The organism is Paenarthrobacter sp. A20, from assembly GCF_024168825.1.
Taxonomy (GTDB): domain Bacteria; phylum Actinomycetota; class Actinomycetes; order Actinomycetales; family Micrococcaceae; genus Arthrobacter.
The window spans coordinates 624,689-737,969 of sequence record NZ_JALJWH010000001.1; the positions used below are offsets into that span (position 1 = coordinate 624,689).

General features: G+C 64.1%; 109 protein-coding genes and 1 riboswitch (2 of these 110 cut by a window edge). Of the genes, 47 read left to right on the forward strand and 62 right to left on the reverse strand.

Going from position 1 to position 113,281, the window contains the following annotated elements; all coding sequences use genetic code 11:
- Both J3D46_RS03010 and J3D46_RS03015 read left to right on the forward strand, forming a co-directional pair.
- Positions 1–105, forward strand: partial view of a GAF domain-containing sensor histidine kinase gene (locus J3D46_RS03010; protein ID WP_253464990.1) — the end only. It extends 1,125 nt beyond the left edge of the window; the window shows 105 of its 1,230 coding nt (coding positions 1,126–1,230); its start codon lies off the left edge, out of view; it ends in the stop codon at positions 103–105.
- 88 nt (positions 106–193) lie between these two features.
- A complete protein-coding gene (locus tag J3D46_RS03015) occupies positions 194–1,648 on the forward strand; it encodes a polysaccharide deacetylase family protein (RefSeq protein ID WP_253464992.1) in 1,455 nt (484 codons plus the stop codon).
- A 64-nt stretch (positions 1,649–1,712) separates the two neighbouring features.
- Here the strand turns inward: J3D46_RS03015 and J3D46_RS03020 are convergent, their stop codons facing one another.
- Positions 1,713–3,092: a serine/threonine-protein kinase gene (locus tag J3D46_RS03020; RefSeq protein WP_253464994.1), complete on the reverse strand. Its 1,380-nt coding sequence runs from the start codon at positions 3,090–3,092 to the stop codon at positions 1,713–1,715.
- A gap of 222 nt (positions 3,093–3,314) precedes the next feature.
- Entirely contained in the window at positions 3,315–3,956 is a 642-nt protein-coding gene (locus J3D46_RS03025) for a TetR/AcrR family transcriptional regulator (protein WP_231340842.1), read from the reverse strand.
- Positions 3,957–4,068: 112 nt separating this feature from the next.
- Here J3D46_RS03025 and J3D46_RS03030 point away from each other — a divergent pair, with 112 nt between their 5' ends.
- The 5 genes from J3D46_RS03030 (at position 4,069) to J3D46_RS03050 (ending at position 9,994) form a co-directional block, all read left to right on the forward strand.
- On the forward strand, positions 4,069–5,526 hold the full coding sequence (locus J3D46_RS03030) for a cytosine permease (RefSeq protein ID WP_253464996.1): 1,458 nt from the start codon (positions 4,069–4,071) through the stop codon (positions 5,524–5,526).
- Positions 5,523–6,731 carry a serine hydrolase gene (locus tag J3D46_RS03035; RefSeq protein WP_253464999.1) on the forward strand — a complete coding sequence of 403 codons (1,209 nt, stop codon included), beginning with the start codon at positions 5,523–5,525 and terminating at the stop codon, positions 6,729–6,731. The genes J3D46_RS03030 and J3D46_RS03035 overlap by 4 nt, the downstream gene beginning before the upstream one ends.
- Positions 6,728–8,353, forward strand: coding sequence for an amidohydrolase (locus J3D46_RS03040; RefSeq protein WP_253465001.1), 1,626 nt, complete (start codon positions 6,728–6,730; stop codon positions 8,351–8,353). Before J3D46_RS03035 ends, J3D46_RS03040 begins: the two co-directional genes overlap by 4 nt.
- 64 nt (positions 8,354–8,417) lie before the next feature.
- Complete coding sequence (locus J3D46_RS03045) at positions 8,418–9,413, forward strand: alpha/beta fold hydrolase (protein ID WP_253465004.1); 996 nt, start codon at positions 8,418–8,420, stop codon at positions 9,411–9,413.
- Positions 9,401–9,994: a histidine phosphatase family protein gene (locus tag J3D46_RS03050; RefSeq protein ID WP_231340837.1), complete on the forward strand. Its 594-nt coding sequence runs from the start codon at positions 9,401–9,403 to the stop codon at positions 9,992–9,994. Before J3D46_RS03045 ends, J3D46_RS03050 begins: the two co-directional genes overlap by 13 nt.
- 31 nt (positions 9,995–10,025) lie before the next feature.
- Here J3D46_RS03050 and J3D46_RS03055 read toward each other — a convergent pair whose 3' ends face one another.
- The 4 genes from J3D46_RS03055 to J3D46_RS25055 all read right to left on the reverse strand — a co-directional run bounded on the left by J3D46_RS03055 (position 10,026) and on the right by J3D46_RS25055 (position 12,258).
- Positions 10,026–10,571 (reverse strand): hypothetical protein, encoded by a 546-nt coding sequence (locus J3D46_RS03055; protein ID WP_253465007.1) that lies wholly within the window; start codon positions 10,569–10,571, stop codon positions 10,026–10,028.
- Positions 10,568–11,131: a hypothetical protein gene (locus J3D46_RS03060; protein WP_253465010.1), complete on the reverse strand. Its 564-nt coding sequence runs from the start codon at positions 11,129–11,131 to the stop codon at positions 10,568–10,570. Before J3D46_RS03060 ends, J3D46_RS03055 begins: the two co-directional genes overlap by 4 nt.
- A gap of 180 nt (positions 11,132–11,311) precedes the next feature.
- The gene (locus J3D46_RS03065; RefSeq protein ID WP_231340835.1) at positions 11,312–11,596 is read right to left on the reverse strand and encodes a hypothetical protein; all 285 of its coding nucleotides are present in this window, start codon (positions 11,594–11,596) and stop codon (positions 11,312–11,314) included.
- A gap of 17 nt (positions 11,597–11,613) precedes the next feature.
- Complete coding sequence (locus J3D46_RS25055; protein ID WP_253465013.1) at positions 11,614–12,258, reverse strand: TetR family transcriptional regulator; 645 nt, start codon at positions 12,256–12,258, stop codon at positions 11,614–11,616.
- Positions 12,259–12,371: 113 nt separating this feature from the next.
- Between J3D46_RS25055 and J3D46_RS03075 the strand changes: the two genes are divergently transcribed.
- Both J3D46_RS03075 and J3D46_RS03080 read left to right on the forward strand, forming a co-directional pair.
- Positions 12,372–13,946, forward strand: coding sequence for an APC family permease (locus J3D46_RS03075; RefSeq protein WP_253465016.1), 1,575 nt, complete (start codon positions 12,372–12,374; stop codon positions 13,944–13,946).
- Positions 13,947–14,849: a carbon-nitrogen hydrolase family protein gene (locus J3D46_RS03080; RefSeq protein WP_253465019.1), complete on the forward strand. Its 903-nt coding sequence runs from the start codon at positions 13,947–13,949 to the stop codon at positions 14,847–14,849.
- 76 nt (positions 14,850–14,925) lie between these two features.
- Here the strand turns inward: J3D46_RS03080 and J3D46_RS03085 are convergent, their stop codons facing one another.
- Together J3D46_RS03085 and J3D46_RS03090 are read right to left on the reverse strand one after the other, a co-directional pair.
- A complete protein-coding gene (locus tag J3D46_RS03085) occupies positions 14,926–15,156 on the reverse strand; it encodes a DUF6458 family protein (protein ID WP_231343064.1) in 231 nt (76 codons plus the stop codon).
- A 111-nt stretch (positions 15,157–15,267) separates the two neighbouring features.
- Complete coding sequence (locus J3D46_RS03090; protein ID WP_231343063.1) at positions 15,268–16,164, reverse strand: SDR family oxidoreductase; 897 nt, start codon at positions 16,162–16,164, stop codon at positions 15,268–15,270.
- A 113-nt stretch (positions 16,165–16,277) separates the two neighbouring features.
- Between J3D46_RS03090 and J3D46_RS03095 the strand changes: the two genes are divergently transcribed.
- Together J3D46_RS03095 and J3D46_RS03100 are read left to right on the forward strand one after the other, a co-directional pair.
- Positions 16,278–16,901 (forward strand): helix-turn-helix domain-containing protein, encoded by a 624-nt coding sequence (locus tag J3D46_RS03095; RefSeq protein WP_231343062.1) that lies wholly within the window; start codon positions 16,278–16,280, stop codon positions 16,899–16,901.
- 50 nt (positions 16,902–16,951) lie between these two features.
- Complete coding sequence (locus tag J3D46_RS03100) at positions 16,952–17,824, forward strand: DMT family transporter (RefSeq protein WP_253469134.1); 873 nt, start codon at positions 16,952–16,954, stop codon at positions 17,822–17,824.
- A gap of 55 nt (positions 17,825–17,879) precedes the next feature.
- Here J3D46_RS03100 and J3D46_RS03105 read toward each other — a convergent pair whose 3' ends face one another.
- Positions 17,880–18,932: an NAD(P)-dependent alcohol dehydrogenase gene (locus tag J3D46_RS03105; RefSeq protein WP_253465022.1), complete on the reverse strand. Its 1,053-nt coding sequence runs from the start codon at positions 18,930–18,932 to the stop codon at positions 17,880–17,882.
- A 116-nt stretch (positions 18,933–19,048) separates the two neighbouring features.
- On the opposite strand from J3D46_RS03105, the gene J3D46_RS03110 reads away from it, so the two are divergent.
- Positions 19,049–19,714 (forward strand): TetR/AcrR family transcriptional regulator, encoded by a 666-nt coding sequence (locus tag J3D46_RS03110; protein ID WP_253465026.1) that lies wholly within the window; start codon positions 19,049–19,051, stop codon positions 19,712–19,714.
- Between the two features lie 10 nt (positions 19,715–19,724).
- Entirely contained in the window at positions 19,725–21,584 is a 1,860-nt protein-coding gene (locus J3D46_RS03115) for a glycoside hydrolase family 15 protein (protein ID WP_253465029.1), read from the forward strand.
- Here J3D46_RS03115 and J3D46_RS03120 read toward each other — a convergent pair.
- Positions 21,553–21,753 carry a hypothetical protein gene (locus tag J3D46_RS03120; protein WP_231343054.1) on the reverse strand — a complete coding sequence of 67 codons (201 nt, stop codon included), beginning with the start codon at positions 21,751–21,753 and terminating at the stop codon, positions 21,553–21,555. The two genes, J3D46_RS03115 and J3D46_RS03120, sit on opposite strands and share 32 nt — an antisense overlap.
- A 132-nt stretch (positions 21,754–21,885) precedes the next feature.
- Between J3D46_RS03120 and J3D46_RS03125 the strand changes: the two genes are divergently transcribed.
- Both J3D46_RS03125 and J3D46_RS03130 read left to right on the forward strand, forming a co-directional pair.
- Positions 21,886–23,286: a glutamate decarboxylase gene (locus J3D46_RS03125; RefSeq protein WP_253465032.1), complete on the forward strand. Its 1,401-nt coding sequence runs from the start codon at positions 21,886–21,888 to the stop codon at positions 23,284–23,286.
- A 20-nt stretch (positions 23,287–23,306) separates the two neighbouring features.
- Complete coding sequence (locus J3D46_RS03130; RefSeq protein ID WP_231343051.1) at positions 23,307–24,173, forward strand: class II glutamine amidotransferase; 867 nt, start codon at positions 23,307–23,309, stop codon at positions 24,171–24,173.
- A gap of 84 nt (positions 24,174–24,257) precedes the next feature.
- On the opposite strand, the gene J3D46_RS03135 is transcribed toward J3D46_RS03130, so the two are convergent.
- Positions 24,258–25,640: an MFS transporter gene (locus tag J3D46_RS03135; RefSeq protein ID WP_374110831.1), complete on the reverse strand. Its 1,383-nt coding sequence runs from the start codon at positions 25,638–25,640 to the stop codon at positions 24,258–24,260.
- Between the two features lie 154 nt (positions 25,641–25,794).
- Here J3D46_RS03135 and J3D46_RS03140 point away from each other — a divergent pair, with 154 nt between their 5' ends.
- Together J3D46_RS03140 and J3D46_RS03145 are read left to right on the forward strand one after the other, a co-directional pair.
- Complete coding sequence (locus J3D46_RS03140; RefSeq protein ID WP_253465037.1) at positions 25,795–26,673, forward strand: helix-turn-helix transcriptional regulator; 879 nt, start codon at positions 25,795–25,797, stop codon at positions 26,671–26,673.
- Positions 26,674–26,780: 107 nt separating this feature from the next.
- Positions 26,781–28,760, forward strand: coding sequence for an HNH endonuclease signature motif containing protein (locus J3D46_RS03145; RefSeq protein WP_253465041.1), 1,980 nt, complete (start codon positions 26,781–26,783; stop codon positions 28,758–28,760).
- Between the two features lie 94 nt (positions 28,761–28,854).
- Here J3D46_RS03145 and J3D46_RS03150 read toward each other — a convergent pair whose 3' ends face one another.
- Positions 28,855–30,042 (reverse strand): 4-hydroxybenzoate 3-monooxygenase, encoded by a 1,188-nt coding sequence (locus tag J3D46_RS03150; RefSeq protein WP_231342276.1) that lies wholly within the window; start codon positions 30,040–30,042, stop codon positions 28,855–28,857.
- A gap of 118 nt (positions 30,043–30,160) precedes the next feature.
- Entirely contained in the window at positions 30,161–30,901 is a 741-nt protein-coding gene (locus tag J3D46_RS03155; RefSeq protein WP_231342274.1) for an IclR family transcriptional regulator, read from the reverse strand.
- Positions 30,902–31,049: 148 nt separating this feature from the next.
- On the opposite strand from J3D46_RS03155, the gene J3D46_RS03160 reads away from it, so the two are divergent.
- On the forward strand, positions 31,050–32,318 hold the full coding sequence (locus J3D46_RS03160) for an aromatic acid/H+ symport family MFS transporter (RefSeq protein ID WP_231342271.1): 1,269 nt from the start codon (positions 31,050–31,052) through the stop codon (positions 32,316–32,318).
- Here J3D46_RS03160 and J3D46_RS03165 read toward each other — a convergent pair.
- The 3 genes from J3D46_RS03165 to J3D46_RS03175 form a co-directional block, all read right to left on the reverse strand.
- Complete coding sequence (locus J3D46_RS03165; RefSeq protein ID WP_231342269.1) at positions 32,315–32,740, reverse strand: Hpt domain-containing protein; 426 nt, start codon at positions 32,738–32,740, stop codon at positions 32,315–32,317. The two genes, J3D46_RS03160 and J3D46_RS03165, sit on opposite strands and share 4 nt — an antisense overlap.
- Complete coding sequence (locus tag J3D46_RS03170) at positions 32,733–33,476, reverse strand: signal peptidase I (protein ID WP_253465044.1); 744 nt, start codon at positions 33,474–33,476, stop codon at positions 32,733–32,735. Before J3D46_RS03170 ends, J3D46_RS03165 begins: the two co-directional genes overlap by 8 nt.
- Positions 33,477–33,693: 217 nt before the next feature.
- Positions 33,694–34,299 (reverse strand): TasA family protein, encoded by a 606-nt coding sequence (locus tag J3D46_RS03175; RefSeq protein WP_253465047.1) that lies wholly within the window; start codon positions 34,297–34,299, stop codon positions 33,694–33,696.
- Between the two features lie 215 nt (positions 34,300–34,514).
- Here J3D46_RS03175 and J3D46_RS03180 point away from each other — a divergent pair, with 215 nt between their 5' ends.
- Positions 34,515–35,270, forward strand: coding sequence for a ZIP family metal transporter (locus J3D46_RS03180; RefSeq protein ID WP_253465050.1), 756 nt, complete (start codon positions 34,515–34,517; stop codon positions 35,268–35,270).
- Positions 35,271–35,288: 18 nt separating this feature from the next.
- On the opposite strand, the gene J3D46_RS03185 is transcribed toward J3D46_RS03180, so the two are convergent.
- Complete coding sequence (locus tag J3D46_RS03185; RefSeq protein WP_253465053.1) at positions 35,289–36,524, reverse strand: hypothetical protein; 1,236 nt, start codon at positions 36,522–36,524, stop codon at positions 35,289–35,291.
- Positions 36,525–36,819: 295 nt separating this feature from the next.
- Between J3D46_RS03185 and J3D46_RS03190 the strand changes: the two genes are divergently transcribed.
- From J3D46_RS03190 to cls, 3 genes are read left to right on the forward strand one after another with little or no spacing between them, the layout of a single operon-like run.
- The gene (locus J3D46_RS03190) at positions 36,820–37,197 is read left to right on the forward strand and encodes an SHOCT domain-containing protein (RefSeq protein ID WP_253465056.1); all 378 of its coding nucleotides are present in this window, start codon (positions 36,820–36,822) and stop codon (positions 37,195–37,197) included.
- A 44-nt stretch (positions 37,198–37,241) separates the two neighbouring features.
- The gene (locus J3D46_RS03195) at positions 37,242–38,306 is read left to right on the forward strand and encodes an AI-2E family transporter (protein ID WP_253465059.1); all 1,065 of its coding nucleotides are present in this window, start codon (positions 37,242–37,244) and stop codon (positions 38,304–38,306) included.
- 6 nt (positions 38,307–38,312) lie between these two features.
- The gene (gene cls, locus J3D46_RS03200; RefSeq protein ID WP_253465061.1) at positions 38,313–39,779 is read left to right on the forward strand and encodes a cardiolipin synthase; all 1,467 of its coding nucleotides are present in this window, start codon (positions 38,313–38,315) and stop codon (positions 39,777–39,779) included.
- Positions 39,780–39,831: 52 nt separating this feature from the next.
- Here cls and J3D46_RS03205 read toward each other — a convergent pair whose 3' ends face one another.
- Positions 39,832–40,428, reverse strand: coding sequence for a DedA family protein (locus J3D46_RS03205; protein WP_231342247.1), 597 nt, complete (start codon positions 40,426–40,428; stop codon positions 39,832–39,834).
- Positions 40,429–40,556: 128 nt separating this feature from the next.
- Between J3D46_RS03205 and J3D46_RS03210 the strand changes: the two genes are divergently transcribed.
- The 5 genes from J3D46_RS03210 to J3D46_RS25060 all read left to right on the forward strand — a co-directional run bounded on the left by J3D46_RS03210 (position 40,557) and on the right by J3D46_RS25060 (position 48,707).
- Positions 40,557–43,193: a LuxR C-terminal-related transcriptional regulator gene (locus J3D46_RS03210; RefSeq protein WP_253465063.1), complete on the forward strand. Its 2,637-nt coding sequence runs from the start codon at positions 40,557–40,559 to the stop codon at positions 43,191–43,193.
- A gap of 116 nt (positions 43,194–43,309) precedes the next feature.
- Positions 43,310–45,115: an SLC13 family permease gene (locus J3D46_RS03215; RefSeq protein WP_253465065.1), complete on the forward strand. Its 1,806-nt coding sequence runs from the start codon at positions 43,310–43,312 to the stop codon at positions 45,113–45,115.
- A gap of 45 nt (positions 45,116–45,160) precedes the next feature.
- Positions 45,161–46,879 (forward strand): MFS transporter, encoded by a 1,719-nt coding sequence (locus tag J3D46_RS03220; RefSeq protein WP_231342235.1) that lies wholly within the window; start codon positions 45,161–45,163, stop codon positions 46,877–46,879.
- The gene (locus J3D46_RS03225; protein WP_231342234.1) at positions 46,876–48,387 is read left to right on the forward strand and encodes a M17 family metallopeptidase; all 1,512 of its coding nucleotides are present in this window, start codon (positions 46,876–46,878) and stop codon (positions 48,385–48,387) included. Before J3D46_RS03220 ends, J3D46_RS03225 begins: the two co-directional genes overlap by 4 nt.
- A 29-nt stretch (positions 48,388–48,416) precedes the next feature.
- On the forward strand, positions 48,417–48,707 hold the full coding sequence (locus tag J3D46_RS25060; protein WP_231342232.1) for an SHOCT domain-containing protein: 291 nt from the start codon (positions 48,417–48,419) through the stop codon (positions 48,705–48,707).
- 70 nt (positions 48,708–48,777) lie between these two features.
- Here J3D46_RS25060 and J3D46_RS03235 read toward each other — a convergent pair whose 3' ends face one another.
- The 10 genes from J3D46_RS03235 to J3D46_RS03280 form a co-directional block, all read right to left on the reverse strand.
- On the reverse strand, positions 48,778–49,038 hold the full coding sequence (locus J3D46_RS03235) for a GlsB/YeaQ/YmgE family stress response membrane protein (RefSeq protein WP_159708952.1): 261 nt from the start codon (positions 49,036–49,038) through the stop codon (positions 48,778–48,780).
- A gap of 67 nt (positions 49,039–49,105) precedes the next feature.
- Positions 49,106–49,486, reverse strand: a complete 381-nt coding sequence (locus tag J3D46_RS03240) for a hypothetical protein (RefSeq protein WP_231342229.1) — start codon at positions 49,484–49,486, stop codon at positions 49,106–49,108.
- A gap of 115 nt (positions 49,487–49,601) precedes the next feature.
- Positions 49,602–50,672 carry an FUSC family protein gene (locus J3D46_RS03245; protein WP_231342228.1) on the reverse strand — a complete coding sequence of 357 codons (1,071 nt, stop codon included), beginning with the start codon at positions 50,670–50,672 and terminating at the stop codon, positions 49,602–49,604.
- A 259-nt stretch (positions 50,673–50,931) separates the two neighbouring features.
- On the reverse strand, positions 50,932–51,939 hold the full coding sequence (gene lipA / locus J3D46_RS03250; RefSeq protein WP_253465067.1) for a lipoyl synthase: 1,008 nt from the start codon (positions 51,937–51,939) through the stop codon (positions 50,932–50,934).
- Between the two features lie 52 nt (positions 51,940–51,991).
- Positions 51,992–53,404 carry an L-serine ammonia-lyase gene (locus J3D46_RS03255; protein WP_253465069.1) on the reverse strand — a complete coding sequence of 471 codons (1,413 nt, stop codon included), beginning with the start codon at positions 53,402–53,404 and terminating at the stop codon, positions 51,992–51,994.
- 410 nt (positions 53,405–53,814) lie between these two features.
- Complete coding sequence (glyA, locus tag J3D46_RS03260) at positions 53,815–55,134, reverse strand: serine hydroxymethyltransferase (RefSeq protein WP_308102715.1); 1,320 nt, start codon at positions 55,132–55,134, stop codon at positions 53,815–53,817.
- Entirely contained in the window at positions 55,131–55,514 is a 384-nt protein-coding gene (gene gcvH / locus J3D46_RS03265; protein WP_017197389.1) for a glycine cleavage system protein GcvH, read from the reverse strand. The genes glyA and gcvH overlap by 4 nt, the downstream gene beginning before the upstream one ends.
- Positions 55,515–55,597: 83 nt before the next feature.
- Positions 55,598–56,734, reverse strand: coding sequence for a glycine cleavage system aminomethyltransferase GcvT (gene gcvT, locus J3D46_RS03270; RefSeq protein ID WP_253465071.1), 1,137 nt, complete (start codon positions 56,732–56,734; stop codon positions 55,598–55,600).
- Between the two features lie 11 nt (positions 56,735–56,745).
- Positions 56,746–59,604, reverse strand: coding sequence for an aminomethyl-transferring glycine dehydrogenase (gcvP, locus tag J3D46_RS03275; protein WP_231340409.1), 2,859 nt, complete (start codon positions 59,602–59,604; stop codon positions 56,746–56,748).
- Positions 59,605–59,753: 149 nt separating this feature from the next.
- A riboswitch (glycine riboswitch) is annotated at positions 59,754–59,852 on the reverse strand.
- Between the two features lie 75 nt (positions 59,853–59,927).
- Positions 59,928–61,442, reverse strand: a complete 1,515-nt coding sequence (locus J3D46_RS03280; RefSeq protein ID WP_253465073.1) for a PucR family transcriptional regulator — start codon at positions 61,440–61,442, stop codon at positions 59,928–59,930.
- 189 nt (positions 61,443–61,631) lie between these two features.
- Here J3D46_RS03280 and speB point away from each other — a divergent pair, with 189 nt between their 5' ends.
- The 6 genes from speB (at position 61,632) to J3D46_RS03310 (ending at position 68,645) form a co-directional block, all read left to right on the forward strand.
- Positions 61,632–62,636, forward strand: a complete 1,005-nt coding sequence (gene speB / locus J3D46_RS03285; protein ID WP_231340407.1) for an agmatinase — start codon at positions 61,632–61,634, stop codon at positions 62,634–62,636.
- Positions 62,633–64,072 carry a cytosine permease gene (locus tag J3D46_RS03290; protein WP_231340406.1) on the forward strand — a complete coding sequence of 480 codons (1,440 nt, stop codon included), beginning with the start codon at positions 62,633–62,635 and terminating at the stop codon, positions 64,070–64,072. Before speB ends, J3D46_RS03290 begins: the two co-directional genes overlap by 4 nt.
- Positions 64,073–64,115: 43 nt before the next feature.
- Positions 64,116–65,636, forward strand: a complete 1,521-nt coding sequence (locus J3D46_RS03295; RefSeq protein WP_231340405.1) for an aldehyde dehydrogenase family protein — start codon at positions 64,116–64,118, stop codon at positions 65,634–65,636.
- A gap of 29 nt (positions 65,637–65,665) precedes the next feature.
- Positions 65,666–66,958, forward strand: a complete 1,293-nt coding sequence (locus J3D46_RS03300) for a D-arabinono-1,4-lactone oxidase (RefSeq protein ID WP_231340404.1) — start codon at positions 65,666–65,668, stop codon at positions 66,956–66,958.
- A 169-nt stretch (positions 66,959–67,127) separates the two neighbouring features.
- Positions 67,128–67,592, forward strand: a complete 465-nt coding sequence (gene mscL / locus J3D46_RS03305; protein WP_231340403.1) for a large conductance mechanosensitive channel protein MscL — start codon at positions 67,128–67,130, stop codon at positions 67,590–67,592.
- 165 nt (positions 67,593–67,757) lie between these two features.
- The gene (locus tag J3D46_RS03310) at positions 67,758–68,645 is read left to right on the forward strand and encodes an amino acid-binding protein (protein ID WP_253465075.1); all 888 of its coding nucleotides are present in this window, start codon (positions 67,758–67,760) and stop codon (positions 68,643–68,645) included.
- 48 nt (positions 68,646–68,693) lie between these two features.
- On the opposite strand, the gene J3D46_RS03315 is transcribed toward J3D46_RS03310, so the two are convergent.
- The 4 genes from J3D46_RS03315 to J3D46_RS03330 form a co-directional block, all read right to left on the reverse strand.
- Positions 68,694–68,948 carry a hypothetical protein gene (locus tag J3D46_RS03315; RefSeq protein WP_231340401.1) on the reverse strand — a complete coding sequence of 85 codons (255 nt, stop codon included), beginning with the start codon at positions 68,946–68,948 and terminating at the stop codon, positions 68,694–68,696.
- Positions 68,949–69,053: 105 nt separating this feature from the next.
- Positions 69,054–70,427 (reverse strand): NAD(P)(+) transhydrogenase (Re/Si-specific) subunit beta, encoded by a 1,374-nt coding sequence (locus J3D46_RS03320; protein WP_231340400.1) that lies wholly within the window; start codon positions 70,425–70,427, stop codon positions 69,054–69,056.
- Positions 70,424–70,771 (reverse strand): NAD(P) transhydrogenase subunit alpha, encoded by a 348-nt coding sequence (locus J3D46_RS03325; protein ID WP_253465077.1) that lies wholly within the window; start codon positions 70,769–70,771, stop codon positions 70,424–70,426. Before J3D46_RS03325 ends, J3D46_RS03320 begins: the two co-directional genes overlap by 4 nt.
- Complete coding sequence (locus J3D46_RS03330; RefSeq protein ID WP_253465080.1) at positions 70,771–71,967, reverse strand: Re/Si-specific NAD(P)(+) transhydrogenase subunit alpha; 1,197 nt, start codon at positions 71,965–71,967, stop codon at positions 70,771–70,773. Before J3D46_RS03330 ends, J3D46_RS03325 begins: the two co-directional genes overlap by 1 nt.
- Positions 71,968–72,154: 187 nt before the next feature.
- On the opposite strand from J3D46_RS03330, the gene J3D46_RS03335 reads away from it, so the two are divergent.
- A complete protein-coding gene (locus J3D46_RS03335) occupies positions 72,155–72,766 on the forward strand; it encodes an NADPH-dependent FMN reductase (protein WP_159708033.1) in 612 nt (203 codons plus the stop codon).
- On the opposite strand, the gene J3D46_RS03340 is transcribed toward J3D46_RS03335, so the two are convergent.
- Both J3D46_RS03340 and J3D46_RS03345 read right to left on the reverse strand, forming a co-directional pair.
- Positions 72,763–73,467 (reverse strand): HAD family hydrolase, encoded by a 705-nt coding sequence (locus J3D46_RS03340; RefSeq protein ID WP_253465082.1) that lies wholly within the window; start codon positions 73,465–73,467, stop codon positions 72,763–72,765. The two genes, J3D46_RS03335 and J3D46_RS03340, sit on opposite strands and share 4 nt — an antisense overlap.
- Positions 73,457–73,771 (reverse strand): hypothetical protein, encoded by a 315-nt coding sequence (locus tag J3D46_RS03345; protein WP_231340395.1) that lies wholly within the window; start codon positions 73,769–73,771, stop codon positions 73,457–73,459. The genes J3D46_RS03340 and J3D46_RS03345 overlap by 11 nt, the downstream gene beginning before the upstream one ends.
- A gap of 82 nt (positions 73,772–73,853) precedes the next feature.
- Between J3D46_RS03345 and J3D46_RS03350 the strand changes: the two genes are divergently transcribed.
- Both J3D46_RS03350 and J3D46_RS03355 read left to right on the forward strand, forming a co-directional pair.
- Positions 73,854–74,495: an NADPH-dependent F420 reductase gene (locus tag J3D46_RS03350; protein WP_231340394.1), complete on the forward strand. Its 642-nt coding sequence runs from the start codon at positions 73,854–73,856 to the stop codon at positions 74,493–74,495.
- A gap of 212 nt (positions 74,496–74,707) precedes the next feature.
- Positions 74,708–75,490 (forward strand): VOC family protein, encoded by a 783-nt coding sequence (locus tag J3D46_RS03355; protein ID WP_253465085.1) that lies wholly within the window; start codon positions 74,708–74,710, stop codon positions 75,488–75,490.
- Between the two features lie 16 nt (positions 75,491–75,506).
- On the opposite strand, the gene J3D46_RS03360 is transcribed toward J3D46_RS03355, so the two are convergent.
- Positions 75,507–76,391, reverse strand: a complete 885-nt coding sequence (locus tag J3D46_RS03360) for a PaaX family transcriptional regulator C-terminal domain-containing protein (protein ID WP_231340392.1) — start codon at positions 76,389–76,391, stop codon at positions 75,507–75,509.
- 123 nt (positions 76,392–76,514) lie between these two features.
- On the opposite strand from J3D46_RS03360, the gene J3D46_RS03365 reads away from it, so the two are divergent.
- Positions 76,515–77,300: a VOC family protein gene (locus J3D46_RS03365; RefSeq protein WP_253465088.1), complete on the forward strand. Its 786-nt coding sequence runs from the start codon at positions 76,515–76,517 to the stop codon at positions 77,298–77,300.
- Positions 77,301–77,321: 21 nt separating this feature from the next.
- Here J3D46_RS03365 and J3D46_RS03370 read toward each other — a convergent pair whose 3' ends face one another.
- Genes J3D46_RS03370 through J3D46_RS03400 form a run of 7 tightly spaced genes read right to left on the reverse strand, consistent with a single transcriptional unit; the run spans position 77,322 to position 85,524 of the window.
- Positions 77,322–77,744 (reverse strand): thioesterase family protein, encoded by a 423-nt coding sequence (locus J3D46_RS03370; RefSeq protein WP_253465092.1) that lies wholly within the window; start codon positions 77,742–77,744, stop codon positions 77,322–77,324.
- Positions 77,745–77,752: 8 nt separating this feature from the next.
- The gene (locus J3D46_RS03375) at positions 77,753–79,114 is read right to left on the reverse strand and encodes an aromatic acid/H+ symport family MFS transporter (RefSeq protein ID WP_253465094.1); all 1,362 of its coding nucleotides are present in this window, start codon (positions 79,112–79,114) and stop codon (positions 77,753–77,755) included.
- 2 nt (positions 79,115–79,116) lie between these two features.
- Complete coding sequence (locus J3D46_RS03380; protein ID WP_253465098.1) at positions 79,117–81,507, reverse strand: bifunctional salicylyl-CoA 5-hydroxylase/oxidoreductase; 2,391 nt, start codon at positions 81,505–81,507, stop codon at positions 79,117–79,119.
- Positions 81,508–81,521: 14 nt separating this feature from the next.
- Positions 81,522–83,216 carry an AMP-binding protein gene (locus J3D46_RS03385; RefSeq protein ID WP_253465100.1) on the reverse strand — a complete coding sequence of 565 codons (1,695 nt, stop codon included), beginning with the start codon at positions 83,214–83,216 and terminating at the stop codon, positions 81,522–81,524.
- 59 nt (positions 83,217–83,275) lie between these two features.
- Positions 83,276–84,148 (reverse strand): acyl-CoA thioesterase II, encoded by an 873-nt coding sequence (locus tag J3D46_RS03390; RefSeq protein ID WP_253465103.1) that lies wholly within the window; start codon positions 84,146–84,148, stop codon positions 83,276–83,278.
- 3 nt (positions 84,149–84,151) lie between these two features.
- Positions 84,152–84,634: a cupin domain-containing protein gene (locus J3D46_RS03395; protein WP_026541145.1), complete on the reverse strand. Its 483-nt coding sequence runs from the start codon at positions 84,632–84,634 to the stop codon at positions 84,152–84,154.
- A 26-nt stretch (positions 84,635–84,660) separates the two neighbouring features.
- Positions 84,661–85,524: a fumarylacetoacetate hydrolase family protein gene (locus tag J3D46_RS03400; RefSeq protein ID WP_253465106.1), complete on the reverse strand. Its 864-nt coding sequence runs from the start codon at positions 85,522–85,524 to the stop codon at positions 84,661–84,663.
- A 136-nt stretch (positions 85,525–85,660) separates the two neighbouring features.
- Between J3D46_RS03400 and J3D46_RS03405 the strand changes: the two genes are divergently transcribed.
- Together J3D46_RS03405 and J3D46_RS03410 are read left to right on the forward strand one after the other, a co-directional pair.
- Positions 85,661–86,059, forward strand: coding sequence for a RidA family protein (locus tag J3D46_RS03405; protein WP_159708016.1), 399 nt, complete (start codon positions 85,661–85,663; stop codon positions 86,057–86,059).
- A gap of 131 nt (positions 86,060–86,190) precedes the next feature.
- A complete protein-coding gene (locus tag J3D46_RS03410) occupies positions 86,191–87,060 on the forward strand; it encodes an alpha/beta fold hydrolase (RefSeq protein WP_253465109.1) in 870 nt (289 codons plus the stop codon).
- Between the two features lie 130 nt (positions 87,061–87,190).
- On the opposite strand, the gene J3D46_RS03415 is transcribed toward J3D46_RS03410, so the two are convergent.
- Together J3D46_RS03415 and J3D46_RS03420 are read right to left on the reverse strand one after the other, a co-directional pair.
- Entirely contained in the window at positions 87,191–88,891 is a 1,701-nt protein-coding gene (locus J3D46_RS03415; protein ID WP_253465112.1) for a bifunctional 3-(3-hydroxy-phenyl)propionate/3-hydroxycinnamic acid hydroxylase, read from the reverse strand.
- A gap of 108 nt (positions 88,892–88,999) precedes the next feature.
- Entirely contained in the window at positions 89,000–89,575 is a 576-nt protein-coding gene (locus J3D46_RS03420; protein WP_253465115.1) for a helix-turn-helix domain-containing protein, read from the reverse strand.
- 133 nt (positions 89,576–89,708) lie between these two features.
- Between J3D46_RS03420 and J3D46_RS03425 the strand changes: the two genes are divergently transcribed.
- Entirely contained in the window at positions 89,709–90,521 is an 813-nt protein-coding gene (locus tag J3D46_RS03425) for an IclR family transcriptional regulator (RefSeq protein WP_231340380.1), read from the forward strand.
- A 2-nt stretch (positions 90,522–90,523) separates the two neighbouring features.
- Here J3D46_RS03425 and J3D46_RS03430 read toward each other — a convergent pair whose 3' ends face one another.
- The 7 genes from J3D46_RS03430 to J3D46_RS03460 form a co-directional block, all read right to left on the reverse strand.
- Positions 90,524–90,985, reverse strand: coding sequence for a hypothetical protein (locus J3D46_RS03430; protein WP_253465118.1), 462 nt, complete (start codon positions 90,983–90,985; stop codon positions 90,524–90,526).
- Between the two features lie 6 nt (positions 90,986–90,991).
- A complete protein-coding gene (locus J3D46_RS03435; RefSeq protein ID WP_253465121.1) occupies positions 90,992–92,554 on the reverse strand; it encodes a long-chain fatty acid--CoA ligase in 1,563 nt (520 codons plus the stop codon).
- An 8-nt stretch (positions 92,555–92,562) separates the two neighbouring features.
- Complete coding sequence (gene hcaB / locus J3D46_RS03440) at positions 92,563–93,414, reverse strand: 3-(cis-5,6-dihydroxycyclohexa-1,3-dien-1-yl)propanoate dehydrogenase (RefSeq protein ID WP_253465124.1); 852 nt, start codon at positions 93,412–93,414, stop codon at positions 92,563–92,565.
- Between the two features lie 66 nt (positions 93,415–93,480).
- On the reverse strand, positions 93,481–94,050 hold the full coding sequence (locus tag J3D46_RS03445) for a 3-phenylpropionate/cinnamic acid dioxygenase subunit beta (RefSeq protein ID WP_231340376.1): 570 nt from the start codon (positions 94,048–94,050) through the stop codon (positions 93,481–93,483).
- Between the two features lie 27 nt (positions 94,051–94,077).
- Entirely contained in the window at positions 94,078–95,289 is a 1,212-nt protein-coding gene (locus J3D46_RS03450) for an NAD(P)/FAD-dependent oxidoreductase (RefSeq protein ID WP_253465127.1), read from the reverse strand.
- 31 nt (positions 95,290–95,320) lie between these two features.
- Complete coding sequence (locus J3D46_RS03455; RefSeq protein WP_231340374.1) at positions 95,321–95,662, reverse strand: non-heme iron oxygenase ferredoxin subunit; 342 nt, start codon at positions 95,660–95,662, stop codon at positions 95,321–95,323.
- Complete coding sequence (locus J3D46_RS03460) at positions 95,655–97,016, reverse strand: aromatic ring-hydroxylating dioxygenase subunit alpha (RefSeq protein ID WP_231340373.1); 1,362 nt, start codon at positions 97,014–97,016, stop codon at positions 95,655–95,657. Before J3D46_RS03460 ends, J3D46_RS03455 begins: the two co-directional genes overlap by 8 nt.
- Before the next feature lie 378 nt (positions 97,017–97,394).
- Between J3D46_RS03460 and J3D46_RS03465 the strand changes: the two genes are divergently transcribed.
- The 7 genes from J3D46_RS03465 (at position 97,395) to J3D46_RS03495 (ending at position 103,640) form a co-directional block, all read left to right on the forward strand.
- The gene (locus J3D46_RS03465; protein WP_231340372.1) at positions 97,395–98,762 is read left to right on the forward strand and encodes an MFS transporter; all 1,368 of its coding nucleotides are present in this window, start codon (positions 97,395–97,397) and stop codon (positions 98,760–98,762) included.
- A 135-nt stretch (positions 98,763–98,897) separates the two neighbouring features.
- Positions 98,898–99,350 carry a PaaI family thioesterase gene (locus J3D46_RS03470; RefSeq protein ID WP_231340371.1) on the forward strand — a complete coding sequence of 151 codons (453 nt, stop codon included), beginning with the start codon at positions 98,898–98,900 and terminating at the stop codon, positions 99,348–99,350.
- Between the two features lie 116 nt (positions 99,351–99,466).
- The gene (locus J3D46_RS03475; RefSeq protein ID WP_231340370.1) at positions 99,467–100,408 is read left to right on the forward strand and encodes a 3-carboxyethylcatechol 2,3-dioxygenase; all 942 of its coding nucleotides are present in this window, start codon (positions 99,467–99,469) and stop codon (positions 100,406–100,408) included.
- Positions 100,408–101,220, forward strand: a complete 813-nt coding sequence (locus J3D46_RS03480) for a 2-keto-4-pentenoate hydratase (RefSeq protein ID WP_253465129.1) — start codon at positions 100,408–100,410, stop codon at positions 101,218–101,220. The genes J3D46_RS03475 and J3D46_RS03480 overlap by 1 nt, the downstream gene beginning before the upstream one ends.
- Before the next feature lie 8 nt (positions 101,221–101,228).
- Positions 101,229–102,167 carry an acetaldehyde dehydrogenase (acetylating) gene (locus J3D46_RS03485; RefSeq protein ID WP_231340368.1) on the forward strand — a complete coding sequence of 313 codons (939 nt, stop codon included), beginning with the start codon at positions 101,229–101,231 and terminating at the stop codon, positions 102,165–102,167.
- Between the two features lie 2 nt (positions 102,168–102,169).
- Positions 102,170–103,192 (forward strand): 4-hydroxy-2-oxovalerate aldolase, encoded by a 1,023-nt coding sequence (dmpG, locus tag J3D46_RS03490; RefSeq protein WP_231340367.1) that lies wholly within the window; start codon positions 102,170–102,172, stop codon positions 103,190–103,192.
- Positions 103,193–103,295: 103 nt separating this feature from the next.
- Positions 103,296–103,640 carry an iron chaperone gene (locus J3D46_RS03495; protein WP_231340366.1) on the forward strand — a complete coding sequence of 115 codons (345 nt, stop codon included), beginning with the start codon at positions 103,296–103,298 and terminating at the stop codon, positions 103,638–103,640.
- On the opposite strand, the gene J3D46_RS03500 is transcribed toward J3D46_RS03495, so the two are convergent.
- From J3D46_RS03500 to J3D46_RS03550, 11 genes are all read right to left on the reverse strand, one after another.
- Entirely contained in the window at positions 103,641–104,444 is an 804-nt protein-coding gene (locus tag J3D46_RS03500) for an IclR family transcriptional regulator C-terminal domain-containing protein (protein ID WP_231340365.1), read from the reverse strand.
- A gap of 118 nt (positions 104,445–104,562) precedes the next feature.
- The gene (locus tag J3D46_RS03505) at positions 104,563–105,231 is read right to left on the reverse strand and encodes a 3-oxoacid CoA-transferase subunit B (RefSeq protein WP_231340364.1); all 669 of its coding nucleotides are present in this window, start codon (positions 105,229–105,231) and stop codon (positions 104,563–104,565) included.
- 2 nt (positions 105,232–105,233) lie between these two features.
- Complete coding sequence (locus J3D46_RS03510) at positions 105,234–105,920, reverse strand: 3-oxoacid CoA-transferase subunit A (RefSeq protein ID WP_231340363.1); 687 nt, start codon at positions 105,918–105,920, stop codon at positions 105,234–105,236.
- A 14-nt stretch (positions 105,921–105,934) separates the two neighbouring features.
- Positions 105,935–107,149 (reverse strand): thiolase family protein, encoded by a 1,215-nt coding sequence (locus tag J3D46_RS03515; RefSeq protein WP_231340362.1) that lies wholly within the window; start codon positions 107,147–107,149, stop codon positions 105,935–105,937.
- 36 nt (positions 107,150–107,185) lie between these two features.
- Positions 107,186–107,632, reverse strand: a complete 447-nt coding sequence (gene pcaC, locus J3D46_RS03520) for a 4-carboxymuconolactone decarboxylase (protein WP_231340361.1) — start codon at positions 107,630–107,632, stop codon at positions 107,186–107,188.
- Complete coding sequence (locus tag J3D46_RS03525; protein WP_231340360.1) at positions 107,629–108,432, reverse strand: alpha/beta fold hydrolase; 804 nt, start codon at positions 108,430–108,432, stop codon at positions 107,629–107,631. Before J3D46_RS03525 ends, pcaC begins: the two co-directional genes overlap by 4 nt.
- Positions 108,425–109,843, reverse strand: a complete 1,419-nt coding sequence (locus J3D46_RS03530) for a lyase family protein (RefSeq protein WP_231340359.1) — start codon at positions 109,841–109,843, stop codon at positions 108,425–108,427. The genes J3D46_RS03525 and J3D46_RS03530 overlap by 8 nt, the downstream gene beginning before the upstream one ends.
- Positions 109,840–110,433: a protocatechuate 3,4-dioxygenase subunit alpha gene (gene pcaG, locus J3D46_RS03535; RefSeq protein WP_231340358.1), complete on the reverse strand. Its 594-nt coding sequence runs from the start codon at positions 110,431–110,433 to the stop codon at positions 109,840–109,842. The genes J3D46_RS03530 and pcaG overlap by 4 nt, the downstream gene beginning before the upstream one ends.
- Positions 110,434–110,437: 4 nt before the next feature.
- Positions 110,438–111,307 (reverse strand): protocatechuate 3,4-dioxygenase subunit beta, encoded by an 870-nt coding sequence (gene pcaH, locus J3D46_RS03540; protein WP_231340357.1) that lies wholly within the window; start codon positions 111,305–111,307, stop codon positions 110,438–110,440.
- Positions 111,308–111,360: 53 nt separating this feature from the next.
- Positions 111,361–113,235 carry a bifunctional sugar phosphate isomerase/epimerase/4-hydroxyphenylpyruvate dioxygenase family protein gene (locus J3D46_RS03545; RefSeq protein ID WP_253465132.1) on the reverse strand — a complete coding sequence of 625 codons (1,875 nt, stop codon included), beginning with the start codon at positions 113,233–113,235 and terminating at the stop codon, positions 111,361–111,363.
- Positions 113,235–113,281, reverse strand: partial view of a shikimate dehydrogenase gene (locus J3D46_RS03550; RefSeq protein WP_231340355.1) — the final stretch only. Its footprint extends 868 nt past the window's final position; 47 of the gene's 915 nt are visible here — the last part of the coding sequence; the start codon falls outside the window, past its right edge; the stop codon is at positions 113,235–113,237. Before J3D46_RS03550 ends, J3D46_RS03545 begins: the two co-directional genes overlap by 1 nt.

Consider the following 113,281-nt stretch of genomic DNA (forward strand, 5'->3'; position numbering starts at 1 on the left):
GCCACCTGCAGCAGCATCGCCAAAGCACACGGCGGCGAACTCACCCTCGGGGAAACCCCCGGCGGCGGAACAACAGTCGCGGTCAGCTTTCCCTCTGGAAGCTAGGCTCCCCGGGGTGTCTCCGGTTCCCTTGGCGTTGCACCTGCCATTATTCGAGGCATGACGACGTCGCATTTCCGCTAGGGCACCTGTGATGCGGTCCGCCCCAGTCCGCTCACCGTTCACGATCCTCCTCATGGGCATCGTGCTCCTAACAGCCGCCTGCGTCCCGATGACGGTTCAGCCCTCTTCGCTGACCCCACCAGCGATTGCGGTCATCGGGACGGCACCTCAGAGGATCATCCCGGGCCCGTCCATTGTTGATATGACCACGCGTACGGCCGGGACCTCTCCGACGGTCGCCACGTGGCAATACATCAGCGGCGCAGAGTCTTTCAACAGCAGGCTCGATGCCCGGCTGCTCAGCATTCTTGATGCCCGTGCCGGCGGGCGCCACCAACCCGAGGCCCTGCCACCCACTCCTTCGGCGCTCCTGTCCGACGGAGTTTCGATCACCCACGAAATCATTTTTGCCGCCGGAAGTGTTGTTGGGTCCAGATTTGTTCAAACAACAATGGTTGGGGGCGAGCGGGTCGGGCTCGTCGACGAGATCATCTATCAGGACCTCAGCACCGGAGATGTCACGGACAGTGCCGCTTTGATCAGCCCGGCCATGACCGGCACCTTACGGGCAATACTCGGGGAAAACGGGGGGCCCGCGCACCCAGAGCCGCCACCAGGTTCAGCTGTTGCCCCCGGGGTGCTGAACGCCATCGCGTTCACCGCCGAGGGGAACCTCAGCGTCACCCTCCACCACGACCCCGTCACAGGTGCGCCAAGGCACCCTGTCACCATGATCGTGAACGCCGAAACCACTGGCGAGGTCCTTTCGCCTGCAGGCCAAGCCCTTCGCAGAACAATCATGGCAAAAACACCGCCCCACTTCCCCGCGCCCGCCCCGATGGGCCTTGAACATATCGACTGCGACCTCGTCGCCTGCGCGGCCCTTACGTACGACGACGGACCCAACGCCCAAACCACCCGGCTCCTGGGGATACTCGAAAAGCACAAGGTGTTTGCGACGTTCTTCCAACAAGGCGGATATGTCAGGGCCAATCCGAAGGTGGCCGCGTCAGTGGCAGCAGCGGGCCACACGGTCGCAAACCACACCATGAGCCATCCGAACCTGACAAAGCTTTCATCCGCGGGCATTGAGGGCGAGATCAACGGCGCCCGGAAAGAAATCGAAAAGGCGACAGGGGTGGTGCCGGGCTACTTGCGGCCGCCCTACGGTGCAAGCAATGCCTCGGTCGCCGATGCCGTGGGGTTGCCGCAGATCCTCTGGGATGTCGATTCCATGGATTGGCAATCAAAGGACAAGGCGGTCTACCTCCCGCGGATCATGCGGCTGGTCAAGCCTGGATCAATCATCCTTCAACACGACGTTCACGCGTCGACGGTGGACGGCCAGGATGAGCTGATCACGCAACTCAAGGGCAAAGGCCTTTACCTGGTGACCCTCCCTCAATTGTTCGCCGGCATCGACCTGAAGCCCGGGGCAAGCTACAAATGCCGGGGCACCACAGCAGGTTGTGTTCCCGGCCGCTGAACTTCCGGAACCGAGCGCTCGACGGCGGGAGGTCGCCGTCGAGCTCTGGCCACCGCGTCCTGGACTACTTGTCGGAGCCCTTCAGCTGGTCCTTTTCAGACTTCTTGTCGCGTTTGCCTTCACTCTTTTTATCGCCGGCATCCTTGCCCGTTAGGGGCGCTTGGACGGCGGTTTCCTGGACGGCGGTTTCTTCGAGGGCGGGCGGCTGGAGGGCAGGGGCTGGAACCTGCTCCGGCAGGGTCGTCTCCGGAAGACCGACCACTTCTGCCGGCACGGCCTCCGCGGGCTCCGGGCCAACGGGTGAAACCGGGACGTCGGGCACGCTGGGCTGCGGTTCTGCCTGTGAGATGCCGGGATCAGCAGGCTGTGATGGATCCGCTGTGTTGTTGCCTGTCGGAATGATGCCCTGGGAGAAGATCAGCAGGGCGAGCGGAATGGTCACCGCGGCAGCCGCGACGCCCCGGACCGTCTTGGGCCGCCGCTTGGTCAAGGCGCGGAGGCCGGTAACGGTCGCCTGCTTCCGGGTCGGCGGCCTAAGCGGGGGCCGGGACGGCACCGACGGCAGAACCGCAGTCCTTCGTCCCGACTGGATCCCCTCAGCAGAAAGCGCCTGCTCGACTTCATGCGCCCCCGGGCGGTTTTCGGGATCCATGTCCGTCATTGCCTCAAGGAGCGACCGCAGCGGGGCCGGCAACTCCAACGGGATCTGCGGTGCCCGGTGCAGGCGGGCCGATGCGGTTTCAATGGGTGTCCCCGGAAACTCGGCCCTGCCCGTGAGGCATTCCAGGAGCACCAGGCCCAGCGAGTAGATGTCGCTCGCGGGAGTCAGCGCCAGGCCCTGTGCCTGCTCCGGGCTGAGGTACTGGGCGGTGCCTACGGTGAAGCCGGTAGCGGTAAGGCGGTTGTTGTTCATCACCAGCGCCACGCCGAAGTCCGCCAGTTTCACCGACTCGCCCAGCCCGTCGTCGTCGGATACCAGGATGTTGGCTGGCTTGATGTCGCGGTGGATGACTCCCTGCGCGTGAACCTGCGACAGCGCCCCGGCAAGCCGGATCCCGATGCGCGTGGTCTCAGGAACGGTGAGGGCTCCTTCGGAGAGCACGGCCCGCAGGTCCCGGCCTTCGGCCAGTTCCATGACCAGATACGCGCGTTCTTCGTCGTTCCTCGTGTCGACGCCGGCATCCAACGCCGCCACCAGCCCTGGATGGTCAAAGGAAGCCAGAAGCCTCATTTCGGTTTCTTGGCGATCGCGGAAAGAGTCGTCCCCCGAGCCGGGCAGGAAGATTTTGATGGCCACCTCGCGGCCGAGCAGCAGGTCTGTCGCCTGGTACACGGCGGACATGGCCCCCCTGCCCAGGATTGCGCCCAAGTGGTAGCGGCCGTCCAGTGTTTCGTCGATGGAATCGGGGACGCGGGAGTCCACGGCCTCGTCATTGTTGCCCACGAATTGTCACGCCCTTCAGGCCCCTTGGGTGTCACGGACCTGGGTGCTGTCCGTCGTTACCAAGCAACGCCGTCATACAAACTTCACGGTAGTCGCCCGGCCGCCTGCTTCAGCCACTGCGACTTGAGCAACCCCCAGCCCGATACAGCATCATCCGGTTTCGCCGGATCAGTCATCAGGATACTGATTAAACGGCCGGAAGGACAATGCGACGGCCCTTCATCAGGCCCCCCGCAGCCGGTCAACGGCCGCACGGAGCGTGCCCGCGCGCACGCCCAGCGACCATTCGGCCACATCCGTGACGAACCGCGTGAAGGCTTCATAATCGAATGAACCCGCATTGTTCGCATAGGAGCCCACTCCGTCGATCGCCACCCAGATCCGGATGCAGGCCGCGAAGGGATCCTCCACCACGAAGTCGCCGGAGGCAACACCATCCTCGATGAGGGCGGTCAGTCGGGTGCGATCCAGGTATTCCTGGGCCAACATTGCCTCCCCCAGGGCCGGAGTAAACCGGCAGAGGTGCCTTGCGTTGAGCCACAACCGGGTGAGCTCAAGGGCGCCACTTCCTTCGATGCGCGAAATCAGGTGGGCCATGCGCCGGAGGGGTGTCCCGGCGTCGGGAAACAGCTCTTCCCGCTCTTCCGAGACGGCGCGGACGAAGGCCGCGATCACCAGGTCCTCGGCGGCGGGATAGTAATGGCTGATCAGCCCGGGCCGAACCCCCAGCTTGTCAGCTACGGCACGGAGGGTTATCCGCTCCAGTCCCTCATTCAGGGCGATGGAAGCGGCCTCGGCAAGGATCTCGGCGCGGCGTTCGTCAGGTAATTTTCGGACGCGTTGGGATGTGGGGCTTGACACCATGCCCCACATTCTATTGGATAAGTGACCAATAGCACGTTGGTCGCATGACCAATAGCGTCGACGGACCGGTATCCCAGCGTTGCGAGCCGGTCCTTGCCCGAGAGGAACAGCGTTGTCCCAGCCCCATTTGACCGATCCGGCCAGTTATCCGGAGCCACTTGCCCACCCCGAGACCCGCGGCATTGAACTCATCGAAGCCTCGGAGCGGCACGGCCGCGCCCGCGATCTCTTCCCTGTCTGGGCGGCCCCCAACGTCAGCGTCCTGAACTTCACCGTTGGTGCATCGCTGATCCTGCTTGGCCTGGATCTTTGGCAGGCCCTCCTGGTCATCGTCGCCGGCAGCCTCCCCTGGATCCTTACCGGCATCGTGGCCACGAGTGGCCCGGCCGCAGGAACATCCGGGTCCGTGATTACCCGCGCCATCTACGGAATCCGCGGCAACAGGGTGATTGTCGCCTTCTTCGGCTGGTTCATTTCCGCCGTCTTCCTGGCCCTGAACTGGCTCGCGTCATCGTTCATGGGCGCTGAACTCCTGGCACAACTTGGCTTCACGGATCCCGTGGCCGGGCCGGTGCTGGTCACCATCGTCGTTGCCGCAATCACGGTGCTGGTGGCGGTATTCGGTCACACCCTGATCCTGCGCAGCTACCCCGTAGTGGCCTCGGTCCTGTTGGCCGTGTTCCTGCTGGTCACGGCCTTCGTCCTGCCGCACGTGCAATGGGGCTACACGGCCCCGGCACCCTTGGAAGGCGCACCGCTCTGGTCTGCGATGACCATCGGTTTCGCCATCCTGGCCTCCACTCCGCTCTCCTACACCAACAGCCCCGACCTCGCGCGCTATCTCCCACAGTCCACCAAACGGTCACACATCATCGCGGCCACGGCCCTGGGCGGCGCCCTTCCCTGCATGTTCTTCACGGCCGTGGGTGCACTTCTGGCTACCGGCGTCAGCGCAGCGGCCATGGACCTCGGCATCGAATCGGCACTCCTGGCCCTGCTCCCGGCATGGCTGGGTCCCATCTTCGTGGTGGGGGTCATCATCAACACCATCTCGCTCAACGGCATGACCACCTACACGGCGAGCATGGCATTCCAGTCCATCGGCGTACCGATCCGGCGCATCCCGTCTGCGATGGTGGTCGGAGCGATCGGCACAGCACTGACCATCTACCTCGTGATGTCCACAAGCCTCCTCGATGCCGTCAACCTGATGTTGCAGCTGCTGGTCCTCATCTCCGGGCCCACCATGACGATCTTCGCCGTGGACGTCATTCTTCGCCGCAACCGCTACGACGGCGAGGAGCTGTTCAACGAGAAGCCCGGCAGCCCCTTCTGGTACAGCGGCGGCTGGCACATCCCCGGCTTGCTGGCCGTCATCCTCGGCGCCGCCGTCGCGTCGCTCTTCCTCACCAACGCCGTGTTCACCGGCCCCATCGCAGCGGCCTTGGGCTTCCTGGACCTTTCCGTGCCGGTGTCCGTGATCGTCACCGCCGGGGTGTACATCGCCTTGGTCCCCGCCCTGCGCCGCACCCGCGGCAAAACACCCGTCCCCGAAGGAGCCCGAGCATGACCACCACTGGAACCCATCCCGCGCGATACCCCGGCGCCGCCGGCCAACCCACCCTGGACACCTGGCAGGAGGGACCGCACAACCGCTGGACGTTCGCGCACCTGGGCGAGCTGCTTCCGACGGCGTCAGTCTCCCGCCGCTTCCCGGCCGCCCCTGTTGAGGCTACTGACAGATTGGATGCGTTGGCGCTCCCGGGCCTGAGGCGCCGGCTCGAAGAGACGTATACCGACGCCTTCCTGGTCCTGCACCGCAACCGCGTCATCGCGGACTACTACAGCCCCGGCTTCGCCCCCGATGACCGACATCTGGTGATGAGCATTTCGAAGTCGATGTGCGGCCTGGTTGTCGGTGCATTGATTGACGCCGGAGAGATCGTCCCCTCCGCCCGCGTAGTGGACTATGTTCCCGAGCTCGCCGGATCGGCCTATGACGGACCCACCATCCAGCACGTGCTCGATATGGCCATCCACCTCAACTACAGCGAGAACTACGTGGACCCGGCCTCTGAAGTGCAGACCCACGACCGCTCCGCCGGGTGGCGAACCCGCCGCCCGGGCGACCCCGAGGACACCTACGCGTTCTTGGCCACGCTTACCGGCAACGGCACCGTGGGCGAATTCCAGTACTGCTCGGCCAACACGGACGTCCTCGCTTGGATCATCGAGCGGGTCACCGGCCTCCGCTACCCGGAAGCCCTCTCGAAGTATCTTTGGTCCAAGCTCGACGCGGATCGGGACGCCACCATCACGGTGGACACTGCCGGCTTTGGCTTCGCGAACGGCGGGGTCTCCTGTACCGCCCGCGACCTCGCCCGGGTGGGGCAGTTAATGCTCGACGCCGGAAACGGTCCAGGCGGCAGGGTGGTGTCCGAGGGGTGGGTCCACAGCATCCTCGAGGGCGGGGACCCCCAGGCCATGATGGATTCCTCATTCACCGCGATCCACCCTGGCGGTTCCTACACCCGGCAGTGGTGGTGCACCGGCAACGAGCGAGGCAATGTGACGGGGATAGGAATCCACGGCCAATACCTTTGGATCGATCCCGCCACGGATACCGTGATCGTGAAGCTCTCCACCTGGCCGGAGCCGGAAAGCGACCAGCTTCACGAACGTCAGAACCAGTTGCTGCTGGACGTCAGCCGATCCCTGGACCAGCCCTCCGCAGCAGAAGAAACAGCACCGGAAAGCAAGGAAAACGCAGCGTGACCACCCAGCTCTACACCAATGCCCGCATCTTCACCTCCGATACCCGCCGCTGGGCCGAGGCCTTGCTGGTCCAGGACGAACGGATCCTCTACGTCGGTGACGCGGACACTGCCGTACGCCTGCGCCCGGACGCCGATCGCCTGGACCTTGAGGGCCGCTTGGTGGTGCCCGGGTTCGTGGACGGCCACGCACACGTGGTCGGCACCGGCGAAGCCTTGGGACAGGTCAGCCTGTGGGGTGCCAAGTCCGTGGAAGAGATCCAGCAACGGATCAAGGCACGCGATACCGAACACCCGGACGTGGACCGCATCCTCGCTACCGGCTGGCTGCATGGCGCAATCCCGGGCGGTGTACCGGACGCAAGGATGCTCGACGCCGTCGTCCCGGACAAGCCCGTCTATGCCTTTGCCTACGACTTCCACTCCGTGTGGGTGAACACTGCGGCGCTGGCTGAACTCGGAATCGATGACCACACGTCCAACCCCCACGGCGGCACCATCAAGCGCGACGCCCACGGTCACGCCACGGGCTATATCGACGAGAACGCCTTCTATGACATGGTGCTGCCATTCCTTGATGCCCAGGTCAGCGAGAGCGAACACACGTCCAGCATCACCGCCGTCCAGCAGGCCTATCGAGAGACCGGCGTGACCACCGCCTGCGACATGGGCTTCAACGAGACCGACCTTGAAGCGTTCAAGCGTGCTGACAGGGACGGCACACTGACCAGCCGCCTCATCGCCTACTGGCGGGTGAACAACACCGGCTCCGTGGAGGAAAACCTCGCCCAGGTCCAGCGGGCGGCGAGTCTCGCCGTCGAGCATGAATCGCCTTTCCTGCGCGTGGTGGGGATCAAGGTGATCATCGACGGCACCATCGATGGCTGCACTGCCACCCTTGGCATGCCGTACGCCGACGGGTCGAACGCTGAACCGATCTGGAGCCTCAAGGAACTCGCGCCCGTGGTTGCCGCGGCCGACGCTGCCGGCTTGAAGGTGGCGATGCACGCCATCGGGGATGAATCGGTGCGGATCGCCATCGGAGCCGTGGAACACGCCGTGGCGGAGAATGGCCCCCGCGAACGCCGTCACCGGATTGAGCATCTTGAGTTGGTGGACAGGGCCGACGTCGATCGCCTCGCCGCGCTGGGAATCACAGCCAGCATGCAGCCGGTCCACGCCGATCCTGCCATCAGCGAAAACTGGGCCGCCAAGCTGGGCGACGACCGGGTGGAGCGCGGATTCGCGTGGCCGTGGATCACGGATGCCGGCGCCCGGCTCGCTTTCGGCACGGACTCCCCCACGTCCCCCCACGCCCCGCTTCCCAACATGTACGTGGCCACCACACGTGCGTCGGCCTTGGATGCCTCAGCGGGCACCAACGTCCCGGAATTCGCGCTGCCCCTGGCCGAATCGATCCAGCACGCCACCCGTGATTCCGCGTGGACGTGCGGAGCGGAGAATGACATCGGCCGTCTTGCCGCCGGCCTGTACGCAGACTTCGTGGTCCTGGACACCGACGTTTTCGCCGCAGACAATGCTGGAGCGCTCTTGGAAGCAAAGGTCCTGCGGACGGTGGTGGGCGGGCGCACGGTTTACGAAAAGGACCAGTCAGCAGGCTAGGAAGGCCCTGCCGATCCAGGACGCCCGCTGCTCCGAATCACGGTCAAAGGGTGAGGAGCAGCGGGTGGTCACGGACGTTCTGCAGGAAACGGCGGCATCGCGCAGCGCAGCAGTATCGCGCAGCGCAGGGTTTCACCGCGAGGTGATCGATACCGCACTGGGCCCGTGCGCTGTCCGCGTACAGGAAGCCCCCGACGCACGCAGCCACATCGCCGATGTGTACCTTCATGGCGCTGCGGGATCCTGGACAACATTCCTGCCACTGCTGTCCGACTCCCCCGAACGTGACCGCGTCCTCATCGACCTGCCCGGCTGGGGCGACTCCACCGAAGGTGCGCGGCTTGGGCCCGCCACCGTCGAGGCCATGGCAGGGACCGTCGTCGAGGTCTTGAACGGCCTCGGATACCGCAAGTGGAACCTTGTGGGCCATTCCATGGGCGGCGTCATTGCCCTGCACATTGCTGCGGAGTGGCCCGGGCAGACCCTCAGCGTAGCGGCGGTTTCGGCCACCATGCTTGGAGTGGCCGAGGCGGCCCGGCAACCATGGCAGGGGCTGTTCCGGATACCGTTTTTTGTCGTCATGATCCTTCTCATGCGCTCCACCGCAGTCTTCGGAAAGGCAGGGAGGGCACTGATCCGGTTGGTGGGGAACACGCCATTCATGCGGCTGCTCCTGTCGCCGCTGTTCGCGGACCCTGCAGCCATCCCCGCGCACGTCATCCGGAGGCTCGCACGCGAGGCCCGTCCCGCTGCGTTCTACGCGGCGACGCGGGCCGTCGCTCAGTACGATTTTGACCAATGGCGCAGTATCAGCTGCCCGGTCCTTGCCACCCGCGGAGAGTGCGATGCGTTCACGCCCCAGTCCGACCTGGATCAGTTGGCTTCCCTTGGATCCCATATCCGGACAGTGACAGTGCAGGGCTGCGGACACTTCGCGATCGCCGAGCAGACCGCCGTCGTTCAGCAACTGCTGGATGAGACGTACGGCGACGTGACATACGGCGACGTGACATACGGAACTGCGGCCGGGCAGGCCCGCAAGGCACAATGGACAGCATGACCCTCACAACTTTCGCCCTCGTCCGCCACGGCCAAACCGATTGGAACGCCGAGCGCCGGTTGCAGGGTTCCACCGATATTCCGCTGAACGACGTCGGCCGCGGCCAGGCGCGCGACGCCGTCGCCGTCCTGTCGGATCGCCAGTGGGACGCAGTAGTGTCCTCACCGCTGGGTCGCGCTGCGGAGACGGCGGAGATCATTGCGGAGGGACTGGGCCTGAAGGTTTCCCGCCTGGTTCCCGAGCTCACCGAACGCAGCTTTGGGCCCGCAGAGGGACTGCAGGCAGGTCCCGAACTGGAGGCCCTGCGCATCCCCGGCGGTTTCCGCGGCGGCGAAAGTGACGAAGCCGCCGCCGATCGGGGCATCACTGCCCTGGAAGAACTGGCCGAAGAATTCGCCGGCAAGCGTGTGCTGGTGGTTGCCCACGGCACGCTGATTCGTTTGACGCTCAACCGCGCTATCGGCCGGACCCTGGACGGTGTCCAGAACGCCGCCCTTAACCTGGCCCACCACGATGCTACGGACGGCTGGCAGCTGGAGTACTTCAACGGCGAGCGCGTCACGGCCGACGTCGGGGCGTAGCGGCGCACCGGCAGTCAGCGACGCGACGGGGCTAGCCGTTGGTGGGGGCCTGGGCCTGCCCGCTCAGAGTTGCGGCCAGCAACCGGTCAAAGCTGGCAATTCCGTTGCGTGGGGAGACGGCCATGATGACCGCACGCCATCGCTCGGGAGCATCGTCCCCAACTGCCAGGACCCGTTGCACCTGGAGTCGCAATCCGGGCATCCCGCTGACCAACAGCGGAAGGGCCTCGCCGCTCCTGGCCAGATGGCGGAGTTGCTTCGCTGAGAGGTCTTCGTGGGCGCTGCCGGTGACCTCATGGATCGTGTCATTGATCCGCGTGGTGAGGCGCCGCATGAAGGTCCTCCGGGCTGCCACCGCGGGGACCGTGAGGATGCCGGCGAAGGCCACCGTGAACAATGCCACGGAGCCGACGTTCCTGAGTCCCGTCATGAAGACCATCATGGTCAGCGCCACCATCATGCCGAGAATGCTGAAGAGGACAAACCTGATAACCGGGTTGTCGCCAGGCTTCCTCTCCCACGACACAACGGTTACTGCGTCTTGAGGTGATGGATGGCGTGCTGGATTCTGCATCATCGGGGTCCCTTCACTTCCATGAGCGCTTCGGCAAGGATGACTGCTTCGCGGGCCTGCCTCAGATCGCTGAGCAATCCGGGATCGGGTGTTGCTTTCGCGGCACCCCGTGGGCCGGCGAGTTCATAAAGGGCCCTGTTCAGGTTGTTCCGGTCTTGCGACAACCGCCTGGACGTCTTCAGTTTGGTGCTGCTGGCCCCAAGCTCACCGAGAGACTGCTGGATGGCATCGCGTTGTCCTTGCATGAGGTGCAGTTTTTCCGTGATTCGCAGGGTCTGTGAATGGTGAAGAGTCACCATTTTCACGGCGGTATCGTGGAGTTCGCCCAGGGCTGCGTAGGTCTCTGGCCCGCCCGCATGACGGTCCAGTTCTTCGCTGACGCGGGCCCGGCGTTGCTCCCACTTCAGCGATGCCGACTGGTACTTCTCCAGGAGCAAAGTGACTGCCGTGATTGCCTTGTCCACCGAACGGAGCCGAGTGGTGAGGCTGGCTGCGACGTCATCCAGCCGCTCGAGGAATGCTGCGTAGTTGTCCGCGGGCGGAACGTGGTCCTGTTGGTTCATGGGCCACCCTGCCCACCTCGATGATGGCGCTGCGCCTGCCCGCCGGAAGGTCCGGCCCCGCCCATGAAGCGGGAGCCCAGCAAGGAAAACCCTCCCCGAACGCCCATGTCACGAGGATAGAGGCTCCGGGACGGGTCTCATAGGCCCGGGCGTACGCCTGTGGTGGTCCGACCCAACTCCCTACCTGGCTTCGAGACGCGCCTTCAGCTGCTCCGTGTAATCCGGGTAGGCGGCAGCGATCTCTTCGAGGTCAACCGTCTGGGGGAAGTCGATCACCGGCTGGTGTTCCGCCAAGTACGTTGTGGTTTCGCCAACAACCAGTTGCTCATCGAATCCGTCCAGTCCCGCTTCCGCGAGGAATTCCGGGTTGGTGTGGACCAGGGATTCGCCGGTTTGGCCTTCCGATGCCCAGCGCACCAAGTATTCGTTGTGATTCACAAGTTCAATGTCGAACGTCTTCTCCATGGCAGCAGCCTACGCCTTTACGTGGTGCGGGCTGACCCGCTCCGGAGGCCCATGAGGTCCAACAGGGTCTCGGTCTTCAACCCCAGGAGCGAGGCGGCGAGGCTCCCCATGAGGTCCAGTACGTACTCGCTGCTGGCACTCCCGGCCAGCACGTCCATCACCAGGCCGTCTTCCTGGGCAACCAGGGTCCGGGCGATCTTGTCCGGGTGCAGAAGGGGCGAGAATTCGCCCGAGCGGGTTCCGGCGTCGATGATTTCCCGGTAGACGCGTTCCTGGGCGCTGGTGAGCTGTTCCTGGATCCGGCGCTGCTCGGGGTCGCGCAGCATGTGGGGCCAGTACTCGTAGAGGATGCGGGAGACGTCGTCGTCGAGTCCGGCGGTGGTTCCCGCGCTGATGACGGCGGCAAGCCGGGCTGTGGGGTCCATTCCCGGATCAACAGCTTCTGCGAGCTTTTCCAGGAACCTGTCCGAGGATGCGTGCACGGCGGCAGCGATGATCTCGGCGTGGCTGCCGAAATAGTAGAGCACGGCGTTCGCGGCCATACCGGCTTCGGCGGCGATGGCGCGCAGGGTGGCCCCCTCGGCGCCGTCACGCGCGGCCACGGCCTGGGCTGCAGCCACGATTTCCTGTCGCCGGATTTCCTTCTTGTCGACCCTCGCCACTACTGCTCCCCTGTGGACCCTTGAAGATTTCTGTTGACATTGACTCTAGACGGGTATTGAATGGCATTCAAATTTGAATGTGATTCAAATTACTGATTCAACGAGGAGTCTCCGTGTCACATCCCCCTTCCCCACCCATGGTCACCAAGGGCCCAGCACCCAAGGATCCCGCCCCTGGGGATCCAAGCTCCAAGGGCCTCAAAGCCGGGTCCATCGGCATCGGCCCCACCGTCGCCCTCGGCCTGGCTGCCGTCGCCCCCGCCTACAGCTTGGCCGTCACGCTCGGATTCGTAGTCCTGGCCGTTGGCGCAAGCACCCCCGCTGCGTTCCTGCTGGGATTTGTCCCGATCCTTTTCACGGCGCTTGCCTTCAGGGACCTGAACAAGGAGATGCCCGACTGCGGCGGTGTTTTCGTCTGGATAACCCGCGTTTTCGGCCCAGCGGCAGGCTGGTTCCTCGGCGGCTGGGTTCCCCAGATGGCCACCTTCATTGCGAGCGCGGCGCTGGCCCAGGTGGCCACCACCTATCTGCTCAACTTCTTCGGCCTGGCGTGGATCGCCGCGGAGCCCATAGCCGTTTCTGCCATTGCGTGCGGGCTGGTTGTCCTGAGTGCATGGATCGCGGCGAGGGGGATCGAGCTCTCCGCGTGGGTCCAGTACGCGCTGATTGCCCTGCAGCTGGTGGCTCTCGGCGGATTCTGCGTCGCGGCCTTCACCGCAATGGCCGCGGGGACCTCCGCCGGAACGGCAGAAGGCGGCAGGCAGCCAAGCCTGGCCTGGTTCAATCCGTTCGCATCCGGCGACATGTCCGGACTCGTGTCCGGCGTCATCCTGTGCCTCTTTATCTACTGGGGCTGGGACGCGCTGATAGCCGTGAATGAAGAAACCACCGACCGCAAGGGAACACCCGGCAAGGCCGTTGTCATCACTACCGTCATCCTGCTGTTCTTCTACGTCGTGACCGCCACGGCCGCCGTCGGATTCGCCGGAACCGCGGGGATCACCGACCCGGAAACCGTCTCGGACGTCCTCTCGGTCCTCGGCCCGCAAGCTGCCGGCGAGGTGTTTGGCCACGTCATCATCCTGGCAGTAGGCGTCTCAGCGTTGGCGGCCCTGATGACCGTGGCAGTCAGCACGCCCCGGACCTGGCTGAGCATGGGCACTTACGGTGCGCTTCACCGGGCGACCACGCGGATGCACGCCAAGCGCGGAACCCCCACCACCTCCATCGTCTGGTGGGCGGTCATCACCATGGCAATATCGCTGGGATTGACGGCCATCAGCGCCGACTTCATCGGACTGGCCATCCTCTCGGTGGGGCTGATGATCGCGGCCTACTACGCAGCCACCGCACTGGCCTCGGTGGTGTACTTCGCACCGCTGATGCGCACCTCCGCATCCGCCCTGATCCTGAAAGGCATCCTCCCCGGCCTCGGCGCCATCCTCATGATCGGCGCGTTCGCCTACAGCGCCGTGGACATGCTGTCCCCGGAGTACGCCGGCCTGTCCTGGCTGGGCATCGGCTCGGTGTTCTGGATCGGCATCGGCGCCTTGGCCCTCGGCCTTGTGGTCACCGCGGTCTTGAGGCCCAGGCTCCGTCCCTTCTTCTCCGGCAAAACGATCCCCCGCGGGAACGTCACCACCCGCCACCACCTTCCACCCATTCTCAGCAACGAAACCGAGGCATAAATGCGCATCCTGTCCATCGCAGCACTTCAAACCAACCCCGTGCCGCATAATCTCGAAGCCACCTGGGCACGGTTCGAGGCCCAGGCCGAGTCGGCCAAGAGGCTCGGCCCCGACGTGGACGTCATCGTGGTTCCAGAGCTCCTGCTTTCCGCCCCTGGCGAGTTCCTGATGCCGGACCCGGACGGCGAAACCCGCTCCGCCGCTCCGATCCCCAGCCCGCTGACCGACCGCATCTCGGCACTGGCCCGCAGGCTCAACGTGTGGCTCGTACCAGGCTCCCTTCTGGAAACAGACAACGGGAACACTTTCAACACAGCCATCGCCGTTTCACCGCAAGGCGAGATCGTGGCCCGCTACCGGAAGCTCTTCCCTTGGCGGCCGTTCGAAACCACCACGCCCGGAGATTCGTTCGTCACGTTCGACATCCCCGGCTGCGGACGCATTGGCCTGGCCATCTGCTTCGACGGCAGCTTCCCGGAAGTGGCGAGGCAGTTGGCCTGGCTGGGCGCCGAAGTCATTATCCAGCCAACCCTCACCACCACACGGGACAGGGCCATGGAGATTGTCATGTCCCAGGCCAACGCCTTCGCCAACCAGGTCTATGTGGTGAACGTCAACGGCGCGTCCCCGTCCGGGGTTGGCGAGAGCGTCATCGTGGATCCCGAGGGCACCATCATGCAGCATGCCCGGGGTGGGGAAGAGATCCTGTTTGCCGTGCTGGACCTGGACCGCGTTACCCAGCTGCGCCGCTACGGAACCCACGGCATCAACCGCCCGTGGACCCAACTCCGGGACCAGGAAGGCCTGTTGTCCTTCCCGATGTTCGGCGGGGCCCATTTCCAGTCCCCGGATTGGACCGAGCCCAGCACGGCGGGCCAGCGGAGCACCGCAGCTCCGGCCTGACCAGCCCCGGCTTTAACTGGAGAAGCGCACGACGGCGACAACCGGCGTCGTGCGCTTCTTGCGTCAACAGCGGCTGCTAGACCTCGGGGCGCCGTTCGACCACCGTTTCAGGGGCCGTGCGCCGCTCGACTACGGTCCTGCGGGTCCTGCTGGACATCGCGATGGAAATGATGAGCCCAACGACGCCGACCACCATCAGGATGTAGCCCACCAGGACCTGGTCCAGGAAGGGGATGAGTCCGGGGGCGAGCGCGAAGGCCAAAATGGCTCCGACAGCAATCAGGGCAATGGAAGAACCGATTCTCATAGCGTGCTCCTCGTGTCCGTTCGGCGCATGGTCAGGGAACTCCGGCCGAATCTGTACCGTCAGCATACTTATGATCTATGGCCTCCACCAGACATTGCGCCACCGCACCAATCAGTGTCCGTAGCGGGCGGCCAGCCTGGCGATGGCATCTTCCGGGGTTGGCGCAGGCCCGAACACCTGCTCCTGCCGGGTGGTGTCCGCAATGTATTTTCCGGTCTCGAACCACGCCACCATGCTTGCCATATCGCCCACCAGCGGAAGGATCTTCGACGTGACCTTGCCAAGCCCGGCGATGGCACCCGCCGGCACGGTCATGACCTTGATCGGCTTGCCTGCCCGGCGCCCCGCCACCTCCGCAGCTTCCTGGATGCTCACAGGCCGGCTCCAGCCAATGTCGATGCGCTCCCCTTCGACGATGTCCGCGTCAACAGCCTCCGCGAGGTACCTCGCGACGTCGCTGGCCAGGACGAACGTCAGCCGCGCGTCCTTCGAACCCAGCCACACGAAGCGCCCCTTCGCGAACGGGTCTCCGCCCATCCCGACCGCCTGGTCAAAGAAGGCGCCCGGCCGGAGGGCCACGAACGGAACACCAAGCTCCTCGAATTTATCCTCGGCGAGCTTCTTGTTCCAGAAATGCGGGATCTGCGGAGTTTGGTCGCTGGTGACAATGCTGATCAGCACGAATCGGGGCACGCCGGCCTGTTTGGCAGCGACCGCCAGGTTGCTGTTCCCGTAGGTATCGATCGCCTTGGCGTTCTTGTCGTTCCGGGTATAGCCGGCCGCGGTCGACACCACCGCTGAAACTCCCGTCATCGCGGCAATCAAGGAGGCGGCGTCCAACATGTCTCCGCGCGCAATCTCAACGCCTTTGGCCTCAAGCTTGGCGGCATTGGACTTTGGCCTCACCAGTGCGCGGACTTTCTTACCGCCCTTGAGAAGCTCGTCCACCACTTGGCCACCCAGGAATCCCGTGGCACCAATAACAAGGACAGGCAGGTCTTCGGCCACAATTTCTCCTTAGGGTTTTGTTCCTAGCTCAGTGGTAGCACGGGGCCGGGATCCCGGCTAGACCCCAAATCGCCAAGACAACCAGTGCACTCTCGGTGCAGTATTATGCACTTATGGATGAAAGCACCACTACCCTTTCCCTGGCCATCGGCGCCAGGGTCAAGCAGGAACGCCAAACCCGCGGCTGGACCCTTGACCAGCTGGCTGCGGCCGCCGGCGTGAGCCGCCGCATGATCGTCAATGTGGAGCAAGGCGCGGCGAATCCCAGCATCGGCACGTTGCTTCGGATCAGCGACGCCCTGGGCGTCGGGCTACCGGCACTGGTGGAGCCGCCACTCCCGAAGCCGGTCAAAATCACCCGGAGCGGCGAAGGCGCCGCACTGTGGACCAGCGGGCAGGGCGGCCGGGGAATACTGGTGGCCGGAACCGAGTCGCCGGACGTGGTGGAACTGTGGGACTGGACCCTGGGCCCCGGCGACAGCCATGGCAGCGAGGCACATGCCCCGGGCACCAAGGAACTCCTGCAGGTTCAGGCCGGCACCGTGACCGTCGATGCAGGGGAACAAATGGTGACCCTCGAAGTGGGCGACTCCATGACTTTCCCCGGCGACGTTGCCCACTCCTACGCCAACCAGGGCACCGGGCCAGCCAGATTCATCCTCGCAGTGTTTGAGCCGGGCGTGGGTTCGGGGCACCGGCAAGAGGCCGATAACCCCGGCCAGGGCACCAGCTCGTGAGCGCCCCCAAAGGCGGCCCCATTCCGCCCTGGGGACTCGCCGTGGCAGCGATGCTCTCGGTGCAGCTGAGCTCCGCCTTGTCCGTGGGGCTCATCGCCGAGGTCGGCCCGGCCGGAACGGCGTGGCTGCGGCTCAGCCTGGGAGCCATCATCTTCCTGGCCATCGCCCGGCCACCGCTGCGCTCCGTTCGCCGGCACGACGTCCTGCCGCTCCTGGGACTTGGCATCGCTACCGGACTGATGACCATCATGTTCCTGGCCGCCGTGGAGCGAATCCCTTTGGGCACCACGGTCGCCATCGAATTCCTTGGCCCCCTGACGGTCGCGGCGGTCCGCAGCCACAACCGCCGGGCCCTGGCGTGGCCACTTCTTGCGCTGCTGGGAGTCGTCCTGCTCACCGAGCCCTGGCACGGCCACGTCGACCTGCTGGGCGTCATGTTCGCAGCCATTGCCGCGGCCGGATGGGGCGCATATATCCTGCTGACGCAATTGATCGGCGATCGCTTCACAGGAATCGGGGCTCTCTCGCTGACGGTCCCCATTGCCGCCGTGACGGCCGCCGTCGTCGGAATTCCGCAGGCAGTGGGCCACCTCAGCTGGGGCATCCTCGCGGGCGCGCTGGGCGTAGCCATCCTGATGCCGGTACTGCCGTTCGTGTTGGAGCTGAAGGCGTTGCGCCGCATGACCTCCACTGCGTTCGGCACACTGATGTCGCTGGAGCCCGCATTCGGAGTCCTTCTGGGGTTGTTGGTGCTGCACCAACAACCGTCCATCATCCAGTTCATCGGCATCGCGCTGGTTGTCTTCGCCGGTGCCGCCTCCCAGCGCGGCGGCAACCGGAACACGCCGCCCTTGGCCGAGCCAACCACCGTGGCGCCCGCGCCGGCGGCAGTATCAGCCGACCGCCCCAGCAAGGAGGCGTAACGCACGACGGCGACCTGCCGCCGTCGTGCGTTCCTTGCGTCGGGCAGCGCGGACCTCAGATGGTGATGGCCACCTTGCCACGCACGTTGCCCGCATCGAAGTAGCGCATGGCCTCCGGGACTTGCGCCAGCGGATAGGTGCGGTGGATGGCCGGCGTGATGGTTCCGGCGTCCAGGAGCCCGGCTAGGAGCTCAAGATCTGCAGCCTTCTGCGTGCCCACGATCATGGTGAGCCGCTGGCGGATGAAGGGGGAGAGCGCCACTGCGCGGAGCTGCCTGTCCATGCTTCCCGTCCACGTGCCGCCTTCCTCGCCCCCGGTGATCACGGCCGTCCCCGCCGATGTGAGTGACCGGCGTAGACGCGAAACGGAGGGGTTTCCCGCGATGTCGAGGATGACGTCGTACTGCACGGATCCGTCAGCGAAACCCTGCTGGGAGTAGTCGATGACATGATCGGCGCCGAGGGCACTGACCATGTCCACCTTCGCTGTGCTGGCCACTCCGGTGACTTCAGCACCGGCTGCCTTGGCGAGCTGCACCGCGTAGCTGCCTACTCCGCCCGAGGCTCCGGTGACCAGGACTTTGACCCCCTGCGATGACGGGCCGCGGCCGGGGTCGATGCCGCCCGCGCGCAAGGCGATCAGGGCGGTGCAGGCGGACACCGGCACCACTGCCGCCTGCTCGTAGCTGATGTTGTCCGGCTTGTGGGCCAACTGGCTTTCGCGGGCAGCGGAGTACTCGGCGAAGGCCCCCTTCCCTGACCCGAAGACGTGGTCGCCCACGGAGAACCGGGTTACTTTCGCGCCGACGGCCTCCACGGTGCCGGCGAGGTCCAGCCCGGGAACAGGGTTCTTCGGGGTCTTGAACCCGTAGACCGGGCGCAACGCGTACGGCAGGCCTGTGGTGAGGTGCCAGGTACCGCGATCGAGCCCGGCGGCATGGACCTTCACCAGCACCTCATTCTCTGCGATGGCGGGCTGTGGGACCCGTGCTTCATGGAGGACATCGGCGGGACCGTAACCCTCCTGCACAATGGCCCGCATGGTTGGACCCTGCAACGCCTGATTCTTGTGGTGACGGGATTCCTTGGCTTGCTGACCAGTGGTCATGGCCGGACCTTTCAGTACTTGTGGGGCTGGGGTTTGCGGTTTTCGTACGCTGTACCAATGAGATTACCGTACACTGTACTAAACCGCTAGAGGCCAGCCCTGAACCAAGGAGTCCCGTGTCCCCCGCAGCATCCCAGCGACTCTCCCTCAGCCGGGAGCGAGTGCTTGAGTGCGCCGTTGCCCTCGCCGACGAGTCGGGCATAGCGGGACTGACAATCCGCACGCTCGCCCAGAGCATGGGAACCAAACCCATGTCGCTCTACTACTACGTGGCCAACAAGGACGAGATCCTGGATGGCATCGTGGACATGGTCTTCAGTCAAATCGAACTGCCGGCGCCCGATGGAAACTGGCGCGAGCAGATGCAGCTGCGGGCCCACCGCATGAGATCTACGCTCAGGCGCCATCCCTGGGCCGTCGGGCTGCTGGAAAGCCGGACAGCGCCCGGCCCGGCAACCCTCCGCCACCACGAAGCAACGCTTGCGACGCTGCGGAGTGCAGGATTCTCCGTGCAGCTGACCGCCCACGCCTATGCACTCCTGGACAGCTACATCTACGGATTCGTCCTCCAGGAAGCTGCCCTTCCTTTCGAAGGCCGCAACACCGCCGCCGAGATCACCAAGCCCATCATGGAACGCTTCGCCACAGGTGAGTATCCGCGCATGGTGGAGATCGCCGTCGAACATGTCCTCAAACCCGGCTACGACTTTGGCGACGAATTCGGGTTCGGCCTGGACCTCATCCTTGACGGCCTCAGCCGTCTGGCAGGAGACGCGGACTAGGATCTGATCCATGGCCAGGATTGAGGACTACGCGATCATCGGGGACTTGAACACCGCCGCCTTGGTGGGGCGGAGCGGGTCCATTGACTGGATGTGCCTGCCACGGTTCGACTCTCCCGCCTGCTTCGCGTCCTTGCTGCACACTCCCGATGCCGGCCGCTGGCTCCTGGCTCCTGCCGGCACGCCCGACGGCGGCAACTGCACCCGCCGCCACTACCGCGAGGACACCCTCGTCCTGGAAACGGAGTGGGAAGTGGACGGCGGCGCTGTCCGGGTCATCGACTTCATGCCGGTCCGCGACGACGCCGTGGACCTGGTGCGGATCGTGGAGGGCATATCCGGCCAAGTGGACATGCACATGGAGCTGGTCCTGCGCTTCGACTACGGCAGCGTGGTGCCGTGGGTCCGGCACAGCAAGCACGGCATCAGCGCAGTGGCGGGGCCGGACTCGGCCTATCTCACCACCCACGCCCCGCTTGAAGGCCGGGACAAGCGAACGTACAGCGACTTCACCGTCCGCGCAGGCGACAGGGTTCCGTTCGTGCTGCGCTGGGCACCCAGCCACGAACGGGAACCACGGCGGATCGATCCCTTTCGAGCGCTCGAAGCAACAGAGTCGTTCTGGCTGGAATGGATCGGCCGCAGCGAGATGGCAGGGAAGTACAAGGAGCCCGTGGAGCGGTCCCTGATCACCCTCAAAGCGTTGACCTATGCGCCAACCGGGGGCATCGTGGCCGCCGCGACGACGTCCCTGCCCGAGCAAATCGGCGGACCCCGCAACTGGGATTACCGATACTGCTGGCTCCGCGATGCCACCCTGACCCTGCAATCCCTGTTGGCGGCCGGCTACACCGAGGAGGCATCCGCGTGGCGGGACTGGTTGCTGCGCGCTATCGCCGGCGACCCATCGGAACTTCAGATCGTGTACGGACTCGACGGCGCGAGGAGACTCCCGGAAGCGGACATACCGTGGCTCTCCGGTTACGAAGGGTCCATGCCGGTGCGCACCGGAAACGCTGCGGCTCCCCAGCTTCAACTGGATGTGTGGGGCGAAGTCCTGGATGGCCTCTCCCTGACGCGCGCGGCTTTCCAGGACGGCACCGTGGACAACTCCTGGGACATCCAGATCGCCCTGATGGAGTATCTCGAAGGAGCCTGGGACCAGCCGGACAACGGACTCTGGGAAATGCGCGGACCGAGGCAGCACTTCACCCACTCCAAGGTCATGGCATGGGTGGCCGCGGATCGGATGGTCAAGGGCGTGAGGACCTCCGGGCTGCCCGGCCCGGCCGACAGGTGGGCGGCCCTCCGCAGCGAAATCCACGCGGAAGTTATGACCAAGGGGTTTGACGAGGGACTCAACACCTTTGTCCAGTCCTACGGCAGCAAGGACCTGGATGCGAGCCTGCTCCTGATCCCGCGCGTCGGATTCCTCCCGCACCGCCATCCAAGGGTCGCCGGAACGGTAGCAGCAATCCAGGAAGGACTGACCGACGACGGCCTGGTCCTCCGATACAGAACCCAGTCCGGACACGACGGCCTGCCCGGCGACGAAGGAGTGTTCCTGGCCTGTTCGTTCTGGTTGGTGGATGCACTGCTGGGCATTGGCCGCTCAGGCGAGGCCACCAGGCTCTTTGAGCGGCTGCTCACCCTCCGCAACGACGTTGGTTTGCTGAGCGAGGAGTGGGACCCCCGAACCCAGCGCCAACTCGGCAACACTCCCCAGGCGTTCAGCCACTTCCCCCTCATCCACAGCGCCCTGCAGTTGCACCACGGAGAGGCCCATAAGAGCGACACTCCGCTCGGCCACCCCAAGCACCCGGGGCAATCCAGCGGCTCTACCCTTCGGAATGATCCTCGCCTTCGCTAACGGGCGGTTCGCCCTTATGGCTCGCTTCCTCCAGATGAAGGTCCAGCTTGCGCTCGGCCTCACGCCGCCGCTGGCCGATGGTCCGCATCTGCTGGGTTGTGGGGTCTCCCCTGTCCTCCAACGCTCCGCCTGACGGCGCGGCGGGCTGCACATTCTCTTGTTCGCCCATAAGTAAATCGTCCCATCGCCACTGCTTTTGCGATAGCAGCAATTGCTTGCTTGGGTGGTTGGCCCTCGACCGGTAGCGTGAGCCACAGACAGGTTGCCCCGCTGCGGGCGAACGATTCCAAGGAGCTGGCCCATGAGCAGATCCCACCGAGCGTCACACCACCAACCGGACACCGCCGTCGAACTCAACCCCCTGTTCAGCAGGCCCGGTGAATCCACTATCTTTCCCCGCTTCACCCTGCCGGACGGCGAATCCCTGCCGGGCACCGCGTACCAGGTAGTCCACGACGAAGCCATGCTGGACGGGAACTCCCGGCTGAACCTGGCGACGTTCGTCGGGACGTGGATGGAAGCGGAAGCAGCGAAGCTCTACGCCGAGACGTTCGACAAGAACATGATCGACAAAGACGAGTACCCCCAAACGGCGCTCATCGAAACCCGGTGCTGGCGGATGCTGGCGGATTTGTGGAACGCCCCCGACCCCGAGAAGAGCATCGGCACCTCCACCATCGGGTCCTCCGAAGCCTGCATGCTGGGCGGCTTGGCCTTGAAGCGACGCTGGCAACATGCCCGGCGGGCCGCAGGTGAGTCCACGGAGAAGCCCAACCTCGTCCTGAGCTCGGCGGTCCAGGTGTGTTGGGAGAAGTTCTGCAATTACTGGGACGTGGAGCCTCGTTTCGTCCCGGTCTCCACCGAACATCCCACGCTGGACGGCCACGACCTGGACCAGTACGTGGATGCGAACACCATCGGCGTTGTGGCCATCCTGGGCGTGACCTACACCGGCTTGTACGAACCGGTGGAGCTGATCTCCAATGCGTTGGACGACATCCAGGCACGCCGCGGCCTGGATGTCCCGATCCACGTGGACGGCGCTTCCGGAGCGATGGTGGCCCCGTTCCTGCAACCCGAAACCGTATGGGATTTCCGGCTCCCGCGCGTAGCCTCGATCAACACCTCCGGCCACAAATACGGACTGGTGTATCCCGGCCTCGGATGGGTGGTGTGGCGGGACGCAGCGGCACTCCCCGAGGACCTGATCTTCCACGTCAGCTACCTCGGCGGGGACATGCCAACTTTTGCGCTGAACTTCTCACGGCCCGGCGCCCAGGTCCTGCTGCAGTATTACCTCTTCCTCCGTCTCGGGTTTGCCGGCTACAGGTCCGTCCAAGCGACGTCCCGCGATGTCGCGCTGTACCTGTCCAGCGAGATCGGAGCCATGGATGCGTTCACCCTCTGGAGCGATGGTTCCGACATCCCTGTGTTCGCGTGGCAGCTCACCGACGGCCACACGGAGCACTGGAACCTCCACCATCTATCCGAGCGCCTGCGCATGAATGGGTGGCTTGTTCCGGCCTATCCCTTGCCTGATGGTTTGAGCGACGTAACGGTCCAGAGGATCGTGGTCCGCAACGGTTTCACACGCGATCTCGCGTCCAGTTTCCTGGCCGACCTCACGAAGGAAGTGGACTACCTCGACAGCCTCACTGCACCGATGCCCACGGACAAGCAGGCCGAGGGCTTCCACCACTGACTCTTGGAAGGGAGACCTCCATGTGCCGACTCTTCGGACTCCACGCCGGTCCATGGCCGGTCCGCGCCACGTTCTGGCTCCTGGACGCCCCGGACAGCCTGTCCGTTCAGAGCCGGCGGGAGCCTGACGGTGCCGGCATAGGAACCTTTGATGCGGCAGGCAAGGCGCATGTGGCCAAGCAGCCTCTGGCCGCGTGGGAGGATCACGCCTTCGCCCGCGAAGCGCGTGACCTGAAGAGCACCACCTTCCTTGCCCATGTGCGGTACGCCAGCACCGGTGCGCTCACCATGGTCAACACGCATCCGTTCGAGCAGGATGGGCGACTGTTTGCGCACAACGGTGTTCTCCACGGGCTCGAGCAACTCGATCAGCGCCTCACCGAACTCGGGGTGATGGACCTGGTGCTGGGTCAGTCTGACAGCGAGCGCCTGTTCGCGCTCATCACGGCTGAAACCCGCCGCGCCGGTGGGGACGTCGGCGCGGGCATCACCCACGCCATCGGCTGGATCGCCGAGGCACTGCCGGTGTTCAGCCTCAACTTCATCCTGACCACGGCAACGGACATGTGGGCGCTGAGATACCCGGCCACACATGCGTTGTATGTGCTTGAACGGAACCCTGCCGCGCCGGATCCGGCAGCACCACTCGAGGCCCGAAGCAAGCGGATCCATTCGCGAAGCACCGAGCTGTCCCGATCCCCGCACGTCCTTTTCGCTACCGAGCCAATGGACCACAATCCGGGCTGGCGGGCCATGGATTCCGGCGAACTGGTCCACGTGGGAGCGGATCTGGCAGTGACCTCCACGGTGCCCTTCCCGGATGCGCCTGCACAGTTGCTCAGCCTGGCCGACCTTGAACCGACCGCGGCGGCGTCGCAGCAGCCTTGACCGCGGCTTCAGATGCCGGAACCAGACGAGGTCAACGCACGACGGCGACCTGCCGCCGTCGTGCGTGTGCCGCCTTGCGTGGCGTCAGGCGGAAGCCGGCCGCTTGAGGAACCCCGCCACAGCCAGGGCTGCGGCGAGGCAGAGGGCGGCGTTGACTGCGATGGCTACCGTGATTCCGTTCAGCACACCGGACGTGTCACTCGCTGGAGAGGCCAGCAACTGGGCTGTGAAAACCGCACTCATCACCGGGATGCCCAGGGTAATCCCGATCTGCTGGCTCATGGTGGCCATCCCGGTTGCCATCCCCTGGTCGGCGTTCGGCAGCCCGGACGTGGCAGTAACCATGAAGCCAACGATGACCACGAGGTTCGCGACACCCCCAATGAATGTCGCCACCAGCAGCAGCCCGATGGAGGCAGGGTCGGCGCTGAGCATGATCAACGCGCCCGTAGCGATGGCCTGCACAACGAAGCCATGGACAATTGCCTTCTTGCTGCCGAGCCTGGCGATCACCTTTGGCCCCAGCACGCCGCCGAGGACCGTGCCCAGGCCCAGGACTGCGAAGGAAAGACCAGCACCCAGCGGGGTGTAGCCCAGGACCTGCTGCAGATACAGGGTCAACAGGAACACCAGCGACGTCTCGGTGGCGAACGCCAGGGCCCCGGCAGTGTTGCCCCACGCGATGTTTGAGCGCCGAAGGATGCTAAGCGGTACCAGTGGGTGCTGTGCCCTGTTTTCGATGCCGGCAAAGATGGCAAAGAGCACGACGGCGGCCGCAAGCGCACCGAGCGTGAGGGGATCGGTCCACGAGTGTTCGGCGGCATGGGTGAGCCCGAAGACCAAGGCCAGCAGGCCCGAGGTCACCGTGATGGCGCCGGGGACGTCAAGCCGAAGCTTGATGGTTGGCTTGCTTTCAGCGAGTACAACGGGCGCGATGAGGAGCACGGCGGCAGCCACCGGGACGTTGATGAAGAAGGCCCAACGCCAGCTGAGCAGGTCCGTCAGCAGTCCGCCCAGGATGGCGCCGCTGGTGAATCCCGCAGCCATGAGGGCGCCATTCAACCCGAGTGCCTTGTCGCGCAATGGGCCTTCGGGGAATGAAACCAACAGCAGCGAAAGGGCCGCGGGCACCACCATGGCCGTGGCAACGCCTTGGCCCACTCTTGCCAGCAGCAGTAATGCCGGTTCGGTGGCCAAGCCACCCGCCAGGGACGCGGCGCCGAGGAGTGCCATGCCGATCAGGAACACTTTCCGCCGCCCGGCCACATCGGCCACGCGCCCGAACAGCAGTGTGAGGCCGGCGGCGCACAGGGCGAATGCCGTGGCGACCCACTGGAGGTTTTCCAAGGAGAACCCCACGTCGGCGCCGATGGTGGGCAGGGCAACGTTCAGGATGGAGAAATCGACGGCGAGGGTGAAACCCGCTGTCAGGAGAACCACGAGCGCCAGCCGTTGCTTGCTGGTCATGCCCTTCGGCGTTGTTTCGGCTGAGGGATTGCGGACTTCATTGGTTGATGGCATGGGTTCAGCGTGGACGCGTTTCCGTGCGGCAACCACACCCCGCTGTGGGTACCACTGGCAGTGACAGGACAATCCCGGCCGGTGCCTGAACAATGGGGGCATGGGTACAAACAGTGAACTTGGGGAGTTCCTTCGCGTCCGCCGGGCAGCTTTGCAGCCCCAGGACGTCGGCGTCCTTAATTACGGCTTCCGGCGCGTTCCCGGTTTGCGGCGCGAGGAACTGGCCATGTTGGCCGGTGTCAGCACCACGTACTACACGCGGTTGGAGCAAGGGCTCAGCACAAATGCCTCTGAAGCAGTGATCGGTGCAATCGCGCGTGCCTTGAACCTGGATGCTGCAGAACGCGCCCATCTCTTCAACTTGGCGCGTCCTGTCAAAACCCGGCGACGGGCACCTGCCAAACCCGACAAGATCAGGGCGGGAACGCTGCGTTTGATCCAGTCCATGTCCGGCACGCCGGCCATCGTCCTGGGACGCCGCAGCGAAGTGCTGGGGTGGAATACGTTGGGACATCGGCTCCTTGCCGGCCACCTCGACTACACCGCACCTGCTGCGCCTTCAACACGTCCGAACCTGACCCGGATGTTGTTCCTCGACCAGCACACCAGGGAGCTTTATGTGCGCTGGCCGGAGGAGGCCCGCCGTGCCGTAGCGTCATTGCGACTTGTCGCAGGAAAGTCCTCCGATGACCAGGAGCTTGCTTCCCTCATTGGGGAACTTTCTTTGGGAAGCGTGGACTTCGCTACGCTCTGGGCCAAGCACCCTGTGGAGAACTGCATGTCCGGACGGAAGTACATGCAGCACCCGGAGGTGGGCTACTTGGAACTGAATTTCGAGGTGCTGACACCGCCCGACGAGTCGGGGCACCGTGTCCTCATGTACGCCGCAGAGCCAGGAACCCCTGGGGCCGAGGCGCTGCAGCTCCTCCACAACACCACTGAAGGAGTGTCAGCTGTTCACCGCGTGCAGCGGACCTGATCGCCGCCAGCGCGAGCGGCTCGCAATCACTTTTTCCACATAGCGCCGGTTTCCACATAGCGCTATTGGGAGCGAAAGATGGCCGACTGTCATGACAGGGTTTAGCCATGGGAATTATCGGGCAGATCGTGGCACGGCGGGCAAGTTCGCCGCGCGCCAATGACCTGCTGAGTCAACCGTCCCTGCGGCCTGTCGGCGGCCCCGCCCGGGCAGCGGCTTTCGAAGGCACGACGGCGGTTGGCACCGTCGCGTTGAGCTCCGAAGACGCTGGGCTGCCTGGCGGACTGGGCACGGAAACCGTGTCCTCGGAAACCGGGTCCTCGGACATAGGACCCGGTGGAGGCGTGCACTCCGCTGACGTTGCTCCGGGCTTGCGTGTCATTCCGGCGGCGGACAGCAAGCGCGTGGCTGGCTTGATTGAAGCGGGCCTGCCTTCTCCTGGAATGGCGGGCGTGTCGCTTGCGCAGGCGGATGAAGCCTTGAGGTCGCTTCGTGAATCGGCCTCGGATGAGGCTTCAGTGTTCGGCTTTGTTGAGGCTGCTGATTTTGCCGGCAAGGTCGAGGAGATTTCCCGATCGGTGGAGTACTTGCAGATCGTCGCAGCCCACGCGGTGGAACGGGCCCGGCTTGAGGCACAAAACTCCCGGCCGGGGTCCTCGGCAGCAGCGCCGGAATGGCGGACGGGCTGGACGGAAACACCCGAAGAGCCAACGAGTGGCACGGGCGCAACGGTTCCGGAGGCAACAGTTCCGGAGGCACCAGTTTCCGCTGGTGAAGCACGTTCCACCAACGCACTGTCCGTGGATGGGTCCGGGTCCGCGGCCAGTGTTTTGGATGACGGGTACCGGAACGCGGCAGAGTTCCTGCGGGCCCGGTTGCGGATCGGCATCGGCGAGGCCCGGCGCAGGCTTGCCCTCGCCGCCGAGGTCCTCCCCCAAAAGGGCATGACCGGGCAGGAAATCCCGGCCCGCCGCGGAATCCTCGCCGAGGCCCTCGGATCGGCTTTGGTGCCGTCCCGGTCCGCGACCGTCATCAGCACCGCCCTGGACAAAGTCCGGAACCTCACCGACGAAGACACCATCACCCGGATGGAACACGCCCTGACCACCACCGCGGTGGAGACCGACCCGGACTTCGTCACCACAATGACCAAACGCTGGGCCGACAGGATCGACCACGACGGCCCCGAACCCTCCGAAGAAATCCTCCACCAACTCCAAGGCGCGTTCCTCCGCCGCCGACGCCGCCACGGACTCCACCACCTCGAAATCTTCGCCACCGACGAACAAATCGAAACCCTCACCACCACCATGAACGCCGCCACCAACCCACGACTCACCAACAGCACCAGCACCAGCACCAGAACCAATAGACCAGGCACAGGCACAGGCACCAGCCCGGACCTGGACCGCCGCTCCCGGGCACAGAAACTCCTCGACGGCCTCACCGGAGCCTGCGCCCTCGCCATGACCACCGGGAAACTACCCTCCAACGGCGGACTCCGCCCCCAACTCACCGTCACCATCGACCACCGCGACCTCCTCGAACAACTCACCGGCACCGGCCACCACCAGCCCGGCACCAGGACACAAACCGGCACAGCCATAGGCGCCGCCACAGGCACAGGCACCGGCATAGGAACTGGCACCGATCGCTTGAACACAGGCACCGCCACGTTCACCGGCCCAATGCACCCGAACACCATCCGCAAAATAGCCTGCGACGCCGACATCATCCCCGTCCTGCTCGGCAGCGACTCCCGCGTCCTGGACATCGGCCGCACCACCCGGATCTTCCCACCCCACATCCGCAAAGCCATCACCGCCCGCGACCAAGGCTGCGCCTTCCCCGACTGCACCATGCCCGCACCCTGGTGCGAAGCCCACCACACCACCTACTGGACCCACGGCGGCACCACCGGAACCAACAACGGCACCCTGCTCTGCAGCCACCACCACCACCTCATCCACAAAGAACAATGGCGGATCGACATGACAACCGGGGTCCCCTGGTTCATCCCCCCACCCCACATCGACCCCCACCAAACACCCCGACGCAACCACCACCACACACCCCACAGAACATGAAGGGTCCTAGTCCCGGGCGCGCCTGAAGCAGACCCCGATCACGTAGGGATTTGGGCGCTGGCGTGCTGGTCAAGATGGCAAGCCGGTGCCGAACTTAGCGCGACGTCGGCCAGCCCGTGTACGACTCCGCGAGGTAAGCCTTGGCGTGCTCGGAAGTGACCACGGAGTGCAGCTCGCCGAGCTGGCGTGCGCGGTCGAAGTCGTCGGCCCCGGGAACGGTGTGCAGCATGGACGTCATCCAGTACGAGAAGTGCTGGGCCTTCCACACACGGTCCAGGGCGCGGTCGCTGTAGGAATCAAGAAGCGCAGTGGAGCCATTCGAGTAGAAGGAATCGAGCCCCTCGAAGAGGACTTTGACGTCGTGGATCGCCAGGTTGAGGCCCTTGGCTCCCGTGGGCGGCACTGTGTGCGCGGCGTCGCCGGCCAGGAAGAGGTTGCCGTGGCGCATGGGTGTGTGGACGAAACTGCGGAACGGGAGGACCATCTTTTCCAGGACGGGCCCCTCTTTGAGCTCAAACCCATTGCCATTGACGCGCTTCCGGAACTCCGTCCAGATGCGTTCGTCATCCCATTCGGCCACGTTTTCCTTGGGGTCGCACTGGAAATACATGCGCTGAACGGTTTCGGTGCGCTGGCTGATCAGTGCGAAGCCGTTTTCGGAGTTGGCGTAGATCAGTTCGTCGGCGCTGCGTGGGGCCTCGGCGAGGATGCCGAACCAAGCGAAGGGGTACTCGTGGAAGTACCACTTGCGGTTGGCTTCGGGAATCTGGAAGCGGCAGTGGCTGCGGGATCCGTCAGCACCCACCAGGAAGTCGGCCTGGATTTCAAAGTCCTGGCCGTCCGCGTCAGTGAACCAGACTTTCGGCTTGCCTTCGAGGTCATGCACCGTGGTGTCCGTGACGCTGTAGCGGACGTCGCCGCCGTCGGCCTCGCGTTTCGCGGCGAGATCCATGAACACGTCGGTCTGTGGGTACAGCCACACTGATTCGCCCACGAGTTCCTTGAAGTTGATGCGGTGGCTTTCGCCGTTGAACCGCAACTCGATGCCATCGTGCCGGTCGCCTTCGCGCAGTACACGATCGGACACGCCGGAATCCACCAACAGGTTCACGGTGCCGTGCTCGAGGATGCCGGCGCGGACAGTCTCCTGGATGTCCTTGCGGCTGCGGATTTCCACCACTACGGACTCGATGCCCTGCTTGGCCAGCAAATGGGAGAGCATGAGGCCTGCGGGGCCTGCGCCCATGATGGCGACTTGGGTGGTGATCGGTGTGCGTGCCATGGTTGTTCCTCGCTTCGTTGCGGATCCCGGCTTGCTCGGAAGCGGGATGAATCTGAAATCAGTGTGGCCCGCAGCGGGTGATTGGCGTTACACGCATTCCGTTGAACAGAAGTTGGATTCAGTCGCCGAGTTGTCGGCCGATTCCCCTCGCAGCTGTTTGAAGCGCCGGGACAAGCGCCTGCAACCGCATCTCCGCCAGCGGGACAACAACACCGAGGGCCGCCACAGTACGGCGCTTCCCATTCACCACGGGAACAGCGATGCCCCACGTATCCGGATCCACCACGCCCGCGAGTTGTGCGTAGCCGTGCTGGGCCGCTTCCGCCAGGAAATGACGTACGACGTCGGCAGTCACCTTTCCGGTCGGATCTTCGAATTGTTCGAGGTACTCCGCCTGCAGCTCACGCGACTGGTGGGACATCAAGGCCAGTCCCGCAGAGGAAATGTGGACCGGCATCCGCCCGGCGATCCGCGCCCTGTTGGCCACCGATCCCCTCCGGGAAAGTCGCTCCACAAAGAGCGCTTCCCAGCCATCGAGCACAGCGAGGTTCACGTTCTGGTTCAGGACCTGCTGTATGTCCTCCATAAACGGCATCGCCGCTTGGCGGAGGGCCAACGTGGGCGAATTGCGGTTGACCAGTTCCCACAACCTCAAGCCCAGGCGGACCGTCCCGCCGGCGCCAAGATCCAACAACCCATGCTCGGAGAGTTGGCGGACCAGTCGATGCGCCGAGGACAGCGGGAGCCCTGCGCGGTCGGCCAACTCCGTCAACTGCAGGGACGTCACTCCCTCCGGGAAAGCCTCGATCACCCGCACGACGCGATCCACCACGGAATCACCGGACGCAGAGTTGGCCACGACGCTCTCCTTTGTTTCCGGCACCGGTGGGCACCTTCCATTCAATGGTAGAACGTGTGCCACGCTACATCGGGCGGTGATACAACTCTCATAACCGACCGAACGTTCTTTGGTCGGGACCAACCACAAAAGAAGTGCCGAGGACGCCATGCCAACGATGCCATCTGCCCGCCGCTCCCAATGGCCTGTTTGGCTCTGTTGGCTGGCCATGGTCCTGGACGGCTTCGATCTCGTGGTCCTGGGCACCGTCATTCCCACGCTCATCAAGACCGGCGAACTTGGATTCGACGCCGTGGGAGCTACTTTCGCGGCCACTATCTCCCTGGTAGGTGTGGGTTTGGGTGCGCTCTTCATCGCGCCGCTCTCGGACAAGTTCGGCCGCCGAAGACTCTTGATCGCCTGTGTGGCAGGCTTCTCGCTGTTCACCATCGGCGTTGCCTTCGCTCCGAATGTCGCAGTCTTTTCGATTCTCCGCCTGCTTGCGGGCTTGGGGCTTGGCGCATGCCTCCCTGCCGCTTTGGCATACATGAACGACTACGCCCCGGCCGGATCAGCCGGCAAGTCCACCACCCGGACCATGACCGGGTACCACGTGGGCGCCGTGGCCACGGCCCTGCTGGCCATTTTCATCGTTCCCAACTGGCGGCTCATGTTCATCATCGGCGGCGTGGCCGGACTGGTGCTGTTGCCGTTCCTGTGGGCAAAGCTGCCCGAGTCCCTGCCCGAGGCAGCCCCGGCCAAGGCGGGCGAACCCGCGAAGGCAACCCCCGCCGTCGAGCATTCCGCCGGCACCAAACAAAAGACCGGATTCCGCGACCTCCTGCAGAAGCCGTACCCCATGGTGGCTGTTGGCATTGGCATCGCGTCGTTCATGGGGCTGCTGCTGGTCTATGGGCTGAACACGTGGCTGCCGCAGCTGATGGCAGCTGCCGGATATCCCGTGAGCACCGGACTGACTCTATTGCTGGTCCTGAACGTTGGCGCCGTGGCGGGGCTGTTCCTGGCCGGAATCCTGGCAGACAAACATGGGACCAAGAAGATCGTGCTGGTGTGGTTCGGCTTGTCAGCGGTCCTGCTGGCCATCCTCAGCGTCAAGATCCAGAACGAAATCCTCCTGAACGCGGCTGTGTTCGTCACCGGAGTCTTCGTGTTCAGCTCCCAGGTTTTGGTCTACGCCTGGGTCAGCCAGTTGTTCCCGGCCAGGCTCCGCGGAACCGCCCTGGGCTTCGCAGCAGGTGTTGGCAGGTTGGGCGCAATCGTTGGTCCTGCCGTGACGGGAACCTTGGTAGCCGCGAATATCGCCTACCCTGCCGGCTTCTACGTGTTCGCCGCCGCCGGCCTACTGGCGGTTGCCGCACTGTTCCTGGTGCCGCACGAGGTCAAAGCCGCCGATACAACCGTGCCGGCGGACCGCTAACCTTTCGGCCAAACCTGCGGGCGCTTGCATAAGGACTCCTGCGCCTTCGAGAGCAGCTGCGGCCCCGCCGCGAAGCAGCGGTCGGTGGATTTCTGAAGCTCCGGGAGCGCCTGGACTGCTGAATCGAAGTGGTCCTCGCGGATCATCGTTTCCATGGCCCGGCATTGGTTCTCTGTTTCCAAAGCTCCAACCATGGCCGAGGAAATCTTCAAGCTCAGGACCGCATCCATGCTCGCGTCGGGATCGTGCCTGCACAGGCCGTTGGAGATCCTCAGGATCCGGCCAGGCAACATGGACAGGTACGTGGAGAGGAAACGGATGGCCGGCGTGGAGTCTCCCAACTCGTCAGCCAGCGATTGCAGCCTGCACGGTTCCAGGACGGATGGCTCCGGCGCCTGGACCGGATCTGCTTCGTCAGTCACCCCTTGCTGCCTGGGGCTGTGCGGCGCCTTCCGGGGCTGACTTGTTGGGGTCCTTGGTCCAGATGGAGGCGAGCATTCCGATGACCAGGATGGCCGGTGCACCGTACATCAGGATGTTCATGACGACGGGTTCGCGGAGGGCGCGGATGGCGTTGCCGACGTAGGGGATGGTGGCGACCTGCTTGTCCACGGTTTTGCCTTCGAGGGTGGCGATCCAGGGGTCGATGCCGTTGTTGGCGTCACCTTTGGTCTGGACGGCTACGCCGCCGTCGGCGGTGGCGGTGACCTCGGTGATGCGGTGGGTCTCTACCCGCTGGTCCTCCACGGGGATGTGGTACGTGATGATGTCGCCCACTTTGACGTCCGTGATGGGTGTTGGGACGGTCACGACGACGTCGCCCGGGTTGATCAGGGGCGCCATGGAACCGGTCAGCATAGTGGAGGTCTGGTATCCGAAGACGCGCGGCCCAATCGCCAGCAGGACGAATGCCAAGGCCGCGAGAACCAGCGCGCCGATGCCGATGAACTTCACAGCCGACCCGGCAACCCGGCGGAAGGCGCCGGCTTTGGTGAACGTGGGGGCCGCTGCGGACGGCTTGACAGCGACAGACTCGGTTGCGGCGTCGACGGCGGCGGTCTCGACGACGGCGGATGCGGTCGCGGTTGCGGCGGCGGGCTTCGAGGCGGAACGCCGGCCGTGGAGAGCTGGTCCGTTGATGCTGGTGAGGGTGCTCATTGTCCTGGCGTTCCTTCCGAGTGTTGATCGTCTTCTGTAAAAGAGTCTGCGTGAGCTGGCTCAGGCTTTCCTACCGGAAATCCTCAAGTCTGGCTCAGGAAAAATACCGGCGGACCTGATCGGGCAGGGGGGCGCCCGACCAGGCCCGGCGGGGCTGGTGACCGGAGGCCCGGCCGTAAAGGGCGTAACGGCCGGCCTCCGGAGTTTCAGGTGGTGCTTACTTGGTGGTTTCGGTGCGTTGGGTGCCGGTGAAGGAGAATCCGACGGTGGAGGTGGCGCCCTGGAAGTCGTTGTTCGCGGTGGCGGGCAACGCGGTGGTGACCTTGAGGTTGTCGGTTTTGGTCGAGGTCAGGGAGGTCAGGTTGTTCAGGACCTTGTTCGCTGCGATCACGGGGCCGTTGGCCAGGACGGTGGTTTTGGTGCCGGCGCAGCTGTAGGGGGCGGCGGTGCCGGTCCAGGCGACGGAGCAGTTTTCGATGCTCAGTTGCAGGCCGTTGGTCACGTCGGTGGTGAGCAGGGAGGCGGTGGCGCCGGCGGAGGTGGTGAGGGTGACGTTGTTCAGGTCCGAGTTGCCGGTGTTGGCCAGGGTGACGAGCTTTTCGACCTTGTCGCCCGGCAGGAGGCCGGCGACGGGGACGTTCAGCGTGTTGGAGGCTCCGGTGCCCAGGGCGATGGTGACGGTTCCTGCGGTGACGGCCTGGGAGGCGGAGGTGGAGGAGGTGAACGCGCCGTAGGTGCCCATGCCGGCGACGGCGGCTGCGGTGCCGACCAGTGCGACGGAGGCGAGGATCTTGCCGGAGGTGGTCTTGAGGGTGATGGCCATCTGAATCGGTTTCCTTTCGGGTGGCCACCGTGTTCGGCCGGCCGTCTTGTCGGCCTCTCTGGCTGACAAGAACTACTGTGCCGGGCCAGGATCAAGAACCAATCCTGCAAACCCGCAACACTTCCTCAGGAAAAACTCAAGACTCACCAAAGCCCCACCAGCCCCATATGAAACACTGCATGGTGCACGTGAAGGCCAATGAGAGGGCGCAATAAATGCCGATGTGGTTGCAAGCCCTGCTATGGGGAACACTGGCCGGCGGAGCCCTTGTCCTCGGAGCCGGTATCGCTTGGCTGTGGAAAGTCCCGCCCAAGATTGTTTCCACGGTGATGGCCTTCGGCGCCGGCGTCCTGATCTCCGCCCTTGCCTTTGAACTCGTGGACGAGGCTGTCCAAGGCGGCGGATTGGTCCCCACCATCCTTGGCTTCCTCGTGGGTGCCTTGATCTTTGTGGGCTCGAACGTTCTGCTGGCGCGCGCCGGGGCCAAACATCGAAAGCGCTCCAGCGGGCCCCAACCCTCCGAGAAGGACACGCCAGGCAGCGGAACGGCCATCGCCGTCGGAGCACTGATTGACGGCATTCCCGAATCGGTGGTCCTTGGCGTCGGGCTCCTCGCCGGCGGGGCTGTGAGCCCGGCGATGCTGGCAGCCGTCTTCATCTCCAACGTCCCGGAGGGCCTTTCCAGTACAGCCGGCATGAAGAAGGCCGGACGAAGCCCCGCGTACGTTTTTGGAACATGGATCGGCATCGCAGTTTTCAGCGGACTCGCTGCCCTGATCGGCTACACCGCCTTGGAGAACGCCCCCGAGACCGTGATTGCGTTCATCACCGCCATCGCTGCAGGCGGAATCCTTGCCATGCTTGCCGACACCATGATCCCCGAGGCCTTCGAAGAGCATCACAACCTCACCGGACTCACTGCCGCTGTCGGCTTCCTGAGCGCCTTCACCATCCATCACGTCGGAGGCTAGCGCTCCCGCCCACAGCAGCTAGTGCGGAAGCAGCCCCAACAGCGGCAAGGCAGCCGCCGTCGAGACCGCCATGGCTGCCGTGTTGCCGATCACCGGATGAAAACCGGCCGGCAGCCGGGCGGAAACTGCCCTGGCGATGGGCGGCGCGAGGATCGCTCCCAGCACGGCCCCGCCGACTATCGCGCTCCACGAACCTCCGTAAGCGAGCACGGCAGCAGGGGCCACGGATACCACGGAAGCATAGGTAGCTGCCCACCCTCCGCCGCGGTACCAGCGCTGCCAGAGGACGACGCCGATTGCCGACGTCAGCGCCTGGGCGAACAGTATGTGGGGCAGCAGGTTGGAGCCATACGACGGCAACCCCGGGTTCAGCACGAACGCTGCCGCGACGCCCAGGATCATGCCTATGCTGGCGAGTTCGTTGGCGAAGAAATGCGTTTCCGTGAAGTCCTTGAGGATCCGCCGGGCGGCCCACAGGGCGTCGTTGCGGAAAGTCAGGTTAGCGCCCGACGGCGGTTGGTGCTCTCGTGCGGGTTGGTGCGGCTCCCGCAGGGCAAGCCATGGCAGCTGCCGGGCCACGATGAATGACGCGACAGAACCGACGGACATCGCGAGGACATTCGCCACGACAACGGGCAGGCCAAACGGCGTGGACACCACGGGAATGAGCAGCAACGCCAAAGGTGTGGTGGTGCTTGCTCCGAGAATCGCAGCTGTCAGGCAGGTCTTCCAACCGGGCCCATAGACAAGGACCATGGCGGGCGCGACGCAAACAAAAGGAACGAACGTTGGTTGCCACCCGTCGTCGAGCATCCAACCGAACGCCAGATTGGACAGCAACAGACTCAGCGACGCAGACGCCAGCACCCAGGGCCAGAGCCCGGTCCCATAGGTCAGCGAGCCAGCCCATCCTTCCCTCCGGCGGCCGGCAAACCACGCCAGTGCCGCCCCTGCCAGCAGGCCGAGTGCTGCGAGATCCGACGCGAAGAACAAGGGCTCGGTCATGTCTCCCAGAAACCAGCGAAAGCCAGCCATCGGCGAGTCCATGACGGCCTCCGGCCACCCGGCATAGACCGGGCCGACCCGCGGTGAGTGTTGAGCGAGGATGTGCAGGCACAGTGCAAACAGGCCGACGATAACCACCATGCCGAAAGCCCCGAGAGCGACGGCGGCCACGCTATGTTTGGGCGTTGGTTCCAGCGGTCGGATAACGGTGGGGTCGGCAGTGGTCCTGGCTATGGAAGAGTGCGTCATTGGTGGCCCTAAGCGTGCGGTGTGGCGTGGCTTTGAGCAGCGTAACGGACAGTTCACAGCCGCCTGCAACCGCGTCGTTACGGGGAATTTGTGACCGCCGGACCTTCAATTCCCCAACCCACTCCACTCACCCTTAGTAGGTGATCTTTCTGTCCAATCGCTGCGGTTCCAGCGCGGGCATAGGCAAGAGGGAGCAGCCGAATCGAAAATGGTGTTGTGGCCCCGCAGGGGAACGGGTCCCTTGCCGGATGACGACGGGCCAGCCCCGGGCCGAACGAACGATGGGAAAGACACCATGAACTTCTTGGAATCGTTGTGGAGCATCATTGTTGCTTTTTTCTTCATTGCCTATTTGATCCTCCTCTTTCAGATCATTTCCGATCTCCTCCGCGACAAGGCCCTCAACGGCGGTGTCAAAGTATTGTGGATTTTGTGCCTGTTCATCGCCCCCTTTATCTCCGCGTTGATTTACGTGATCATGCGTGGCAAGGGCATGGCTTTGCGGAGCGAAATGCGGGTCCGGGAATCTGTTGAAGAGGCCGAGAATTACATCCGTGACGTGGCCGGGGCCCCTTCGGCCACCCAGCAAATCGAAGCAGCCAAAGCGCTGCTTGCCGCTGGCGATATTACCGAGGCGGAGTACGCTCGCCTGAAGGAGATCGCTTTGTCCTGATCCGGGCTACGGTCTGCCACCCACGCACGGCCGAAAGGGACCGCATGACGCGATTGAAGGCATTCCCGTTGTTGGAAGGCGGACCGTTCCGATTCGGCCTCATAGCAGCCTTGGGCGTTCTTGTTGCCTTGGCTTTGGGCTCCGCGGTCATCACCCTGCGGTATTCGCTGACGTTGATCTTTGCAGCACTGTTCATCTCGCTGGGGCTCTACCCTTTGGTCCGCTGGCTGGAACGCCTGAAACTCTCGCGCGCCGGCGCCGTGCTTGCTGTCGCGGTTGGTTTCCTTGTGGTGGTGGCCATTCTCATCCGTTTTGTGGTTCCCATCCTGGTGGAGGAAGGCGCTGCCCTGGTCCGGTTGCTGCCATCCAGCTTCGATGCGGTGGGCGAACAGGAATGGTTCCAGGACTTTAATGGGTCGCTTGGCGGGGCACTGACCCCCTTGCTGGAATGGCTGGAAACGTCGGCCGCGGATCCGAACGTATGGCTCGCAATTGGCGGTGGCGCTGTGCAGGTGGGGTACAACGTGGTGAATGGCACCTTCGCCGTCATCTTCGTGGTGGTCCTGACGCTCTATTTCGTGGCCGGGCATGAGGTCATGAAATCCAGCCTCTACGCGCTGGTTCCGGCCTCCCGCAGGGAATCATTCGCGGATATATCCGAGACAATTATCGCTTCGGTGGGTAAATACCTGAGCGGCATGTCAATTCTCGCCCTGCTCAATGCGATCTTCACCTTCATTGTCTTATCTGTTGCCGGAGTGAGGTACGCGGCTGTTCTCGCGGTCCTGGCCTTCCCCATCACGCTCATACCGTTGGTGGGCAGCGCTATCAGCACGGCAATCATCACGGTGGTTTCACTTTTCACGTCTCCGGCTACGGCGTTGGTGGTTTTCCTTGTCATGTTGGTCTATATGCAAGTGGAGGCCTACGTCCTGACGCCACGGGTGGTGGGGAAAGCCATCAGCATCCCGGGTTCCTTGGTGCTCATCGGCGCGATGGTGGGCGGGACCCTGCTGGGGCTGCTTGGAGCGTTGATCGCCTGCCCCACCACGGCATCGATTCTGCTGATCATCAAAAAGGTGGTCATACCGCAGCAGAACGCCAAGTAGCGCAGCATGCAAGGACTACTGCACGACGCCGATGCCGTCGCCTTGATCTTGTTGGCACTCCACATTGTGCTCGGATCAATCGCCGCAGTGATGGTCTCGGCAAACCGAAGGCCGTCCTCCGCCATTGCCTGGGTGCTGGCGATCATCTTCATTCCGTACCTCGGCATGATGGCGTTCCTTCTGGTGGGCCGCGGCAAGCTCCCCAAGGCCAGGCGGGAAAAACAGCGCGCCGTCAACGAGCTCATGCTCGGACGCACCCCTGGCCTCTCAGCAGTCAGCCACAGTGACGACTGGCCCGCCTGGCTGCGCTCCGCCGTCGAACTTAATCTCAGGCTCGGCGCGCTGCCCATGGTGGGCGGCAACCGGGCCGAGTTGCTGGAGGACTACAACGGGAGCTTCGACCGCATGATCGCGGACATGGACGCCGCTGAAGAGTACGTGCATGTGGAGTTCTACATTCTTGCGTTGGACCCCACCACGGCTCCGTTCTTCGCGGCCATGGAGAGGGCGTGCAAGAGGGGCGTCACAGTCAGGGTCCTCTTCGACCACCTGGCAGCGGTGGGTGACCCCAAATACCGTGACATGCTGCAGGCTTTTGATGGGATGGGGGCCGAATGGCACGCCATGCTGCCCCTGCGCCCGTTCAAAGGACAATGGCAACGCCCGGATCTCCGCAATCACCGGAAATTGGTGGTTGTGGACGGAAGGGTGGGCTACACGGGCTCCCAAAACCTTATCGACGCTTCCTACAACAAGAAGCGGAACATCCGGCGCGGCCTTCGGTGGCACGAACTGATGGTGCGTCTGGAAGGTCCCGCGGTGCGGGAACTCAACGCGGTGTTCGTCACCGATTGGTACAGCGAGTCCGAGACCCTGCTGCCGTTGGATACCTCTCCTGTGGTCCTTGGCTCCGAGCCCGAGCTCATTGACGCCCAGGTCCTGCCCAGCGGTCCCAGCTTCGATAACGACAACAACCTCAAGCTCTACACCACCCTCATCTACAAGGCCGAGCATCGCGTCAGCATCACCAGCCCATATTTTGTGCCCGACGAAGCAATCCAGCTGGCCATCATCACCGCCGCGTCAAGGGGATTGAGCGTTGAGCTCTTCGTCTCGGAGGTGGGTGACCAAGCCATGGTCTACCACGCCCAGCGTTCCTATTATGAGGTCCTGCTGCGGGCCGGGGTCCGCATCTACCTGTACCGGGCCCCGCAGGTCCTGCACGCAAAACACTTCACCATTGACGACGACGTAGCCGTCATTGGCTCGAGCAATATGGACGTCCGCTCGTTCAGCCTCAACATGGAGGTCTCGGTGCTGGTTCACGGGCGATCCATCGTGGACCGGATGCGGGCGGTCGAAGACAGCTACCGTGCGGCAAGCACGGAGTTGCTGTTGGAGGACTGGTTGCGACGTCCTGTGGGTCACGTTGCGCTGGACAACCTTGCCCGGCTCACGTCATCCCTGCAATAACACGGGCTCCCTGCAATAACACGGGCTTCTCACATAGCACGATCGGGTTAAGTCAGTCGTCCAGCTGCAGGTACCAGGTCACGGCGGCACTGATACCCCGGCCCAGCAGCAGCGAGAACGCAATGGCAATGACCACCGCGAACTCCGTGGACAGCCCGGGCAACAGCCCGGACAGGGCACCAATGCCCACGGAATACGCTGACCACAGGATGCCCGCGGCCATCGAGTAGAGCACAAACCTGCCCCGCGGCACCGGCGTAATGGCACTGGCAACGTTCATGGTCAGGCGCCCGAGCGGGACGAACCGGGACGTCAGAACCCATGAGGCAGCGTGCTTGGACAGCCTTTCCCGGGAGGCATGCAACGCCTTCTGCGTGCGGGGGCCCTGAAGAATCCTCCAGTTGGCCATGTCCCGACGCCGGACCAGTTCATAGGCGCCCAGGTCACCTGCTACTGCTCCCGCCAGCATCGCGGCCACCAGGAGGTACCCGTTGGGAAGGTTGTCGGTTGCTGACAGGGCCCCCAAGGCCACGAACAAGGACGTCGTGGGAATGGGAGGGAAGATTGCCGAGAACGCCACAAAGATCGCCCCGAGCGGGTAGACCCACCCGGAATCGGCGGCGCTCATGATGTCTTTGAAAGCTTGCACGGTGAAACCCCTTTCCGGGCCTCGCCCAAGCGTCTCACGGCGGCCACCACAATCCTTACGCCCATTGGCCGCCGCGCGGATCGCCCTTACTGGGTGAATCCTCGATGCCCCGCCCCTACACTGAAGGAGTGGACGACCAAGGTGGTACCCGCCCGGACCTCTTGAGCCCCAAGCTGATCGCGGTGCCCAAGCCGCCTTTGGACCTGCTGGCTCGAACCCGCCTTGTGGCAAAACTCAACGCCGCACGGGACGTCGTCCTCCTGTGTGCCCCCGCCGGGTACGGCAAAACGGTACTCCTTACACAATGGCTCTCCGGGCAAACGGACGCCGTCGCCTGGGTCAACCAGGACCGGCTGGAATTCCCAGCCTTGTGGCCTGCAGTGCTTCAGGCACTGCGTCAGTGCCGCGCCATACCCCACGGTGCGCTCAGTGGATTCTCGGGAGCCGAGAGGAATGCCTCGGAAGTCATTCACGGCCTGGCTGAACAATTGGCCGCCGCGGGAACCACCATCCGCCTCGTCATCGACGGAATCGATCAATTCCCTGCGGATGAACTCAATCATTGGATGCCGGCCCTGCTGAACCACGCAGGGCCGGCCTTCCAATTGATCCTGGCCACGCGCGTCAGCACTGCCGTTGATCCAGGGCCTGCCCGGCTCAGCGGCCGGATCCTGGAACTTCACTCAAACGATCTCGCCTTCTCCTTGGACGAGATCAACTCACTCGCGGCAAGGACCATCACTTTGCTGGGAACGCAGCAACTGGGCGAGGTGTTCCGGCAGACTGCAGGCTGGCCCGCGTGCGTGGTCCTTGCGCTGCGTGCGCTCCGAGGTTCAGCCGATCCGGACATGCCTTTAGGCGACATCGCGGGCAACAACCGGGAACTCGCCGAATACCTGGGCCACGAAGTCGTCCGTACACTTTCCGGGGAAGAGCGGGACGTGCTGTCCAGTACCTGCGTGTGCCGGGTCCTGGTCGCTGCCCAAGCCAACGCCCTCGCTGGCCACCGACATGCCGGGAATGTCCTGGCCGTCCTTGGCGATGACCGTGACCTGGTGGAATCTGCGGGGAGTGGACGAAAGGTCTTTTTGGTTCGCCCCCTGATCCGCGCGTATTTCCGGGCGGAACTTGCCCGGAGGGACCCTGACGAACTCCTTCGACTGAACCGGATCGCCGCACAGTGGCACGAGCTGGCAGGTGAACCCGAAGCTGCGCTCAGGCACGCTATGGACTCAGCCGACTACGGGTTGGTCGGCGCAATCCTCGGGCGGCACGGAGCCGCACTCCTGGGCTCGGGCGGGGTCACCCTGGTCCGGCGGGCCATTGCCGTGCTGCCGGATTCCATCCTGGCGGCAAGCCCCAAGCTCTGCGTGGTTGCGGCATTGGCGCATGTGGAAAGCCGCCAGCCCACCACGGCTGCACGGTACCTGGCCGCCGCGAACCGCTATTGGGTAGACGATGCACCGCCTGATCTCCGTGAACTGCGGGCATTGGCAGAAGCCCGCCTGTCCTGGTTCAGCGGTGAATGGGAGAACCGCCACCCCACGGCCACCAGCGACTATGCCGACCTCCCTTTGTCGCGGCAGAGCGACATCCGGATTGAAGCGAGAATGGTTGCGCTCACCGCCGCTGTTGCCGAACAGAATTACGGGACTGCCGAGAACGAAGCCACGGAAGCACTGATCGAAGCCACCGAAGCAGGCAACAGCTATCTTGCCGGCAAGGTGTACCTCAAGCTGGCAGGCATCTCCTCCATGCGAGGCCAACTCCGCCGTGCCGGCGAATATCTGCGGCAGGCTGAGGAGAAACTACCCGCACACGCGTGGTCGGGGGGAGCTGGCCGGTCGGTTGGCGCCCTCATGCACGCCTCGGCCGCACTCCTGGCAGCCGAACCCGCCGCGGCCCTGAAGTTTGCGGCGGCGGGCGCTGCCGAACTTGGACAACTGGGGTCCTCCTCCAAAGGAGTCGGCGCCGCGATGCGCTCCACCTTGGAACTGGTCACCGCGTGCGCCCATCTGGATACGGGGGACAGGCGCCACTCCTTGGATGGCATGCGGCAAGCACGGCTGCGCATCGGCCAGGACCATCTGTTCGCCCAACCGATGGCAGCCTTCGTAGCGGTCATCGAACATACTGCCGCCCTTGCCTTGGGGCATGCCGAGCGGGCACGCGAGGTCCTGGAATGGGCTGAGGAGCTTATCCCGGGTACGGGCGAATTGTGCCTGCTGCGCGCCCAGGGCCCAGCCGGCATCAGCCGCTTCGATGCCGCCACGGAACGCCTCCGTCCACTGCACACCGGCGTGGTGGCGCCCCTCCTGGAATGGACGTGGCTTCACGTGAACGTCCTGGAATGCTCCATGGCCATCCGCACAGGCCGGCGGACACTTGCCGGAAAGCTCCTGGAGGACGCACTGGGCAAAGCCGAGGAACTTGGCGTGATCCGGCCCTTGGCCATCGCCCCCCAGGAGGTCATCGACCTGCTGGTGGAACGGGCGGGAGCACACGGCCCCCAAGAGGAACTCGCCAAGAAACTGTTGGCGTTGCGGTCCCCCGCCGATGCCAGGCGGGCACCGCTGCTGACTCCGCGGGAACGGGAGGTCCTCACCCTTCTTCCATCACACTTGTCGCAGGAACAGATGGCCTCGGAGCTCCATCTGTCCGTCAACACGGTCAAGACGCACATAAGGATCATCTACTCCAAGCTCGGGGCCGGATCGCGCCATGACGCTGTGGCCGCCGCCTACAAATTCGGCCACTTACCGTAGGCCGTGACCTCGGAAGACGCCCATCACTCACCCGATTGGGGTGACCCTGCGGCATTAACCCGGATCTAGTCTGAAAGCATGCTGGCAGAAGACTCGGGGATTTGCCGAAGGCACACATGACAGACGTCGTCGTCACGTTGCTGGTGCTCGTCGTGGTGATCGCCGCGTTCGTCTGGAACCGCTTGCCGGTGGAGGTCGTAGCGCTGGGAGCAGCGTTGGCCTTATACGGCACCGGCATCGTTGGCCTTGAGGACACATTCGCCGGCTTCGGGAACGGGACGGTGGTGTTGATCGCCGCGTTGTTCGTCGTGGCGGAGGCTATCGACGCCGCAGGAGTCACCACGTGGCTCGGGAGCCTGCTCATCAGGTTTTCGGGGACCAGCCGGACCCGGCTCATGGTGTTGATGATGGTCCTGACGGCCCTTTTGACGGCTCTCATCAGCGTCAATGGAGCTGTTGCGGCCTTGCTGCCCATGGTTGTCGTGCTCGCAGTCCGGCTGGGTCGCAGGCCTTCGGAGCTCCTCATGCCCATGGCTTTCGCGGCCCACGCCGGCTCCCTGCTGATACTCACCGGCTCACCGGTGAACATCCTGATCCTCAACGCGGCCCTGGACACTACGGGGACGGGGATCGGGTTCTTCGAGTTCGGGCTGGTTGGACTGCCGCTGCTCCTCGGCACCATCGGACTGGCTCTCTGGCTTGGCCCTTCCCTGCTGCCCAGCCGCACCCCCGAAGCCCTTCCCAAGGACCTGGGTTCCCACGGCAAGACCCTCATGACCCACTACCTGGGTGAGGACGGACTGAGCAGGCTCACCATTCCGTCCGGTTCAGTGCTGGTGGGCCAGCCGGTTGCCTGCATCCAGGAAGATGATGACGACGGCGGCCACCTGCACCTCATCAGCGTGCAAGGACCGGACGGCAAACAGTCCACGAACGGGACATTCGAGCCGGGCGATGAGATTGTGGTGCGTGGCGGTCAACCAATCATTGACGCCTTCGCGGCCAAGCACGGCCTCATGCAGGACGACGATGCGACCTGCGGACTCATCAGCAGCAGTTACGGCGTGGCCGAGGTGGTGGTCGCACCGCGTTCCAACCTCGTCGGCACCGAGGCGTACCCCGGCATGGTGACTGACAGCGGTGCCTTGGTGGTGCTGGCCCATCAGCATCCGGGCGAACCGGAATCCTCTGGACGCTCACGTGTTACCGCCGGTGACAGGCTCCTGTTGCAGGGGACTTGGTCTGCGCTGGACCAGCACACCCTGGACCACAATGTGCTGCTGGTGGACTCGCCGGACACCATCCGCCGCCAGACAGTCCCGTTGGGACCGCGAGCGACGCCGGCCCTCATAGTCCTCGGGGTGATGGTGGTCCTACTGGCCACCAACATTGTGCCAGCCCCCATTGCCGCACTGTTGGCCGCGCTGGCCATGGTGGTGCTGCGGGTTGTCACGGTAAAACAGGCACACCAGTCCATGGCATGGACCACCCTCATCCTGGTGGCCGGCATGATTCCGCTGTCCACGGCCATCACGTCGACGGGTACCGCTGAGATCCTCGCTGAGGGCATGGTGTCTGTAGTAGGGAACGGCGGGCACTTGCTGCTCCTTGTTGGGCTCTTCGTGGTCACCGCCGTGCTGGGTCAGCTCATCAGCAACACCGCCACCGCCTTGATCATCATCCCGATCGCCCTTTCGGTGGCCCAGGAGTCATCCATCAACCCGTACGCGGTGCTGATGTGCGTCTCGGTGGCCTCATCCGCGGCCCTGCTGACACCGGTGGCGACGCCGGCCAACATGATGATCATGCAACCGGCCGGCTACAGGTTTGGCGACTACTGGAAGTTTGGCCTGGCCATCATGGCACTGTACGCGGCCGTGGCCATCCTGCTGGTTCCCGTGTTCTGGCCACTTCAGGCCTAGCCACCAAGAAATCCCATGCAACCACCAGAGCAACCAGGAGCAGACATGGCCAGTGACCACACCACCCAAACGACACCACCTACCGTCAAAGCGGCCTCCTGGCTGCCTTTGATCGTGGTGGTCCTCACCCAGATCCAGGCATCGTTCGCCGTGAACGCATTGACCGTCTCAATGCAGGGCATCACCACGGACCTGGACACGGCAGCAACCTCCGTGGGCACGGCCATCACTGCCGGCACGTTCTCGATGGCGGCCTTTATCCTTTTGGGAGCGAAGCTCGGCGCCCGTTTCGGAACGCGCAAGGTGTTCCAAATCGCCGTCGCCATCCATGCCGCCGCCATGGCGGGTGTGGCGCTCAGCCTAAGTCCCACGATGCTCTTCATAGCCCAGGCCTCCTCGGGCGCCGTCATTGCGCTGATCGCCCCCGCCCTCACGGTTTTCATCGCCACCAACTACAAGGACCAGCAGCAGGCAAAAGCCATCGGGCTCCTGGCTGCGGCCATCCCCGCGGCTGGCGTGCTGGCACTGCTGATTGCCGGCTGGTTCGCCACCACCATCGGATGGCGGTATTCGTTCGGCCTGATGGTGGTCCTCGGAGCCATCAACCTGCTGCTGAGCTTCAAGCTCAAGTCCGTCCCGGCGCAAACCCAGCTGAAGATCGATTGGACCGGCTCCATCATTGCCGCCGTGGCCATCATCTTTTTGAGCTTCGGCTTCAGCGGCCTCTCCGCTTGGGGCACGTGGTTTGCCACCCCGCAGGCACCCTTCGACATTTTGGGTCTCTCGCCGGCACCACTCCTGATCCTCCTCGGGGCCATCGCGGGACAGGTGTTCTTCATGTGGGTGCGGAAGCGCCAGGATGCCAAACTGCCCCGCATCTTTGACCTGAGGGTGCTGGCCTCCAGCTCCGAGCTCGCGGTCACTGCCTGCATGGCCACCATGTTGTTCGTGGGAACGGCCGCCAATTTCCTGATCCCCCTGTACATGCAGATCGTGCAGGGCCGCTCCGGCATTGAGACGTCGTTCTCGATCATTCCCTACACCTTGTCCATCTTCCTCGCGAGCACTTTCGTGGCATTCCTGTATGAAAAGTTCCCGCCAAGGACCATCGCGCAAGCCGGCTTCGTGGTGGTGGCCGGCGCGCTGGTCCTGCTCGCCTTCACCATCCGGAACGACTGGGGGCAGCTCTTTGTGGTGCTGGGCCTGATCCTGCTGGGACTCGGGCAGGGCGCGATCGTCGCTTTGGTGTTCAACACACTCCTCAGCGCTGTGCCCCGTGAGTTGGCCGGCGACGTCGGTGCGTGGCGCGGCCTGGTGCACAACCTTTCGGGCAGCGTTGGCATCGCGGTGGCGAGTGCGTTCGCCGTCGGCATGCTTTCCTCGCTGATAGCCAGCGGCGCCGCCGCGCATCCGGAAGTGTCCCAAGAACTGATATCGAAGGTGAGCATCAACGACGCCGACTTCATGACCAATGCGCAAGTGGAGGCGGCCATCGGGGACAGGGTGAGCAGCCCCTCGGAGCTGGCCGCCGCGACGGAAGTCAACGCCGAGGCACGACTCCGGGCCCTGCAAATCTCCCTTCTGGGGTTGTCCGGCCTTGCCCTGCTGGCGATTGTTCCAGCGGGCCGCATGCCCGGCCGTATGAAGGGCGACCTGCCCGAACAGCTCGAACCCGACGATCCCGATGCCATCCCCGAGCCAAGCCTTCCGGCCGACCAGGCCGTCACAGCGCATCCCACTCCCAAAGAACAGGCGAAACGGTGAATCACGAACCCTACAAATTGATCGCGGAAGACTTCTCACCCGTTCCTTCCCTCGGCGGAACAGAGCCGGAGTTGCACTTCGTGGACGGCTTCGGCAACCTCGATGCGATCGGCGTGCTGGTCCCCTCGGAGGGTGACGTTCCGGCGTCCGTTGGCCTGCACCGCGAAACCCTGGAGAGCGCAGGCTTTGACGGCAAGCCCGGGACTAGCCTGCAGCTGGCAAATGCTTCGGGCACGCTGGTGGTGGCTGTCGGCGGTGGGAAACCGGGCTCCTTGGATTCCGACGGCTGGCGTAAGGCGGCGGCCACCTTGGTCCGGGCAACCCAGAGGCACTCGCGGATCGGCTTCGAGCTCTCCGACACGGCGGGGATGGATGCCGAGCGACTGGGCCAGGTGCTGGCCGAGGGCGTGCTGTTGGCCCGCTACAACTACGAGACGCTCAAGAGCAAAGCAAAGGGAAGCCCACTTGCCGAAGTGCAGTTCCTTGCTCCGGGGGTAGACACTGCGGCCGCTGAACGAGGCGTGGCGACGGGCCGGGTGAAGGTGCGCGCCACCACTATTGCCCGGGACCTGTGCAATGCGCCGCCGAGCCACTTGACCGCGGCCGGCTTGGCTTCGGCGGCGAAAGAGCTGGGGAACCGGTTCGGTTTTGGGGTTGAGGAGTTCGGCAAGCAACAGCTCATCGACCTCCGCTGCGGCGGGCTCCTTGGCGTCAACGCCGGCAGCGCCCAGGAGCCCCGGATGATCAAGCTGACGTACCAACCCGGGGGATCTCCCACGGGCCACCTCGGCCTGGTGGGCAAGGGCATCATGTACGATTCCGGCGGTGTCAGCCTCAAACCCAGCGACCCCATGCACCTGCTGATGAAGATGGACATGGGCGGAGCTGCGGCAGTCCTGGCCGTCTTCACCGCCCTGCGCGACCTCGGCTGCAAAGCCTCCGTCACGGGATTCCTGATGTGCACGGACAACATGCCTTCCGGCTCGGCCTACAAGTTGGGGGACGTCCTCACCACCCGCAGCGGACTCACCATCGAGGTGAAGAACACCGACGCCGAAGGACGCCTGGTGATGTGCGATGCCCTGACGCTTGCGGTCGAGGACGGCGTGGACGGCATCGTTGATATCGCCACGCTCACGGGCGCCGCCCTGATGTCGCTGGGGCAGCTCACTGCTCCGGTGTTCGGAAACGATCAGCGGTTGGTTGACCTCGTCCTCGAGTCGGGCGGCCGTGCGGACGAGCAGCTGTGGCAGCTTCCGTTGGAACGGGCCTACCGTCCCCAGCTGGATTCTGACATCGCGGATATTTCCAATCTCGGTGGCCCGTATGCAGGCTCCACCACGGCCGCCCTGTTCCTGGCCGAGTTTGTGGGCGAAACCCCGTGGGCGCACATCGACATCGCGGGCACCATGCAGTCGGACAAGGACGATGCGTGGCGAAGCAAGGGAGCCACCGGCTTCGGCGCACGCCTCCTGATCGACCTCGCCCTCGGCTATTCAGCCGAATAACCCGAAACACCCAGCGAAGGGAGTCCACTGTGGGTCTATTCAGGACCGCGGGCCGTGCCGCCGTCGTCGGTTCGATCCTTGGCCGCACGCAACGCAGGCAACAACAACGCTTTGCCGCCGAGGATGCTGCTGCAGCCGCGGCAGCCGGCAACCAGCCGCCGCCCGCGTATCTGCCAGTGCCGCCGGCTGCACCGGCCGCCGTCGTCGATCCCACCGATCACATGCTCGCCCAACTCAAGCAGCTCGGGGAGCTGAAAAGCGCCGGCGTCCTCAGTGACAAAGAGTTCCAGGCGCAGAAGGCGAAGATCCTGGCACGCTGATTGTCGCCTGCTTGAAGACAGCGAAGAGGCCCCGACGCAGCAGCGTCGAGGCCTCTTGGCATTCAGGCGGTTAGGCCTTCTTGCGCGTGAGCAGTCCCCAGATGATGAGGACGATCAGTGAGCCGCCGATTGCCAGCAGCCACGTGGACAGCGACCAGAACTGGTTGATGCCCACGTTGAAGAGGGCGCTGCCGATCCATCCACCCAGGACGGCGCCGACGATGCCGAGCAGCAGCGTAGCGATCCAGCCGCCGCCCTGGTTGCCAGGCTTAATGGCCTTGGCGATGGCTCCAGCAATCAAGCCCAAAACGATCCAACCGATGATTCCCATTTTTGTTCCCTCTTTCTTTCCGGTGTCTTCACGGCCCCGCGATCAGCGCGGACAGCCGCAGGTCAGGTCAGTGTTGCCGCAGGAGGGATTCGACGTCCCCCGCCGGCACCCCCGCGGCCTCGGCCAGTGCGTGAGGTTCGATACCTGCATCCACTGCCTTCTTGAAGGCCAGCTCCAAGGTGTTCTGCGCGATGGCAAGTTCGTGCTGCAGGCTCTGGCGGCGCAGCGCGGCAATCCACACGCCGCTCACGGGATCCAGCGCATCAATGTCCATCCGAAAGCCGCATCCACAGGCCCACTCGGGCCAGATTGGCTCCACGGAGACCCACTTCATGGAGTCGTGCGTGGGGCTGGCGGAGATGGCCATCCGTGAACCGCAGTGCACGGGACCCCGGGCATGGACTGTTTCCGTGAGTGCGGAGCTTGGTTCCTGCAGCGCAACCGTCATCGTCTTTCCACACATTCGCTAGTAAGTATCTTGGGTAACTAGTTATACGTGTACTTATCAATTTGTCCAAACCGAGGGCATGGGCATCGGCGTGGCGACCGGGATCGGCGTCGGGTCAACGAACCCTTGTTGCCCGGCCCGCCCGCAGCCGCCGCCATGCCGCAGGAGCCACCACCACGGCCACGCCGACGGCGGCACCAATGACGGTCTCGATGATGCGGTCCCGGAGAAGCAAACCAGGGTCAACCGGCGCCGCCAACAGCGTGGCAATCAATGCGAGCGGAGTCACGAATACCTGCGCCACCAAGTACTGCCGGGCGATGAACATCTCCGCGCCGAACTGGCATGCCGCGATCACCATGACCATCGCCCAGGGCGCGGGGTTGAGCCACAGAATGCCGGCGAGCAGGACCAGCCCGATCACCGTGCCGGCAATTCTTTGGATGCCGCGGCTCACGCGGTAGCGCGTCGAATGACCCACCAATGGGACCACGGCCGCAACCATGGCCCAGTAGGTGTGCCCGAACCCGAGCCGCTCCCCCACCAGCGTCGCGATGGTACCCGCAAGACCGGCCGCCACAAGGTAGCCCCCGCCTTCGAGCCAGATCGCGCGGCGTTCGGCTGCGGTGTGCCGGATCCGGGGTGGCCGCTTCCACGGCGTCCGATGACTCTTGACCACGCGTGAGGACATGCCAATCAGCAGGCAGAACCCTGTGGTGAGTACCGACACCAGCATTGCTTCCCAGAGGGGTGGCTGGGCGGCAATGGAAGCGATGGCGGCAAAGGCAAAGATATGAAAGAGGGAGCCGCCGGGACGTAGCCGCCAGGCAGCCACCACCACGGAGCAGCCGCCGGCCACCACGGTGGTCGCAGCCGTCAAAAGCCACGAATATGCGGCACCTTCCATGCCCGCGCCCTGCGCAAAGCGGGCCATGAGGGTGGCCAGAAGGATGATGAAAAGCATGAAGCCGCCGGCGCGCAACTGGCTGCGGAAACGGACGCTATGTGGTTCGTTTCGGCCGTAAATTCCGGTGAAGGCACCGAACGAGGCAAACACTGCCAGGTCCAGTCGACCGATCAGCGTCAACGTAATCAGCGGGACAAATACACCTACTGCGCAGCGGAGGGCGGGATGGTGGTCCTTGTTTCCAGGGCCCATCGTGAACATTTCCGCTACAGCCTTCAAGGGGCGTCTCGCCTTTCGTCGCAGGATCAAACGTACGACGGCGGCACTGGCGTCCGCTTCCAACGTTACGCTCCGGGATCCGGGCTACTCCGGAATTGCGTACAGATAGTGCCTCGAATCACGGATGTTAGCTGCATACACCTCAGGAATGCCCGCGCCCTCGCAATCCCGCAGGATCCCCTTCAGCTGCTGTTGGCTTTCAACGCACTTCGCGGCAAGGCGCGGCAAGCAGGTGACGCTGAGGGTGGTGGAGCGGTGCCTAGCTGTGGGCGGCGAGGATGGTGGAGGCTTCCTGGCGGGTGGTGCCGGAGGACTCGATGTGGGCCAGGGCGGCCGGGATTTCCCAGCCCTTCTTCCGCATCGCGGTGGCCCAGAGGCGCCCGGCCCGGTACGAGGACCGCACCAACGGACCCGACATCACACCAAGGAAACCGATCTCCTGGGCTTCTTCCTGGAGGTCCACGAACTCCTGCGGCTTGACCCACCGGTCCACCGGCAAGTGCCGCTCGGACGGGCGCAGGTACTGGGTGATCGTGATCAAATCACACCCGGCCTCGTGCAGGTCCCGCAGCGCCTCGGAGATTTCCTCCCGGGTCTCGCCCATGCCCAGGATCAGGTTGGACTTGGTCACCATGCCCAAATCACGGCCCTGCGTGATGACATCCAGGGACCGCTCGTACCGGAACGCCGGACGGATCCGCTTGAAAATCCTCGGCACCGTCTCGACGTTATGCGCGAACACCTCAGGCTTGGAATCACAGATCGCCGCGATGTGCTCAGGCTTGCCGGAGAAATCAGGGATCAGCAACTCCACCCCCGTGCCCGGGTTCAGTTCGTGGATCTTCCTCACCGTTTCGGCGTACAACCAGACACCCTCATCGGCCAGGTCATCACGGGCCACTCCGGTCACCGTGGCGTACCGCAACTGCATCGCCTGGACGCTCCGGGCCACCTTGGTGGGTTCGAACATGTCCACCGGGGACGGTTTACCGGTATCGATCTGGCAGAAATCACACCGCCGGGTACACTCGGAACCGCCGATCAGGAACGTCGCTTCCTTGTCTTCCCAGCACTCGAAAATGTTCGGGCAACCGGCCTCTTCACAGACCGTGTGCAGGCCTTCCTTCTTCACCAGGTTCTTGAGCTGGACAAACTCAGGACCCATCTGGACCTTGGCCTTGATCCACTCGGGCTTGCGTTCAACCGGGACCGCCGCGTTACGCGCCTCAACGCGCAGCAACTTACGGCCTTCAGGTGCGAGTGTCATGACGTTCCTTCTTGTTTGTTGTCAGCGGTCTTTGTGCGGGTGCTCGTGTTGATCAGCATTCGACGACGTTGACGGCGAGGCCGCCCATCGCGGTTTCCTTGTACTTATGGGACATGTCCTTGCCCGTCTCCCGCATGGTCACGATCACCTCGTCCAGGGAAACCCGGTGCGTCCCGTCACCCCAGAGCGCCATCTTCGTAGCATTGATCGCCTTCGCCGCAGCGATCGCGTTCCGCTCAATACACGGAATCTGCACCAACCCCCCGATCGGATCACACGTGAGCCCCAGGTTATGTTCCATCGCGATCTCCGCAGCGTTCTCCACCTGCCCCGGCGTACCCCCCATCACCTCAGCCAACCCAGCAGCAGCCATCGACGACGCCGAACCCACCTCACCCTGACAACCCACCTCAGCCCCCGAAATAGAGGCCTGCTCCTTATACAACACACCCACAGCACCAGCGGCGAGCAGGAACTTCACCACCACATCATCCCGGTCCTGCTGGGAGGCCTTGTCCATGCCCGGAGCATAATTCAACGCGTAATACAGCACCGCCGGGATAATCCCCGCAGCACCATTCGTCGGCGCCGTCACCACCCGGCCACCCGAAGCGTTCTCCTCATTGACAGCCAGGGCGATCAGGTTCACCCACTCCTGCCAATACTTCGGATCGTTCCGGTCCTTATCCTCCTTCAGCAACCGCTCCAACCAATCAGGAGCACGACGCCGGACCCGCAACCCACCAGGCAACACACCCTCACGCTTCAAACTCGTCTCAACACAGGCCTCCATCACCGACCAGATATGCAGCAAACCCTCCCGGATCTCCTCCTCCGACCGGGACGCCCGCTCGTTGATGAACATGATGTCGCTGATCCCCAAGCCCTTGGACGCACACCGGCCCATCAACTCCGCCGCCGTCCTAAAAGGCAACGGCAACTCCTTCTTGGACTCCTCCAACTCCTGCTGGGCCGCGTTCTCCTCACCCTCACGGACAATAAACCCACCACCGACCGAGAAGAACGTCGCCTCCCGCAGAACATTCCCCTCAGCATCAGAGACAGCAAACTTCATCCCGTTCGTATGCCGCGGCAACACCGTCAACGGATGCAACACCATATCCTCCACCGCATACGGCAGCTCCACACCTTCACCGGACGCACCAGCCAGGTTCAGCACACCCGTCTCCGCGATCGTGGCCAACCGCTCCTCCACCTCCTCAGGCAGAATGAGCTCAGGGTGGTACCCTTCCAAGCCCAGCAGTGTGGCCGTCATGGTCCCGTGGCCCCGCCCCGTCGCAGCCAATGAGCCGTAAAGATCAACCCTCAAGCCCACCACGGAATCGAGCACGCCGGACTCACGCAGCTCGCGGGCAAACACCGCCCCGGCCCGCATCGGCCCCACAGTATGAGAACTCGACGGACCAATACCCACAGAGAACAGATCGAAGACCCCAACGGCCATGGCTATTTCCTCACTAAGTAAAACAACATTGAACCCGCCCCGCCCCCAACAAACGGAGCGGACCCCAAACCCCAAACCACCACCCCGGACGCCCACTCCGGCGCCACCTGCTGCCCACTTCGCCGATTCGGGGCTTCGCTGCACAACATGCCGCGCTCTCGGCATGTCCGGCAGCAACTCCCCGAACCGGACAGAACACCAACGCACTCCCAAACCAGCCCAACGCCCGAAGAACACCCCCGGCAGCTGGATCCAGCCATCACAAGCGAATGATGGCTGAGCCAGGAGTCACCTACCGTCGACCGCGGCGTCCGGCAGCATGCGTCCAAGGGAGCTTCGCGTCCGCTCAGCGGGCGCTTTAGCGACCGATCATGCAGAGGTCGTCGCGGTCGACGAGCCAAAACCCCCGATTAGCCGAGGTTCGCGACTCCCGGGTACAGCGGGTGCGCCTTCGCGAGGACATCAACGCGGTGACGCAGCCCGGAAAGGTCCGCATCGGCGTCGGCGATCAACACTTCGGCGATGATGTCCGCAACCTCGTGGAAGGCCGCTTCTCCGAAGCCGCGCGTGGCGAGCGCCGGGGTGCCGATGCGCAGGCCGGAGGTGACCATGGGCGGGCGCGGGTCGAACGGGACGGCGTTGCGGTTGACGGTGATGTCGATCGCGGCGAGGCGGTCCTCGGCCTGCTGGCCGTTGAGTTCGCAGTTGCGCAGGTCAACGAGGACCAGGTGCACATCCGTGCCGCCGGAGACAACGCTGATGCCCTTCGCCGCAACGTCTTCGCGGGTAAGCCGCTCGGCGAGGATCCGGGCGCCGGCCAAGACGCGTTCCTGACGTTCACGGAACTCCTCGGACGCGGCGATCTTGAACGCGACAGCCTTGCCGGCGATCACGTGCTCCAGCGGACCGCCCTGCTGGCCGGGGAACACTGCCGAGTTGATCTTCTTGGCGATGTCGGCGTCGTTGGAGAGGATGATGCCGCCACGGGGACCGGCGAGGGTCTTGTGCGTGGTGGAGGTGGTGACGTGGGCATGCGGGACCGGCGAGGGGTGCAGGCCGGCGGCAACCAAGCCCGCGAAGTGGGCCATATCGACCATGAGGTAGGCGCCCACGGAGTCGGCAATCCGCCGGAACTCAGCGAAGTCCAGCTGCCGAGCATAAGCGGACCAGCCTGCCACGATCAGCGCAGGCTTGTGTTCCTGCGCCAGGCGCTCCACCTCGGCCATGTCCACGGTGTGGGTGTCCTCGCGGACACCGTACGGGACCACGTTGTAGAGCTTGCCGGAGAAGTTGATCCGCATGCCGTGGGTGAGGTGGCCGCCGTGGGCGAGGTTGAGGCCCATGATGGTGTCGCCCGGCTTGATGAGGGCGTGCATCACCGAGGCGTTGGCCTGTGCACCGGAGTGCGGCTGGACGTTCGCGAAGTCTGCGCCAAACAGGTCTTTGATGCGGTCGATGGCGAGCTGCTCGATCACATCCACGTGCTCGCAGCCACCGTAGTAGCGCTTGCCAGGGTAGCCCTCGGCGTACTTGTTGGTCAGGACTGAGCCCTGGGCCTGCATCACGGCAACGGCGGTGTGGTTTTCGGAGGCGATCATTTCCAGGCCGTCGCGCTGGCGACCCAGTTCGTCGTCGATCTTCGCAGCGATCTCAGGATCCAACTCGGACAGCTGGGCATCCAACGACGCCGACACAACCTGCTGGTACTCAGTTACGGACACCGGGTTCACAGTTCTCCACCGTTCGTTGCAGCGTATTCTTCAGCCGACATGAGCGGCCCCTCTTCGGTTGCGGCCACCTTGAACAGCCAGCCGGCACCATAGGGATCGTTGTTGATCAGGGCCGGATCGCTGACGACGGCGTCGTTGATCTCGGTCACCTCACCGGTCACGGGCGAGTACAGGTCAGACACCGACTTGGTGGACTCCACCTCGCCGCAGGTCTCGCCCGCGGTCACGGTCGAACCAACCTCGGGCAGGTCCACGTACACAATGTCGCCCAAGGCGTCAGCGGCCACTGCGGAGATCCCGATCCCCACAGGTCCGTCACCATCGACGGCAACCCACTCATGCTCAGCCGAGTATTTCAATTCAGCAACTACCTTGCTCATTCCACTTCCTTCTTTCTGAGAGTTTTTGTACAGCTGATGCCCTCAACGGGGCGTCATTAGGGCGTTATGTGTACACAAACTCCCTATTTTTGGCGCTTGTAGAACGGGAGCTGAACCACTTCGAAAGGTTCGGCTTTGCCGCGCAAGTCCACTTCCACGATCGTGCCCGGCTCTGAATGCTCGACGTCGACATAGGCCATCGCTACCGGGTAACCGAGCGTCGGGCTCGGCTGGCCGGAGGTGACTTCGCCGATGAGCGAGCCGTCCTTGAGGACCGAATAATGTCCACGGGCGGCTCGGCGGCCGGTGCCTTTGAGGCCTACGAGCTTCTGCCCGATGGTCGACCCGACGCCGGCGGCCTTGATGGCGGTCAGCGCATCGCGGCCAATGAAGTCGCTTTCCTTGGCCAGGGAAACAACCGGGCCAAGGCCTGCCGCGTAAGCGTTGACGTGCTGGGAGAGCTCGTTGCCGTAGAGGGGCATGCCGGCTTCCAGGCGGAGCGAATCACGGGCGGCGAGTCCGGCCGGGATGAGGCCGTGGCCTTCGCCGGCTTCGAGCAACGCCTCCCAGAGACCGGGTGCATCAACGTTCGGGATGTAGATCTCGAAGCCGTCTTCGCCGGTGTAGCCGGTGCGGGCGAGCAACAGCTCCTGCCCGTTGATGGACACCTCGACGGCTGCGTAGTACTTCAGCTCCGTCACCAGTGCGTGCTGCTCCGCGGGGACCAGCTTCAGCAGGATGGCTTCAGCATTCGGGCCCTGCACGGCGATGAGTGACGTCTCGGAAGAAACGTCCTCGACGGCGACGTCGAAACCGGCCGCGCGCTTCAGGAGCGCCGCAGCGACCACCTTGGCGTTGCCCGCATTGGGGACCACAAGATACTTGTCCCCGCCCTCCTCGGGAGAGGGGCGACGGTAGGTAATGAGGTCGTCGATGATTCCGCCGTCGGCATTGCAGATCAGCGAATACTTCGCCTTGCCCACGGCGATCGCCGACAGCTTGCCCACCAGGGCGTAGTCCAGGAAGGCCGCAGCGTCCGGGCCGGTGACCCAGACTTCGCCCATGTGGGAGAGGTCGAACAGGCCGGCGGATTTGCGGACTGCGTGGTGTTCGGCGAGCTCGGACTCGTACTTCAGCGGCATCTGCCAGCCACCGAAGTCCGTGAAGGAAGCGCCGGCCTTTTTGTGCTGCTCATAGAGAGCGGTGTAGTTCTCAGACATGTCGGAAGTCCTTAGTTTTCAAAATCTTCAAGCGGAGGGCAGGAGCAGACCAGGTTGCGGTCACCGGCGGCGCCGTCGATGCGTCCAACAGGCGGGAAGTACTTGTCCTGCTTGAGGTGGTGGACCGGGAACGCGGCCTGCTCACGCGGGTAGTCGCGGTCCCAGCCGGAATTCACGACGGCGGCAGCCGTGTGCGGCGCGTTGCGCAACGGCGACTTCTCAACAGTGAAATCACCGCTGGCCACCTGCTCGATCTCGGCGCGGATGGTGATCATGGCTTCAATGAAGCGGTCGATCTCCGCCAGGTCCTCGGACTCAGTCGGTTCCACCATCAGCGTGCCCGCCACCGGGAAGGCCAGGGTGGGTGCGTGGAAGCCGAAGTCGATCAGGCGCTTGGCAACGTCTTCCGCAGTGACACCCGTGCGGGCGGTCAGCTCGCGGAGGTCCAGGATGCACTCGTGGGCCACGAGTCCGCCCTCGCCCGTGTAGAGGATGGGGAAGTGCTCATCCAGGCGGGAGGCCACATAGTTGGCTGCCAGCAGCGCGGACTTGGTTGCTTCGGTCAATCCTTCGCCGCCCATGAGCTTCACATACGCCCAGGAAATCGGCAGCACACCGGCAGAGCCGTAGCGCGAGGCCGAGATGGCAACGCCAGTGTTGGAAGAGTCAGCGCTGTTCGCATCGCCCGGCATGAAGGGAGCCAAGTGGGCTTTGGCAGCAACCGGACCAACGCCCGGCCCACCGCCACCGTGCGGGATGCAGAAGGTCTTGTGCAGGTTCAGGTGGGACACGTCCCCGCCGAACTTGCCCGGCTGTGCCAAGCCAACCAAGGCATTCAGGTTGGCTCCGTCTACGTACACCTGGCCACCGGCAGCGTGGATCGCATCGCAGACTTCGCGAACGTCGGCGTCGTACACACCGTGCGTGGAGGGGTAGGTGATCATGATGCAGGACAGGACGTCCTTGTTGGCCTCGATCTTGGCGGTCAGGTCCGCGTGGTCGATGGTGCCGTCGGCTGCCGTGGCCACCACAACAACCTTCATGCCCGCCAGCACTGCGGAAGCTGCGTTGGTGCCGTGCGCCGACGCAGGGATCAGGCAGACAGTGCGCTGCTCGTCGCCACGGGACAGGTGGTACCCACGGATGGCCAGCAAGCCCGCCAGCTCGCCCTGGGAACCGGCATTGGGCTGGATGGAGACCTGGTCATAGCCTGTGATTTCCGTGAGGTCCGCTTCGAGGTCGGAGATCAGTTCACGCCAACCAGCTGTCTGGTGGTCCGGTGCGAACGGGTGGATCGAGGCGAACTCCGGCCAGGAGATGGCTTCCATCTCAGCGGTGGCGTTCAGCTTCATGGTGCACGAACCCAACGGGATCATGGTGCGGTCCAGCGCGAGGTCCCGGTCGGACAGCTTGCGGATATAGCGCAACAGCTGCGTCTCGGAACGGTGCGTGTTGAACACCGGGTGCTGCAGGAAATCGCTGCTGCGGACCACCTCGGAAGGCAGTTCGAACCCGGAAGCGTCCCCTACCGGACCGGCTCCAAAGGCGACGGCTACCGCGGAGAGGACCTCCGGCGTCGTGGTTTCATCAATGCTGATGCCAACGGTGTCCGCATCGATGAGCCGCAGGTTGATGCCACGGGCCTCTGCGGCGGCGATGACCTTGTCAGCCTTGCCGGGAACGCGGACGGTAAGGGTGTCGAAGAAGGCCTCGGAGACGAGTTCGCGGCCGGCCTTCTGCAGGGCCGAAGCCAAAACGCGGGCGTGGCCGTGGACGGTTTCGGCGATCGACTTCAGGCCCTCGGGGCCGTGATAAACGGCGTACATCGAAGCCACAATGGCGAGCAAAGCCTGGGCTGTACAGATGTTGGACGTGGCCTTTTCGCGGCGGATGTGCTGCTCGCGGGTCTGGAGTGCCAAACGGTAGGCGGGGACACCGGCATTGTCCTTGGAGACGCCCACGATGCGGCCGGGAAGGGTGCGTTCCATGCCTTCACGGACGGCCATGTACGCGGCGTGCGGGCCGCCGAAGAACAGCGGAACACCGAAGCGCTGCGCGGTTCCGACGGCGATGTCCGCACCTTGCTCGCCCGGGGGCGTGATGAGGGTGAGCGCCAGCAAATCCGCGGCCACGGTAACCAAGGCACCGCGTTCCTTGGCCTCGGCAATCACAGAAGTGTGGTCAAAAACCCGGCCGGAAACGCCCGGCTGCTGCAGGACGATGCCGTTGATGTCGCCGTCGGGAAGTCCGGCTGAGAGGTCGGCAATCTCGACCTCGAAGCCCAGTGCCTCGGCGCGACCCTTCACAATGGCGATGGTCTGCGGGAGGAGGTCTGCGTCCAGGACGGTCTTGCCATCCTTGGCAGTCTTGGACTTGTTGGCGCGGCGCATCAGCAGCACGGCCTCGGCCACGGCGGTGGCTTCATCCAGGAGCGAGGCGTTGGCTACGGGAAGTCCCGTGAGGTCCTGCACCATGGTCTGGAAGTTGAGCAGCGCTTCGAGGCGGCCCTGGGAAATCTCCGGCTGGTACGGCGTGTACGCGGTGTACCAGGCAGGAGCTTCCAGGATGTTGCGGCGGATGACCGGCGGCGTGACGGTGTCGTAGTAGCCCTGGCCGATCATCTGTACTGCGGTCTTGTTCTTGGACGCGAGCTTGCGGAGCTGGGCGAGGACCTGCACCTCGGTGAGGGCGTCGTTTCCGCTCGAAAGCCTCAGTGCAGTTTCCTGCCGGATGGAATCGGGGACGGCGACGTCCACCAGCCCGTCGACAGAGTCGTAGCCGATGGCCTTGAGCATGGTGTCAACGTCGGCTTGGCGACGGGCACCGATATGCCGGTCCGCGAAGGCGGTGGGGGTTGATTGAACAGTCAAGAGGAACTCCATGATTCAGGCGCCCAGTGAGCGCCACGATGATGTGGGGTTCCTCCCCGCTCTGTATTGGACCTGAGAGATTCCGCAGGGATGGTTGCCTGCTTGCACCGTCGGTGAGCCCGGTTACCCGGACTGCTTTCCAGAGTTGCCTAACCGCGGCGGTACATGGGCCTGAGAGATTCCTGGGGAGGATTTGCTCCTACGGCGCCTGACTGGATGTACCGGCAGGACTCTCCCGCCGCAGATCAAAAGCGTTGCGTCACCATAAGTGACACGCTTCACACCATAGCGGGTCATTTCGAAAAAGCGCAAGCAAGGTGACGCTACTGGTGCATCGCCTCGTGGATCTGCAGCGCAAACCAGAGCTGGGCAACAGTGGACGTTTCACCCATGTCCAGCCCCGTCAATTCACCGATTTTCCGTATCCGGTAGATGATGGTTTGCCGGTGCGCGAACAGGGCTGTCGCGGTTTTCTGCCACGAACGCTGCGAGTCCAAATACGTCCTCAGAGTGACAAGGAGATCGCCTTCCTGGCTCTGCTCGTAGTCAAAAATCGGGCCGAGAAGACGCCGGACCAGCGCCGTTCCTTCCTCAAAACCGGTGAGTCCCAGCCACGACGGCCCCTCCGCATAGCGGGACAGCCTGAGCCTGTTGGCCCGGGCTGAACCCAGCGCCCAGAGGGACTCCTGCAACGCGCGCTGGATGTTCGCAACGGCTGCAGGCGCGCTGATCCCGATCAGCGTTTCCAAGCCGGCGCAGTGCACCAGGACGTCGTCAGGCACGTCTGCCGGGACCACCACGTGGAGCCTGTTGTTCCGCTTCAAGGACGCAGACGCAACCCCGTGCCGCCACAGTTCGATGTGCACGCTGGCCAGCCTGTCGCCGTCGTCCGCTGCTCGATCCGCGGCGTCCGCCGCCATCGAGGCGAGCAGGAATCCTTGCGGCGGAACCTCAAATGCGGCGAGCCGACTCTCCATTTCGGCCACTCCCAGGCGTCCGTCCATGGCCTGCAGCAGGAACTCGCCGGCCAGCCGGTGGCGGCCTTCCAGCGACAGCACGATGCGCGAAAGTTGCAGTCCCAGCACGGTTGCCGCGTGGAGAAGTACGACGGCGTCCGGGTGCGGTTCGCTGTTGGGCAGCACCACCAGGAGCGCGTTGGCGTGGGTGGGGATGTCCATGGTCAGCACATGCCTGCCCCGGATGCGGTGCCACTGGAAGTTCTTCCCTGCCGGCGACACGTGCCCGGACGACGGAGCCCAGGCATCGGCGAGGAACTCCGGAAGCGCCTTCCCCTCCGGGTGCCAAGGATGGAGGCAGCGGCGGTCCACCACGAACAGCTCCGCGTCGAGCTCGGTCGCCAGCCGCTGGACCAGGCTCTGCCAGTGGTCTTCCGAGGCGCCCACGGTGCGCAGCAGATCGTAGACGCGCGCCGTCTGCCGGAGCCGGCGGGATTCTTCGAGCAGGGAGGACTCGGCAACCGACCGGGCGATGGCTATGAACGGCAGCGGGTACGGAATGTTGAGCAGGGGCAACGGAAGCCGGTCGCAGGCGGCCAGGAATTCGGCGGTCAGCGGTGGTGCATGCATCTTCTCGCCAATCGCCAAGGCACTGGCGCCGCTGTCCATGAGGGCCTCGGCGAGCGCCACCTGCCCGTCCGCATCGGCAGGAATGGACAGGCCGTTGGTCATCATGAGTTCGCCGCCCGTGACCCACTCCCACAGCCTGGGCAGGTCCGAGGTGTGGGCCCAGGTGATGCGGTTGTCCGCGCCGGCCGATCCGGCCAGGAGCGTGAGTCCCAACTGCGGTTCGGCGACGAGTTCGGCGACGGTGATTGCCATCTCTTACGCTCCGGTTCTCTGCTGTGGCGGCGCGTTTTCCCGCCTCCTCCAGGGGCGGTTAGACATTCGTCTAAACGCCTCGACTATTTGTAGTCAATGTAGCGCTATCCGGAGTGATCCGCGTCACCAAGAATGGAATTACTACTTCCCGCTCAACGGCGAGCACCCCTCAACCCCAAGGATCGGTCAATGACAACGCACAAGCCCATCGGCCCTGTCGACGCCACCAAAGTCCCCCGGTTTGCTGGCCTCGGCACCTTCGCCCGTCTCCCCCAAATCGACCGCGTTCCCGACTACGACATTGCGATCGTGGGCGTCCCGTTCGACGGCGGAACCTCCTTCCGGCCCGGCGCCCGTTTCGGCCCTGCCGCAGTCCGCGAGGCCTCGCGCCTCCTGCGCCCCGGGTACCACCCGGAGCTCGACGTTGAACCGGTGTACGAAGCCCAAGTGGTGGATGCCGGCGACATCGCCTGCACCCCCTACGACATCACCCGGGCCGTCCGTGAGATCGAAGAGCAGGCATTGCCATTGATGAGCGAGGACAAGCGGCTCATCTCGATCGGTGGCGACCACACCATCGCCCTGCCCATGCTGCGGGCGTTGAACAAGGTCCACGGTCCGGTGGCGCTGCTGCACTTCGACGCGCACCTGGACACTTGGGACACCTATTTCGACCAGCCCATCACGCATGGAACCATCTTCCGTCGGGCTTTCGAAGAAGGCCTGCTGGTGGAGGACAAGTCGATGCACGTGGGTATCCGCGGCCCGGTCTATGACCGCAACGACTTCCTCCGCGACCACGAATTCGGCTTCCAGATCATCCGCTGCTCGGACCTGGACGTTATTGGCGTCCCGGCAGCAATCCAGCGTGTGAAGGACAGGCTCGGCGATACCCCCGTTTACGTTTCCATCGACATTGACGTGCTGGACCCGGCCTTCGCCCCCGGCACGGGCACCCCGGAGATGGGCGGGCTTCACTCCCGCGAGCTCCTGGCTTTGCTCCGCGGGCTGAACGGCATCAACATCGTGGGTGCCGACGTCGTGGAAGTCGCCCCGGCGTACGACCATGCGGACATCACCACGGTCGCCGCGGCCACCCTTGTCTTCGACCTCCTGGGGCTCATGGTGAACCGCAGCAAAGCAGACACCGCCGTTGTTCGTGAACTCGCTTCAGCATCCCGGACCGCGTCATGAGCACCGCGCCAACAACTGAGGTCCCGCGGCTCGAGGACAAGACCATCCAGCCGATCCCGGCCAACGAGCGCCATGGCAAAGCCCGCGACCTCTTCACCATCTGGTTCGGCTCCAACATCATGATCATGACCATCGTGACCGGCGGACTCGCCACCACGGTGTTCGGCTTGGGCTTCGTCCCGGCGATCGTGGGCATCATCATCGGCAACGTGGTGGGTGGCATCTTCATGGCGCTGCACTCGGCCCAAGGCCCTCAGCTGGGTGTGGCCCAGATGATCCAGACCCGTGGCCAGTTCGGCTCCTTCGGGGCTCTGTTGATCGTGGTCATCGTGGTGGTCATGTACGTCGGCTTCTTCGCGGCGAACCTCGTGTTCGGTGGCGAAGCAATGGCAGCTGTGAGCCCAGGCATCAGTGTTGACGCGGGCATCATCATCATCGGCGTCGTCAGCGTCATCGCCACGATTTTCGGCTACCGACTCATCCACGCCTATGCACGTGTCCTCAGCGTTGCCGCTGGGCTGGCACTGTTGCTGGCCTTCGGCTGGATCCTGGTGGTCCACGGATTGCCCGGCAACTTCCTGGAGACGGGCAACTTCAACTGGGTCGGCTTCATGGGGACCATCTCCGTCTCCGCCCTGTGGCAGCTGGCCTACGCCCCTTACGTCTCGGACTACTCCCGCTACATGCCGCAAGGCACGGGCTCGGCTCCGGCGTTCTGGGCCTCCTACTCAGGCTGTGTCCTGGGAACCCTGTTCCCCATGATTCTCGGCGCTTTGGTGGGAACGCTCGCCGTCTCCATGAGCACCGGCGACGTCGAAATCGTCGGAAGCCTGGGCGCCCTGCTCCAACCATGGACACTGATCATCGTGGGCATCTTCTGCCTGGGCGTAGCGGCCTCGAACGCCATGAACCTGTACTGTGGCGTCCTCTGCACCCTCACCATCGGGCAAACCTTCAAGCCTTCCTGGTTGCCACGGGCCAAGACGCGCAGCATTGCCGCGATCATCCTCTTCGTCGTCGCCGTCTCCATCGCCCTGTTTGCCCGCGACAACTTCATCCTCTTCTACACCAACTTCCTCTCCTTCCTCATGTACGTCCTGGTTCCCTGGACGGCCATCAACCTGGTGGACTACTACCTCCTGCGGCACGGCGACTACCGGGTTGAAGACTTCTTCAAGCGCGACGGCGGCGTGTACGGGCGGTTCAATTGGGTCGCCATCGGCTCCTACGTAGCAGGCGCCCTCATCCAGGTCCCCTTCTCGGCCACCGCCATCTACACCGGCCCGCTGGCCGCGGCGATGGGCGGCGTGGATATCTCATGGATCGTCGGCCTCGTCGTCGTCGCTCCCCTCTATTACTTCGCGGCCCGGCTGTTCGGCAAGAAGACAGAAGCCGCCCCCTTTCCCGCCACTGCACTCACCCCGGACCTGATCTGATCAGCCCTCATCCGACCACCCCCTGATCTGAAAGCGAATCATCATGACCACCCAGACCGAACAGTTCACCGTCCGACGCGCCACCACCGGTTCTTCACAGATCGACAGCGTCCCTGCCCTGCCGTTGCCCCTGCCTCCGGCGGGCCACTTCATCAACGGTTCCTTCGTCCCCGGCTCTTCGGGCCAGTCCATCGACGTCGTGGATCCCACCACCGAGGCTGTCATCGCTTCAGTGCTGGCCGGCACGGCCGATGATGTCGACGTCGCTGTTGCCGCCGCCGTCGTGGCCCAAAAGACCTGGGGTGCCACCACCCCGAAGGAACGCGCGGATGTCCTGAACCTCATCGCGAACATCATCGAGGAGAACCGCGCGGCTTTCGAGGTCATCGAGTCAGCCAACACCGGCAAACCGCAGGCCGTGTCCGAGGACGATGTCTCCAGCACCATCGACACCTTCCGGTTCATGGCCGGGGCCTCACGCACCCTGACCTCCATGGCCGGCGGCGACTACGCCACGGACCACACCTCCGTGATCCTCCGTGAACCCGTGGGCGTAGTGGGCGTCATCACCCCGTGGAACTACCCGCTGCTGATGGCCGCATGGAAGATCGCGCCCATCCTCGCAGCCGGTAACAGCATCGTCATCAAGCCTTCCGAGCAGACTCCGCTGTCCACGTTGAAGCTGGTGGAAATGCTGGCCGGACGCATTCCGGATGGCATCCTCAACGTCGTCACCGGACGCGGCCGGACTGTGGGGCAGAGGCTGTCCGAGCACCCGGACATTGCCTTGGTCGCACTGACCGGCAGCGTCGTCAGCGGCCAGGCAGTGGCCGAAACCGCCGCGAAGTCCGTCAAGCGCGTGCACCTGGAACTCGGCGGCAAGGCTCCTGTTGTCGTCTTCCCCGACGCCGACCTCCGCGCAGCCGCTGCCGGTGTACGCAATGCCGGCTTCTGGAACGCCGGCCAGGATTGCGGCGCTGCCTGCCGCGTCCTGGTTCACGAGTCCGTGGCCGAAGAGTTCACGGAACACCTGGTACGCGAAGTCAGCACCTTGGTGGTCGGAGCCCCCGATGCAGGCGACGACGTCGAAATCGGCCCCATGATCTCCCTCCCGCACTACGAACGGGTCAAGGAATCGCTGGCTGAGGCCCGCGAGGCTGGCCTCAACGTGGCTCTTGGCGGTTCGGCGCTGGAAGGTCCCGGCTACTTTATCGAGCCCACGGTCATCAGCAACGTGCCGGCCGGTGCACACATCGCCACGCACGAGATCTTCGGCCCCGTCGTCACGGTGGAAACCTTCAGCACCACCGAGGAAGCCGTGACCCGGGCCAATGAGAGCCCCTACGGCCTGTCAGCCTCGGTGTGGACGCGCGATTCAAGCCTTTCCCTCCGCATACCCAAGCAGTTGGACTTCGGCACGGTGTGGGTCAATGCGCACCTTGTCCTGGCGTGCGAGGTACCGTGGGGCGGATTCAAGGGTTCCGGCTACGGCCGCGACCTCTCGCTCTACGCCCTGGATGACTACTCGCGCACCAAGCACGTCATGATCAACCACGGCGCGTGAGCGTTCAGACAAGCAACGGAGCTTCAACCATGACAACTCATGTTTCCCGGGCATCGGGCGTACCGGCCGCAGCCACTCCCACAGCCCCCTTCGCCACAGACGCCACCTGGACCAACTGGGGCGGGAACCAAAGCGCGACCCCCGCCTTTACCGTTCGGCCCAGGAATGAACAAGAAGCGCTCGACGCCGTCCGATTCGCCATCCGCGAAGGCTTGCCTGTGCGGGCGGTCGGCTCAGGGCACTCCTCCTCACCGTTGGTCCAGACCGGCGGCGTGCTGATGGACATGTCCGGGCTCTCAGCCATTACGGGCACTGACCAGCCCGGACGCCGGGCCCGTGCGCTTGCCGGCACCACCATCAACGCTTTCGGGGATGCCCTGTGGGAGAAGGGACTGGCGCTCAGCAACCAGGGCGACATCGACAAGCAGCAGATCGCCGGCGCCTTGGCCACCAGCACCCACGGATCCGGTAAGGATTTGGGCAGCTTCTCCTCCAAACTGCGCTGGGTGAAGCTGATCAACGGCTACGGCGAAATCGTGGAGATCGGCGAGGGCCAGCTCCGCGAACTCCGTGCCGCACAGACAGCGCTGGGAACGTTGGGGATCTTCCTGGAAGTCGAGTTGGCCGTTGAAGACAGCTATTACCTGCAGGAACAGATCACCTACCCAACGTGGGCGGAAACCGCGGCCACGTGGCAGGCCGACATCGACGACAACCGCCACTACTCGTTCCTCTGGTGCCCTGAGGACGACTCTTGTGAGCTGCTGGACCTCCCCGGCTCGCCGGACCACAGCATGGGTGGCCGCAGCTACACCAAGCGGTACAACGTCGCATCCGTCCACGACGAAAGCCAGCTCTCCACCGTTGAGGGTGCCCGACTGGACCGTTCCTACCGGATCTACCCCGGCGGCTTCACCACACAGTTCCACGAACTGGAGTACTTCGTCCGCAGCGAGGACGGTTTGGTGGCCGTCGAGGCCATCCAGGACCTGATCCGCAGCAAGTATCCCGAGCAGAAGTACCCCGTTGAGGTCCGCTGGGTGAAGTCCGACGACGCCTACATGTCCCAATTCCAAGGCCGCGACAGCACCGTCATCACGCTGACCACCGAGCCCGGGACCGACTACTGGCAGTTCTTCCGCGACGCCGACGCCGTGCTCCAGGAATTCGAGCCGCGCGCCCACTGGGGAAAGATCCACTTCATGACCCGGAGCCGGCTGGAACGCCTCTACCCGGAGCTGGACACCTTCATCCAGGTCCGGCGCGAATTCGATCCCCGCGGGATGTTCCTCAACGACCACACGCGGGCCCTGCTCGCCTGACGGTCCGCCGACCTGATTGCCTGCCGGGGGTGAGGAGCAACCAACGCTCGCTCACCCCCGGGCCCCCTCCCGCCAACCCTCGCTCACCCGCTTACACCCGCTTGAAACCCGGGAGTGGTAGTTTGATCTCTGCTGAGGCAGACACCCGCACCCAATCGGAGGACCATCCATGTTCAAGGGTTTCAAGGACTTCATACTTCGCGGCAACGTGATCGAGCTGGCCATTGCCGTCGTCATCGGCAGTGCCTTCACCGCCCTCGTGGCGGCTTTCACCAACCACATCATCAACCCCGTCATTGCAGCGGCCGGCGGCATGAACGCAGAGGGACTGGGCTTCCGCATCTGGCCGGACAACCCCGCCACCTTCATCGACTTTGGCGCGGTGTTGACCGCTTTGGTGACCTTTGTCATCACTGCAGCCGTGGTTTACTTCATCTTCGTGGCGCCAATGAACAAGATTAACTCCCTGGTCAAAGAGCGCCTCTCCACCGAGGAACCGGAAGAAGAGCCGCTCCCGGCAGACACCGCCCTTCTGGCCGAAATCCGCGACCTCCTGAAGGAAGCTGCCGGCCACCGCGACGCAGACAACATCTCGGAGCTTGACTCCGACCTCGATTCCGACCGCACCCGCTAGGACGGACAGCTCATCGAGAGCACTCCCACTTAAGTTGCGTGGCCTGAGCCCGGCGTTCTCTCCGTGAGAACGCCGGGCTCTTGCGTGGCGGGCGTTCACCGGGCCGTTCCCGGAACGTGACGCACAGGCAATCGGTACGAAACAGGGTCAGGGCAGCATGAAAACATGAAGCCCAACGCGAGCACTCCCGTCACCGCGGACCTCCTCTGTGATGTCTGCGGCCAGTTGCCCGAACCGCCCAAGGCCCGACTCACCCTGGCCAACATTGCGGTCATGCTTCCCATCGAGCTGCTGGTCCACGCAGCAGTCGTGGAAACCCATCTGCCCTACGTAGCGAAGGTCCTGCTCTTGGCGGTCACCGCCACCGTTCTGGTCATCTGGGTGGCCGAACCCTCAGCAGCGAAAGTACTCAGGCGATGGTTGCACGCTCCGGCCCTCCGCCAACGACGCACGTTGAATCTGGCACCGTCCTTGTGGCGTGCCCGGACGGTGCTGCTCGACCAGCCCGGGTCCCTGCAGAAAATCACCCAATCCCTCGCCAAGCTGGATAGCAACATCCTCAGCCTGCACGTCCATCCGATGATGGCAACGGGGGCCGCTGTCGCCGCTCCAAGCGAGACCGTCATGGACGAGTTCGTCCTCTCGGCCCCGGGCAATGTCACCGAACAGGAACTGCTGAAAGCACTGCTCGACGGCGGCGGGCGCGAGTCCCACGTTTGGCCCACCACAGCTCTGGCCATGGCTGACGGCCAAACCAAGGCCCTGAGCCTCGCCACCCGCATCGCCGGTAACCCCAAGGAACTCCCCCACGCGGTCGCCGAGCTCCTTTCCGCCAAAGTCGTCCCCGTTGATCCCGAGCACCCGGCACCCCACACGAGTTCCGCCGTCGGGCTGTCCGCTGACATCCTCAAGATCCCGACGGCCTGGCACGGGCCCTTGGTGTTCTCGCGCCCGGGTGAGCCTTTCACGCCGGCAGAATCGGCGCGGGCGCACAGGCTGGCTGAATTGGCAGAGGTCTTGGCATACGGTCCGACGGTTTCCGCGGGTTCTTAGGACGGCGGGCGGACGGCCGGGAAGGTCCTGGCCGGTGCGCGATGCAGCTTAGTTGATCAGCTGGATTCGAAGGCGCGCTCCACGTTCCTTGGTCACCATCCGCCGTCCAATCGCTCCCTTTTGGGTGAGCCACAGCACGCTGCCGTCAGGAGTTACGGTCTCCACCGTGCCTTGGTCCACGATGTCGTCACCGCGCCAAATTTGAACAGTTTGGCCAACCAGCAACCTCCAGTTGGTGACGCTCTTACCCTGCGCCGGGACGAAGCGCGACCCAAACAACGACTCTTTCTTACGGTCTTGCACTCGACGACTCCTAGCCCGCTGTACATGGTTCTGTACAAGACCTGTGCCCCCACCAATCCGTACGTGACGCGGTTAAGGGGCCCAAAAAGGAGAAACACGGTTTCCCTAGAGTCCCTTCACTGCACCCAGGACCTTGGTCAGCGAATCCTTCGCGTCGCCGAACAGCAGGGTGGTTTGAGGCTCATAGAGGAGTTCATTTTCAATCCCGGCAAACCCGGGGCGCATGGAGCGTTTGAGGAACACCACCTGGCGGGCATCGGCAACCTCCAGGATGGGCATTCCGTAGATCGGCGAGCCCGAGGTGGTCTTCGCTGCGGGGTTGACGACGTCGTTGGCGCCCACCACCAAGGCAACGTCGGCCGTCTTAAACTCGGAGTTGATGTCGCCCATTTCCTTAAGCGACTCATAGGGAACGTTGGCTTCGGCCAGGAGCACGTTCATATGCCCCGGCATCCTTCCAGCCACGGGATGGATGGCGAAATCCACCTCAATACCGCGTGCTTCCAGGGCCAAGGCAAGTTCGGCAGCTGTGTGCTGCCCTTGCGCTACTGCCAGACCGTACCCCGGCACAATGATGACCCGCTGCGCATAGCCGAGCAGGACTGCCACGTCCTCGGCGCTGGAGGACCGCACCGGCCGCTCACTCAGAGCGGTCGATCCCGCCGTTGATCCGCCCTTGAACGCCCCGAACATGATGCCTGCGACGCTGCGCCCCATCGCAGCCGCCATGGCCCGGGTAAGGATGGTGCCGGAGGCCCCCACCAGGGTGCCTGCAACCACAAGCAGGACATTGCCCAGCACCAGCCCCGAGGCTGCCACAGCCAGACCAGTGAAGGCGTTCAGGAGCGAAATGACTATGGGTACATCGGCGCCACCCACAGGGAGCACCAACAGGATTCCGGTAACAAGCCCCAAAACCAACAGGACCAGCGCCAGCACCAAGGATCCGTTGAGGATCACCACGACGCCGGCCCCCACGGCTGCCAGCAACACGACGGCCATCAGGACCGGCAGTCCCGGGAATGTGACCGGGCGTGTGGTCATGAGCCCTTGGAGCTTGGCGAAGGTGACGCCGGAACCCGCGAAGGAGACCGCCCCCACCAACAGCGTGAAGACGATTGCCACCCGAACCCAGGGCTCTTCCGTATGCGAGAGTTCCAGCAATGCCACGAGCGCCGCAGCGCCACCGCCCACACCGTTGAAGAGCGCCACGAGCTGGGGCATCTGGGTCATCTGTACCCTGCGGGCCACGGGGGCAGCCACACCGGAGCCCACCACGATGGCACCAAGAATCCAGGGAATATTGTCCAGTTTCACGGATACGAATACCGTCACCACTGCCAACAGGGCGCCAAATGCTCCGATCAGGTTGCCGCGCCGGGCGGTCCGTGGTGAGTTCAGGCCCTTCAGCGCGAGGATGAAGCACGCCGCCGCCGCAAGGTACAGAAGTGCCGTCCACGTGGGATTGAGCAGCGTCATGGGCGTCGCCCCTTAATTGCGGCCCCTGCGGCTCCAGAATCCGTCGGAGCAACTTTCGACGGCGGCCGTTGCCTTCCGCGGAACATTTCGAGCATCCGATCGGTCACCACAAAACCGCCGACGAGGTTGGCCGTAGCCAGGACAACCGCGAGGAGCGCGACCGCCAGCACCAACGGGTCTGCAGCCTGTCCAGCAACGATGATGGCCCCCACCAGGATGATGCCGTGGATGGCGTTGGCGCCGGACATGAGGGGTGTATGCAGTGTGCTGGAAACCTTGGAAACAACCTCGAAGCCCACAAAAACGGCCAGCACAGTGATCGTCAGCAAACTCATGCCATCCATCAGCGCACTCCTTCAGGTCCGGGATGAGTACTTCCAGAGGGTGCCGTTTCGCCGGCGGGCGCGGTGAGTGCTTCCGATGTGGGCGCATGCCGGACCTCGCCATCGTGGGTGAGGCAGGCGCCGGCCACTACTTCGTCGGCAAAGTCCGGGGCAACCACGCCATCCTTGGTCATGAGCGCCAGCAGGTTGGCCACGTTTTTGGCGTAAAGGCGTGAGGCGTCCGCGGGCATCGCTGACGCGGCATCCTTGATGCCCACCAGTGTCACCACTCCCTGACCGTCAGCGGTGGGTATGTGGATGTCCTGCCCGGGAATGCTTCCCTCAACATTGCCGCCGGATTCGGCCGCCAGGTCCACTACCACGGAGCCTGGCCGCATGCCCTGCACCATCTCGCGGCTCACCAGCAGCGGCGCCCTCCGGCCGGGGACGGCGGCCGTTGTGATCAACACGTCTGCCTGGGCAACGTGAGGTGCCAGGAGCGCCCGTTGCAAGGCACCGCGGTCCGCGCTCAATTCACGTGCGTACCCACCGGATGCCTCAGCGGTTTCGAGGTCAAGCTTGATGAACGTTCCGCCCATGGACGCTACTTCGTCAGCCGAAGCCGGGCGGATGTCGTTGCCGGAAACCCGGGCGCCGAGCCGCTTGGCTGTTCCGATCGCCTGGAGACCGGCCACACCGGCGCCCAACACCAACACGCGGGCCGGTGGGATGGTCCCCGCCGCCGTCATGTACAGCGGGAAGAACCGGGGCAGCCGCATGGCTGCTTCAAGGACGCACCGATACCCCGCCACCAAGGCCTGGGATGTCAACGCATCCATGGATTGTGCACGCGAAATACGGGGAACCAGCTCAAGGGCGAAGGATGTGATCCCACCGGCGGCGAGGGCCCTCACGGTAGGCAACTCCGAGGACGGCGACCCCAAGCCGACGGTGACAGAGCCCCGGCGAAGAGCTCCCACCGTCGACGGTTCCATGGGGCGCACGTGGCAGTAGACATCCAGTGTCCCGAGGTCCAGGGATTGGACCACGGAGGCGCCGGCCTGCCGGTAATCGTCGTCGCTATGACCGGAGGCTGATCCGGCCCCGGACTCGATCTGAACTTCCAGGCCCAACCCGGCCAATTGCTTGACCGTTTCAGGCGTGGCGGCCACACGTCGCTCGCCGTCGAGCGCCTCGCGCGCTATGCCTGCTTTCACCCGCCACCCCTCTTCCCGAACCCTCCAGAACCCAGTTGGCATGAGTCTATGACCGCGAAGGTCCGGGCGGGAGTAGGGGGCTGCGCTATGTGCACAACTCCACTAGGGTCGGTGGGAGCTGGGGGCAACCAGCCACCACACCGTCGACGGGCCGGTTCCGGCCGTGCCGTCGGAAAGGAACGCCACTATGGACACCTTCAAAATCGGTTACTTCGTGGGAAGCCTTGCAAGCAATTCCATCAACAGGGTCCTTTCCAAGGCGCTGATCAGCGTCGCGCCTCCGGAGCTTGAGTTCCATGAGATCGCCATCAAGGACCTTCCTTTGTACAGTTCGGATTACGACGCCGATTTCCCCCCGGCCGGCAGGGAATTGAAGGACTCCATTGCGGCATCGGATGGGATCCTGTTCGTCTCCCCCGAATACAACCGCTCCATCCCGGGTGCGCTCAAGAACGCCATCGACTGGGGTTCGCGCCCGTGGGGCACCAATTCGTTCGCCAGGAAGCCCACCGGAATCATTGGCGCATCACCGGGCGGTATCGGAACCGCGGTGATGCAGTCGTCCATGCGGAGTGTATTGAGCTTCCTGGACGCGCCGCAGTTGAACGCGCCTGAGGCTTACATCCGCTTCGTCGCTGATGCGTACGACGACGACGGTTCGGTCAAGGACGAAGGAACCGCCGGCCTGTTGCGGCACTACATGGAGGAATACAGCGCCTTCGTGCAGCGCGTCCTTGCCGCCAACGCCCCGGGCCACATCGGCGACCAGGAACCGGACTCCGCCAAGCTCACCCGCTAGGCGCTGGCTGTCCCCGCCGCCAACCGGCCGATGATACTGGTTTCCAGGTGCTCCAGCAGGTGCCGCGCGTTGTCGTAGACCTCCGCGGCACCTGCCTCGCGCAGCTCCGCCTCGCTGATCCCGCCGCAGGTCAGGGCAATCACGGGCATGCCGATGGCCGCGCCCGCCTTTACATCCCAGACTGCGTCACCAACAAAAACGGCATCCTCGGGGCTGACGCCGAGCTTCTCCAGGCACGCGACCAGGATGTCCGGCGCCGGTTTGCTCTCCTCGGCATCGTCGGAGCTGGTCCAGGCATCAATGGAGGATCCGGCGTCGAGGATGTGGCGGCTCACTTCGAGGTCGCGCTTTTGCGCTGACGATGCCAGGCCCACAGCCAGGCCTGCCTCGGAGCATGCCGAGAGGAGGTCCCGAACCGATTCGAAGGGCCGCAGCGTGGGCCAGAATGTTGAGAAGACAGCCCCGTGGGCCGATTTCAGCTCCTCCTGCATGTCCCGCGGGCAATCAGGCACAAGGCTTTGAATGAGCTTGTCGCCTCCCATGCCTACGCGCCGGTGGATGGCGGACATTTCCACGTCCAGCCCTTCCCGTCGGAACGCCTGCCACCACGCCATTGTGTGGAAATAGCTGGAATCAATCAGGGTCCCGTCCACATCAAAGAGCACGCCGCGTTTCTTTGTTGACGTCGCATCAGCTGCCACAGTTGACCACCTTCGCTTGCGCCTGTGCGCCCTGCGCTGCGAGCGCTGAGTCGATCACGGGCTCTTCCAGCATCAGGACAGCGTATCGCTCCGCGTCAGCGGTACGAACGAGGCCAGTTCCGGCTACTTCCCTGATGGCAGCTACTCCCTGAGCAGCCTCATCCACTGACGAAAACCGCTTGGAGAGGCCCATCAACACGTCCTCGCCGTCCACCATCAGAATCCGAAAATCCCCATCAGGCGTTTCAACCAGTTCCAAATGCCCGGCCATCCCTACCTCCTCGTCTTCGATGCCAACCAGCATAGTAAGACTACTTAGTATAAGTCTTTCAGAAATATTGCGTAACGCGGGAAATAGGCGTCTGCAACTTGTTGTTGGCACCCACATGACAACAATTGGAATCATCGGTGCAGGACACATTGGCAGCCAAGTCGCCCGCAAAGCGGTGGAACTTGGCTATGACGTCGTCATCAGCAACTCGCGGGGGCCCGAAACGCTGAGCGAACTGGTCGCGGAACTTGGGCCGCGGGCCCGGGCCGCAACGCCGGCCGAGGCAGCAGCGGCGGGCGATTTCGCCGTCGTGACCGTGCCTCTCAAGAACTATCAAGGCATTCCCACGGAGCCGCTCGAGGGCAAGATCGTCATCGACACCAACAACTATTACTGGGAGCGTGACGGCCGCATTCCCGAGCTGGATAACGGCGAAGCCACCACCTCCGGCCTGCTCCAAAAGCACCTCCCCACGTCCAAGGTGGCAAAGGGCTTCAACCACATCTTCGCCAAGGAGATCACCACCGACGGCACCCCGTCCGGCACGCCCAACCGACGCGCCCTGGCCACCTCCAGCGACTTCCCGGAAGCCGCCCAACTCGTCACCAATCTCTACGACGAGTTCGGCTTCGACACCGTCAACATCGGCCCTCTGGAAGACAGCTGGCGCGTCGAACGGGACCGCCCCGCCTACGTCATCCGGCAGAACGCGGATGAACTCCGCGGGAACCTCGCCAAGGCCACGCGCACGGTCTGATCCCCAGCGCACGACGGCGGGCAAGCACCTTGCGCTTGCCCGCCACCCTATTCTTGGGCTGCTGCCAGCTGTCTGCCACGGAATAGCGGCGAAAACGGTGTCACGAAACGGGTCCAGGGCGCACTTTATGGGTGGCTGCTTCCTCAGATGCTTGGCGCATCGGGCATCTGGGGAAGCAGCTTCGCCCCAAGAGCCCCAATCCGAGGAGTCCCATGTCCACCAAAATCTCCAGCTGGCCCGCAGCAACTCCCATGTGGGTGGACCTGGGTGTTGACCACCTTGCCGAAGCTAAGGCCTTCTACGCAGAACTGTTCGGGTGGGAATTCGTGTCCGGCGGCAAGGAGGCCGGGGACTACACCCTGGCGTACGTGAGGGGCCGGGCCGTGGCCGGAATAGGTCCCAAACAGGAAGCGGGTATGCCCACCGTCTGGACCACGTACCTGGCCTCGGACGATGTTGACCTCACGGCCAAGAAGATCAGCGCAGCCGGAGGGCAGCTTCTGGCTCCTCCCTTTGATGTGATGGAATCAGGCCGCATGGCATTGGCCCTGGACAGCGTCGGCGCGGTTTTTGGCGTCTGGCAGGCCGGAGCCCACATCGGGGCTGAACGCGTCAACGAGCACGGCGCCCTCTGCTGGAACGAACTCCACACGCGTGAGTACTCCACGGCCCGTTCCTTCTACTCGGAGGTCTTCGACGTCAGCTACCAGGACGTCACCGAGGAAGGCCTTGTCTACTCCACTGTGCGCAGGCCGCTGGATGGGCGGGAAGTCGGCGGAATGCACCACGACACCGCTCTTCCCGATGACGCGCCCAATCACTGGATGACCTGGTTCGCCAGCGACTACGTCGAAGGTACGGCCACCAGGGCAGTAGAGCTTGGCGCCACCCTGTTGGGCCCAGTGGAGGAAAGTGCCATGGGCCGGATGGTGGTCGTGCGGGCGCCCCAGGGTGAGGTATTCGGCGTCATCGACGCGCCACGCATCAGCGAGTAGGGCTGCGGGCGATGAGTCAGGCCGCAGCAGGATTCAAGGCCTCGGTGATGATCTCATGTGCGTGGGCCGCGGCGAGGGGTGCGGCCAGGCGGTGCACCGCTTGGAACGTGCGGCGAACAGCCGGTCCGTGCCACTCAGGCGGAAGGTAGTCGGCGGGCAGGTTCGGGTCCCGGTACGGGAACTTGCGCCACATGGTGAGCATCGGAATGTAGTAGCGGAAAGCGTCCCGCCGCAGCTCTGCCGTGGACTCAGCCAGAGCCTTTTCAGGATCGTCACCGACTCGCTCGGTCCATTGCCGCTCCGCACCTTCATACAACTCAAGGAACTCGGTGAACTGCTCATCGAGTTCCTTGAGGTCCCACCATTCCGAGATTTTGGGCCGCATGGGACCGTCGAAAACGTAGTCACTCCGGAACAGATCCACAAACTCGATCAGTCCCCCGGCAGTGAGCCGTTCCCGGGCTTGCTCCAGCTTGTGGGCCGGCGCGATCCACACGCCGTTGGCCACGGAACCAAACCCCAACGCCAGCAACGCAGAACGCAGTTGGTGCCTGCGGTTGCGCATCGATTCCGGCACCGAGAAGACAGCCAGCACCCACGTGTCCACCGGGGCGGGCGGTTCCGGTGCGAAGATCCGCCGGTCACCTTCACGGAACACATCGCTGATGGACTCGGAAATCTTGTACTTGGCGATTCCGCCTTCCCGGACACTCTTCAGCACGCCCTTGGCCTTGAGCCTGGAAACCGAGGACCTCACACCCGGAGCGTCGTAACCGAGCGAGCCCAGCATGGAGATCAGCGCGGAGACCGGCAAGGCATCGCCGGCGTTCCGGCCATAAAGGCCGAAGATCGTAACGAGCAGCTGCTGGTGGCGCACCGCGGGTGCCGGAACGGCGAACATCGAAAGAGCCTCATTTCCGCGCCCCCATCAGGCGCCAGTCCAGTTCATCATAGGTGCGGGACCGTGTGTGGTCGGCGTAGGCTGAGCGCCATCCGGCCACTTACTCCATGGAGGTCCCACGCCATGACCCATGCTGTTTCCTACGTCCCGGGTGAGCCCTGTTGGATCGAGTCACTTCAGCCCGACCTGGAAGCAGCCGTCGCGTTCTACGGGCCGCTCTTCGGCTGGGAATTCGATGACCCCACTGTCCTTGGATACAGGGTGGCCCGGCTCGATGGGCGACCCGTAGCTGGAGTGGGGCAGGCCCCGCCAATGCTGGACCGCGGAGCATGGGCCACGTACTTCCTCGTGGATGACCTCGACACAACTGTCGGCCTCGTGGGTGAATCCGGGGGAACCCTGCTGGTTGGACCAGTCGAGGGAGGCGACGGTGAGCGTACGGCCTTGTTCGCCGACCCCAGCGGCGCACCTTTCGGGGTACGCGCCGGGAGTGCGCCCCTGGCGGCGGGAGTTCTCGACGCCCCCGGCGCATGGCAAATGAGTGCCCTGCATACCCCGGATATGGCCGCTGCAGAGAGGTTCTACGCAACCGTCTTTGGGTGGCGGTTGGAGATGGCACCCGCGGGCATCGGGCTGTGGCGCTTAGCCGGAAGTACACGCCGGGCCACCCACCCAACGCTGCCCGACGACGTCGTTGCCGTGGCGACCGGAGCCGACCCCGCGTCCGGCGTTCCGCCCCACTGGGCCGTCAACGTGCAGGTTTCGGACACAAACGCTGTGGCCCGCCGCGTTGTTGAGCTGGGCGGCTCTTTGTTGATGCCACCCACTGATGCCCCGGGCTTTCGAAACGCCGTGCTGGCTGATCCCAGTGGCGGCGTCCTGGCCGTCAGCCAGGTCATCGGGTCGTAGATCGGGCACTTCGGCAAGGCACTATTCGGCTACCGGCACGTCGGCTGCCGGCACGCCCTTCACGGCGCGGACCAGATGCTCCGGCCAAGGCTGCGCCCTGGTGGTGCCGTTGGGGACGTGAACCGTGGTGACCGTCCCGTAAGCGGCTACCTCGCCGGCGTCGGACGTTACGTCGAAAGCCATGGTCAGCGAGGTGCGGCCGAGCGCGTGGATCTTCACCGTGGCGGTGATGCGCTGGCCGAACCACAGCTTGGCCTTGTAATTGATGACTTGCTGGACACGGGGAGCGCTGGGGAAGTAATCCGGTAGCTCCAGCTTCCGGAACAGCTCAGCTTCCGCAGCTTCAACCCAGCGCAGGATGGCCGAGTTGTGCTGGTGTCCGGAGGCGTCGGTGTCCACCCATTCCACCGTTCGCTCGATGCACGCCTCCGGAAACCTGCCCACGATCACTCCTAGCGGGCGCTGACGGTGGCGTCGTCCGCCTCGACGTCGACGGCGGTCACGGGCACCTCAGGCTGCGGCTTCGGAATCATCGCCACAGCGCCTGCCGCAAGTACTGCGATGCCGGCGAAGATCGCGAAGTTGGCCTCGAAAGGCAGCTTCGAGCCGGCGATCCAGCCACCGATCAACGGCCCGGAAATGGCACCCAGCCGGGCGAAGCTCAACGCCCACCCCGTAGCCGTGCCGCGAACCTTGGCCGGGTAGTAGTCGGCGATATAGCCGGTGAGGACCAGCGACGTGGAGATGGAACCGACGCCGGCGAAGGCGACGAACAGCAGGTTGACCACCATGGTGTTCGGGAAGACGAGGAGCATGATGCCCAGTCCGCCCAGGATGTAGAACACCACCAGGATGAGCTTCTTGCCGTATTTGTCCGCAGCGCGGCCCAGGAGCAGGCCGCCGATGGCCGACGCCAGACTGAAGACCAGGAGGAACGTCAGTGAAGAACCGAGGTCGTAGCCGGCCTTCTTCATGATGCTCGGCAGCCACGTGTTCAGGCCGTATACGAGGACCAGTCCGCAGAAGAGGGAGATCCAGAAGAACACGGTGGACCTCAGGTACTTGCGGGAGAACATGGTGGTGATGGTCTTCCACCATGGGTCCACAGGAGTGCCTTGGGCAGCGGGTGCCGCCTGGACCACGGGCCGGTAATTCGCGATCTGCAGCTTGGCGGCCAGTGCCTTGGCCTCGGATCGCCGTCCCTTGGACTCCAGATATTCGAGTGACTCAGGAAGGAACTTCCAGATGATCGGAATCAGCACTACCGGAGCAGCGCCGATCGCGATCACGGCGCGCCAGCCACCCATGGGGAGGACGAACAGTGCCGCAAGTGCCGCCGCTACAATCCCCAGCGAATAGCCGGAGTACATAAGGCCGTAGTTGTAGGACCGCTTGTTCGGAGCCGAATACTCGATGGTGAGGGCCGCTGCCACCGGGATGACGCCGCCCATTCCCAAGCCACCAATCAGGCGGAAGATGCCGAACAGTTCAGGCGTCGGAGCCCACGCCGCCCCGGCCTGGGTGAGCGTGAAGATCACCATGGAGGCCAGAAGCATCTTCTTGCGACCCACCAGGTCACTGAGTGTCCCAATGAACAAGGCCCCAATAAGCATGCCGATCAGGGCATACGATCCAAGGCCACCCAGGGCGAGAGGGCTGAGGTTCCATTCCTTGTACTCGGCAAGGGCCGGCAGGATGGCACCGAGAACGCCGACGTCGTACCCTTCGGCGAGGATCGCGAGCCAGCAGCAGAACAACACCAGTCCGGTGGTCTTCTTGGGCACGTTCCAGTCGTTGACTGGTGCGGTGGCCATGGCTACTTCACCAAAACCGATGCGGCGGCTGACTCGGGAGTCCAGCGGAGGTGGGTGTTGGCCTCTTCAATGTTCGCTTCCTTCAGCAAGGACAGGCGCGGACGAACGGCATCAGTGCGGGAGCTCGGCGGCTTGCGGCGACCGGCACGGAACTGCGGAATCCACTGGGCACCCGGGCCTTGGTACTCCTGTTCAGCGGCGGCGTGCAGGGTCCACTGGGGATCGTAGAGGTGCGTACGGCCCAGCGCGATAAGGTCCGCACGGCCCGCGAGCAGGATCGAATTTACGTCGTCGTAGCTGGAGATGGCGCCGACGGCGATCACAGCCACGCCTGCCGGAGCGGCAACTTCCTGGCGGATGCGGTCGGCAAACGGCGTCTGGTAGCTGCGGCCGAAGGCGGGCTTCTCTTCCTTGGCGACCTGCCCGGTGGAAACATCCAGTCCGGCGGCACCGTGCGCCACGAAGGCGCGGGCAATCTCAACGGAATCGTCCGAAGTGTTGCCACCCTCGATCCAGTCGGTGGCGGAGACGCGCACCGTCACTGGCTTGCCGGCAGGCCATGCCGCGCGAACGGCGTCGAACACTTCCAAGGGGAACCGCAGCCGGTTCTCCAAGCTGCCACCGTAGTCGTCGGTCCGCTTGTTGGACACCGGCGAAAGGAAGGAGGACAGCAGGTAGCCGTGGGCGGCGTGGACTTCCAGGAGGTCGAAGCCTGCCTGCTCTGCGCGGACAGTCGAGGCAACGAACTCCGCCTTGATGGCATCCATGCCGGCGCGATCCAGCTCCACGGGTGTCTGGTTCTCCGGGCTGTACGGCAAGGCTGAGGGCCCGACAGCGGTCCAGTTGCCGGACTCGAGCGGCTGGTCGATGCCCTCCCACATGAGCTTGGTGGAACCCTTGCGGCCTGAATGGCCCAACTGCGCACCGATCTTGGCGGTGGAACGGCTGTGGACGAAGTCCACGATTTCCTTCCAGCTGTCGCGCTGGTCGTCCGTGTACAGGCCGCTGCAGCCCGGGGTGATGCGGCCGGCTGCGGAGACGCAGACCATTTCGGTCATGACCAGGCCTGCACCACCGAGGGCTTTGGAGCCCAGGTGCACCTTGTGGAAGTCGCCCGGGATGCCGTCCGTGGCTGAGTACATGTCCATCGGTGAGACGACAATGCGGTTCTTGAGCTCCAGCCCGCCTATGCGGAACGGTTGGAACATGGCAGGCGCAACCTCGGTGAGGCCCTGTGACTCTGCGAAGTCGCGGTCCACGGCGTCAGCGAACTCGGGATCACGCAAGCGAAGGTTCTCTTGGGTGATGCGGCGGCTGCGGGTCAGCAGGTTGAACGCGAACTGGGTGGGGTCCTGGTCCTTGTACTGGCCGATGCGCTCGAACCACTCCAGTGATGCCTGTGCTGCACGCTGGGTGGAAGCGACCACGGGCCGTCGCTCGGCCTCGTACGCCGCCAGGGCGGACTCAACATCCGCGTGCTCGTGCAGGCAGGCAGCCAGCGCCAAGGAATCCTCCATGGCCAGCTTGGTGCCCGAACCGATGGAGAAGTGAGCGGTGTGGGCAGCGTCGCCCAGCAGCACAACGTTGTTGTGGCGCCAGCTCTCGTTGCGGACAGTAGTGAAGTTGATCCACTTGGAGTTGTTCGTCAGGACCTCGTAGCCGTTCAGCTCCTCCGCGAAGATCTCCCGGATTTTGGCGATGGCCTTCTCGTCCGAAACGCCGGGAGGGAAGACCTCGTTGGCGGTCTCGTCGAAACCTGCCGCGTGCCACACGTCCTGGTGCATTTCCACGATGAACGTGGAGCCCTCGTCGGAGTACGGGTAGCCATGGATCTGCATGACGCCCCACTCGGTCTCCTTCACGAAGAACTTGAAGGCTTCAAATACCTGGTCCGTGCCAAGCCACATGAACTTGTTGGACCGCGGGTCCAGGTTCGGTTTGAAGGATTCGGCGTACTTGGCGCGGATCTGCGAATTGACTCCATCGGCGGCGAGTACAAGATCGTAGTTGGCTTCGAGTTCCTCGATGGCCGGGGCCAAGGTGCTGAACCGCACGTCCACGTTCAGTTCGATGCACCGGCGCTGCAGCAGTTCCAGTAGTTCCTTGCGGCTCATGGCAGCGAAGCCCTGGCCGCCTACCGTGATCATCTGGTCGCGGAAGTGGATGTCGATATCGGACCAGCGGGCAAAACGCCGGCTCATGTATTCGGCCACCACGGGATCGGCGTTGCCGATGCCGCCCAGTGTCTCATCGGAGAAGACGACGCCGAAGCCAAAGGTGTCGCTGGCAGCGTTGCGTTCCCAGAGCGTGATGTCGTGCGACGGGTCCAGCTGCTTCATGAGTGCTGCGAAGTACAGGCCGCCGGGGCCGCCTCCAACGATTGCGATTTTCATGGTGATGCTCCTTCTCAGGCCTGGCTCTGGCCGGCGGGGGTCAGTTGTTCGGTGTTGCTCGCGTTCCCGGTTGCGTCCTCTGAGAGGACTTTGTCGCGGAGCTTGAAGTGCTGGAGTTTGCCGCTGGGGTTCCGCGGCAGTTCGGTGACGAAGCGGACGTCCCGGGGGTACTTGTACGGGGCGATGGTCTGCTTCACGAAGTCCTGGATTTCCTTGCGCTTGGCGGCGTCGCCGGTGACGCCTTCGCGCAGGACAACGAATGCGCAGACAATGCTGCCGCGCTCCTCATCGGGAATTCCGATGACCGCGTTCTCCACCACATCCGGGTGCTGGTCGATGGCTGTTTCGACCTCGGGCGCACCGATGTTGTAGCCGGAGGAGACGATCATGTTGTCCGAGCGGGCCTGGTAGGTGAAGTACCCGTCCGCGTCCATGGCGAACGTGTCCCCGGTGACGTTCCAGCCGCGGACCACGTAGTTCGCCTGCCGGGGATCGTCCAGGTAGCGGCAACCGGTGGGACCGATCACCGCGAGGCGGCCGATGGTGCCCGGGCCAAGTTCGTTGCCGTCATCATCAAGGATGGTTGCCCTGAAGCCAGGGACGGCACGGCCGGTGGTTCCGGGGCGGATATCGTCTCCGGCGGCAGAGATGAAGACGTGCAGCATCTCCGTAGCCCCGATTCCGTTGACCAACCGGAGGCCCGTGGCTTCATGGACGGCTTCCCAGGTTTCCTTGGAAAGGTGTTCGCCCGCCGAGACAGCGATGCGCAGGCCGCGGAGGAGATCGCCGCGCTTCTCCTTGAGAATGGCCCGGTAGGCCGTGGGGGCGGTAAAGAGGATTGTGGCTCCGGCCTTTGAGGCGTGCTCGGCCAGTTCCACCGGGCCGGCCTTTTCGGTCAACAGCGAGGACGCGCCAAAGCGGAGCGGGAAGACCACCAGGCCGCCGAGCCCGAAGGTGAAGGCAAGCGGTGGGGATCCGGCGAAAACGTCATCCGCGGTGGGCTGCAGGATGTACCGGGCGAAGGTGTCCGCATTGGCCAGGATGTCCCGGTGGAAGTGCATGGTCACCTTCGGCACACCGGTGGTGCCCGACGTCGGACCCAGCAGGGCAACGTCGTCAGCGGCTGTGTCCACCGGGGTGAACATGCCGCTCTTGTGCCCGCAGCGCGAGGCGAGGTCGCCGTCGTCGTCGAATCCGTTATCGGCACCGTAGGTCAGGACGGTGACCTCTTCCCCGGCCGCAACCAACAGCTCATCCACGAACCGGTGATCAGAAATAGCCACCGCCGGCTTGGTGAGTTCGATCAGCGTGGAGACCTCGGTGGAGCGCAGCATGGGCATGGTGGTCACCACTACGGCGCCTGCTTTGAGAACGCCCAGCCAGGCGGCCACGATCCAGGGGTTGTTGGGACCGCGCAGCAATACGCGGTTGCCGGGAACAACTCCGAGGTCTTCGGTGAGGACCTGCGCCACCTGGTTGGAGCGCTTCTGGAGCTGACCGTAGGTCCAGACCGAGCCGTCAGGGGTCCACAGGGCCGGGCGGTCCGCGCCGTACTGTTCGACAGCGTCGTCGATCAGTACCGCGGCAGCATTAAGCCGTTCCGGGTAATGGAGTTCGGGAAGGGTAAATTCAAGCGCAGGCCAGGTATCGGCGGGCGGCAGGTGGTCGCGGGTGAACGTGTCCACGTGGGCCGATGGCATCATGCTCATGGCCGTTCCTTTCAGTGGTGCGTCGTTGAAGCTGCTGGTTGGTGGGGTTAGGAAGATGTTTAGGCGCCGGCCCGGATCATGCCCTCTTGGGCCACCGTGGCGAGGAGCCTTCCTTGCTGGTCGAAGAAGCGGCCCATGGCCAGGCCCCTGTTGCTCTGCCCGGATATGGCTTCCTGGGCATAGAGGATCCAGTCATCCGCCCGGCCGTCGCGGTGGAACCACATGGAATGGTCCAGGCTTGCGGTGGCGAGTCCCGGGCTGGACCAGTTGAGTCCGTTGACCCTGAGCAGAGGCTCCAAAATCGTGTAGTCGCAGACGTAGGCCAAGGCCGTGCGGTGGAGGTCGGCGTCGTCAGGCAGGGCGTCAAAGGCCTTCACCCAAATCGCTTGCTGCGGTACCGAACCGCCTTCCAATTCGATATATACCGGACCGGGAATATGCCGCATGTCGAAACTGCGGCCAGAGGACCAGTACTCTGCGGCCGGTCCGTCAGTCCCGTCCAGCACTTCGGCTGCCGTCCGCAGCGATTCAGGCTCGACGGCGGCGGGGGCGTCGGGTTGGAAGTCCGGCCCCTCTTCGGGAACCTGGAACGAACCCATGGCGGCATAGACGGGCTTGCCGTTCTGGAAGCCCCGGACCGTGCGGGTGGAGTACCCGCGACCATCGCGCAGGCGCTCCACTTCGTAGCGGACACTGGAACCGATATCCACCGGACGCATGAAATAGCTATGCATCGAGTGCAGAGTCCTGTCGGCATCAACGGACCGCATCATTGCGGCCGCAGCCTGTGCCACCATGTCTCCACCATAGGCTTTTGGCCACGGCACGTACTGGGTGGTTGCTTCGTAGGCTTCGTCAAAAACCTCGGCCGTTGCCGGTGTGAGCTCAACGGCCTTGAGGAACGTCTCCGACGTCAGGGTTCCAGTGATCATGGCTTAGGCCCGGCGGTAGTCGGCGAGCGTTTCGTCGGCGACGTCTTCGAGGTTGACCACCAGGTTTTCCGGCGTACGGGCCGTCAGCCAGACGAGTTCCTCAGTGACGGACATGTTGGCTTCGACGTGGGGCATGAAGGGCGGGACAAAAACCCAGTCGCCGGCCTTCATGTCGAGGAACTCCGAGTAGTTCTCGCCGAAGTAGATACGGCCGTGGCCCCGGAGCACGTAGCCGCCGGTCTCAGCCTCGCCGTGGTGGTGCGGGAGCGAGCGGTAGCCGGGAGTGTTGGACACCTGGCCGAACCAGATCTTGGTTGCTGGGGTGTGCTGGATGCTCACGCCGGAGACGCGGATGCAGTCCCCGGACTGGGCAGTGTTGGTGTCCTCCGCACCGGCGCGGGTGACGACGGGAACGACCTTGCCATCGGCCTGGGCGTAGATGGAGTTGTCGCCTTCGAGGACGTATTCGGTGGTGCTCTGGCTCATGGGGTTCTCCTTCGGGGTGGTGTGGTTCAGGCGTTTGCCGGGACTGGTACGTGGATCCGGAACTGGTTTTCCAGCCGGCCGATCCCGTCGATTTCGGTGGTGAGGACATCGCCGTCGTTGAGGTAGCGGGGCGGGTTCATTCCCATGCCTACACCCCCGGGCGTGCCCGTCAGGACGAGGTCGCCGGGGCGCAGGACGGTGAACTGCGAGATATAGGACAGGAGCTGCGCGGGGCCAAACACCAAGGTGCTGGTGTTCCCCTGCTGCACCAGCTCGCCGTTGACGTAGCCGCGGACCTCGAAGCTCTGTCCTGCCTCGTCGGCCGTCAGCATGACCGGCCCCACGGGAGTGCTGCCATCCCAAGCCTTCCCCTGGAACCACTGAAGGGTTCGGCTCTGCCAGTCGCGCATGGAGACATCGTTGGCCACGGTATACCCGGCAATTGCCCCGCTCGCCTGGTCTTCGTCCGCGCGGAACAGTTCAGAACCCACGACGACGGCGAGCTCGGCTTCCCAGTCGACGCGGACGCTGCCGTGGACTTCTACAGCGTCGTTTGCTCCGACCAGGGTGTCTGCGTATTTGGCGAAGAGCGTGGGGTACTCAGGAAGTTCGCGGCCCATCTCCTGGATGTGGTCGCCGTAGTTCAGGCCGCAGCAGATGACCTTGCCTGCACGGGGCAGGAGCGGCGCCAGGTCGGCGTCGGCTGCAGCGATGACGGCCTGCCCGTTGGACGCTGCAGTCTCTGCTGCCTTCTCGACGACCAACCGCCACTCCGGCTGGGCCAGGAGGGCCCCGACGTCAGTGGCGGGCAGCGCGAGGTAGGAGTCGGCGCCCGTGGCGAGCGCCGCCGTCGTACCTCCGTTGGCCGTGCGCAAGGTGGCGAGTTTCATTGCGGGTTCCCTTCGAGTCTTTGTGATGTGTCGACTTTTTTACGATCGTCACATATGCTCAACGTAGCACGGCAGAAATGATCTGCACAGAGGCTTTCCAAAAGTTTTTGCAGTTGCCACAACGAGGAGGAACAGCATGAGCCACCAGACGATCAACCCGGAATCGCTGCCCAAGCCATCGGGTTTCGCGCACGGCATTCTTGCCGGAAACACTGTTTTCCTGGGCGGGCAGACGGCCTTGGACAAGAACATGAACATCGTTCCCGGCGGCATCGTGGAACAGTTCACGCAGGCGTTCTCCAACGTCATCACCACCCTCCGAGAAGCCGGCGGACAGCCCGAAGACCTGGTCAACGTGACGATCTACCTCACGGACGTGGACGACTACATGGCCAATGGCCGGGAAATCGGGCGCATCTGGCGTGACATGGCAGGCTCGCAGTACCCCGCGATGGCGGGCATCGGTGTCACGCGCCTGTGGCAGAAAGAGGCCCTGATCGAAATCCAGGGCATTGCTGTGATCCCGGAGCGCTAAAGCTGACCCCGGCGGGGCGGGCGTGCCGGGCAGCGGAACGAGCAGCCCCAATGGCGGTGCAGGGTGCATAACGTGAGACGGAACCCTTGCAGGGCATGACCCTGCGATTCCAGCAGTTCAGGAGCCACGCTATGTCTGTTTCAGTCCCCATTCCCGCCTACACCACCGATACCTTCTTTGGCCTCGACGACAAATGGCTGGAGACAGCCGAGGGCGAACTCACCCACTATCACGACGTCGGCGAAGGCACCCCCGTCCTCTTCCTGCACGGTTCAGGGACGGGTGTCACCGCCGCCGCAAACTGGTGGCTCAACCTTCCCCGGATTTCCGAGCAAGCACGGTGCATCGCCATCGACTCGATTGGCTACGGGCAATCCGTGGTGGCACCGGGGACAGAGTACGGGATCAAGGAATGGGTGCGCCACGCAGTCCGCACCCTTGACGCGCTGGGCATCGACAAGACGTGGATAGTGGGCAATTCGCTGGGCGGCTGGCTTGCCTTTCAGTTCGCCATCGACTTCCCGGAGCGCCTTCTTGGCATCATCTCCATGGGCACTGGCGGCGCCAAGCTGACGGGAGCCCTTGCAGGGCATTCCACGCCCGATCTGTCCGAGGCCGGCATCCGCCGCACCTTGGAGCTCTTTGTGGTGGACAAATCATTGGTGACCGATGAGTTGGTTTCGCTCCGCTACCAGGCAGCACTGAACGATACCGCCTCGGACCGCTTGGCAGACGTGGTCAGCGCGCGGGACCGGGACCGTACCGGGCTGCCCCTGGATTTTGACGTATTGTCACGCTTGGAAGTTCCGGTGCTCTTGATTCACGGTGTGCAGGACGTGGTGATTCCCGTGTCGCGTACGTGGGAGCTCTTGAACGTTGTCCCGTCCTCAGATGCGCATATCTTCAGCCAGTGCGGTCACTGGTCCCAAGTGGAACGGGCCAGCGACTTCAACGCCGTAGTGACCCAGTACCTGGCCTCCCACGGAGTCACCCGCCCATAGACTCCGCCGGCAGGGTCCACCCTGGCAGGGCAGACCCTGGCAGCACGCGCAATGGACAGCGTGTTATGGACAAGGATGGCCGGCTCCCCCAAGACGCCGGCCATCCTCTTGTTTGCCTGCGCCAGCGCCTCTAGTGCTGAGGAAGCACGGGGCTGCCGGCGAAGGACATTGATGCCAGGATCGCGTCGAGAGTTTCGGGCGCGTGCTGGATGAGGCAGGCACCTGCCACAAAGCGGTCCGGGCGGAGGAACACCATGGGCGTGGGCCTGTCGTCAAACCACTTCTTGACGGTGCCCGTATGGTCACCCAGGACCAGGACGTCCGGAGACATGTACGCCTCCGCCCATTCACGCTGGGTTTCCGGCAGGATGCACACCAGGCGGGCGCCCAGGGCTTCCAGTTTGGCCAACGCCTCCCCGGGGAGGACATCCCGGGGGCTGTTGCCCCACAAGATGACTGTCCACCAGTTGCCCACAGCGTCGTCCAACAACAGATTGCGCCCGGCCCAGGAGTTCACCCGGGGCTGGGGAAACTGCAATCCCACTGGTGACACCTTGTTTCTGGCTGTCCGGACGGCTACCAGATTGCTGCTCAACCTGGGGGCTGCGCGGCCCGCCTCCCGCGTGCTGGGATCCGCCAGGACTCCCTCGGAGTACCGCGGCATGGGTTTGAACCGCATGTCCGCAAAGTAGCTCTTCACCTGGGGGAATAGATTGAGCACTGTGGCGGCGGCATCGCGGGCAGCCACGGCCACCGGATGCGTCAGTTTGATCACAGATCCCATGGTCAGTGACAGATCCACCATGGCTTTCGCATGCGCCCGCCGCTCCGACGTGTAGGTATCCAGAATGTCGGCGTCGGCTGTACCGGCCAGCACTGTGGCCAGTTTCCAGCCAAGATTGGTGGCATCCCTGATGCCCGAATTCCACCCCTGGCCCATCCACACGGGCATGAGGTGGGCAGCGTCGCCGGCAATCAGTTGGCGGCCGCCGCGGAAGGAGCCGGCTACCCGCCCGTGATGGGTGAAGACCCGGCGCCGGATGTAGTCCAGGCTGGCTGGATCCGGAACGTGACCCTTGAGCATGCCGTTGACGAAGTCCGGATCCGTGACCTGGTCTTCGGTCTCGTGCGGATGCAGCATGAACTCAAATCGGCGGACGGCATGCGGCAGTCCGATCGAGACATAGGGGCGTTTGGGGTCGGCCCCCAGGAAGACATTGGGAGTTCCCAAAGGATCGTTGTTCACGTCCACAACCAGCCAACGGGTAGACGGGGAACGTCCCTCGAAGGTGACACCCAACCGCTTTCTGGTGGGCGACTTACCGCCCTCACAGCCCACCAGAAAACGTGCCCGGAACCGCTGCTCAGTTTCTGCCTCTCCTGCGGTCACGCGGGCTACGGCAGTCACGCCCCCGGCATCCTCCTCAACCACATCCACCTGGTGCCCGAACAGGACGCGTACGTTCTCGAAACGCCCCAACCCATCCAGGAGCACCCGGTCAACATCGGGCTGGATAAAACCATGCTTCCGGTCCCAGCCGAATTCGAGCGTGCGGGGGTTGTTCTCAAGGATGACCTTGCCGGCTCCATTGACCAGCCTCATGATGTGCTGCGGGGTGGTGTGGGGCTTTACCTGTTCGGCGAGGCCTATGGTCTGAATGGTCCGGAACGACTCATCGTCGAGTCCCACGCCCCGGGGGTAATCGATCAGTTGGTCACGGGCCTCCAGGACCGTCACAGAACGGCCGTACATACCGAGGATGTTGGCAAGCATCAGTCCGGCCGGACCGGCACCCACGATCACGACTTCGCTGTCCGCAGTGGTTTCCATCGCTCAATCCTCGCGACGGGCAGTCACAGCAGCCAGCGTGTGTTCCGGCAGGCGGCATGCAAACCGTAGCGCGCCAACACGCTGCCGTAGCCTACTGGCCGGGTGCGCTCACTGCTCAGGGGGCGCCGTGAACTGGGGAACCTCGGGCGCCGTGGTGGTCAGGTGAATCACTGCCTTCCCGTCAACACCCCGGAATCCGTGGTCAACATCGCCGGGGAACCTCACAAAATCACCCGCGTTCAGGGTCAGGAGCTCCTGGAGGGGGCCGGCCTCAAGCTGCCCCTCGATGACGTAGACCTGGTGCAACGTGCCCGGACTTTGCGCAGGCACCTTCTGTACACGTGGAGTGTCGTGGAGCTCTATGACCTGTGTGCGGACGTACCCGGAGCCGTAAATCTTGTCCAGGTTCCGCTCGTTACCCGCGGCCGAGTCCTCCCAGGTAGCATCCGCGGCGCGGGAAACATAGGTCTTGGTCCCCCACTCAGTCACTAAACGCCGGAAACTCAGGCCCAGCGCCTCGCCGATCAACTCCAAGGTACCAATGGTGGGGTTGCCCTCGCCCTGCTCGATTTTGGAGAGCGTTTGCTTTGACAAGTTGGCTCTCCGGGCGAGTTCACCCTGGGTGATGTTTCGCTCTGCCCGGAAGCGGCGGATGTTGCGGGAGACCAGATCGTTGAGAGTCACAGCTCAAGTGTCACTTATAAATGACGAAGTGTCACGTTTGACATACCTGTGATCCGTCGGGACACTTTAAAAAACCGATCACCGGCCCATCTGGCTCCATTCTGGTCAAAGCTGCCCATACCTGGAGGTTTCCGTGACATCCACCCTTTCCACGCCACCCCGAGACGATCGCGCCGCCGTCGACAAAGCAATGGCGCTGCTCAGCTCCTTCGGCAACGATGCCTTCACGGGAGTGGGCGTCAGTGAACTCGCCCGTAGGGCGGACATGTCCAAGTCCACCGCCTTCCGGGTACTCGGAATGCTGCAACGCAGCGGTGCGGTGGAGCGGGCCGGGAACGCCTACCGTTTGGGAAAACTGATTCACAACCTGGGCGCAGGACAGGAAACTGCAGCCCACGGCAGGATGCGGGATGCGCTGACGCCGTATCTGGCAGATCTCTACGAGCTGAGTCGCCAAACCGTGCATCTGGCCGTGCTCGTCGGAACTGAAGTGGCCTATTTGAACAAGCTGTACGGACACCTCCAAGTCAAAAGTCCCTCGCGCATCGGCGGCCGGGCGCCTGCCTACTGCACCGCCGTAGGCAAGGTACTGCTCGCCTACAATCCTGAGGCAAGCGAACAAGTCATGGCCTCGGAACTCGCGGCATGGACGCCGTCCACCATCACCGATCCCGAAGCATTGCAGGTGGAGCTCCAACAGGTCCGCCTCAACAATCTGGCCTACGACCGTGAAGAAATCCTGCAGGGCCTCAACTGCATCGCAGCGCCCGTTATGGGGCCGAACGGACGGCCGGTTGCTGCCCTGTCCGTTTCCGGACCGGCTGGAAAATTCATCCCGGAGTCCCAGTCAACCGCCCTGCGCAAGGTTTGCTACGCCGCCAGCCGGGCGGTGGCCGCCGCCACTGCCAGGCGTCAACATCAGCTGCGCCTGATCAACGGCAGCTAGCTTCACTTGGTAGGAACGTCGTCAAGGTAGCGCGAGGCTTCCATGACCCATCCTGGTTCGGCTGCCAACAGGGCAAGCGAGCGCCCGGGGATGTCCACGTCCACCACATAGCGGTAGCCGGCCGCTTCCCCCAGGGCAATGGCAGCAATGTCCCCCTCATCCACGGCCCTCACCAACCGCCGGCAGGCCGGGTCCATCTGCAGGATTCGTTCGGAAACCAGCTGCAGCGCCTCAGCGCCAGCCCCGGCATCGGGAGTCACCAGGCGGTCGCGGGCGCTGACAGGGTAGCTCGCCGCCAGCGGAGTAGCCACAACGAACTCCACCGCAACCGTCCCAGCCGGCCGGCCGTCGTCGAACACTGCGTATCGGGTGACCTCAGCGTCCGCTGCAGGACTCACGACGGCGGTCCACGAACCGGGCAACGGGTCCGGCCACTTGAGCAGGTCTACTTCATTGGACGACACGACGCCTCACTTTCCATCAACCGCGAGTTGGCGGATGCTCTGCTTGTCCAGCTTGCCGGCACCGTTCCGCGGAACGCTGCCCACCAGGACCAGCTTCTTGGGGAGTTTGTAACGCGCCAGATAATCACCGGCAAAGGCCCTGACATCCTCGATCGCGGGAACTTCACCGTCCCGGCAGCTCATCACCGCAACCACGGATTCGCCCCACTGCGCGTCCTCAACTCCCACCACAGCTACGTCCAGAACCCCCGGGAATTCCATCAACGCGCGCTCCACTTCGGCAGGATAGACGTTCTCCCCGCCGGTGATGATCATGTCCTTCAATCGATCCACGATGTAGAAGTAGCCCGATTCATCCTTGTAGCCGATGTCACCGGTGCGGAACCAGCCCTTGTGGAAGGCCTGCACGGTTGCTTCAGGATCGTTCCAGTAGCCGCTGGTGACGTTGGGGCCTTTGACCCACATCTCACCGCGGGCGCCGGGTTCCGTCACTTCCACGAACGTCACAGGGTCCACGATGCGTACTTGGGTGTACGGCATGGGAATTCCACACGATCCAGCCTTCTGATGCGTGAGCTCGGCAGGAAGATACGTGGCAAAAGGAGAGGTTTCGGTGAGTCCCCACGCCTGCTGCACGAAGACGCCCTTGGCTTGGTACTGCCGGAGGAGGACCGGTGGCACCGGAGCTCCCGCGCAGATCAGTGCCCGCAGGCTGGATATGTCCCTGACCGGAAAATCCTCAGTCTGTTGCATTGCAGAGAGCTGGGCCGGCACTAGAAATGCCTGGGAAACTCCGAACTCCTCGATGTCACGGAGCGCCTGCCGGGGGTCGAAGGCCCGCCGGACCACGGTTGTCCCGCCCCGGACCAGCGAACGGATAGTCAGGGCGTTGAGCGCGCCGATGTGGAACAAAGGGGCCACAGCAAGGTTGACGTCTCCCCGGCGGGTGTCCACCAGGGAATCGACATTGACCGAATTCCACCAAAGGTTCCCAAAAGAGATGCACACGCCCTTGGGCTTGCCAGTGGTTCCGGAAGTAAACATCAGCACCGCAAGGTCCTCATCCCCGGCCGGCAGTGGTTCACATGCTTCCGTGGTTTCGCCCACAGCCAGGAAACTGCTCAGCGACACCCACTGGGAGCCAAGCTCAGACCGCAGGGGCGTCAGGCCGTCATTGTCCACCAGCACCACGGTGGGCTCGCCTGGGAGGGACTGGCCGATCGCTTCCACGATTGCCTGGTGGCCCGGTTCCACCACCAGGATGGCGGGGGTGGACCTTTCCAGCAACCCCTCCACTTCGCGGGGTGCCAACCGGAAATTCAGTGGCTCAAACACGGCGCCCACCCACCAGGACGCCATCATGGTTACAAGGAAGGTGCTGCTGTTCAGGCCTAGATACGCCACCCGGTCACCCCGCTGTGTCCCCTGTGCCAGCAAGGCCTTGGCCATGGCTTCCACGGTTTCGACGAAGGCCCGGTAGTCCATCTTCTGCTCTTCATAGACCACGGCGATGCGATCCGGAAAGTACGCCGCCTGGCGTCGGATTCCGGTGGCAGGATTGAGATCCACACTGCACGTCACAGCTCATCACCGCCCGCCGCGGTCGTCCCGAAACCGCGAACAGCGATGCCGCCATCCACCGGAATGATGGCACCAGTAACGTTGCTGGAATTCTGCCGGGAAGCCAAGAGGACGTACGGGCCCGTAAAGTCCTTGGGATCAACCGAGGCGTCGTGCAGCGGAATCAATGGATTGTTTCCGGTGACAGTGCTCCGCGCAAAGGACTGCGAGATGGAGCGGTCATTGAGGCCAATGGACTCCGGTCCGCGGAGGTCGGTGTTCATCCCGCCCACCGCCACGCCATTAACCCGGACCTTCGGGGCAAGTTCGTAAGCCAACTGATTGACCAGGCCACGGCAAGCAAACTTGGACGCCGTGTAGACAGGACCACCGCCGGCCGTATGGAAGGAGGCGTTGGATAAGGTCATCACAATGGAACCCCGGGTCTTGACCAGTTCGCGCCACGCCGCCTCCACGGACAGGAGGTAGCCCTTGACGTTGATGGCAAAGAGCTCATCAAACGCTTCCGAAAGCTCTGCACCCGTCAGCTTGGTGACCGAGCGGTTGTAGTCCCAGATTCCTGCGTTGGGGACCAGCACGTCCAGCTTGCCGAAGTGCTGGACCGTTCGTTCCACAGCCTCGTGCAGCGACCCCGAATCCCTGACATCTCCTGCCAACGGCAGAATCCGCTCACCAGCACCAGTGGCGTCAGCCATGGCCTTCAGTTTGTCCAGGTCCCTCCCGAAAATCGCTACTGACGCACCCTCGGCAAGGAACCGTTCTGCCACTGCCCGGCCAATGCCCGAGCCTCCACCGGTGACCAAGGCAACATCGCCGTTGAGCCACCCCGCGGATTGGTTTTCACTCATTTTTACCTCTCTGCCGCAGCAACGACCCGCCCAGCGCCGGGCCTCCTGTGAAATTAGTGAAGGACGCTAGAAGAACGTGCTGAGGTTTTTGGCCTGAAGAACATTTGCGTCGAAGAGCAACTCGCGCCGCGCCACGCGGAAACTGCCGTCCGGCTGAATCCGGAGAATATCCGTCCGGCCACCAGCGTAGATGTCAGTTTCCGTCTGGAGGCGGTTCCTGTAGACCAGGAATGCGCTCCTGACCTTGAGCTCTCCCCCAGCAGTAATCCGCACGGTGACATTCGAGATCAGATGGCGGGTACGTGAGGGCGGATCTTCTGCCCATGCCATCCCGGAATCGTAGCGCCGGATGCGCCAGGCAAGGGATTCCTTGGTCTCGTCGAAGTACGCGGCTTCGCCCGGGGCCCCAATGGACAGGGCCGCTTGGCGGCGGAGCCGGTTGGTGCGCAACGGAGCCCAGTAGCTGAGGTCTTCGTCGAAGATTTCCAGCCAGTCGGCAAACCGTCCATCATCCAGCAGTTCCGCCTCATGGAAATAAAACTGTTGGACGCGGTAGGCCAGCGTTGCATCGGCCAGGCCACCCTCGATGTCGTCCACGGCTTGGGCAGCCGCCGCCGCAATAACATGTTCGGTCATGGGTTCACGCTTCCTTAAGCTGTGGGACTACCGTGCGAGTTTCTTGAGATCAATGGACGGATCCGCCAGCTGCTTCGGATCCACTCGAATCCGGCGATCAATGATGCGGCGGGCGGCCCGAACAGCCAGGCCCCCGTCCACCGCGGCGCAGCCAGCCAAGTAGCCCCCGACGTCGAGCTTGAAGACGACGGCGGGTTCGCCGTCCTTCTCGCGGACGATCGTGGCCCCTTCTCCTGTCATGCTGCCCACGCCCTCAACATGGACCCCGTGGCGATCGGACCAGAACCAGCTGGCGCCGTGCTCCGGCAGATCGTCCCCCACAAGTGCGGCAGCCGCCGTCGCGCCTGTTTTCATGGCGTGCTCCCAGTGCTCGGCCCGGCGCAGCAACGTTCCATTCGCGAGCCGGACGCGTGAGCTGTCCCCCACGGCGTAAACGTTGGGGTGCGTGGTCCGCTGGGACTCATCCACCAGCGTTCCATTGTCCGTCTCCAGGCCCGCAGACTCGGCCAACGCGGTTTCGGGGACGATGCCGATGCCCACCAGTACAGCGTCGGCCGTGATGGTGTGTCCCGATTCAAGAGTGACCTTGTGGCCCGTGGCATCAACAGTGATGGACGTGGGTACTCCCGTCACCACCTCAACACCATTGGCCGGGTGCATCGCGTGAAGGCGACGGGCCAGCTCGGGGCCAACCGCAGGAACCAACGGAGGGTCCACGGGATCGATCAAGACAACATCGGCACCGAAGGGCAACGCCGATGACGCTACCTCGGCGCCAATCAGGCCGGCCCCAATGATCGCCAGGCGGGAACCCGGAACCAACAGGGAACGCAGGCGGTCGGCATCATCGCGGGTACGCAACTCCAGAACCGAGGGGAGGTCTCCGCCCGGAATGGGCAATCGACGCGCAGTCCCCCCGGTTGCCAGGACCACCTTGTCACTGGTGATCCGGCGCCCATCCTCGAGGACAACAGTCCCCTCGTCCGACCGGAGGGCAGCAACAGTGCCCGTGACGATGTCCACGTGGTGTTCAGCGAACCAGGTCCGCCCCGCCAGCTGGATGTCCTCTTGGCTGCGCGCGCCGAGCAGGTAGTCCTTGCTGAGGGGCGGGCGGTCGTACGGAACCCCGGCGGGGTCGATGATGGTCAGGGCGCCCGTAAACCCCCGGCCCCGAAGCTCCTTGGCAACGGTGAAGCCGGACATTCCGCCGCCCACGATCGTGACTGATGCCAGCGTCATGGTTTTGTCCTCTCAAGGGTTCCACGCACGTCTAAACCACGGCGTCGATGTTTGGGTACAGCAGAAGCTCGCCATCCCGGACTTCAACCATGTGCGTGCGGGCCGGAAGAGTGGCCGGCAGGCAAAGGGCCGAGCCGGACTTCAAGCAGAACTTGGCCGAATGCACGGGGCATTCCACCTCCGTACCTTCGATCCAGCCGTCAGCCAAGGACGCCGTCTCATGGGTGCAGGTGTCGTTCAAGGCGTAGAAGTTGCCATCCTCGGCGTGGAACACCGCGATGTCCTGGTCCGTGCCGTTGGTACCGGCGGGAACCACTGTTGCTTCGCCCTGCTCGATGTCCCCGGCGGTACCGATGCTGATAGCTTCATTCATTGCTTGCTCCTACAGTGTTCTCGTGCCAGGCGGGTTGGTTCATCAGCGCCGCCCAATGTCGGTAGAAGGACCGTCCTGCAGCGTCTGAATACAGCTCGCTGGTCTCGCCAGGATAGGTGCCGTCGTGGCGTTCACTGCCAATCCCCATCTGGAAGTTCAGAGGCACCTGGTTAGTGACGAAACCACCGGAAATGGCTTGGATCTCGGACCAGTTCTCGCCGTCGTCGGCCTCGAAGATTCCCGACGGCCCGAAGGTTCTGAGGTTGTAGAGGCGCTGGGCATCCTTGACGTCGTCCGGCATTGACTTGTCCACCAGAATCCACGCCCACACCTCGATCTTGTTGGGGCCCTTGGGGTGCCACACACGGATGGAGCCGTTGACGGGCAGGTACGAGAAAGACGGAAACACCGTAGCGTGGCCGGTAGTCAAGGGGCCCTCGACAGCGGCATCACCCAACCGCTCCCGCAGAGCCTGGTAATCGTAGTAGTCGTGAACGGCCTCGGCGTCGAAGCGGGACTTGGGGTGCGTAGGAAAACCAGCCCCGTGGCCCTTCGGCGAGAGGAACTGGCGGCCGGGAGTCTCAGCAACCTCCGGTTTTGGTCCCCGCCCGGTGGGGGACATCACCATGAGGGCCGAAGCATGGGACATATTGACGTGGTACCAGTCTGTGGCGAACTGTTCAGCGGCCAGCTTCCAGTTTCCTTCCAGCTCCCATTTCATGACCCCGCCCATGACCTCGGTTCCCTCCGGGTCCCTGTCCAGCATGGCGTCCAGGTAGTACCGCATGTCTCCCAGGGCTTCTTCGAGGGGTTCCGCAGCGGGGTCCCAGTTTCCAAAGAGCAAGCCCTTGTACTCAGCAACGTTGGGAACATCGATGAGGCCCCAGTCCTTCTTGTCGAAGTCCTCTGGATATGCCTTCTCATTCGGCACCGATTGAAGGGCACCCGCAAGGTCGAAGGACCATCCGTGGTAGGTGCAGGTGAACATCTTGGTGGCACCGGCATCTGCCCGGCTCAGCCTGACGCCGCGGTGCCGGCAGGCATTCAAATAGGCCCTGATGGACTTGGATTTGTCCATGGTGACGATCACGGGATCCTCGCCCATGAAGGTGGTGAAGAAGTCTCCGGGTTTGGTGAACTGGCTCGTGTGCGCCAGGAACAGCCAACTGCGTGCAAAGATGCGGCGCAGTTCCTGCTGGTAAATGCCGGTGTCCGAATAGATGGACCTGTCGATGAGCCCGGCTGCGGCGTCCACCAGTGGCGAGACGTCAATGTTCGCCGTCATGGAAGCCGGCCGGGGCATCCGGCCGATGGCTGCATGTGCTTGTGACGGGCAGGAGTCCGTGGTGGTCATGGGTGGGCCCTTCGTTCACATCGAAGAATTGGGTGTTCGTCCCATGGGACACGAAAGCCGACACCCCGCACTAGCTGCCGTGCCGAACCCCGGAACAGCGGGCACTGTCAATCACGCATGCCCGGCATGGTTCCCCACCTAGCGGCCCGCCTATCGGAGCCCACGCCGCTCCTTGAACGCTGCCACTCCCTCGGCACCATCGGCTGAACCCAGCACGGCGGCTCCGGCCGAGGGCGTCGATGAGCTGGCTGGCCAGCATGTATGCAGCATTTGTGCCGCCGTACGGAACGTGGCATTGGTCACACGTGCCGTCCGGACCCATTGTCAACGTGATCTCTGAATCCGTCCACTGATAGATCCCACCCCCTGGAGCATGCAATGACGCAATACCCCACTCCCCCGCCGCCTGCGGCCACCGGGAAGAAGGACACCCGCCGCGCGCTGGTCTCCAGCTTCCTTGGTTCCACCGTTGAGTACTACGACTTCCTGTTGTACGGTGCGGCTGCCGGCTTGGTCTTTCCCAAGCTGTTCTTCCCGGCGGACATGGACCCGGGCCTGGGTACCGCGCTTTCGTTCGTGATTCTCCTTGCCGGATACCTCTCCCGGCCTATCGGTGGTGTCCTGTTTGGCCACTTCGGTGACAAGTTCGGCCGCAAGAACATGCTCTTCATCACGCTCATGATGATGGGCTCCGTATCCATCGCCATCGGCCTCATGCCCACCTACCAGGCCATCGGCGTGGCTGCGCCGCTCACCCTGGTGCTGCTCCGGGTGGTCCAGGGCCTGGCCGTCGGAGGCGAATGGGCCGGCGCCACACTCATGGCAGCAGAACACGTCAAAGAGAAGAACCGCGGCTTTGCGGCATCCATCGCAGTGACTGGCGGGCCCACGGGATCGGTGCTGGCAACCTTGGTCCTGGGAATCTTCGCGGGGCTGCCCGATGATGCCTTCCTTAGCTGGGGGTGGCGTATCCCGTTCCTGCTCTCCGCCGCCCTGGTGGTGATCGGCCTCTACCTCCGATACCGGGTCACTGAATCACCCGATTTCGAGCGGGCCAGGGCTGCCGGCGAGGTCCACACCGGGGTTCCCATCGTCCGGGTGCTCAAGAAGTACCCTCTATCCACGTTCTACGGCATCATGGCTGCTGCAGGACCGTTGTTCATGCAGGCCCTCCTCGCGGTCTGGGCAGTTCCCTACGTCGCGGCCCAAGGCGTGGTGTCACGCCAGGACGCACTCATGATGCTGACCTTCTCGTCATTCCTGCATATCTTCGCCATCCCGTTCTTCGCCTGGCTTTCGGACAAGTTCGGCCGCCGGCCCGTCATGCTGGCCGGAGCTGCCGTGTCAGTGGTCCTCGTCTTCCCGATGTTCGCCCTCTTCAATTCCGGCAGCTACTGGTTGGTGGCGTTGGCGTTCGTTGTGGGAAATCCGATCATTCAAGCGTCCATGTATGGCCCCATCGGAGCCTTCCTGGCCGAAAAGTATGAGACCCAGGACCGCTACACGGGCGTTTCGCTCAGCTTCCAACTGGGCTCAGTAATTGGCGCGGGAACGGCACCCCTCATGGCAACCATGCTCATGGGCCTCTCCAACGGCGCCACAACGGACAACATCGCCTGGTACTTCATCCTTCTGATCGCCATCGCTGCCCTGTGCGTCTTCCTGTCCAAGGAAACCAGAAGCAGTGCGCGGCAGCAGGCTGAAGAGCCCTCCACGGGATCCGGGGAACAGGCCTCCGTCCGCTGACGACAGCGACGATCGGCGGACGCAGCCGTGTTCCGCCTACCGGCACCCGCCCTGCCACGGCGGGTGCCGCCGTCGTTAGCCTGATCCCGAACCACGGGGGCCGCCGGACGGCCCCACTCACACCAGGAGCGCACCATGGGCCACCCCGCTTCCCTTGAGGAATTCCAAACTTTCGTAGGCGAGTTCACCTCCAAACGAGGTTTCGATGACATCGCTGCGACTCTTCAGCTGGAACCTCACGCCGTCACCGAAGACACCGTGAGCATGTCCATGCCGCTGCAGGAGTCATACGCCCAAGCCTCCGGGCTGTTCTCTGCCGCTGCGCTCTTCGGCGCAGCGGACATCACCGGCACCCTGCTGGCCATGCAGACCTACGCAGGCAGCGGGCAGTTCCCCTTGGCTGTGCAGTCGAGCGTCAACTTCCTGTCCAATTCCCAGGCGTCTCCGGCCATCGCCACGGCACGGATCCTCCGCGGCGGCAACACCGTAGCCGTGGCCGAAGTGGGCGTGACGGACGCGGACGGAAAAGCCCTGATGCACTCCACCTTTACCTACGCCATCAAGGAGCGCCGCCTGGGCACCACGTAGGCCCCCGCCCGCCGTACCACCCTGCGGAACATACGCCTGACGGATGGTTATCCGCAGGGGTGCAATGGAACCCACAAGCAGCTGCCCCGGCAGCACATCCCACAAAAGGAGTCGTCATGAACCAGGCACTGGTGTGCATGTCGCACAGCCCCCTGCTGGAACACACGAACCCGCCCGCCGACGTCAAAGCCGCCGTCGAGTCAGCCTTCGATCACGTCCGCGGGTTTGTTTTGGATTTCGAGCCCGACCTCGTGGTCAACTTCGGCCCGGACCACTACAACGGCTTCTTCTACGACCTGATGCCGCCCTTCTGCATCGGCTACGAAGCTTTTGGGACCGGTGACTACGACTCCTTCGCCGGGAAGCTGGACGTCCCCACGGACATCGCGGAACGGCTGGCCCAGTATGTGATCGATCAGGACATCGATACCGCCATTTCCCGCCAAATGGAGGTGGACCACGGCGCTGTGCAGCCCCTGGAAAACATCTACCGCGGCGATGTCGGCGGCCGCCAGGTGATCCCCATCTTCATCAACTCTGTAGCCCCGCCGTTCTCCAAAATGGCCCGCGTCCGCCGCTTCGGCACCGCCGTCGGCGAATTCTTCAGGGACCTCGACAAGAGGGTACTGTTCATCGGCTCCGGTGGCCTCTCCCACGACCCTCCTGTTCCACAGATCGCCACGGCCACGGAGGAACAGCGCGCGTTGCTACTCAACGGACGGCACCCAACAGCGGAGGCCCGTGCCGCCCGGCAAGCGCGAACCATCGCCACGGCAGAGGCGTTCGCGCGGGGCGAGGCGGACATCATGGACCTCAATCCCGACTGGGACCGGGCCTTCCTGAAGGTCTGTGCATCAGGCGACGTTGCCGGTTTCGACGCCTACGAAGCGGCGGAAATGAACCGGGTGGCCGGCCATTCCTCACACGAAGTCCGCACATGGGTTGCCGCTTACTCGGCACTGCGTGCCTGTGGTGAGTACAACGTCACCTACGAGTTCTACAAACCCATCAAGGAATACATTGCCGGCTTCGGAGTCACGACGGCGGTGCTGCGGTAATGGCCAACGTCACCACCGCCACTGGTCGCCAAGAGGACCAGCTGGCCGCCGTGGGCGCGGAGCTGCTGGCAGCCAGCGAGTCGTTGATCCCCGTTCCCCCCTTGCGGGACCGGGTACCCGGCATGACCCTTCAGGATGCGTACACCGTCCAGCAGTACCAACTTCACCATCACCTTGCCCGGGGCCGCGTCCTGGCAGGCCGCAAAGTGGGGCTGACGTCGTGGGCCATACAACAGCAGTTGGGTGTCGATTCACCGGATTTCGGGTACTTCTTCGAAGACATGGTCCACCACCACGGGGCGGAGATCCCGGCGTCGCACTTTATTCAGCCCAAGGTGGAACCCGAGTTTGGCTTTGTCCTGAAGACGACACTGGCAGGCCCCGGGGTGACCCGGGGTCAAGCCGCGGCCGCGATCGAGGCGGTCTATCCGGCCATTGAAATCATCGACTCCCGCATCACCGATTGGGACATCAAGCTGGTGGATACCGTGGCGGACAATGCGTCCTGTGGAGCGATCGCGGTGGGCTCGGTCCCCCTGCCGGTGTCCGTGGATGCCCTGGGCTCAGTCACGTGCGATCTCCTGATCAACGGTGAGGTCCGCGAAAGCGGCACCGGCGGGGCCGTCATGGGCGATCCCGTCATTCCTTTGGCCTGGCTGGCAAACATCCTGGGCCAGCAAGGTGTGCCCTTGGAGGCCGGCCAACTCATCCTGCCCGGTTCCTTCACCAAGGCGCTGCCGGTGGTAGCCGGAGAATCCGCGACGGCCGACTTTGGTGCGCTGGGCGCGCTGACAATCCATTTCACAGATTAGGGAATTCCATGGCTAAGAAAACCGCCGCGATCGTCGGATCGGGCAATATCGGCACGGACTTGATGTTCAAACTCATGCGCCGCAGCAACAACGTCGAGGTCAAGTACATGATTGGCGTAGACCCCGCGTCGGACGGCCTCGCCCGTGCAGCACGCTTGGGCATCACTACGTCCGCAGAGGGCGTCGACTGGCTGCTGTCGCAGGACGAACTCCCGGACTTCGTCTTCGAATGCACTTCAGCCAAAGCCCACCAGGCCAACGCTCCCAAGTACAAGGCTGCGGGGATCCACGCGATCGACCTGACGCCGGCCGCCGTCGGCCCTTACCTATGCCCGGTGGTGAACCTGGACTCCTTGGAAGACGTGCTGAACGTCAACATGATCACCTGCGCCGGACAGGCAACCACGCCGATCGTCGCCGCGGTGTCCTCCGTGGTCCCCGTAGACTACGCCGAGATTGTTGCCTCCATCGCCTCCAAATCCGCTGGCCCCGGCACCCGGGCCAACGTGGACGAGTTCACCGAAACCACGGCCAAGGCATTGGAGGAGGTTGGTGGGGCTGCCCGCGGTAAAGCCATCATCATCATCAACCCTGTGGAACCGCCCATGATCATGCGCAACACGATCTACGCCTCCATTCCCGCTGAAGCTGCCCAGGCTGGTGAATTGCGGGACAAGATCCGTGCCGCCATCAGCACGGCCGTCTCAGCCATCCAGGAGTATGTGCCCGGTTACTCGCTCCGCGTCGAGCCTCAGTTCGATGCCGCTCGTGAGGACTGGAACGGCAACGGCCGTGTGGGTATCTGGGTGCAAGTGGTGGGGGCGGCAGACTACCTTCCCGAATACGCCGGCAACCTGGACATCATCACGGCTGCGGCCACGAGGACAGCTGACCTGCTGGCCGAGCGTATGGACGCCGCCGTTACCCCTTCAGCCGTAGGAGCATGACCATGACCAGCGCACCCGAACTGAGTGTCCGACTCACTGACACCACCCTGCGCGATGGCTCCCATGCCATGAGCCACAAATTCACCGAAGAACACGTCCGGTCAGTGGTCCGGGCCTTGGACGACGCCAAGGTGGAGGTCATTGAGGTCACCCACGGCGACGGCCTGGGTGGTTCCTCCTTCAACTACGGGTTCTCCCTGACCCCCGAGCTGGACCTGGTGCGGGCAGCGGTGGATGAGGCGAAGAACGCCAGGATCGCAGTGCTCATGCTCCCCGGTTTGGGAACTATCCACGATCTCAACGCAGCCCACCAGGCCGGCGCCCAGGTCGCAAGGATCGCCACCCACTGCACCGAAGCTGACGTCTCCATCCAACACTTCCAGCACGCCCGCCAGCTTGGCATGGAGACGGTCGGATTCCTCATGCTCTCGCACCGCATCACCCCTGCGCAGCTCGCGCAGCAGGCCCGGATCATGGCCGATGCCGGCTGCCAGTGCGTCTACGTGGTGGACTCAGCCGGTGCCCTGATCCTGGACGACGTCACGGAACGGGTTTCCGCCCTGGTGGCGGAGCTCGGAACTGACGCCCAGGTGGGCTTCCACGGCCACCAGAACCTGAGCTTCGGGGTGGCCAATTCGGTGTACGCGGCCCGCGCCGGTGCCAAGCAAATCGACGGGACACTCCTTGCCTTGGGCGCCGGGGCCGGTAACTCCCCCACGGAAGTCCTGGCAGCGGCTTTCGAGCGCCTGAATATACAGACCGGCGTGGACGTTCACGCCGTGATGGCGGCGGCCGAAGATGTGGTCAAACCCTTTGTCACCCGCATGCCGGTCATGGACCGCGCGTCCATCATGCAGGGATACGCGGGCGTCTACTCATCTTTCCTCATCCATGCCGAACGCGCAGCTGAACGCTATGGCGTCCCGGCATGGCAGATTCTCGAGGAAATCGGCAAGGCCGGTTACGTTGGCGGTCAGGAAGACATGATCGTCGATGTCGCGGTGAGCCTGGCGGGAGCGAGCTAAAAGCCCGCTCAACCGTTGACGCCGGGTGGCTGCCTCACAAAGGCCGCCATCCGGCGTCGTTCATCTCTGGCTTCGCGGGCGGGCGTGGTGAACCATGGTTCCTATGGGTACCGTCACCGAATATCTCGAGAGCGTCAGCGAGGGCAACCGCGCCATTCTAGAGCGGATCGTTGGGATCGCCCGTGAGTTGGCCCCCGATGCCGAAGAAGGCGTCAGCTACGGCATGCCCGCACTGATGGTTGATGGCAAGGGCTTTCTGAGTGTGCTCGAAACCAAGAAGCACCTGGCACTGTATCCGTTCAGCGGACAGATCCTGCCGGAAATGTCGGAGGAGTTGGGCGGTTACTCCTGGTCCCCCGGGACGTTGCGGTTCTCGGCGGACAATCCCGTGCCGGACTCGTTGGTGCGCCGGATCCTCGAGACGCGGTTGGCAGCGATCCGGAAGTAGTCAGTGTTTTGCCGACACGTCCTGCGAGATCGCGTTGGCGGTGGCCACGACTTCCTGTCGCACTGACTCGAGGTACTTTTCCGGGTCAGGTTGCGCGGCGACGGCTTGGGCCTGCAGTGAGACGTTGATGGCCGCAACGTTGTCGCCGTTGTTGTGGTTCCACACCGGGGCTGCGATGGACATCAGCCCGATTTCGAGCTCTTGGTCGAGCAGGCACCAGCCTTGCGCACGGACGCGTTCGACGGCGGCCCTCAAGTCGGGCACGCTGGCGACGGTTCGCGGCGTGAGCGGGGTGAGTTCCGCCGTCGTGAGGTAAGCCTCCAGCTTGGCCTGCGGCAATCCGGCGAGCAGGACGCGGCCCATGGACGTGGCGTACGCGGGGAAGCGCGTGCCGACGGTGATCCCGACGTTCATGATCCGGCGCGTGGCCACGCGGGCCACGTAGAAGATGTCCGGGCCGTCCAAGACCGCCGCGGACGTCGACTCCCCCAGCTTCAAGCTGAGCTGCTCCAGGTGCGGCTGGGCCAACTGGGGCAAGGACAACGCCGACAAGTATGAGTACCCGAGCTGCAACACCTTGGCCGTCAGGGCGAAGGTCTTGCCGTCGGTGCGGACGTAGCCCAGCTCAACCAAGGTGTGCAGGAACCTCCGTGCTGTGGCGCGAGTCAGGTCCGTGCGGGCAGCGACTTCGCTAAGTGTCATCACGGGGTTGTTCGCGTCGAATGCCCGGATCACTGCGAGCCCACGGGCCAGCGACTGAACGTACTGGTCGCTGGCCTGCGGGGTAACTGCGGAATCGCTCATGGATACCAATCCTAGGGTGCGTTGCGGGGCCCAAACTTGCGGGGCCTACTCTGCACGCTACGTACACCAAATAACGCGCAAAGCCGGCCTCGCAACGAGGAGCCCAAACTTGCGGGGCCTACTCTGCCTTTTTCAGGGGCAGCGGCACGAGTTCCTGGATTTCCTCGAAGGTGCAGCCGAAGGTCTCCCGCACGGTGACGCCGTCGGGCCCTGTGAGGAACACTGCTTTGTCCGTGTACACGCGCGTCACGCAGCCGACGCCGGTCAACGGGTAGGTGCACTGCTCCACCAGCTTGGACACGCCCTCACGTGTCAGGAGCGTCATCATCACGAAAACGTCCTTGGCGCCCGTTGCGAGGTCCATGGCTCCACCAACGGCCGGGATCGCGTCCGGGGCGCCGGTGTGCCAGTTGGCGAGGTCGCCGGTGGCGGATACCTGGAAGGCGCCGAGCACGCAGATGTCCAGGTGCCCACCGCGCATGATCGCGAACGAGTCGGCGTGATGGAAGTACGAGGCTCCGGGCAGTTCGGTGACGGGGATCTTGCCGGCGTTGATGAGATCGCCGTCAATCTCCTCGCCTTCAGCGGCCGGGCCCATGCCGAGCATCCCGTTCTCCGTGTGGAGCGTGATGTTCTGTTCCTCGGTGAGGTAGTTGGACACGAGCGTCGGCTGGCCGATGCCCAGGTTCACGAACGAACCCGGGGCGATGTCGCGGGCCACCAACTGGGCGAGCTCATCGCGGCCCAGCGGCTTCTCGGAGGTCTGGATGCTGGTTTCGGTGCTCATGATCAGGCCACCTGTTCTTTTGTTCCGGCAGAATCGACGCGGACCACGCTGTTGACGTAAATACCGGGTGTCACCACGTTCTCCGGGTCCAGGGAACCCGTGGGCACAATCTCCGAAACCTGCACGATGGTGTGCTTGGCAGCGGCGGCCATGATGGGGCCGAAGTTCCGGGCGGTCTTGCGGTAGACGAGGTTGCCCTTGCCGTCGGCTTTGAGTGCCTTGATCAGGGCGACGTCGGCGTGGATCGGCGTTTCGAACACCTGGCCCCGGCCATCGATAATGCGGGTTTCCTTGCCCTCAGCCAACGTGGTGCCGTAACCGGTCGGAGTGAAGAATCCACCAATACCCGCGCCCGCGGCCCGGATGCGCTCGGCCAGGTTGCCCTGCGGGACCAGCTCCAGCTCGATCTCACCGGCGTGGAACTTGGCGTCGAAGTGCCAGGAATCGGACTGCCGCGGGAAGGAGCAGATCATCTTGCGGACCCGGCCTTCCTTGATCAGCAACGCCAGGCCTTGGTCGCCCTGGCCGGCGTTGTTGTTGACCACGGTGAGATCCTTTGCGCCGCAATCCATGAGGGCGTCGATCAGTTCGAACGGCTGCCCGGCGTTGCCGAACCCGCCGATCATCACGGTGGAACCGTCCTTGATGCCGGCGACAGCCTCGCCCACAGTGTCAATGAAATTCAACATGACTCTTTACCCTTCTATGCCGACGCGCCGGCAGTAACGTTTTCGAGCACCACGGCCAGGCCTTGGCCCACGCCGATGCAGATCGCCGCGACACCCCAGCGCTGGCCGGAGGCCTGCAGGGACCGGGCGAGCGTGCCCAGGATGCGGGTACCGGAAGCACCGAGCGGGTGGCCCATGGCGATCGCGCCACCGTGCTGGTTCACGATTCCGGGGTCGATCCCCCACGCATCAACGCACGCCAGCGATTGCGCGGCGAACGCTTCGTTAAGTTCGACGGCGCCCACCTGGTCCCAGCCGATGCCCGCCTTCGCGAGGGCCTTGTTCGCGGCCTCCACCGGGGCGAACCCGAAGAACTGGGGGTCGTTGCCATGCGCACCGCGGCCGGCGATGCGGGCGAGGGGCTCCAAGCCGAGGATCGAGGAAGCAGCTTCCGAACCGATCCACGCCGCCGAAGCACCATCAGACAAAGGCGAGGCGTTCCCCGCGGTGACCGTACCGCCGTCGGACGCCTCAGACTCGGCCCGGAAAACGGTCTTCAAACCAGCCAGCTTCTCAGCGGAAGAACCGGCACGGATGCCCTCGTCCCGGACAAGGTCGGTGCCCGGCACCGCTGTCACCAAAGCATCGTAGAAGCCTTCGTTCCACGCAGCGTCGGCCAGGTTGTGCGAATCCGCAGCAAACTGGTCCTGGCGTTCCCGGGTGATCCCGTATTTCTCGCGCAGCCGTTCCGTAGCCTCGCCCAGGGAGATGGTCCAGTCCTTGTTCATCGCCGGGTTCACCAAACGCCAACCGAGCGTGGTGGAGGCCAAGGTCATGTCACCGGCCGGGTACGGTTTGGACGTCTTGGGCAGCACCCAGGGCGCACGGGACATGGACTCGGCGCCACCCACCAGCATGAGGTCGGCGTCGCCGGCGTTGATCTGGCGCGAAGCGATGATCGCCGCATCCAGGGACGAGCCGCACAGGCGGTTGACCGAGGTGCCGGGAATCGACACGGGCAATCCAGCCAGCAGCGTCGCCATGCGGGCAACGTTGCGGTTTTCCTCGCCGGCACCGTTGGCGTTGCCGAACACCACCTCGTCGATCCGCTCAACATCCAATCCCGGCGCCCGCTTGACGGACTCACGGACCACGTGGGCGGCAAGGTCATCGGGACGGACAGCAGCAAGGCCGGAGCCGAACTTGCCAAAGGGCGTGCGCACGGCGTCGTACACAAAAGCCTGGTTCATGGGTTTCACTTTCTATCTGCCCGACTAGGGAGGAAATCAGTTGGGTTCGTTGGAGGGGGAAGCCGCGTCGATCTCGGCGAATACTTTCTGGGCCGTCTTGAAGGCCGAGTTGGCCGACGGAACACTGCAATAGATAGCGGTCTGCAGCAGGATTTCCTTGATTTCGTCCCTGCCCAGGCCGTTGTTGAGGGCCGCCCTGACGTGCATGGCGAGCTCCTCCCAGTGACCGTGCGCCACCAGTGCCGTGAGGGTGACGGCGGAGCGCATCTGCCGGCTGAGGCCTGGCCGCGTCCAGATGCCACCCCAGGCGATCCTGGTGATCATGTCCTGGTAGTCCTCGGTAAAGGAATCCTTGTTGGCATTGGCCCGGTCGACATGGGCATCGCCCAGTACTTCACGGCGGACCACCATGCCGGCGTCGTAAATGTCCTGCGCAGTTGCGTCGGGCTGCACGGCACCATTGTGTTCAGAAACAGGGCTCACAGTCCGTTCTCCTTCATAAAGTTGCGCATCAGTTCCGCTACTGCGGCGGGCGCCTCTGCGGGCGCGAGGTGACCGACGCCGTCGAGCGCCACGGCCTCGGCGTAGGAACCGCCGGCGCGGATGGCAGCGGCAGTCTCCTCAGCCATCGACGGCGGCGCTACCTCGTCCGCTACGCCGGCGATCACCTGCGTGGGCACGGTGATGCTGCCGAGGTGCTCGCGGACGTCGAAGGCGGCAAGGGCTTCGCAGCAGAATGAGTAACCAAAGCGGTCGGCATCGCGGAGGGCATGCAGGAGGCGGCTGCTGATCTCCGGCTGGCGGTCCATGAACCCCGGGCCGAACCAACGCTCGGCGGAACCTTGGATCATCACAGGCGTGCCCAGCGTGCGAACCGTTTCGGCGCGTTCCAGCCAGCCCTCGGGGGTGCCGAGCTTGGCACCGCTGCACTGGACGGACAGGCTGCGGAGGCGGTCGCCGTGCTTGATGCCGAGCTGCAGGCCAGTGGCCCCGCCCAGCGAAACGCCCGCGTAGTGGAAGTTCGCGCCCGGGAGTACAGAGTCAACAAGGTCGACGACGGCGTCAGCCAGTTCCGCGACATCGAAACCTTCGGTGGTGGTCGGCGAGATGCCGTGTCCGGGGAGGTCCCAGCCGATGACGTCATAGTCGTCACCCAGGAGGGCCGCGGTTTCCGTCCAGAGAATAGTGGAGGTGCCCAGCGACGGGCCCACCACCAGAAGCGGCTTCGCTCCCAGTTCGCGCTGCGGGGAGAGCAGCACGGCCTTGACAGTTGGCTTAGCCACGAGTGGCTCCCTTCGTTGAGGTTCCGGTGAATTGCGGGTACGCGGCCAGGATCCGTCGGCTGATCTCCTGGGCTTCGCCGAGGTAGCTCGCGGGATCCAGCAGTGCTTCGAGTTCGGCGTCCGTGAGTTTGTCCGCGGGGACGGTTTCGCGCAGCAGCTTGGTGTAGATGCGGGACTGTTCCGCAGCGGGCGCCTTCAGGGTTTCGTCGACGACGGCCTGCAGCTTCTGCTTTCCGTCCTCGCCCAGGAGCGGAGCGACGGCGGCCGCCACACCCTCGCTGAGCAGCAGCGGTCCCGAGATCTCCAGGTTCCTGCGCATGGATTCGGGGAAGACCCTGAGGCCCTCCGTGAGCTCGCGAAGATGTCCAGCGGCTCCCAATGCCAGGGCGAGCAGCTGGCGCAATGCCGGCCATTCGCTGTGCCAGGCACCGTCGGGTCGCTCGTCGTTGAAGGTTGCCGCCGCGAGGTGGAGCTGGGATGCGAGTCCGGGCGCCTGCAATGCGGCACTGCGGATCAGCACTGACAGCACCGGATTCTGCTTCTGCGGCATGGCCGAGGAAACACCCCGCCCGGCAGCCAACGGTTCGCCGAGTTCGGCGACTTCCGGGCGGCTCAGGAACAGGAGATCGGCGGCGATCTTGCCACAGGAATCGATCAGGGCAGCGAGCCCATCGCCGAGTGCCGTGACGGCCAGGCGGTTGGTGTGCCAGGGAGCGGGAGCTGGCGCAAGGCCCAGCTGAGCAGCCAATGCATCGGCAAGCGTAAACGCCGTGGCGGCAGTGCCCGCAGTCAGCTTCGTCGCCGAAGCCAACGTTCCACCCGCTCCGCCACACTGCACCGGCAGTTCCAGGGACCCCAACCGGGCTGCCGCAGCGGCCACACCGTGGAACCACTGCGCAGCCTTGAGCCCGAAGGTATACGGAAGCGCATGCTGTGTCAGGCTCCTGCCCACGCACAGCGTCTCCGCATGCTGTTCCGCCAAGGCGGCGAGCGCCGTCGTAGTGCCTTTCACGTCGACCAGCAGCGCAGCAATTGCGCGGCTGGCGAGCAGCATGAGGGCGGAGTCCAGGACGTCCTGGCTGGTCAGCGAGGTGTGGACTGCCCTGCCGGCGATTCCTGCAGAATCCAAGGACTTCACGCGGGCTCGGAGATCCCCGAGAAGGGGGATCACCGGGTTGGCGCCGCCTTGGGCGCGCTCCGCTACCGAAAGAACGTCGTAGGAACCGGCATCGGCGGCTTCGGCCACCACGGCGGCGGATCCGGCGGGGACAAGTCCCGCGTCCTCGAGGACGGCAGCCCAGGAGGCTTCGACGTCGAGAATTGCCGCGATCACGGCACGGTCGCCCGTCAGCGCCACCACAGCGGGCGACGCCGAGACGGGGCTAAGGAGGCCGAAGTCGCCGTCGGTCATGCCTGGTTTTCCGTAGTGATGTCGAGCGAACCGTCCTGCTGGAAGTCCAGGAACACGGTCTCGTCGCCGCCCTGCAGGCGGATGTCCCAGGTGAGGCCGCCATCGGCATCACGGCGTGCAATCAACGTCTTGCGGCGCTCCGGATCCAAGGAGCTCAGCAGGGGATCGTTGGCCAGTGCTTCCTCATTTTCCGGCAGGTACACGCGGGTGAAGAGGCGGTTCATGAGGCCGCGGGCGAAGACGGCTACCGAGATGAACGCCGCAGCGCCGGGAGCCGTGGGCCCTGGGTTGACCGTGGTGAAGGTGTACACGCCGGAGTTGCCAACGGCGCCGCGGCCCCAACCGGTGAAGGTGTAGCCGTCGCGGACCAGGGAGCCGGTGCGCTGGACGATGTTGCCCTCGGAGTCCGGCTGCCAGATCTCGAGGATGGCGTCCGGAATGGTGTTTCCGGCGCCGTCATACACGGTGCCCTGGAGGCGGATGCTTCCGGGGCTGCCCGGTGCCAGGAGTTCGTTGTCCTTGTCATAGGGAAGGGCGTAGCCGTAGAAGGGGCCTACGGTCTGGCCCGGTGTGGGTGCCAGCTTGCTCATGCGCTTACTCCTCGTCCCCGGCGTCGCCGTATGCTTCGTTTTCGGTCCAGGTCCGCTTGGAACCGGTCAGGATGATGTCCCACTTGTAGCCGAGGGCCCATTCGGGGCTGGTGAGCTCGTGGTCGTACTGCGCCACCAGGCGGTCGCGGGCGTCCTGGTCCACGATCGACTGGTAGATGGGGTCCAGCGGGAAGAGCTGGTCGCCCGGGAAGTACATCTGGGTGACGATGCGCTGCGTGAACTCCGAGCCGAACATGGAGAAGTGGATGTGCGCCGGGCGCCAAGCGTTGAGGTGGTTCTTCCACGGGTACGCGCCGGGCTTGATGGTGGTGAAGCTGTACGAGCCGTCCTCGCCCGTGATGCAACGGCCGACGCCGGTGAAGTTCGGGTCCAGCGGTGCAGGGTGCTGATCGCGTTTGTGGATGTAGCGGCCGGATGCGTTGGCCTGCCAGATCTCCACGAGCTGACCGGCCACCGGGCGGCCGTCGCCATCGAGGACACGGCCGGCGACGATGATCCGCTCGCCCTGCGGTTCCCCGTTGTGCTGGATGGTCAAGTCCGATTCCAGCGCGTGCACGTCCTGGTGTCCGAAGGCCGGTGAGTAGAGCTCGATGGTCTCCGGGTCCGCGTGGTGCAGGCTCTTGGTGGGGTGGCGCAGGATGCTGCTGCGGTACGGCGCGTAGTCCAGGCGCGGCATGGTCTCGGGACTTTTGCCGTTCTTCAGGGCCTCGGCGTAGCGATCCCCGATGCCCTTGATCTCAGCACTGAGATCCGCCTGGGTTTCCACTTTCTTGGAATCATGCGCGGCGTGAGGCTCAGCGGCTGGCACGAGTTCCTCGGATTCAAGCGCCTGTGCTGTCTGTTCTTGCGGCACGGCCGGCTCCTTTCGGTTGATGGGTTCTCTTTGTTTGCGGGGCGGCGGCGGGGTTACACCCGGTGGAGCGAGTCGTATTGGACGGCGTGGCGCACCGGGGCGTTGGGCGCCCCATAACCGTCATAGCTGCCCCGACGTTCCACCATTTCGAAGAACACACTGCCCACGGTGGCGGTGTAGAAGTGGAGGAATTCGCCGTTGGCGTCCCGGTCATACAGGAGGTTGAGCTCCTTGAGGGTGCCCAGGAACCCGGGTTCAAGATCGAACCGGGCGTCCAGGTCCTCGTAATAGTTGGCCGGAATCTGCAGGAACTCAAGGCCACGGTCGCGGGCTGACCTGGCCGTGGCCACGAGGTCGTCCACGGCGAAGGCGATGTGTTCCTGATACGTTTTGCGAGCTGTTTCCTGGGCTTGCTGGGCGGGCGCAAGGTTGAGGACCAGCCTGACCGCGCCGTTGCTTGTCTCCATGACCTGCGAGCGAACCAGTCCGCTGGGGCTGGGAACCTCCGCGAACGGCTGCGGTTCCAAGGCCAAAGCGCTGGTGTAGAAGAGGACGGCTTCATCGAAGTGCTGCCACGGCTGGGCGAGGTTGACGTGGTCGATGACCGCGTTCCGTTGCGCTGCGGAGTGTTCCAGGCCCTCGCCGAACTCGTGCGTCCATGCCGCGGTGCCGTCCGGGCTGCCCTGGCAGAGGAAGATCTCGGTGGAGTCCGGGGCTGAGATGCCTTGGAAGACTTCCTCGTCTGCCTGGACTTTGCGGGCCACCACGGGCGCCTTGAGTTGCTGGGCGCGAGCGGAGGCAATCACGGGAGAGTCGACGTCGAACCCCAAAGCGGCGATAGCCGGTTCCGAGTGCGAGGCCGCTTGTTCGTTGATGATCACGCGGGCCTGGCCCATGGTCCACAGCTGGACATCCTTGGTGCGGTGGCGGCCCTCGAAGCCGAACCCGAGCTGGCCCAGGAGCTTCTCGAGCTGCGCGGTGTCGTCAGCCTTGACTTCGGCGAAGTTGAAGCCGGCGGGTTCGTTCACCTTGGGCAGCGTGGCCAGTTCCATGGGATAACGACGGCGGGACGCGCTTCCGTTGCCGGCTGCGGTTTCACGGGAGGTGCTTGCGAGCCATTTGGCGCTCTGCTCCTCCAGCCAGATCAGGGAGCGCATGGCGTCAACGGCGGTGCGTTCGGTGTCGGACTGCCGGAAAACGTCATTGAAGACTTCCAGGGACACCGGGCCCGTATACCCCGCGCGGACCACGTGGCCCATGAACTTGGCGAGCTCGAACTGGCCTTCGCCCGGGAACACGCGGTAGTGACGGCTCCAGGACAGCACATCCATGGAGAGCTTGGGGGCGTCTGCAACCTGGACGAAGAAGATCTTCTCCGCGTTGATGTCCTCAATGGGCGCAGTGTCCCAGTAGCGGGACAGGATGTGGAAGGAGTCCAGGCACGTGCCCAGGTTGGGGTGGTCCACCATTTCCACCAGGCGGTACGCGTGCTCGTAGTCGTTGACGTACTTGCCCCAGGCCAGCGCTTCGTAGGCGACCTTGACGCCGTGATCCCCGGCCAGCCCGGCGAGTTCGGCCAGCTGGGAAGCGCGGAGTTCGTCGTCGTCGATTGTTGCCGTGGCTACGTTGGAGCACACCAGGATGGTGTCCATGCCCAGGCGGGACATGAGCTTGAACTTGGCCTCCGCCCGGCGAAGGTTGGCCTTCAGCAGGTCCGGAGTGACGCCGTCGAAATCCCGGAACGGCTGGTAAAGATCAAGGCCCAAGCCAAGATCTGCAGCCATGCTCCGGACTTCCTCCGGACTGTGCGGGGACGTGACGAGGTCTTGCTCGAAGATCTCGATGCCGTCGAAACCCGCAATCGCGCAGGCCTGCATCTTCTCCTTCAGCGTGCCGGACAGGCAGACCGTGGCGATTCCGGTGCGCATCAGTGGCCCGCCTTCGTCAGCTCGGGGGCCAGCGCGGCCGCGGCGT

What these genes read in the sequence shown, in the direction of transcription:
- J3D46_RS03015 (WP_253464992.1), top strand. Translation starts at nt 194, where the DNA reads ATGCGGTCCGCCCCAGTCCGCTCACCGTTCACGATCCTCCTCATGGGC.
- J3D46_RS03025 (WP_231340842.1), bottom strand. Translation starts at nt 3,956, where the DNA reads ATGGTGTCAAGCCCCACATCCCAACGCGTCCGAAAATTACCTGACGAA.
- J3D46_RS03035 (WP_253464999.1), top strand. Translation starts at nt 5,523, where the DNA reads ATGACCACCACTGGAACCCATCCCGCGCGATACCCCGGCGCCGCCGGC.
- J3D46_RS03050 (WP_231340837.1), top strand. Translation starts at nt 9,401, where the DNA reads ATGGACAGCATGACCCTCACAACTTTCGCCCTCGTCCGCCACGGCCAA.
- J3D46_RS03055 (WP_253465007.1), bottom strand. Translation starts at nt 10,571, where the DNA reads ATGATGCAGAATCCAGCACGCCATCCATCACCTCAAGACGCAGTAACC.
- J3D46_RS03060 (WP_253465010.1), bottom strand. Translation starts at nt 11,131, where the DNA reads ATGAACCAACAGGACCACGTTCCGCCCGCGGACAACTACGCAGCATTC.
- J3D46_RS03065 (WP_231340835.1), bottom strand. Translation starts at nt 11,596, where the DNA reads ATGGAGAAGACGTTCGACATTGAACTTGTGAATCACAACGAATACTTG.
- J3D46_RS03080 (WP_253465019.1), top strand. Translation starts at nt 13,947, where the DNA reads ATGCGCATCCTGTCCATCGCAGCACTTCAAACCAACCCCGTGCCGCAT.
- J3D46_RS03085 (WP_231343064.1), bottom strand. Translation starts at nt 15,156, where the DNA reads ATGAGAATCGGTTCTTCCATTGCCCTGATTGCTGTCGGAGCCATTTTG.
- J3D46_RS03095 (WP_231343062.1), top strand. Translation starts at nt 16,278, where the DNA reads ATGGATGAAAGCACCACTACCCTTTCCCTGGCCATCGGCGCCAGGGTC.
- J3D46_RS03100 (WP_253469134.1), top strand. Translation starts at nt 16,952, where the DNA reads ATGCTCTCGGTGCAGCTGAGCTCCGCCTTGTCCGTGGGGCTCATCGCC.
- J3D46_RS03105 (WP_253465022.1), bottom strand. Translation starts at nt 18,932, where the DNA reads ATGACCACTGGTCAGCAAGCCAAGGAATCCCGTCACCACAAGAATCAG.
- J3D46_RS03115 (WP_253465029.1), top strand. Translation starts at nt 19,725, where the DNA reads ATGGCCAGGATTGAGGACTACGCGATCATCGGGGACTTGAACACCGCC.
- J3D46_RS03120 (WP_231343054.1), bottom strand. Translation starts at nt 21,753, where the DNA reads ATGGGCGAACAAGAGAATGTGCAGCCCGCCGCGCCGTCAGGCGGAGCG.
- J3D46_RS03125 (WP_253465032.1), top strand. Translation starts at nt 21,886, where the DNA reads ATGAGCAGATCCCACCGAGCGTCACACCACCAACCGGACACCGCCGTC.
- J3D46_RS03130 (WP_231343051.1), top strand. Translation starts at nt 23,307, where the DNA reads ATGTGCCGACTCTTCGGACTCCACGCCGGTCCATGGCCGGTCCGCGCC.
- J3D46_RS03135 (WP_374110831.1), bottom strand. Translation starts at nt 25,640, where the DNA reads ATGACCAGCAAGCAACGGCTGGCGCTCGTGGTTCTCCTGACAGCGGGT.
- J3D46_RS03140 (WP_253465037.1), top strand. Translation starts at nt 25,795, where the DNA reads ATGGGTACAAACAGTGAACTTGGGGAGTTCCTTCGCGTCCGCCGGGCA.
- J3D46_RS03145 (WP_253465041.1), top strand. Translation starts at nt 26,781, where the DNA reads ATGGGAATTATCGGGCAGATCGTGGCACGGCGGGCAAGTTCGCCGCGC.
- J3D46_RS03150 (WP_231342276.1), bottom strand. Translation starts at nt 30,042, where the DNA reads ATGGCACGCACACCGATCACCACCCAAGTCGCCATCATGGGCGCAGGC.
- J3D46_RS03160 (WP_231342271.1), top strand. Translation starts at nt 31,050, where the DNA reads ATGCCAACGATGCCATCTGCCCGCCGCTCCCAATGGCCTGTTTGGCTC.
- J3D46_RS03170 (WP_253465044.1), bottom strand. Translation starts at nt 33,476, where the DNA reads ATGAGCACCCTCACCAGCATCAACGGACCAGCTCTCCACGGCCGGCGT.
- J3D46_RS03175 (WP_253465047.1), bottom strand. Translation starts at nt 34,299, where the DNA reads ATGGCCATCACCCTCAAGACCACCTCCGGCAAGATCCTCGCCTCCGTC.
- J3D46_RS03180 (WP_253465050.1), top strand. Translation starts at nt 34,515, where the DNA reads ATGCCGATGTGGTTGCAAGCCCTGCTATGGGGAACACTGGCCGGCGGA.
- J3D46_RS03185 (WP_253465053.1), bottom strand. Translation starts at nt 36,524, where the DNA reads ATGACGCACTCTTCCATAGCCAGGACCACTGCCGACCCCACCGTTATC.
- J3D46_RS03190 (WP_253465056.1), top strand. Translation starts at nt 36,820, where the DNA reads ATGAACTTCTTGGAATCGTTGTGGAGCATCATTGTTGCTTTTTTCTTC.
- J3D46_RS03195 (WP_253465059.1), top strand. Translation starts at nt 37,242, where the DNA reads ATGACGCGATTGAAGGCATTCCCGTTGTTGGAAGGCGGACCGTTCCGA.
- cls (WP_253465061.1), top strand. Translation starts at nt 38,313, where the DNA reads ATGCAAGGACTACTGCACGACGCCGATGCCGTCGCCTTGATCTTGTTG.
- J3D46_RS03215 (WP_253465065.1), top strand. Translation starts at nt 43,310, where the DNA reads ATGACAGACGTCGTCGTCACGTTGCTGGTGCTCGTCGTGGTGATCGCC.
- J3D46_RS03220 (WP_231342235.1), top strand. Translation starts at nt 45,161, where the DNA reads ATGGCCAGTGACCACACCACCCAAACGACACCACCTACCGTCAAAGCG.
- J3D46_RS03235 (WP_159708952.1), bottom strand. Translation starts at nt 49,038, where the DNA reads ATGGGAATCATCGGTTGGATCGTTTTGGGCTTGATTGCTGGAGCCATC.
- J3D46_RS03240 (WP_231342229.1), bottom strand. Translation starts at nt 49,486, where the DNA reads ATGACGGTTGCGCTGCAGGAACCAAGCTCCGCACTCACGGAAACAGTC.
- lipA (WP_253465067.1), bottom strand. Translation starts at nt 51,939, where the DNA reads ATGACACTCGCACCTGAAGGCCGTAAGTTGCTGCGCGTTGAGGCGCGT.
- J3D46_RS03255 (WP_253465069.1), bottom strand. Translation starts at nt 53,404, where the DNA reads ATGGCCGTTGGGGTCTTCGATCTGTTCTCTGTGGGTATTGGTCCGTCG.
- gcvH (WP_017197389.1), bottom strand. Translation starts at nt 55,514, where the DNA reads ATGAGCAAGGTAGTTGCTGAATTGAAATACTCGGCTGAGCATGAGTGG.
- gcvT (WP_253465071.1), bottom strand. Translation starts at nt 56,734, where the DNA reads ATGTCTGAGAACTACACCGCTCTCTATGAGCAGCACAAAAAGGCCGGC.
- J3D46_RS03280 (WP_253465073.1), bottom strand. Translation starts at nt 61,442, where the DNA reads ATGGCAATCACCGTCGCCGAACTCGTCGCCGAACCGCAGTTGGGACTC.
- speB (WP_231340407.1), top strand. Translation starts at nt 61,632, where the DNA reads ATGACAACGCACAAGCCCATCGGCCCTGTCGACGCCACCAAAGTCCCC.
- J3D46_RS03290 (WP_231340406.1), top strand. Translation starts at nt 62,633, where the DNA reads ATGAGCACCGCGCCAACAACTGAGGTCCCGCGGCTCGAGGACAAGACC.
- J3D46_RS03295 (WP_231340405.1), top strand. Translation starts at nt 64,116, where the DNA reads ATGACCACCCAGACCGAACAGTTCACCGTCCGACGCGCCACCACCGGT.
- J3D46_RS03300 (WP_231340404.1), top strand. Translation starts at nt 65,666, where the DNA reads ATGACAACTCATGTTTCCCGGGCATCGGGCGTACCGGCCGCAGCCACT.
- mscL (WP_231340403.1), top strand. Translation starts at nt 67,128, where the DNA reads ATGTTCAAGGGTTTCAAGGACTTCATACTTCGCGGCAACGTGATCGAG.
- J3D46_RS03310 (WP_253465075.1), top strand. Translation starts at nt 67,758, where the DNA reads ATGAAGCCCAACGCGAGCACTCCCGTCACCGCGGACCTCCTCTGTGAT.
- J3D46_RS03320 (WP_231340400.1), bottom strand. Translation starts at nt 70,427, where the DNA reads ATGACGCTGCTCAATCCCACGTGGACGGCACTTCTGTACCTTGCGGCG.
- J3D46_RS03325 (WP_253465077.1), bottom strand. Translation starts at nt 70,771, where the DNA reads ATGGATGGCATGAGTTTGCTGACGATCACTGTGCTGGCCGTTTTTGTG.
- J3D46_RS03335 (WP_159708033.1), top strand. Translation starts at nt 72,155, where the DNA reads ATGGACACCTTCAAAATCGGTTACTTCGTGGGAAGCCTTGCAAGCAAT.
- J3D46_RS03345 (WP_231340395.1), bottom strand. Translation starts at nt 73,771, where the DNA reads ATGCTGGTTGGCATCGAAGACGAGGAGGTAGGGATGGCCGGGCATTTG.
- J3D46_RS03350 (WP_231340394.1), top strand. Translation starts at nt 73,854, where the DNA reads ATGACAACAATTGGAATCATCGGTGCAGGACACATTGGCAGCCAAGTC.
- J3D46_RS03355 (WP_253465085.1), top strand. Translation starts at nt 74,708, where the DNA reads ATGTCCACCAAAATCTCCAGCTGGCCCGCAGCAACTCCCATGTGGGTG.
- J3D46_RS03360 (WP_231340392.1), bottom strand. Translation starts at nt 76,391, where the DNA reads ATGTTCGCCGTTCCGGCACCCGCGGTGCGCCACCAGCAGCTGCTCGTT.
- J3D46_RS03365 (WP_253465088.1), top strand. Translation starts at nt 76,515, where the DNA reads ATGACCCATGCTGTTTCCTACGTCCCGGGTGAGCCCTGTTGGATCGAG.
- J3D46_RS03375 (WP_253465094.1), bottom strand. Translation starts at nt 79,114, where the DNA reads ATGGCCACCGCACCAGTCAACGACTGGAACGTGCCCAAGAAGACCACC.
- J3D46_RS03380 (WP_253465098.1), bottom strand. Translation starts at nt 81,507, where the DNA reads ATGAAAATCGCAATCGTTGGAGGCGGCCCCGGCGGCCTGTACTTCGCA.
- J3D46_RS03385 (WP_253465100.1), bottom strand. Translation starts at nt 83,216, where the DNA reads ATGAGCATGATGCCATCGGCCCACGTGGACACGTTCACCCGCGACCAC.
- J3D46_RS03390 (WP_253465103.1), bottom strand. Translation starts at nt 84,148, where the DNA reads ATGATCACTGGAACCCTGACGTCGGAGACGTTCCTCAAGGCCGTTGAG.
- J3D46_RS03395 (WP_026541145.1), bottom strand. Translation starts at nt 84,634, where the DNA reads ATGAGCCAGAGCACCACCGAATACGTCCTCGAAGGCGACAACTCCATC.
- J3D46_RS03400 (WP_253465106.1), bottom strand. Translation starts at nt 85,524, where the DNA reads ATGAAACTCGCCACCTTGCGCACGGCCAACGGAGGTACGACGGCGGCG.
- J3D46_RS03405 (WP_159708016.1), top strand. Translation starts at nt 85,661, where the DNA reads ATGAGCCACCAGACGATCAACCCGGAATCGCTGCCCAAGCCATCGGGT.
- J3D46_RS03410 (WP_253465109.1), top strand. Translation starts at nt 86,191, where the DNA reads ATGTCTGTTTCAGTCCCCATTCCCGCCTACACCACCGATACCTTCTTT.
- J3D46_RS03415 (WP_253465112.1), bottom strand. Translation starts at nt 88,891, where the DNA reads ATGGAAACCACTGCGGACAGCGAAGTCGTGATCGTGGGTGCCGGTCCG.
- hcaB (WP_253465124.1), bottom strand. Translation starts at nt 93,414, where the DNA reads ATGAGTGAAAACCAATCCGCGGGGTGGCTCAACGGCGATGTTGCCTTG.
- J3D46_RS03445 (WP_231340376.1), bottom strand. Translation starts at nt 94,050, where the DNA reads ATGACCGAACATGTTATTGCGGCGGCGGCTGCCCAAGCCGTGGACGAC.
- J3D46_RS03450 (WP_253465127.1), bottom strand. Translation starts at nt 95,289, where the DNA reads ATGACGCTGGCATCAGTCACGATCGTGGGCGGCGGAATGTCCGGCTTC.
- J3D46_RS03455 (WP_231340374.1), bottom strand. Translation starts at nt 95,662, where the DNA reads ATGAATGAAGCTATCAGCATCGGTACCGCCGGGGACATCGAGCAGGGC.
- J3D46_RS03460 (WP_231340373.1), bottom strand. Translation starts at nt 97,016, where the DNA reads ATGACCACCACGGACTCCTGCCCGTCACAAGCACATGCAGCCATCGGC.
- J3D46_RS03465 (WP_231340372.1), top strand. Translation starts at nt 97,395, where the DNA reads ATGACGCAATACCCCACTCCCCCGCCGCCTGCGGCCACCGGGAAGAAG.
- J3D46_RS03470 (WP_231340371.1), top strand. Translation starts at nt 98,898, where the DNA reads ATGGGCCACCCCGCTTCCCTTGAGGAATTCCAAACTTTCGTAGGCGAG.
- J3D46_RS03475 (WP_231340370.1), top strand. Translation starts at nt 99,467, where the DNA reads ATGAACCAGGCACTGGTGTGCATGTCGCACAGCCCCCTGCTGGAACAC.
- J3D46_RS03480 (WP_253465129.1), top strand. Translation starts at nt 100,408, where the DNA reads ATGGCCAACGTCACCACCGCCACTGGTCGCCAAGAGGACCAGCTGGCC.
- J3D46_RS03485 (WP_231340368.1), top strand. Translation starts at nt 101,229, where the DNA reads ATGGCTAAGAAAACCGCCGCGATCGTCGGATCGGGCAATATCGGCACG.
- dmpG (WP_231340367.1), top strand. Translation starts at nt 102,170, where the DNA reads ATGACCAGCGCACCCGAACTGAGTGTCCGACTCACTGACACCACCCTG.
- J3D46_RS03495 (WP_231340366.1), top strand. Translation starts at nt 103,296, where the DNA reads ATGGGTACCGTCACCGAATATCTCGAGAGCGTCAGCGAGGGCAACCGC.
- J3D46_RS03500 (WP_231340365.1), bottom strand. Translation starts at nt 104,444, where the DNA reads ATGAGCGATTCCGCAGTTACCCCGCAGGCCAGCGACCAGTACGTTCAG.
- J3D46_RS03505 (WP_231340364.1), bottom strand. Translation starts at nt 105,231, where the DNA reads ATGAGCACCGAAACCAGCATCCAGACCTCCGAGAAGCCGCTGGGCCGC.
- J3D46_RS03510 (WP_231340363.1), bottom strand. Translation starts at nt 105,920, where the DNA reads ATGTTGAATTTCATTGACACTGTGGGCGAGGCTGTCGCCGGCATCAAG.
- J3D46_RS03515 (WP_231340362.1), bottom strand. Translation starts at nt 107,149, where the DNA reads ATGAACCAGGCTTTTGTGTACGACGCCGTGCGCACGCCCTTTGGCAAG.
- J3D46_RS03530 (WP_231340359.1), bottom strand. Translation starts at nt 109,843, where the DNA reads ATGACCGACGGCGACTTCGGCCTCCTTAGCCCCGTCTCGGCGTCGCCC.
- pcaG (WP_231340358.1), bottom strand. Translation starts at nt 110,433, where the DNA reads ATGAGCAAGCTGGCACCCACACCGGGCCAGACCGTAGGCCCCTTCTAC.
- J3D46_RS03545 (WP_253465132.1), bottom strand. Translation starts at nt 113,235, where the DNA reads ATGCGCACCGGAATCGCCACGGTCTGCCTGTCCGGCACGCTGAAGGAG.